We start from the raw sequence: 114,222 nt of genomic DNA on the forward strand, positions 1-114,222 counted from the left end.
TCAGTTGGTAGAGCATAGGACTGAAAATCCTTGTGTCGGTGGTTCGAATCCACTCAACACCACTTCTCTTGAAGGACTTATCATTGATAAGTCCTTTTTTTGTGCCTTTATCCTTCAAATGGGATAAATACAAACGTCCCTGCCTTTAGCTTCCCATTAAAGCGGGTAATCAAGCGGTGGTTTTCTGGATTTTCATAATACAGCTTGGCAATACTGAATGCCGTATCCCCCTTCTCTACCCAGTGGATTCCTTTAACAGGGACCACAAACCAACGCTCCCCCATCTTCACTTTACTTTCGATAGCCGCAGGAGCATAGATATTGAATAGTTCTGCAACCGTTGTTCTGGAGTATTGATTTTTGGTATCTCGGAATAACCCATACATACGATACTGTTTCTTATCGTAGGGATCAAAAGCTTCCTCACGGATTGCGTTTATCTGTTGCTTTTTATCAGCCTGTAGTTCCTTTATTTGCCCTATCAATTCTTCCACTTTCAGCTGTTCTTCTTGTCTTATAGCATCCTTACTTTCCAGCTTCTGCTCCCAATAAGTTTCATAAGAAAAAAATAGCAATAACATTAAAGCCGCAAAAAGGGAAAATACCAAAAAAGTAGCGTAGGCATTTCTATCCAAGAAGCTTAATGAAAACCGTTTTGAATTTACGGGTGTTCTTGATTCGGTATTGATCGTGGTAGGTACATCCCCTCCTTCTAATAGTTCTCTTTCGATCAATACACCCCACTCCTTGTTTTCTTCTTTTGAAGTCAGCAATTGATCGATCTTTCCTTGGGTACTCAGCTTATTATCTTTAAGTATATTTTCAATTTGTTCTTCCGAAACTCCTTGCAAGGCTACCGCTGACAATACCAATAACTTATCCGTAGGCTTTAGCGAAAGCTGTGCTTTATACAAGCGATTTCCTGGGGACTGCCCTAAGTACTTTAACTTTCCTTCTGACATCAGAAAAATTGCACAAGACTGTCTGCAGACCCAATGAATTTTATCTTCTTTGATGGCTACAGCAATCCCCTCTGACATCATTGTTTCGTCAAAACCTGTTCGTTGACAAGCCGCTTGAAAGGTGTTCTCTGACAAATCAAGAAGTGCCTGCATCACTCCTTCTGCGATTCTTTTCTTTGCGATCTCTGTATATGTTCCATCAATTGCCACAAAAGTAGCCGTATGCTGCAGTTGTTGTTTTGAGCTATATAACGTTTGCTTTGAGGGATGGGCAATCCCAAAAAAATCGTAGCTTATCATGTTTGTTTATTTGTTTTGACTTCTGACCTCTTGCACATATTCCTGTAGCAAAGGAAAAAAGCGCTGAAAATGCTCCTTTAATTCCTCATAGTGTGCTGTCAATTGCACTATAGCTTCTCCTATACCTGCTTTCCCTCCTGTTCTCCGATTAATTCCCTGAAGGGCTTGTCCTATTCCTTCTACTGTCGCATAACTAAGCAACCAATTATCTGCTTTCATATAAGGGAGTATATACTTGACTCTTTCTGGTAGATACGCATCAAATTTCTCCATGGTATCGTAGAAATGTAAGCTCTCTTGCTCCAAAGACTCCTCACAGTAATCCGACCAATTAGCCGCAAGGAAATGATCATAGAACATATCAATCACCACAGGGGTATATCGCTTAAAGTAAGGTTTTAGGAGCTGTTTACTCTCTTCAAAAATAGGATGAGTATCCGTAAAAACATCAATCAGGCGATGTAGACGAATCCCTGCTGACAGTTTGGGAGGATAATGGTCCAAGTTTCTTCCTTTGACAAAATCCCCTAGGAAATTGCCCACCATTTCTTCCTCATCATGACGAGAAAGATAAATATGTGCTAAAAAATTCATGCTTTATTTTCCAGTTTGTCATAAGCATTCAATGCCTGTTGAAAAGCATTCTTAATTTCATCCCTCAAAAAGGCTGGTTCCAGAATACGAACATTAGGACCAAAGCTCATCAACCAGCTTCTCAACTCAAAATTGTTCACTAATTTCAAGCGAACGATACACGCTCCCCCTTCCTCTTTGAGTATCTCTTGTGTCGGGTGTACCGGTGAGGTTTTAATATAATTAGCCGTTTGTTGATCAAAGGCCAATAGGATCTCCTGTGGTTCCTCCGCTAAGGCCGTTACCCCCAAACAATAGCGAAAAAAGTTATCGGGCTCAAAATTCACTGCATCAGCAGGCACCAGTTCTTTGTGTATATCTGCAACCTCCTCAATACGATCGACTCCAAAAGTCTGTACACGATCACGTTCTTCCACATAACCGGTCAAATACCACAAGTCATTGTATTCTTTCAGAAGGTAGGCGTGTACCGTATATTTTTGAGGCTCCTCAGCGCCAAATTTACGATAGGTAATCTCTACCACTTTTTGTTCCTTGACGTAACGAATCATCTTACCCAACATCTCACTTCCCTTGGTATAATCTGACTTCTGTATCTGTATCACCTTGTTGAAAGGGAGGCCTTCATCATTACCCATAGCCGTCATTTCCACTCCATCCAATACCTTATCTACCGCATCTGAAAACTCTGTAAATACCGGTAAATCCCTGAAGCCTTCCAACATTACACCCACAAACTGCAGGGCCTCTACATTATCTGCCGAAAGGTTCATGCCCATCAGCTTAAATTTAGAATCCGCATAATAATATCCTTTTTCCCTTTTACTATAGGCAATAGGTGCCTCGAATTCCATCCGCATGGCATTCAGGTCCTTTTCAATGGTAGACTCTGACCTCACCCCAAATTTATCCTGGCAAGCTTCAAGTAAATCAAGTTTGGAAGGGTAAGGGTGTTGCTTACTTCTGATCATATGATCAATGAGCATGTATCGTAAAAAAGATAGCTTACTACTTCTCATAGGTAATTGGAAAAAGTTCTAAAAGGTACGCTTTGAAAAATAAAAAGTCTATACTACAAAAAATATAGGGAAGAAGTAAGCTTAAAAAAGGTTGAATCGTTGAATTTCACCTTTGGTGAGATGAATTGGGCTTTGCCCGTTGATTCGAGTTGAATTGTTGATTGATATATACTTGTGCTCATACAACGATTCAACTCGAATCAACGGGCAAAGCCCAATTCAACGATTCAACATGAAGTATATGGCTAATTTAATTGCTTCATCTCAAAAGAAGTATACCCCATATAAGCTCCAGAGGTGATCTGTATACTCTTCACCCGACATTCCGGAGATCCTTTTTTGCACCAGGATAGCATTTTGGCCAATTCAGGAGCATTTCCTTCTATTTCCATATAAATAGCATCATCCGCAGCAGACAATACAAATCCTTTGATTCCTAATTTATTGGCTTGCTCACAAGTATATTTTGGGTAGTTGATAGCCTTCACATTGCCTTTTACGGTTACTTTTAGGTGGTTGATCATAGTATGGTTGTCTTACATAGTTAGAAATGTTTTTTTAGAACTTGTTTGGAATACGCCCTCCAAACAAGCTCTTAATTAAACCTTCTCAATGACAAGGATTAATCGCTCCCATTAAACTACTATAGAGAAGGTATAATAATTGTGCACTTCTGATTTGTTAAGAAAAGCATGCATAGAAATAAGGGAAAATAACTTATGCCTTTTATCTTTATCTTCTACAACCTTACATGCCATGAAAATTAGAAACCACTACCAAGACTTTTTACAGTTACTCGATAAAGGAAGCCTCAAAAAGGTCATGAACGGGGTCCGCCTTTTAGGTTCTTACTATTTATCCAAATGGAGTAAACAGAATATTCATGGTGGAATGCCCATTAGTGTTGCCTTTGAGCCCACTACATCCTGTAACCTTCGATGCCCTGAATGCCCTAGTGGACTACGTTCTTTTAGCCGTCCAACGGGGATGCTCTCTGCTTCCTTCTTCCAAGAAAAAATAGATGAACTCGCTCCTTACTTACTCTACCTTACCTTCTATTTTCAAGGAGAACCTTACTTACATCCTAACTTCCTGGAGATGGTCTCTTACGCCAACAAGAAAAAGATTTATACCGCTACCTCCACCAATGCGCATTACCTAAGCAGTGAACAAGCAAAGAAAACGGTAGAATCAGGCTTGAATCGTTTGATTATCTCTATTGATGGCACAACACAAGAAACCTACAGTGCGTACCGTGTGGGAGGTAAACTTCATAAAGTGATTGAAGGAACAAGAGAAGTAGTTCGTTGGAAAAAGCAACTCAACTCCCCTACCCCTCATATTATCTTTCAGTTTCTGGTCGTGCGTCCCAACGAGCATCAAATCGAGGAAGTACACCAACTTGCTAAAGAACTTGGTGTGAATGAAGTAAAACTAAAGACAGCCCAGATCTACGATTATGAGCAAGGCTCCCCATTGATTCCCACACTCGACCAATACAGTCGATATGCCAAAAAAAACGATAGTACTTATCAGATAAAAAACCCACTCGATCACAGTTGCTGGAAAATGTGGCATTCCTGTGTTATTACCTGGGATGGAAAAATAGTTCCTTGTTGCTTTGACAAAGACGCCCATCACCAACTAGGGGACCTTTCCCAAAAAAGATTTCGGGAAGAGTGGAAAAGTCCTGCCTATCAAAAATTTCGACAACAACTCCTGAAAGGACGATCGCAGATTGAGATTTGTAAGAACTGTACGGAAGGGACGAAGGTGTTTGTTTAGTTTGGAGTTAGGAGTTAGGAGTTAGGAGTTAGGAGTGAAATTTAAAACTCATAACTCATAACTGAATAACTGTTCATTATTCACTACTCACTGGCAACTCCTTTCTACTGCCCCACTCGCTCCAAGACCCATCATATACCGTAAGCTGATCATACCCAAGGATACTCGCTCCTAAAGCCAGGATACAAGCGGTCACCCCTGATCCACAAGAGAAAATTAAGCGATCTCCTTTTATTTTATTTTTGAATATCCCTCTCAGTTCCTCTTCTCCTAACAGTGTTCCTTCTGCTGTTTGCAGGGAGGTATAAGGAATGTTTTCAGAGGATGGAATATGGCCACTTCTCATGCCTTCCCTAGGTTCTGCTATGGCTCCGGTAAAACGGGCTGTTCCACGAGCATCCAATATTGTCGTTGTTTCGCTTCCTATTTCTTGTAATACTTCCTCTGCATCACAAAAGTACCCTGTTTGCTCTTCCGCTGTAAAATTACCTAAAGGTCCTTGATAGTGCTGCAGGGATCTTACCTCTCCTCCCATCTTTTCCCAAGCTGGTAATCCTCCATCCAGAATTGCTACGTTCTGGTGTCCCATAGCTTTGAATAACCACCAGGCTCTTCCTGCAGAATATAGTCCATGCTGATCATACACCACTATTTGACTCTCTTGGTTGACTCCCAACTTTTGTGCCTCTGCAGCAAACTGCTCAGAAGAAGGACGTGTATTAGGAAGGGAGCTACCCTGGTCGCTAAATGCTTTTTTAATATCAAAATATCGGGTACCAGGAATATAGCGATCTGCTAGGGTATCTGCTTGCTGTCCCGCTTTGGGCAAGGTCGCATCCAAGATCACAAGGTTAGAATCGTGTAGATGAGCTTTCAGCCAATCTGCTGTTACAAGGTGTTGTTGGTTCATTTATTGGTATTATCTATATGAAAAATTGTTCTTGAAATTTCACAAATAAAAGCATTCGAATCAAAACATAGATTATTCGTAGACAATTAGTGGACAAGAATAGAAAAGTCTTCTAATTACCTATTCTTTCTCAGGTAAATCCAATACTTTCAGGAATGTAATTGATTTCCTGATTATTAACTTTCGATTTTATTTATGAGTAATCCATCCAATACTGATTTAGCAAAATCAACTATCAACTATACTCATGTACTGTGGAGTATATGTGTTCCCTTTTTACTTCCCATTAGTCTGGTTTTATTCTTCTCTTCCGCTAATATTCCGATGATTATAGGAAGTGGTGTCGTATGTTTTCCTTTATTGATTCTCGCATTTATTCAGATACAATATCTATCTGATGTACAAAAAGGAGTCAAGCGAATTTCGTATCTATTGCTTCCCATTTCGCTGATTATTGGACTCCGTTTTTTTTACGCAATGTCTACTTTATTCTAATCCTCATTATACTTGCGTATTTCAGTACCTTATCAGGGAAAATTTTCTCCTTGGTAAGGTTTTTTGCTTTTATATAGGATGAAGGATGAAGAATAAATTTACAATCATTAACATACCTCTCCAAGACATTCGGAGGATGTGCCCTACCTTTGTAAAGATTTAAATAAAGTATTGAACACATTTTATGTCTGTATTACCAAACGTAGCGGAACTGTCGCCAGAGAAAGATGCGATGGGATTGGCCATTGAGGAGTACCACCGTACTGGAGATGAGTCTATTGAAGTGATTGTTAACTCTGATTTTAGCGACCCGGATGTTATCCCGGCAGCCCTTCTTTTCCGTATGGGTGAGGAGCTTCCGGAACTAGAAAGGGTAGCCTTGGATGCTTGTCAAGGTGAGATTCTGGATATTGGAGCAGGAAGTGGCTCTCATGCCTTAATGTTACAACAAGCTGGAAAGGATGTTACGGCCATGGACATTTCACCTCGCTCTATCAAAGTGGCAAAGGAAAGAGGTGTGCAGAAAGTCTTGCAGGAAAATATTTTCTTCTACGAAAAGAAGCAATACGACACCCTGTTGATGCTTATGAATGGCATTGGATTGGTCGGTACCCTGGACGGTCTGGCCTATTTTCTGGAACATGCCAAGAAACTCTTAAAACCAGGAGGACAGTTAATCTTTGACTCTTCGGATATTATCTATCTCTATCAAGAAGAGGACGGCTCTTATTTAATTGATATTGCCGGGGAATACTATGGACAACTCTCCTATTGGATGGAATATAAAGATATGAAAGGAGATCCTTTCGACTGGTTATATGTTGCCTTCCCTGTATTGGAAGAGTATGCGGAAGCTGCAGGCTATGAAGCAGAAGTCTTGTATATGGGAGACCACCATGATTTTCTGGCTAAGCTTACCTTGAAATAAGATCGAAGATGTCGTTTATTGGTTATCGCTTATCGTTTATAAACAATAAGCGATAACCGATAAACTGACATCATTCAACAGCCTTATTTCACTGGTAACCCTTCCGGGTATACCACTAGTGTTTTTATCTCAAAAGGCTTAAAAGTCAACCCAAAACCTTTATCCTTCTGCTGTACTTTCTGTTGTTGTTCTTCCCCCATACTGGCAGAGAACAGCTGTGCTTCTGGAGCCTCCAAAAACTTTAAGGAACAAGTGGTTTGCCTTTGTGCTGTTTCATACAAACGAATCACCCAACCATCTCCTTTTTCTGATTTTTTCACCGTCTGCAATATTATATTGCTCGGTAGCCCTGTGAACAACTCACTCGGCATATCACTACCTCCTTGCTTGGATACCTTTTTCCCTATCAACGGAGTGTTGTAAGCCTTAGCTGTCTGTATGACTTTTCCTCTTACATGATTACCCTCATGCGGAAAAATTGCATAACTAAACTGTTCCCCGCCAGTATCTCCAGCAGCATCCTTGTTCCATGCCACCTTTTTGAGTTCCGGAAAATGATGCTTTCTTACTCCATAACTCAATGTCAAACGAATCCCTCCTTCCTTCAGGTTATAGGCGTATCGCGTATTGTCAATCAAGGCCACCCCATAATCATTCTCGGAGATATCTGCCCATTGATGTACACAAGTGGGTTTTTCCAGGGAGTCTGTTTCCAGATAACTCGAACGAGTGACGGGCATACTTCCCCATTGTATCCCATGATTGGCTATTGTCGCTGTAGAGGTTATTGGAAAATCCACCTCCAATCTTTCCTTTTCATTCCAGTCTAACGCAGTTTCAAAGCTCAAAAGTTTGGAATCTCGATTGAGAACGATACGTTGCTCGATAGTCGAAGACTTATAGGTACGACGCAAGGTGAAACCAGCCTGTAATGCATTCGCTTCATATGCTGTAAATGTGGCCTCTGAAGTAATTGGCACAAACCCTTTTTTTGTATCATGCGCGACTGCTAATAGCCTGTTCTGTGTTTTTCCAGTGGGTACAATCTCCCGCTTTAATACTTTGTCATAATACCGCTCGATCTCCCCGTACTTATTAAAAACCACCTTTACCTTAGTATTTTCAAGGGTCCGTTTGCTTGCTGACAATGCCGGTACAATCGCCTTAGAAGAAGCTCCTTCTTTAAAATATAACTGTTTAAAACTCATAGGTTGCCACGTATCTACCTGCACCAATAGCTTACCCTTTTCATTGATCGCTGAAGCTACTTCTTGCCCTTCTGCATCTACCAAATGAAACTTCCCTTTAGGCATATCCATATGAGGTAAGGTCACCACGCCTTCTCTTACCACACCCGCTGGGTTGAACGCCAATATCCCTTCCTGCTCAAAAGTCCTATTCTCCTGAATTACCGACCAGGCTTCATCTCTTAACTTTCTAACCTCCAATTCCAATTCTGCTAACGTGCGATTGGCTTCCGTGAGGACCTCTGGCACAGCCATTCCGGTAATCACATCATGAAAATGGTGTACCAGTAACTGCTTCCAAAGGTCTGTCAACTGCTCTGCAGGATACTCCTTTCCATATTTTGTAGCCCATACACTCAGTACTTCTGCCTCTCTCAGCCGTTGCTCTACAGCCCTATTGTGTTTCTTGATTCCGTTGGCCATCATAAAAGTCCGTTGGATAAATCTTCTGGCCAGAATTCTTTGATCAAACACCTCAAAAGCCTCTTTATTTGCCAGTTGTTTATCCAGGTAGTCATTCATGTCTGTCCATTCAAGCTTCGGAAAAGAAGGTAGTTGATGTCCATAGCGCATAAGCTCTATTTGATCTTCAGTACCTCCACCACCACCGTCCCCCCAACCGATCAACATCAGTTGTTTATCCGTACGGTCAGCATCCTTAAACTGCTCCCATGTACCTCTCGCTCTTCGTGGTCCGGGATCTGGAGCATTATAAGTTGTAATGAGTTCAGGCTTTTCAATTCTGTGACCGTGTACGGCTCCTATAAAAGGATATTCCCAGGCAGGAGTCGTTAATCCATTGACCAAAAGCTCACTCCCATCCATCCCTTTCCATCGATAAATAGAATGATCAATTTTAGGGGTATTGACACGCATAGCTACTAAGTGATCCAACCCAAAACTGTTCGCAATCTGTGGTAGGAATGGAGGATACCCGAATGTATCCGGCATAAATAACGCTTTCTTCTTAACCTTCAGTGTATCCGAAAAATATTGAAGTCCATACAGAAACTGCCGAACAATGCTTTCTCCCCCCGGAAGGTTCATGTCATTTTCCACATAAGTACTTCCCTTGGCATTCCATTGTCCATTGCGGATTTTTTCTTGTACACGCTCAAAAAGATCAGGGTATAGCTTTGCTAAGCGCTCATAATGATAAGGGGTCGTAAAAACATAACGATACTCCGGATAGCGGTCCATAAGGTAGAGATTATTCAAGACCAATCGTTCAATCTTTTCATCCGTATGCTCAAAAGTCCAGCGCCAGGCACTATCCAAATGCCCATGCATCATAACAAATAAAGTAGGAGAAGATACAGCCATCGCCTGAATATCTTTAAATGCGGTCTCCACTTGAGGCATAAGCTGTGCCAGTTTTCCCTGGAATGGCACTGTCCCCGCTTGATCCAAGTCCAAGGAGGCCATAATCTTATCGGCTAATGCTCGAATCTCCTTGTATCCATGTTCCTCCGGCTCCATAATGGATGCCGCTTCTACACACACCCTCAGATACCAGTATAGTTGATCTATTTGTGGATTTCTTTCTACGATACTAATTTCCCGATACCCTCTCGGTTGGTCAAAAACCCCAAAACTTTTCAAGCACAATTGCATATCCTCTACAGTCCCTTCTTCTTGCAATTGATTCAAGGACCAGTAAAAATGTTGTCTCAATAAGGCTGCTTTTACTTTTCCATTCATATAGATGGTGGTCTCAGGCCAGCCTACTAAAGACATGTCCATAGGCTTCAAACAAAAAAAACGTTCAAAACCCGTTTTCGATTCGGGTAATTTAGGCACTTTCATCCAATACGTACTTATCGTATGTCTTCCTCCCACTAACTCAGAAGAAGGTATTTTCTTTCCAATCTTTCGCCCATCTTGTTTCAGGAAACTTTTGTCCCAACCTTCCTTATACCACACACTATCCGCCTTCCAAATGGTATGGTGCCTCAATTGGCTCAATCGATAGAGGTATAGTACTTCATGGGATTCAAAAAAAGGGTAAGGCATCACATGACCATCCAAAGCCATATGCCCGCCTTCCAACGCTAAATGATCTCCTTCCGCTACACGATTAATATAGTCTAAGGTTTGTTCCGGTATTTTCACGGTAGAACGCTGGGCAAAAACAGCCGTTGCCCACAGCGTTATCAATAGGTAAATCAGTAACTTTTTCATACCGAATAATACCTGTGAATACACTGAAAAGTGTTCTTTTTTGAAAATCCAAAGGAAATTTATGAGGATAACAGGGAGGAGGTAAGAGGTAAATTATAAAAATGATTTTTCTTCCTTTATCCTTTATCCTCAATTGGATTATTGCTTGAAAAACAAGTTCTTTAGAATGATGTTACAGGTATAGTATAGTATATTATTTATCGGTTAATATTAAGTTTGAATCATTAAGCGAAAGCATCAACCTATATAAAGCAACTCAATTCACTGACGGTGAAACTCCACAGCACGAAGTGCTACTCAACGACTCAACATATGAAGCATATACAACTATCAAGAGCACAAGAATCCAGAGGGGCCATTGAACGCATCTATGTCGCCATGCGCCACCTCTTTATCCGAGGATACTACAAACCATCAGGAGCCTCAGGACAATCCCTTATTGATGAATTGATCGCTCTTAGACCAGAAATCTATGGTTCTATCGATGACCCTACCAAAGTAGAGTTGGATGGATTGGCCTATGTGATCGATCGATTGCCTAAGGGTATAGAAGAAACTCGGTTCATTAAACTCGTCTCAGAAGAGGGCTACGAACAGGCCAACTTCAAGAAAATCATTCCTGCGGCCCGTAGAAGAAACTGCTACCGTATCGATAAGGAACAGATGTTCATTGAAGTGACCAGAGGAAAAAGTGAGATCTATGATATTCTGACACATCTAACTTTCCTTTACATACAGGCTGAAAAAATCATGCGTCAATCCCTTAATGAAAAAGGGCAACCGCTAAGGGAATGGAAAAAGCTGGAAGAAATTGTTCTTAATGGAGGTACTCATGACCCTGAAGCCGAAGAGGTTGCTTTTACGTACCTGAGTACTATCCTAGGGCGTACCTATGAGGAAACGCGAACAGCCCACCATCGATTCCAGAAAAATGAGGGGCATAATAATGGATTATTCCATATTGTTTACTGGCTAGGCAAATTGGCGATTGATGAGACGTTTAACGACGAGCCTCGTCACATTAGCTTCTCCCCTGCCTTACGTACCCGTATAGGGCACCATATCTACGGCGAACGATGGGCCAATCGCATCAAACAGTATTTACATGAAAATGGTCTGATGGATCGAGAGATTCACATTATCAGCGCCAATTTGCATAGCGTCATGAACTCCCTATATTTTAAGGAAGCACTAGGGGGAGGATACAAAAAACTATCTCTGTTAGATGGGATACAGGAATTAACAAGAGACAAGAATCGCCCGTTGGGAGACAAAATCCTTCACTATGCCCTCGACCACGGGATGCATATGATTCGTGAAAATACCGGGACCAATATTGCGGTACAGATTTTTGATACCGATAAGATCGACCTAAAACAACTTCCGGAGGAAATCAAAGGGGACTTAAAAGGGCTTAAATCTCGAAAGCCCGTCATTGTCGTTATGGACTATGCCTTTGGAGAGCAAGCGTTTGAGACCATGGACGAACTCCTGAAACCTTATAAGCACCCTAGTTTAGAAAAGCCACATTGCATGAACGTTCACTCTATTTCTGTAATGGGTAAAGCTGGAATTTTATATGGAGGAAAGGGAGATATTATGATTCCCTCTTCTCATATTTTTGAGGGTACTGCGGATAATTATCCTTTTGATAATGACTTCTCCAAAGAAGACTTTGCTGACATAGAGGACCTAAATACCTATGAAGGCTCTATGATCACCGTATTGGGTACTTCTCTTCAAAACAAGGATATCTTGGAGTACTTCAAGGAGTCCTCATGGAACTCTGTAGGTCTGGAGATGGAAGGGGCTCATTATCAAAAAGCGATACAAGGTGCCTCCCGTATACGGACCAATATCCGTAAAGATGTGATCGTCCGTTATGCGTACTATGCTTCGGATAATCCATTGGAAACCGGAAGTACACTAGCCTCAGGAAGTCTTGGGAATATGGGCGTGAAACCCACTTATGTGATTACACAGAAGATCCTGGAGAAAATCTTAAAGTAAATTGTTGAATCGTTGAATCGTTGAATTTCACCTTCGGTGAGTTGATTCGAGTTGAACTGTTGATTGATGTTACTACTCATACAACACATCAACTCGAATCAACGAGCGAAGCTCCATTCAACGATTCAACGATTCAACAACCATTATCTATGGAATGGGATGGTTCTACTGATATTAAAGCCAAAGTGAATATCTCCATTCAACCATTGCCCTTGCGTACGGGTAAGGAACAACTTCTCCGTCATATGGTTGGTATTACTGAAGATAAACTGGAATACGTGGCCACCTGTTTCCAGCTCTAGCGACAAAGCCAACGGCTCCTGGAATACCGTTTTCAACTCATCGTCTATCAGGTAATAATAATCAAACAAGAAAGACCAACGATTGGTCAATTTAATGCGCCCTGCCAATCCCATGGCGTACATATCATTAGACTCTACCAATAGTTCTCTAATATTATTATGGGTATAGGTAGGCATCAACTGCAAAGATCCCCAAGCGAACTTTCGAGCCACCAACAACTGATGGGTATAAAACAATCTATTGACAAATACCTCATCCACCTCTGGCTGATCAAAACCACTTCCTCTCAAGGCCATATTACTATTCAGTACCATGGTCAATGGAAAGGTATCTTTTCCCTCCGTTTGCTCTAGAATCTTAAATTTGGAATAAAAGTCATAGGTCGCCTGATACTTGCTTCGTCCCAGTCCCACGGCCCATCGATCCGTAATGCCATATTCAAACCCCAATCGGATCACTGCTTCATCCAATCCCCAGAATTTTTGTATCCCTGTATTCAAGGCACCAAAACGGTGAGAAATGGAGAATTGTAGTTCCTTGGCCGGTTGTATATCTACGGACTGAGAGTTAATCACTCTTGTTCCTTTAAAGGTCGACACCGTATAGGTTTCGGTAGGAGGCGTATCCTCAAGCATCTCCAGAAGATCATCCTGTGCGTTAAGCCACTGTGGGGAGAAAATCAAAAATCCACCCAATAGCAATGGCAATAGTATCCCTTTATACTTATTCGTTTTCAATGACACTTGCATCTTCTGTGATTTGTTGGTTTCTAGTTTGCTCATCAGGGTTATCCTGTTTATCATAGTGTAAAAATATACCAGCAAACAGGATGTCATCCGTTTGCTTGATTCCTCCTCTCCAGCGCTGTATTTCCTCCTCAAATAATATCCTTTGATCCCTTGGCGTATAGTCTGCCATACGTACCAAGAATTGCTTCAGGCGCTTGGTCGTATATTTCTTATTTTCCAACCCACCAAACTGGTCGGCATACCCATCAGACGAAAGGTATAAAGCGGTAGGCTCTTCAATGCTCATGGTATACTCCGTAAAGGACGAGCTTTTTCGATGAATAAAATTACCGTGTCCACCGATCGCTCTTCGATCGCCCTTGATCTCGATCAATTGCTTGTTTTGTAGCATATACAATGGCCTTTTGGCACCCGCATACACCAATTGATTCGTAGATGGCTCCCATGAGATCAGGCATACGTCCATTCCATCCATAGAAGTATTTTGACTACGGTTCTTTTCTTCTTGCTTTAGGTAAGAAATCACTGCCTTATCCAACAAGAGCAATAATTGCTTTGGCGTAATTCCCGGCTTTTTAATCGCCTCGTTCAATACCGATGCCCCAATCATCGACATAAATGCGCCCGGCACACCATGCCCGGTACAATCTACTGCAGCAAAGAACACTTTCTCCCCTTGCCTGCCTACCCAGTAAAAATCACCACTTACAATATCCCTTGGTTGGTAGTAGATAAAGTGGTGTGGAAATACCTGCAAAAGGTTCTTTTCCAAGGGCAGTAATGCTTGCTGTATACGTTGGGCATAATTAATACTCTTGGTAATCTTGCTGTTTTTCGTTTCTATATCCTCAAATGCTGTACGCAACTCCTCATTCTTGATCAGGATCTCCTCTGTACGTTCCCTCACCTTTTCTTCTAATAACAGCTTATCCTCCTTGAGTTTTTGCTCCCTCTGCTTAACGGCCCAATACCCAGAAAATCCAAGAACTGAAATCACTAAAAGAATAAACCAGGCTTGCTCCCAGAAAGGTTTTCCTACACTAATCGGCAAAGATTGATATACCACTTGCTCAAAAGTGGCATCCAAAGAAGTTTCCACCTCGAATACATAGTCTCCAGAGGGAAGGTTAGAATAAGTAACGATATGGGATGAGGTATTAATCCAATCTCGATCATACCCTTTCATTCTATAACGCATCCGTAAAGATGAAGGAGCCGAATACCATAGTCCCTCAAAGGAAATCGTGAGATAATTTTGATCATAGCCCAAATCTAATGACTCCCCAAAAAGTGGTTCCTTACCAAAAAGCTTCACCTCATCAATTAATAATTTCGGTAATTGATCCCTTTGACTATGAAGTTCCTCATAACGGATAATCCCCTTATCTGTTCCAAAAAATAAATCCCCTGCATGACTTTTCGTTACCGCATTCAGGAATGGCATTTGATCACGCAAACCATCCTCTGGCCCCAGGTAGACAAAGCGTTCCTGTTCCACTTCATAAATGTCTAATCCCATATCATGGAAAGCGATAATATTGCCATCCTTATCTGCCTTCAACACCTTCACTTCATTATCCCTCAAGCCATCTTCCATCCCAAAATGCTTGACCAGCTTCCCTTTTTCATAGCAATACAAACCCTCTCCCTTAACATTAATCCAGATCCTATGCTTACCGTCTTCCGCTAATCCATAAATAACTTTATTTTCCAATGCTTTGAGTTCAGGCAAAGGGTGGAATAACCCTTGCTCCATCATCATCACCCCATGTCCATCGGTGGCAAACCATACATTCTCCTTGGAGTCTACAAAAACCTGATAGATATAGTCCGCATCCAGCCCTTCTGCTGCTGCAACTGTTTTAAAGGTATACGCTCCTTTCTGATCCCGTGAAATATGACAACCTCCTCTCAGGGTTGCCAACCAAATATTTCCTTTATCATCCCCTTCTATATTGATCACATTAGGGTCTGGCAACTCTGTCTTATATTGCTTTAATATCCCTTCTTTTGAAAGGTGAAAGACACCCTCTCCATAAGTACCAATCCATACACCACCCTGCGTATCTCCATACATCGATATGGCCGTTACTTGCTCAGGCAATAGGGATACTGGAATAATTTCATTTCCCTCGTAATGATATAGTTTTCCCTTATCCACAAACCAAAGCGCCTCCTGATAGATCCCCAGGGCAACAACTTGCGTTTGTGTCCTAAGAGGCTCATAAAATAATAAACGATTGGCAGGCAAACGCTCCAACCCTACTTTTTTACTACCCATCCAGATATTCCCTTCCCGATCAGCAAATAGGGTACTCAAATCATGTGTCGACAACCCTTGAGCCTTGGTATAATACAAAACACTTTTCTCCTGGCAATCCCATTTCACCACTCCTTTATTACGCGTCAGTACCCATAGCTCAGAAGCGCTTACCACTAATTTTTCTACTGCTCCATAATTCCACTCATCAACAATAGGTGTGAAGGTCTTCTCTGTAGGGTTAAAGTGATAAACCCCCATATCTTCCGTTCCTATCCAATAGCCTTCCTGTGCCATGGCAGGAATCATATTCTTGACAATATCATCAGGTAATCCAATGGAGGAGTCTATCACCTCAATAGACACCCCTTTCGCATTCTTATTAATTACAGCAATTCCTCCATCTGTTCCAGCCCAAACACTACCACCCTTGTCCAACATTAGATCATAGACATAGATGTCTGGCATATCATCCACTTCATCCAGGCGATAAAGTCGCTGCTCCTCATAATAATAGACACCATCCCCCAGCGTAGAGAACCACATCCGTCCTTGTGGGTCAAATAAAATATCAGAAACCGCCTCCACGGCATTTCCTTCTTCTGGCTCAAAAAATACAAGCTCGCCATTTTGCATGGACAGCAAACGACCATCCTGTAACCCTACCCACAGAACTCCTTCTGTAGATTCGGCGATAGCGGTTACTTGTAGGGAGTCCGCTCCATAACGTTGATAAGTTGTTCCGTCAAAACGAAACAATCCCTTGTTGGTACCAATCCATAACATCCCATTTTCTCCTTGAAAGACCGTCTTGGGGTAGGTTCCTTTTAGCTTACGGCTAAAAGGGTAATCTTTCAGAAAGAGCTGCTGGGAGAAACCATTAATCAGCAAGAAACAAGAAAAAAGAATGGACAGTAGCCATCGTTTGGTTAGTAGCATAGAGAATTTATTGTTGAGGGGCTTCAAATAGTCCTTGGATCGCTACATCTATTTCAGTAGCAATTTTCTGATGTACAATCTGAGGAATAGAAATATCATGATCTGACAATGGGACTTTGAACTTAGCGTCAAAATGCACCACTCCTTCAATGATCTTTAAATTCACTTTAAAAATGCGGATTTGTTCTAATCCGTGGATAGACAACTTCCCTTTGGCCCTTACTTTATAAGTTCCATCTTGAGTAAAATCTATCTTCTCAATAATTTTCCCCTTGAATACCGCTTTAGGGTAACGATCACTCTCCAAATAGTTTTCATTAAAATGCTGTTGCTGCAAGGAGCTATTAAATCCCTTAAACGATTTAATTGCCGCCGTAAAAGCAAACTTACGAGTAGGCATTTCTAAGATTCCCTTAAGTGCATTGGAAGAGGCGTCAATTACCTCTAAAGGGGCATTAGAAGTAAAATGTACACTCCCTTTGGAAACCAACATACGCTGCTGCGCCCCCGCCAGAGAGGCTAGGAAAATAAGCAATGCGGTAACTAAAGTTTTCATTCTCATATTTTGATATTTGGTTATCGTTTAGCGGTTATTGGTTATCGATTAACTTCGTTCATTTAACAGTATCTCGAGGCGACCACAATACCGTCAACTTAAGGAAATAATGCATATAGAAAGAGTAGTGCAAACCCGCTTCAGGTCGTATCATTACATGACGTGGTCGACCCTACGACCAGTTTCTACCTTTTTACTTTCAGCTTAAGTTGACAGCATTGACCCTACGACCAGTTTCTACCACTGGCCGTAGCGTTACACACGTCATGCAATGATATGACTGCAGGACTCTTTCTACATACAGTTGATGTCCTTACTTATACTGCTTCACCACCAAATCATTGTATCCTTGGTGACAGCTAATACATGTATTTCCATTCAGGGTAAGGGAATTATCTCCACGATAATCATTCAGGGCATGAATATCTCCACTAGCCGTATAGGCCCACTCCCAATAATTTCCTAGTGGATTAAAAGTTCCTCCACGCTTGGCCATCACCTGTAGGCTAACCACCTTGGTACGGTCAGAGTAGCTTCTCCCTTCCTTTACGAGAATTGTCCCCAACGGGTAACTCCCTTCTGTACGATCAGCTTCCTCGGGCTTATTGATATAAATCGTTCTCCATTGATTGATATCAGGACGGTCTGAATAGTCTATAATCGTCCACTCCTGATACCCTTCTATATCTTCAGGGCTGAAGATAAACTCTTCCTCATAGAGCGTAACGGCATCGTTGTACACACAGGCAGTAATGTTCAGCAAGGAGATCAAGCTGACCATGGTAATGATAATTGTTTTTAGCTTCATGTTTGTTCAGTTTCCAGATTACCTTATAAAAAAGGATGGAATAGTCATCGGGTGTTGATATCAGGGCACACCAAAACACCATTATACAAAATATTACGTTATTTAGAAAGCGTAGCACTATCTCAACGCAAGCAATGTCCACCCATTGTCCCCTAAAGGATATTATTTGTTTTAGAGTTTATATGAAACCATATCTTTTGGAAGAATAAAGCTCTTATTATTCACAAGAAATTATTATACTTTAAGCGCATCTTTACATTTTAATCGCTGACTTTTTATGAACAAACAATTACAAACAATACTATTCTTAGTGATATTATTATACGGCAGCAGCTTCTCTACAGCTCTTGCACAGCGTATTACACAAAAACACCCGCAAGAGGGCATGACCTCCGTCATTACCCTTAAACAAAATCCTAAATATAAAAGTCCGCAACCTAGGGTGAAAGCTTATACTGCGAACATCCAATTCAATATTGAGCAACAGCAAAGCACTTCTAAGCGTTATCGTGCTTTCACGCTGAGTCCTTCCAAGCTAGAGGACATTTCCTTTATTCTATCCAAAAAGGGATATAGTAGCTTCCGAAAGTCACTTAAATATCTACAAGGCAGTACTGTGACCTATAACGTTAAAGACACCTTAGCTATTCATCAACTATCCCTCAAGGTAGAACGCGTCAAGGCTAATTATAGAACGGAAGGAAATATTACTGAAGAGAATGTCGATCAATATTATCAACTAGGAGAGCAGTATAAGCAATTACAACAAAAGCTTTCCGGAATGAAATTGAGCGACCCAGAGGCCTATACCAAAAACCACAATACTATTGAGGAAGCAGAAGGGACGTTGAATGATATGAAGGAGGTTGCCGGGCTACTTCCCCTGCAGCAAACGGACCCTGTACGACTAAGAGGAAGCATCTCTACTTTGGAGAAGCAATTACAGGCACATCGACAAACGCTTATTAGCATTCAGAAAGACCTTCATTTATTATATTATGAAAAGGGAATGCAAGCTCACTCGGAAGCTCTTTTAAAGCAGGCACACCAAACGGCTCAGCAGAAACGCATCCCATTTCCTGATCCCTTGGTTGCTCTTGCAGAATTGGCATACCAGAAGAATGACTATCAAAGAAGTATAGACTATATTCAAAAAGCTTCTGCGATGTCCATGACACCTGCCCTTAAAAGTAAAAGTCAGCAACTCTACCAACGTATCTATCAATACTATGTCAATAGAGGAAAACAAACTGCCAACATTGAGCAAGCGGCAAAATGGTACTATTTGGCATTGGATATGAAAACACCTCGTATCCCTCTCAAAACAGAAGAAGCAGGTAGACAACTCCAAGAGCGTAGAAGTGAAGCGTTGGACGATATGATTGCCAATGGCATTCAGGAAAGGGATTTTAATCTATTAGAACAGGCCGAAAAATACCACCAAACCTATCAAAAAGAAACTACTCTCCCAGAAGAGTACGTGACGGAGGCTTACCAGCATATCTATGATGAAGACTATATTGCAGAAGCAAGAAGATTAAGTCTAAAAGCACAATATCCCAAAGCTTACCGCAAATTGGTAGAGTTGGAAAAACTATCTAAGAAACTAGAAGTTCCTGTAGAAGGAGGTATGTCTCCCGCTTACAAAAGACTTTACCTTTCCCTATATCGCAGTGGTAAAAAGTCACAAGAGAATCGTGATTACGAAGGAGCCTTATCTCGCTACGAGTTCTGTCAACAGATCATCGACAAGCATCGTATCCGTGTGGATGAGCAAGCCCTGAGCGCTGAAATGCGCATCTGCTACCAAGGCATCTTCCAGCAAGAACTCAATAAAGCACTGGCGTTGATCCAACAAAAGCGTTTTGAGCAAGCAGAGCAGTCTATTGCCTCGGTAGAAAACTACTACGATAAGCATGAGCAATGGATGCAATCCAAAGAACAGAGTGCACTATATGAACTAAAGAGAACCTTTTATACGGCACAGTTCAATCATTCCGAGCAAGAGGTCTTGACTTTCCTTCGTCTCAAGGCTTTTGACAAGGCCAAGGAAGCGATGGAGTTGATGCTTTCTATTGGGAAAAATCAGGAGTATCCGATTAACACACCTAACAAAACCCGTATCATGATCCTTCGACAACAGTCCTATTATACGGCTTTTGTAGATCACCAGATACAATTGAGTCGTGGTGAACTGACGCAAAACCAACCAGGGCAAGCCATGGATGCCCTTGTGTTGGCACAACAAGAATTCGAGAATGGTAAGCAATGGGTAAGCAACCGCAGCAATACCCTAATAAACTTGCGCAAACAAGTACAACTTAGACTTTTATCGGAAGGTTACCGTCTATTGGAAAGTAATCTAGATCAAGCGCAAGTTTACACCGAAAAAGCCTCCCTATTGCCGGCAGCCAATAGGCAGATCACTCAGTTGACCAAAAGAAACCAAGGGTACGTTGCCCTACATATTGGCCAACGTCATATTGAGGAAAAAGAATACCTACAAGCCCTTTCTTCCTTTACGGAAGCCAGAGCAGTCAAAGCTAACATTTCGGCATTGGATCAAGCGTTGAGTACTCAGGAGCAAAAAGCCATGCAGCTTTTCTATACCCAAGAAAATCTAGTCTTGTTAAGTATGCTGGATTTCAATGAGGAAGGGCGTGTAAGCGACAACACTTTGAAGCAAGTAGAACTACGTTTGTGGGATCTAAGGGACCTTTCTAAGAAATACCAATATAGCCCCAACAGCACACAACTCAAGCAAAAAACTACGATTGAGCAACGCATGGCCGAGGCTGTTTGCCTGAACCGTACCGACGACTATCAACAGATGCTCCAAGATGCAGAGGCTAAGATTTTCAAGGATCAGTATGCATATGCAGGAGACCTATTGGATCAGGCACTTTCTCTTACACAACAGTATCAGGAATGTGGTATGGATAGCACCAAAGCACAGCAGCTATTGAGCCGCTACCAGTACGCCATCACCTATCAAAGAGAGCGCCTAGCGATCGAGTCGTTGATCGAAGAAGGCTTATTCAATAAAGCCACGGAGCAATACATCAGTCTGAAAGACTATTACCAGAAGCACGAACTGTTCCGTAGAGGGCTAGAGCACCCAACACCCAAAACGTATTTTGTCAAGCATAAAAATGTCGCTTTTCTTCGTAGCAACACCTTGTATTATGCCGCTGATCACAAGGAGAAGTCGCTCTTCAATGCCCTATTGAAGGAGCTAATGCATCGAGAACAGGAAGAGTCTTTCTATTATTCCTTGGGTATGGAAATGGCTTTACTGCACAAGAATCATTATAAAGGAATGAGCTCAAAAAAGGCTTTCTCTACCATCAAGCCGGTGAAAAGTGGCTTTTTGTGGTTTAAGCATAGGAACTTTAAGCGATTTAAAAAAGGCTACTTCGGAGGATAATGTATTGTTGAATCGTTGAATCGTTGAATTGAGCTTCGCTCGTTGATTCGAGTTGAACTGTTGATTGATCTATTGTTCCTCATACAACATATCAACTCGAATCAACTCACCGAAGGTGAAATTCAACGATTCAACAATTCAACTCTTTTCCGTGTGCGATGGCATCTGCCAACGTCTCATACACGGCAAAAAATCTCGACGGATGATAAAAAGTCTGCCGAGAATCTTCCGGCACTTCCCACCGTTCAGCATCCGCAGAAGTGATTGAATATCCTCCCTGGGGATTTTGACGAATCAAGTAATGCATTCCTCTTTCAATAAAAGCCTCCTCCCATTGGGGGATCGCCTTTTCTCTTAAAATACCAACGACACCTACCTTTTCTACCTCCTCCTTTACCCGTTGACGGGCAATATAGCCCAAAGGAGCATCTGCTACGGCTGCATCTATTAGCTGCATTAGCCACGCCAAGGCAGCGGTCATACCCTTATGGTTTTTCGTCATATTAAAACATTGGGTAATGCTTCCGTCTAACCCACTTCTATCTTCTCCCGTATCTATTTTGGAAATAGGTAGAAAAATCTTTCGCTGCAAGGTAGTCAATATCTCTACCAATACTTCTTCTGAGGCCCATAACTCCTTCCAATGATTGGTCAATAACATGGCTGTATCCAGCCCCTTGGCATATTGGTGATGATCAAAATTGTTCATCAAAGGATCTAACTGTAGTCCACAGTCCAATAGCAAGCACAAAGGGTCTTGTATATACTCCCGGTCTGCCAACCAATCCTCTCCCGTCTTATTCACCCGATCAATGCGTAAGAGCTCTGGACCATTCCGATATCCTTTTCCAATAATTGGCGCAGTCGCTCCATACTCCCAATCAATATGCTTTGCGCCCACTGCATTAAAAAACAGGGCCACCAAACCCAGTTCATCGGCATGGTTCACACTTCCATGAATCACAATACGTCGGTAAGGCTGTAAAAAATCCCGAATGGCTTTGTAGAATTGTGCTGCGTAGATCGTTGTTTGTTTTTTCATAGAAAACGGTTGAGGCTGCTTGCGCAGCTGGTTGAGTAAAGCTTCGCTTTGTTGAGTTTCACCTTCGGTGAGTTGAGATTCTATTTTATGGTAGATACTTGCCTTACGACAAGTTGTGTAGATGTTCGCCTTACGGCTAGTACTATTCTTACGTGGACCCTCGCGTGACGCAAGGGCCTACATTGACCGTCACTCCATCTCTGGTCGTAACGTCCTCGTTACGACCTTAGCATAAATTGAGCGTCCACGCTCAATAACAGATAATCCTTCTACATAAAGGAGAAATCTCGCTCCGGTTTTATAAGCGTGAACATTGTATGCCATGTGAGTCGTAGCGTCTTCGCTCAAGTCTATAAAGCGGGAGCATTACATGCCGTGCGAAACGCTCCCATTATGTGTTGGTCTTTGCGAGGACGCAAAGACCAGTCTCTACGTATAATATTTCACAAAAATAAATGAGCAAAGCACAAAACAAAGCCTCAACTGAGCGAAGCTCAATTAAAAAAGCTCAACTCACCGAAGGTGAAACTCAACAAAGCGAAGCTTTACTCAACCAGCCGCGCAAGCGGCCTCAACTAAAACCGAATGTTATTATCTAACACCTCATAAAAAAGGGCATCAGATTGTGTCGGCCCCAAGTGATATCTCTTCTTGACCAGAATCAGCTCATCCCAGATACTGATCGCTTCTTCCTCCGTAGGAAACTGCGCCAAATCTTCCCTACTAAGCTTGTCGCTTACCTCATCCAATATTAGGCGAATGACATTGTAGAGCACTCCCTTTGCTGTACTTCTACCCAAGCGCATGGCCCGATAATCAATGACTCTACCTGCAATGATTTTACGGTTAAAACCTGTCTGCTCCAACATATTTTCCTCATGCAGCAGGATCACCATCTTGGCAAAAGGTACCAGATAGGCCGCATTGTCAATACGTTGCTCAGTTTGCATCCACTCTCCGTAGCAACTGAGGAAAAGGTCAAAATCTTGGGGATTGATGTTGCTCATACTTTTTGAAGCCTACCGTTTTTTGTTCATACTGTTTAATTGAGCTTCGCTCGTTCATGTTGTTTAGTTGTATTTTAAGTCTCATCACTTCGTGATGAAACTTGAGGTACAATGGAGTGAGTAGCCTCAACTAAACATTATGAACGAGGGAAGCTCAACTAAACAGTATGAACACATATGTAGAAAGTGCAATTTAATCAATAAAGACATAAAAAAACACCTCTATCGGAAAGAATAGAGGTGCTCACTCGCTCTGGTAATCGCTGTATAAATCCAACGCAAACGAGTATCATCATAAGGACCCTCAGGATACAAAAATACATGTTTCCACTCACTACCCTGCGCCTTATGACAAGTAATCGCATACGCGTAGCGAAGTTGCATAGCCGAAAGGTATTCATCGTCTTCCTTATCATTACTTTTTTGTAAGGTCTCGTTCACTTTGATACGCTCAGCATAAACTGCTCTTTCTTGCTGATAAGGCAATTGTCCATTTTCCGATAAAAGCGTACTCATATTGACCTTTTTAGTCAGATGAAATTCCTCTCCTTTACTATTATTAAAAGCCAATGTCACATCTGCGAAATGCACTCCGGCAATCCTTTCATCGGATCGAGCATGGACCTTAACAACCCTGCCTATTTCGCCGGAAGGCACATTGGCTCCATTTCGGAAAATAGTCTTCTGAACCATTACCTGATCTCCTGGCATCAATAAATCTACGGCTGGACCAAAAATTTGCTTTCGCAATGCCTGATTCAATAAAAAAACTGTTTTATTCTTCCATGCAATATAAATTACCTTATCTGCTCCTTCTTGCTGAAATAGTTGCTTATAATATTTCAAGGTATAATCGCAGGTATCGCAAGGTCTATAAATATATTCTTGCTGCGTCTTACCTTGTTCCATCGCCTGTCTCAAAACTGTAGCAGCACGTAGGATATAAGAATCCTGCCCTTGTCTCTTCACCTCAGTCATTTGAAAGGACATTGTTTTCATATTATAATCTTGCTGCATGGTAAGAGCACATAATGCTGCAGAAAAATCCTCATTCACTGGAGGAAGCTGATAATGATCTCCAACTAACAAGAGTTTATTTCCAGGGTGCCCCTTTTTGACAAAATCTACCAAAGTCTGTAATAAAGACTCGTCACTATGAAACTGTCCATCCTTCTGTGGTCGTGTACTTACCATAGAGGCCTCATCTACAATATACACGGTTGGAATTTCCGAATAGTCCGTCTTATTCAAACATTGTAAGTAAAGCACCTTTCCTTCCTTATCTTTTACCTCTTTAATCTTGAAAAGCAAGCTATGAAGGGTATGCGCCTCCCAATGGGTCTTCTGTCCCAATATTTTCGCTGCCTTTCCTGTGGGTGCAGCCAACTCGAAAGCCCGATTACTTTGTCTCAAAAAAACTGTTAAGGCCTCCATCAGGGATGTCTTACCCGTACCTGCTGACCCTCTCAACACAAAGCATTGTTCTTTACTTGAAGGATCTATAAATCCCTGCAACAACGTCAAAGCCTTGGCCTGTTCCTGAGTGGGAACAAAAGGAAGAAGAGATAAAATAGAAGTGGTAGACATGCTTGAATTCATTTTTGTAATTTGTAATCAGGATAAACGCTTAATTTTACAAAGGACACCTCCTACTATGCAATCAAAATACATAGTCATTAAAAAGAGTCACACTACCTCCCCATGCACTGTACTATTCGGAGTAACTCCCGTAGCTGTCGCTTTAGTTCCTCATCCTCTTTCGCTACCTGCTTATACTTAAGTGCATGCCGGTGAGCAATCAACTGTTCAACTACCTTCTGGGGGAGGTACAAACTACACAATGCCTTCAGCGCTTGATGAGGCTTGTAATTGGAAAAGTTATATCCTTCCCTGAGCAATAAGAGAGAAAGTTGGCGAAATAACTGATCATAAAGATTCAGGTAGGTAGACGGTTTTCGGCAAAGACGCGCCAAAGCCTGTTGTTCTTTGATTTGAGTGGCCCATCCAGCATGGGTCAATAATCCTTGGTTGAATAATTGTTGGATAGTAATAGTTATTGACATAGTTTCTCTTTTATATTTTTACACAGGGCGATGCCCTGTGCTGTGGCGATGTCCTGTGCTATCGTGATGCCCTGTGCTATGATGCCTTGTGTTATTTGATTTTACGAGCAGTTCCTCTATAATGTGAAGCTAACTTAGACTAACAACCTCCAGCTCAAATTCTCCCATCGGAATTTTAAGCATCGCTTTCTCTCCTATTCTCTTGTCCATTAAGGCTTTTCCTAATGGAGAATCATAGCTAATCTTCTTCTGGCGAACATTGGATTCTCCATGTCCAACAATCGTCCAAATCATTTTTTGTGCCTTCCCTCCATGGATAGGTGTTTGGGTATAGGTTACTGTAGAACCTATCTGTACCTGCTGCTTACGTTCATCGGTCACTTCCCAAACTACTGCTGCATTCATGTGCTGCTTTAACTTCACCATCTCTTCTACTGCACGGTGCTCCATTTGCTCCAGTTGATTGAAACCTGGGTTATCATGCCAACCGTCACCACTGATCACATAGGCCACGGCTTTTTCTTCTTGTATCTCTTTGATGCGAATCGCCATATTCTCTAGCTTTTCTTCCATCATTTTCTTTCCTTCTGGGGTGATATAAAATCTTTTTGCTGTCATGGTATTTTTCTATTTATATTTTTAAGTTGAATATTTTTTTGAAGTGCGGGGGTGCGATAAATCGCGCCCTTACGACCTTTAGGAGGCGATTTGATGATCGTTAAGTTTATTAGTGAGCCAATTGAAGCGATTTAGCAGTTGTGCCTCGGTAAAACGCTCCATATGTACTTCCTCTTGCTCAAATGGCTTTGCTGCATACAGCTTGCAAGTCGGTTTCTGTCCAGCTGCGGTCAACATCAGGGTTACACAACCTTCCTTTCCCATAGAAGTGATCTTATGTAAAGCTTCCCTGTGAAGGAAATATTGCATTCCAGCTACTAAAGTATGGTTAGCAATGCAACCTAATTGCACCTTTCCTCTTTCCTCCACAGAATAACTATCTTTCTTATCCAATGCTGGGTGGTAGGTATAGGCAAAACGTTGTTCTTCTCCTCCTTCCTGCTCCTGAAACAATTCCATTCCAAACTGCCCATATAAAATACTAGAGGCAAAGTGCCAGCGATGATCATGGATATTCTCCATAGCTGTTGAACGGTCTGCAGGATGAAAAACATGCAGCCTAAGCTTGAAATTCTCTCCTTGCAGTAAGACCAACTTGTCGAAGCCATTCTTATGATAGTAAGAGCGTTTCAGTACCTTATTCAAATAATCTTGAGAAACTGAAATCTTCGCTAAGAGCTCTTCAAAAAGCAGTGATTGCGTAAGCGTTGCGATAATAGTGTTCAAAGTCTCCTCTGCAGCATCATCTCCGGCAAAAGCAATAATATGATCAATCTTTTGCTTCAGGTTTGGTAATCCTTCTTCTAACGCTTTTGTCAATATTTTCTCGATAAGGGTAATTGTTTGAGAGGTCTCAAAAAGTGCGATGTCTTTGGTGTTATTGGTCATTTTCATAAGTAATAAGTGTTAGCTTAAGTGTTTTTAACTAATTGCACTTACTTATATGAAAAAGTGGTTCCAATATTTTTAAATATAATTAAATTACTGATAATCAATATTTTAAGTAAAAATATAAGAATTTTAAAAAATATCACTTATTGACATAATATCATTTATTGATATATTTAAATTCAATAAATGATACACCTATTATTATATTATGAAAACCATTATTTCTTGGCTTGCTTATACAGAAGACTTTTTAAAAGCAGATGACCTTAACCAACGATATACTCCAAAACTACAAGGGCCTAATGGTACTTTACACGAGCGATTTTATGATGAGATCGGAGCAGACGTACATTTAATCCTATATACTCGACCTACAGACAAAGCGCGTTGCTTGTCACTCTCTAATGCGTTAAAAGAGGAATGGCCTTCTCACCAGATCGCAGAACGCTGTATGGAACTAGATGATCCTACCAATCTTGATCTTATCCTAGTACGCATGCAAGCATTACTAATGAATCAAAAGGGCAATGAAATTTATCTACTTTTTCAGACGGGTACTCATGTGATACATCTAGCTTGGGGGCTTTCTCATTTTGCCTTGAAACAGCACACCCACCTCATACAGATCGTCCCTCAGCAATATACTTCCCACAAACGGTACAACGAGGTCGTAAAATTAGAAGTAGAACAAAGTAGTACCGCCTTAGCACTATTTATACGAGAACAAGGAGAAGAGCAACGTAAGCAGGAAGTCTCCGTCGAACGTTTGAGTACCTTTCAATGGAGTAAAGGTCTACTACCCGCTAAGCATATGGCGGAGCAAATTGCTCAAACGGATAAGACCACTACCTTAATCCGAGGTGGGAATGGTACTGGAAAGGAGTATATCGCCCGATATATTCATGAACAATCCAGAAGGGGAAAAGAAGGAAAACCCTATAGGGCCATTAACTGCTCCGCGTTTACGGATGAGTTATTATCTTCTGAGTTATTTGGGCATGAAAAAGGGGCTTTTACCGGAGCCGACAAAAAACGAAAAGGCATTCTGGAAGAAGCTGATGGAGGAACGGTATTTTTGGATGAGATCGGAGATATTTCCGCTTTTATGCAACAATCCTTATTGAGGGTTTTACAAGAGCAAGAAATCCGTCCTGTAGGAAGTAATCGCTCCAAAAAAATTAATGTACGTTTCATTACGGCCACTAATAAACCGCTGGAAAAAATGATAGAAGAGGATAAGTTCCGTATGGACTTATACTATCGTCTGGCAATTGGCGAAATTGATTTACCGGACTTAAAAGAGCGTGGAAAGGGAGAAATCAAGGCTTTTATTCAATTTTTCATTGAACAGCAAGCTGAAAAACTAAAGCGAACCCCTATACAACTCTCCGAGAGAGTAGAAAGCATTTTGCTATCGCATGCTTTCCCGGGGAATGTTCGGGAATTACAAAACCTGATCGAAGGCTTTTACCTTAAAACCACCGATACCGTATACATTGAGCATCTTCCTTTACGAATGAAAGCACAACAGCTTATAACTGATAATACTCCTGCGTCACTCCCTACTCCTCACCTGCTCCGATGGGAAGATGTAGAAAAAGAGCATATACGTTTTGTGATGCAACACTATCAAGGTAATAAGACAAAAGCTTTGAAAGCCTTGGGGTATGGGAGTATCAATACCTTGAAGAAGAAGTTGGAAAAGTATCAGTTGTAAATTGTTGAGACGGCTTGCACCGCTGGTTGAATGGCACTATGTGCCGTTGAATAGCCCTTCGGGCTGTTGAGCTTTTGCAATAATGCTATATCTCAACATTCGGCTTAATGTCGTCAACTTAACGGAATGGTAGACACTGGTCTTTGCGTCCTCGCAAAGACCAAAACATAATGGGAGCGTCTCGCACGGCATGTAATGCTCCTGTTTTATAAGCTTGAGCGTGGACGCTCAAATAATGTTTAAAGTCCTAGCGAGGACGCTAGGACTAGTATTTAGCTTAAGTTAGCGACATTGTACCTGGGGCAGTACCTACATTCCTACAGACACTACTCCGATCATAGCCCCAAACTTACCGTGAGAATCTGAACGTGTACATCCTTTAATCCATGCTCCACTGATTGCTCCGTCCAAGTAGAGGGCATTGGTGCACCCAAGATCTTGAAACTGTTTGGCCAGTTCATAGAAACGTACCCTTTCATCCGATATGATCAAAAAAATGGTATTATCATCCAGTACCCCTATGCCATTTCGAATATGAAAATTGGAGGAGTTCGGCCCGAGCTTTTTATTGATTTCGCCATCTATCAAAAGCATTGGCCCTGACTGGGTAGCATATTGGGGAGTGATTTCAGCCTTTTGATAAGCAGAGGTAGACAATACCCCTGCCTTTCCTTCCTTGTCGATATAAAAGACTCCATTAGGTTGTAGGTAGAAGTTTCCATACCCTTCTTTATCAGTATCTAGTGGAAAGTATTCTTTTCCATTTTCTACGTACAACCCTACAGGGGTATAGGAAGGGGTAAACATCCCTGCATTCATACCAAAGAGTAATGTATCTCCTGCTTTCCCTACCTGTTGGGCTACTGCCTGTAGAGAATTTAATGGCTTTCCGGTAGCATCCGAGTAAAATAGCTGTAGTTGCTGGGTGCTCAGATCTACCTTGTAGCAGGTAAACTGACGCCCCTCTTCACTACTCAAATGAAATACATTTTCGTTCTTTTGAATATTCGCAAAAGGCACATCCTTTTTCTCTGATACCCTTTGTTTTAATACCTCTTTCACCTGTAAAAGTTCTTCTTGTAATTGGATATTAACTTGGCATAAACTGTCTAATATTCCTTTCGTCTGTAATAGTTTTTGATGCAAGCTTTGGATTCCTGCATCACTTTTAGCCATTACCTCTTGCAGGAGCTGTAAACTATCGGTAAGATATTGTACCTCTTCTATTTGCTCTGAAAGTTTCTTATTGAGGGAGACGATCTGCTGACGATTCTCTTCCAATAAAGTCTCCTTTTGTTCTTGTTCAAGTCTTTTCTCTTCTTCTATTGCATGAATCATATTCCTATGATACTTTCCTGAGTACCAGTAAGCTTTTGGTGTGTTACAAGAAGACCATAAGAAATACATACTCATAAGGACAAATCCTATCTTTCTTTTCATTTGTGCATCAATTTTTGATTAGAAGAAATCACTAAAATTTTCTTCGTTTTATCCTCAATGGGAGTTTCCCAGTTCGGATATTGTGACAAAACACTCAAGGCAATATTTCCACCACGATCAAGAACACAAGCTGAATGACACCCTTTTTTCTTCAAAACTTCTACTAATTGCTCATAAGTATTATTTGGACTCTTTGATTCCAATAAGAGTACATTTCCTGAAGTACTCAAGCCTAACACCACTACAGCTTCTTTTATTGCTCCTGTAGGAGAAGAGGTCAACTGTCGACCATTAAGCAAAAGAATTTCCTGTAGTAAGATTGGTTTTTGGTAGGTGTCGTCCTTCAATGATAAAGCTTCTTGCTTTTTTATTTGATAAGCATGAGCACTTGTCTTTACCAAAACCCCACAAGCATATGTCTTCTTATTTTCCATTAAAGTCACCACAGCTTGAACACCCTGCCGATCTTGGTCATAAATACTATACAAAAAACCCTTGACATTATACTTGGCTTCTTGATGATGAAACTGAACAGGACCTGAGAGTGTGTAAACATCCAGTGTATCTTTTATGATTTTCTGAGGTGACTTCACCTTCAATAGCGTATCCGGCAAAGGTTTGCTCTCTGAGATCATGACAGAAAAATCAGCATGTCTTCTCCCTTGTTTACTTACGTCTTTTTGATACATCTCAGAGATAGCACCATCTAGATACAAGGCATTATCGCACTTCATGATTTTCTTAAAAAAAGAAGCAAATTCATAAAAAGTCACTGGGACTTTACTGATGACAAAAATAGCATCTTCTCCTTTTACTCCCACTCCTGAACGAATGTATCGGGAGGTCGATTCGGGATTGAAAACAGGATGAATCTCGCCATCAATTAATAACATAGGACCCGATTGCAAAGCATACTTCACCTGAGTAGTGTCTATATTCAGATACTGCTCAGAAGGGATTACAGCTCCTCTCCATTGCTGATCAATATAAAATACACCATTAGGCTTCAAGTAATAATTCCCTCTTCCTTCCTCCAGATTCAATGACACCAATTGCTTCCCATTCTCCACATATAAACCCTCCGGTACTAAGCCTGGCTTAAAAATTCCTCCATTGGTTACAAAGTGCATTTCTCTGCCCTCCTCCTGCAACAATTGTCTCACATTTTCAAAAGAGCGCAAAGGCGATTTAGCAGAAGTATTCCAATGCATCCGCAGGTTTCCATCAGGCAAATATACCTTCTGTACCATGTACTTTTTCCCCTTGAACAACACTTCCTGAGCTTGAGCAAAACAACTCAAAAAGAGCAATACCACGATCAATATACTTCTCATCTTATTCATAATAGTACACCAAAAGATTTGTTGCCTGATGCTTTAATGCCGTCCCTTTTACTCCATTAAAAGGAGCTCCTAGATTATTGTATACCTCTAAAATATCATTCCCTCCGGTATCCAGGTTCACAATTCCCACGACCTTTATTCCTCTCTTATCCATGGTCGCCTTAATATCCCTGGTCGCATCCAATAATTTAACAGGCTGAGTAATATGGAAAACCACATGGACTACTTTTCCATTCGCCGTACCGATCACCATCATACGACGAGTGGCTGTCGTTGTACTACTGTTGTAATTGATCCTCAAAGCATCTCCATAAGCCAATAGATGAGATTGGAATACCGTAGCATACTCTTGCTTAGCCCAATTGAGTAACGTATACATCTCCGTTCGGGGATTGATTCTTCGTCCCAAACTGCCAAGGTAAAGGTCTCCATTATCAATATCAGAAACCCTCACCCCTCCTGTAGCTTCCACGATGACTAGTCCATCCATATCGTTCTCAATCCGACGATTTACAATCTGCCCTTGCTCTACACAAACCCCTATAGGCGTATGATTTTCGGAAAATCCATTACTATACGCCCCACTGGAAATTAAGATAACCTTCTTATTTCCTTTCCATCTCAAATAGGACTGATATGCCTTTCCCTGAGCAAAATACTTAGTCTTGATACGGTTGCCACTCAAGCCACGATTCATCCAAATTGCCGTACCATAGTGATACCCATTTTTACTTAAGGAAAATAAGGCAACATGTTGGTTAAATAACCCGGAAGCAGCCGTACTCAAGGCATATTGTGCCTGAGACGGAAGGGAAAAGGATAAAAATACAATGAATAAAAGGAATCGTTTTCTGTTCATTTCTCTTGTTAATTTTTTATTTATAGATAAGCGTTGGTTATTTACTAAGAGCTTGTTTGGAATACGTCTTCAGATAGAAAATTCCTCTAATCACTGTTCAAATCGACTCAAATTTTACTACGTACGTCGACAAATAGAACCACTATTCTTCTCAAATTTGAATCAATTTGAACAGGTTATAGAAATTTTCTCTATCTAAATCAGTATTCCAAACAAGCTCTAAGCGAGTACTTCATCATCACATAACAGCTAACACCTATAATTATCGGTAATAATACAGCCATCAAGGGTCGACCGATAGGGTGAGTCACTCCCAGTAGGTCCTGCACAATACGAGATTCGTATCGGCTCCAGAGATAGTCCCACCTACCTTCTATGATGTAGCTTATCAACTTACTATGGTCGGGTTCTGCTATTTGTACGTGATAGCCTAGCCGATGAAGAGCGGATAGTAATGCAACCACCTCCTCTTGTTCTGCTTGCATATGCCCATCAGTAATCTCCTGCTCCAGCGTAGAGCATAATTGCTGTAACAGCTGATCTCCCCTAATGGCTACAGGAAGGCTATCTTGCAGGGCTTCTTCTCCTTGGTGGAAAAGCTGCCATAGACTACTCAGTTCCCTGGTATTCGCATGTCCTATAGATAGCATCACACCTATGAATAATCCTGTCAAGTAAAAACTTCTCATCATTATCCTGTTATTTAATGAGCTCTTACCCATATTTCCATGTATCCATCTACTGGCTTAGAGTAATATACTTGCATATTCTCCTCTTCGATCGCCTGGTCCTCAAAGTGCTGCACATGCGCATTCATCACTGAATCCAATAAGGATAGGAAACGATGCGCCATCGCTACCTTTTTTCCCTCTTGATAGAAATACCTTAAGCGTACTGTTCCTTCCCTAATTCTATCCACAGCCTTTTGAGGAGGTAACTTTGTTTCTATTTCTACCTGCACATGTTGCAACAAAGTCGCCCCTTGCAAGGACTGTTGCATTTGCTGTACTAGACTGACATCCTGCTGACTACAAGGAATGAGGCGCACTTTCGTCAACTGCTTCAAGCGTTGCACGTCCTCCTTAAGCACGATCAGTTGCTTATTAAAATCTACCGTTACTTGCCCATACTGCTCCAACACATTTTGCCCCAACAACAAAGGAGTATCCATTTCATTCATTACTACGGCTTCTATATTTCGGAAAAACTGTCCTCCGATCTCTATCATCGGAAGTTTCAAATGTAAAACTTCTTCCTGCTGACCATTAGCCATACTCACCATCAGCTTGCCTTGTAGATGAGACCACTTCAATGTCTGATTTTGCAAAAGCTCCAGATATAATGCTTTGTTGATACTCATCATAGTCGCTCCCGTGTCCAGTAAGAATTCTCGCTGTGTACCTCCAATGGATACTTGCAAGTATTTCATTCGGGTAGCCGCATCTTCTCGATAAGGAATCTGTAAGTCTGTTTGTGCCTGAAGTGATAAGGAAAATAGCATTAGGGTAAATAGCGTAAATGCTTTCATGGATATATTATTTTTTATGAATTGAATATTTGCTTTTAGTGCGCTTTTAGGGGCTAATCAGCTTTGGGGGTGCGATGAATCGCGCCCGTACTGCTTATGTAGGCAATATGGATGGGTAGCGTGCAATTAATATGCATAGCATTGATTTTTCTTGTATTACTTTCTAGTAAGTGAATAATAGTAAATTGGTTGTTCGGTGAGCAGGTAGTGTTCCGCTTATTGCAGGGATTTGTCGTCCGCCGGGTTCATGCACAAAAAGAACATTCTGCCCGCCAGTGTCCAGATTCAAAATTGCTTCCACTTTCAAGGCCTTACTCTTCAGCAGTTGGTAAATCTCTGCGGTCAAGGGTGCTAAGGCATAAGGTTTGGGGATATGGAAAATAATATGCTGTACATTTCCCTGCCTATCCGACACCAATGCTAAAAAACGACGTTCTGCATGCTTTCCACTCGCTAGATTAGGATTGATCAGCAACTGATCACTAAACGCCATTAACTGTGTCTGAAAAAAAGTCGCATTAGTCTGTCTTGCCCAGTTCATCAGTTGGGAATAAGCCATCAGGCTACGAAGGGGATTAGCCACCTTCATGAGTCCACCCTGGCCATCTGGAAGATGTAACTCCGACTCCTTTAAATTGATCACCCGTATTCCTCCATTAGGCAATACCACCACTAATCCATCCCGGTCGTGTAGCAATACCGCATTGATCACCCTTCCCTTTTCTACGGTCAGTCCTTCCGGTGACTTGTAATTGTTCGTGAATCCTCCGGTCGTAGCCAACAACAGCTTCCCTTTCTTTCTCCAGGCAGCCAAACTATTCAAACGTCCATCAATGACATAGTGTGCTTTTACGCTTGGACGTTCCATCCATACGGCATACCCTACCTCCTCTCCTCTGCTATCCACTTTCCATAAAGTTGTTCCATAGCCCTTTGTGCGTTTTAAGAAACTGCGATAATGAGTCAAGCCCATTGTCGTTGAAGTGCTACTATTGGCACCGACTAGTGGTTGCCCCAATACCCCTTGCAACTCCATAGGGATATAAGTTTCCAAATTCTCCAGATAGCTATCGGCTTTTCGGGAAAGTGCATTAATCTTGGTCTTCTCCAGACCTCTTTCGAGAACATATACCAAATTCCCTTGCTTAAGATTTTTGATAATCTTTTGAGCACTGCTCGTCTCTACTCTCACTGTTATTTTATTGCGCTTCAGGCGCTGCACCAATCGACCTCCTTCTCTAGCCGTAAGGTCGATCTTTTTCTGCTCATGGGCAGCTTCCAGGCAACGAGCCACTTTTCCCAATACAAAGTACCCCATCATCGTATAGGGAATACGGTTACGATCATTAATACCCTTCGCTTGAGCAACTAAAAACATTTCCCCTATATCAATCATCTGGGAGGCATTCTGTAGATTGACGGGGTAGTATTTCAAAAACTTATCTCCTAAACAATACAAGAAAATATCCCCATCCCCCAGCAGTCGCCAGAAGTACAAACGATCTTTTTGCAAAGATGTAAAATCAGTAAAAGGGACTTTTTCCAGGTAGCCTTTATAATCAAAATGCACCAATAGGTTATGATCCCTGCGACCTTGATACTTTTGCATAAATTGACGCATAAAAGGCGATTGAGCGGCAGTAATCATTGGACTCAGCCACAAAGCCAAGAGAAGTATCCTGAGGAATAAGGTTTTGTTCATGGTGTTTAATTGAGCTTCGCTCGTTCATGATGTTTAGTTGATGGATTATGGAATAATTGGACTTCATCTTCGATGAGTAACGCTACCATTCTTTATTTTTTGATTGAGCTTTGCTCAATGATGCTTTCACCTTCGATGATCTTTACTTCTTGAGGAGACACTCCAATAGTCGGCGGATAGGACGATAGATTTTTCGCCAAAATACTCCTCCCAACAAGAGCAATAGCGCTACGGCAAAAATGGGATTGATCTTATGGACTTGAGCAAATCCAACAAATACTACGACAGTCCAAAAAAAGATCCATAGCAATCGTATCAGTACTTTTTTAAAGGGAGGCATGGGCATTGGTCAATAGTCTTTCGTTAACGTTCGATTTAACAACACTGCTATTTACCTACAAAGTGTGCAATGATTTTGCATCATATTTTTAATTCTATTATTTTTCAATAGAAAATAATCAAGAACAACTTCAACTATGCCCGCGAACAAGAATGCACAATTGCGCCTGAAGGTTATCAATGAATGCCTTCAAAGTGTGCGCCTGGAAGCCCGTTCCATGTACGAGCCTACCGTCACCTATTCCATTGAAGACCTGATCAATGCCTGTGTAGAAAAGATCAAAGGTATTAAGAGTGTCTCTCTACGTACGATTAAGGGAGATATACAAATTATGCGCGATGAGTACAAAGCGCCTATCTTCTATGACAAAGCGCATAATAGCTACTATTATGACGACCCCAACTACTCCATTTATAAACAACAGCTCACTGCCGAGGACCACAACCAACTGCATCACCTACTGCATCAGCTTCGTAATGTAGAAGGCTTTCCTCAAGTGAAGGAACTGGATGAGCTTATACAAAAACTGGAAAAAGGGCCTTATGCTCCCAAAGGGAAGTCCTCCGGTCCGGTGATTGAGTTTGAGAACGTCAACTATAAAGGAGCCAGCCAATTGCCAGAGTTGCATGAAGCTACCCTCAACAAATGGGTACTAACTCTCTGGTATCAGCCTTTTAACAAAGAACTAGAAGTTATAAAAGTACATCCCTATCGTATCAAGGAGTATAATAAACGCTACTACTTAATAGGACATAACGAAGAGAAGAATAGCATTCATCAATATCCATTAGATCGTATTGAAGACTTTGAGATCCATAAGACCGAGCCTTTTATAAGCAATCGAACGTTTAAGCCGAGTATCTACCGCAATATTGTTGGGGTCACTATACCGGAGGAAGGACGCCTGCAAACCATAGAGTTATGGGTACACCATAAAAGCTTGCCTTATATGGAAACCCGCCCCCTACACCATAGCCAGACCGTCAAGAAAAGGCTTCCTGATGGCAGTGGTATTGTACAACTGAAAGTCATTCCCAACTTTGAGCTGGACACCCATATCCTGCGACTGGGGGAACTGGTAGAGGTGATCAAGCCTTATGGGTATCGGGAGCATATTAAGGAAAGGGTAAAGGGGATGGTGGAAAGGTATGGAGAGTAATTAACTTTGACTATTTACCCATCCTAAATACTTCCCTCAACTCCACCCAGGACTAAAGTCCCAGGCTCTTTTAAAATTGCCACATTGTGGCGATCTATTCTAACGCATATTGCTTATATGCTTAAAAATAAGATTGTATTGATCACCGTAAAGCGGTATTTCTAAAAGAGCCTGGGGGGTACCACCCATGTAATGCTAGGCGGGGATGGAGATAACTATTATGTCGGTTATTTATTCAACCTTAAGAATCGCGCCCCTATGGTTCGAATTGGATTTTGAGGCCGTTGCTGAAGACAAACATCAATGTCCCGTTATCGAACAACAAAGAATGTAGCTCATTCCCATCCTCATCAAGGTAAACAACTACTTGATAAGCATCCCCATTGGCATTGACGTCCTTAGACACCTTACTCACACTACGGAAACGTTCCTTCTCCCCATTCGCCTTATATAGAACCATATCGGCGTTATCGTTGATATTGAATACCATCGTATTACCTCCTTCCCTCCACTCGGACCATTGCCCAGTATCAGGATCAAAATAACAATAAGAAGAGTAATCTCGACGGAAAGTGTCCTGCGCAAACAGCACTGCTGACTGCATGACAAAAAATAACATTAGAAAAATGGTGATGGAAAATTGTCTTTTTCGATTCATAATTGGTGGATTGAAGTATATAATTAATAATGAATCGAAGATGGGAAGTGAGGGTGCAGTAGAGGTGCACCCTAGAGTAAAATTATAAAACAAAAAGGTCGTCTAATCTCAATTCTTTCACTTGTCGGTACAAACTATACAGTTGCTTATGCATTTCCATAAAATTTTGGCCGTCCTCATTGGTTCCACAATGATTGATATCATTTCGCAATTTTGATAATTGACGATAAATTGTCACCAATTGATTATTTCCTTTTTGCCAGGGAGAAAGAGAGGTGTTGATTACATACTGATCCTTCAGTCGAATCGCATGTGCCACAAACTCCCATTCTACACCTTTATCTTTCGCATTCTCCTTTAAATACTCCTCTTTGACACCCGCTAAGACTTGATTTACCAGCTCACGATACTTATACTCATTGACCAATTTTTGGTCAAACTGCTCAATCACTAAACTCTTGATCGTCTCTTGCAAAAAAGTATACCCTTGCTGTATCATGTTATGATCCAAGCACCACTTCACCGCTGCCAATCCATTTTTCAAGGAAGCCGACTTGAAAGGTTGTAACTCTTTTTTAATTAACTCTAAAAGCGGCACCAATTGAGGTAAGCCTTGTGATCCTTGTATCTCGATCAACTCCTGTAGCTCTTCAAAGGATATATTCTCAGACAGTTCTCTCCCACGACAAGTTGCAATTGCTTCTGAAAAATTCGTCAGCTGCCCTGCAAACCGCAATAACACTTCCTTATCCAAATGATCATACTTATTAGCCGTATCTCTCAGCAACAAAGCTAACTCCTTGGTGTCACCGGAGTGAATCATCTTTCTGGAAGCTCCGGTCCACTTCTGCAACTCCACGAAACTTGTCAGGTCAACAATTGGTGTCGTATTCAATTGGGTGTCCCTTGCCTCAAAAGCCCCATAGCACAAACGTTCTGTCTTAATGTCTTTGAGCAACTCTCCATAGTTCAGCAATACCAAACCCAACATAGGAATAGAACGAAAAGCATGTGTGATATCAAAAATCACCTCATCTCCTTTCTGTAGCTCCCTAAAAACTGTCTCAAAAATTGCCCAGATCCCCTCCTCATTGAGGCCATCAGGGATCATCACATTCTTATAGCTCATTCCCTTGAATCCCTCTTCCTGTATCAATGCTTTAAGCCTACATTGCAGTCCTTCATTCTCATTGCTTATAGGGTTATCATTCCAATGAGTCTCCCTAGCTTTCTCCGTGGTAAAGACAATAATTGTTCCTTGTTCATTCCAATCCTTACAAAACGCTCTGGCCGTAGCTTCTTGCACATAACGCAAAAACGGCCCTGCCTTTTGGACATCCTCATGATAATAACGAGACGTCTCGTAACGTCCGGCCCCTAAAAAACTGATTAATACTTTTCTTGGCATAATTGAATTGATGATATATGGTGTTTGGAATCTGTGGGGTATTGGGGGCGCGATAAATCGCACCCCTACGGCATCCATTTAATATTGACGGAATATTTTGTGCTTAAATGTTCTTTTGACTTCTACAGTACCGTCGGGCAATACCACTTCCACTGCTTTCCTTTCGGTCGTCGCATAGATCGGAATCCCTTTGTTTCGCAGTTTACAATACCCGACAATCATATTGACCATTCCAAAGTCGCCTTGCACCAATACGTAATCCTCCGGCGCTATTTCCTGCTCAATATATTGTAGAAAAGGAGTGGTATACGCATTAAGATCTTCCAACTCTGGAGGGACATTGCTCCACAGCTTCTGCAGTCTTTCTGGTAAGGGAATTTCTTTTGTAACCTGTAGTGCTTGTTGGGCATCTTGCTGCTGTTCCTGAGTGAGAGAATGGGAGAAGAAGAGATGTAATTTCATAGTGGTTGTGTCTTATGGTTTTCGTTTTGCTAAGGTAGAAATTAGGAGTGTAGTGTATTTACATTGATGTTATTTTCTGTTTTTATCTTTATACCAGCGAACTCCATCAATTTCTTAATCATATGACCTTTATTACCTATCTTTGTATTATCCAACGGCTCCTTCAAACCTAGTAACCTACTTCTTCTTTCTATATTTTTTTTATTCGAAAACTGTCCCAGTGAGACTAAGCAAGTAGACGCAAAAAGGCCAAAATAAGACTTCAAAGCTGCTAATTTGTAAAGAGCTGCTTCTGCTACCTTGTCGGGATTTTTAAAAGGCAATGTTGCTTTTCCTTCAATAACAAATAGTCGATTATTATTCATAAACATAATATCAAATTCATTATCATAATCGGCATCACTCTCTTTTCCTACCTTATGTAACTTCACATTATAAGCAAGATAATCATCACCAAGACTTAACTCTTCTTGCATGACATAATACATTAAATCTTCAAACCAACCGCCACCATAATAACTCCTATTCTCAGCACTTCCTTTGGTGTGTGCATCTTTTATATGTGAATAATTATGTTTGTCAAAACCTACTTTTTTAAACTCATGATATACCTGCCAAGCTTTTTGCGAGTTCCAAATAGGCTCTCCCTTTTCTACCATCTCAAGACCATAGATCGTTAAGTACTCCCACAATGTACACTGATACTTTATATTACGATCATCAAATGCTTTATTTACTGAAGTCCACAGATCCTGAGTCGCCGGTTTATACCAAAACTCACAGTTCTCATTGCTTGAAAAGAAAGCATAAGTAGCCAAGGACATCATCTTAGTCCCTCCTGTTAGATTAATTTGAAAATATATATTTTCGGTATAAGCCTCAAACTCTTGAGATAAAGCCTGAAGGATTAAAGACGTATCATCTCCATCAACTACTATCTTATGAACATTACTTTCTGCCAACCTTGCTCCTTTTATTAAATGAACAGATTTTTGCTTTTTCTCCATCGCTTCAGTAGTGATAAAGATATACGCATCTGCCTTCCATTCTTTGATAAATAGAAGGTTAGGAAGAGATTGGTCGGAGATGAGGAGAATATTAATTTTTTTCATAGCCTAATTCTAATTTAAACGTATGCCTAACTTATGGGCCAAAGACTCATTCAGGTCTCTTTGAGCAACTACATTAATTCTATTAAGGTCAGCCCTCTCCATATGCTTTTTAAGTGGCTGTAAAACCTTTCCTTCTCCATCCAGAATATCACTTACCGTTATAATGCTTGTTGAAGTATATAATCCAAACCCTTTCTGTAATGAGTCAGACTTATAAAGAACTTCCCCTATAAAAGATTTTTGTCGTCCATCCACTTCCGTAAAAATGGAAGTTTTACATTCTATAGCATATAAACGATTGTTATGTACAAACAAAATATCAAATTCGTTAGGTACATCAGCCTTCTTAATTTGGTAACCTAACCCCAAATAATCTTCTGATATTCCTACTTCCTTGAGTAAACGATAATATACATATTCTTCAAACCAATCTCCCGTTAGATAACGTACTTCGTACTTTGTCAATTTGCCTTCATTTGAAGGAGTAAAATTAACTTCTTCCAAAAAGTTTGCTAACCCTTGAATCTTGTTAATCGTTGTATTTTTCTTTGACCTACATCTCTGAAGCTCGGTCAGCACTGTTCTATACCTCTCCTGATGTTCAATATATTGATTGTAAAAATGTTGGGCATACTCAAAATCCAATAGAGGAGTACTCTTAGATTCCACGTCAAAACCATAGCTTTGTAAATATTGATCCACAGAAAGCGATACATTTAAATCAAAAGTCTTTACTCCTTTTCCAGGGTGTATTTGGAGGTAAGTACCATTCCCTGGCAGATAAAAAATGGAGGACTGTAAATCTCTAAAGAAATGATCCACTCTTAAAGACATCACTTTCGTACCTCCCGTAATATTCACCAGGTATTCGTGGTTTTCATCGATCTGTTCACTAAGTTTCTGCTCTATATCTTCGAAAGAAACTGGATTAACAACAATGGTCGGCAACAATTGATTTTCAGAAATATCAGCAGCTTTCATAATCCACTCCCTATTACCATCTCTTTCCATACTTGCGGTTGATATAAATAGATATTTATCCACCTTACCTTTCATTTGAAGAATAAATTCCACATTAGGAATTGTTTGGGCCGACACTAAACTAACTAGTATTCTCATTTTCAATTTATTTCAATAAGAATACGTCTATAATATCAGTTCACCATAGACGCATTCTTTTATTAATTTTGAGTTATCCTGTTTTTCCTTGCTTATTACGCCATTCAAGAAAGCAGCTCATCTGCCCTTGTATCTCCAAGCCATAGAATAACTTCTTTCTTATTTATGGTTTTAAGGAAACGAGCATTCCCGAGTCCCTCTCGCAACGCTGCCTCTACGATATCCGCTTCCTCTGAACTTAAGCATGGAGGGGTTAATTCCTTCTTGTAGTTTCTGCCATGCAATTGTCTCAGATATAAATCTACTTTATTGCCCACATGTTTCTTAAAGTCCTTATAAGGGGGCTCCACTTCTAGCTTTGCATTTGATTTCCTTTCTGCCGCTCTCTGTTTATTTTCCTCTTTTTCCTTTTCCGACGCTTTGGTTTTTAGCTCAGCTGAAAGTTCCCTATATACCTCCAGATAAGCTTCCGAAAACTCATCTTCCAACTCTTTTCGATAATCACTGATTGCTAACATTTCCTTGCGCACATTTTCAATGACAGCATCACCCTTATTTGTACTTTCTGAAGTTATGGAAGTAAGTGCTAAATCTTTCTGTTGCGTAATTTCAGAATAAGAAGGTAAAACCAGACGGTCTTTTTTATACTTCACAAAGTTATGTCCATTATTATCCTTCAATTTAGGATAAGCTAAAGAGTCTTGACGCTCTGCCACTACAGACATCGCCAACAATTCTCTTACGGATGGGTTACTATGCCAGTTAGAAACTTTTTCTACCATCATTTCCTCAAAGGCAGCCAGATACTCTTCTTTTGTTGCTTTGAGTCCTGCCAAGCCTTCAATCTCATAACTACATCTGCCATACCCCAGAGGTTTAGCCATCCCCAAGCCATGGAAATACTTATCCTCATTTCCATGCATCGTCAAGGCACTTAATAAGGCTCCTATTTCAACTTTTCTCAGGCCATGCAGATTAATGTCACAAACAAACTCTACTCCACTTTTTAGAGGGACGAATTTGGTATCCATCTTTTCGGTAGCCCTGCCTCCTTCATTCAATACCTCTGCCCTGTTTACTAAATAATCCTTTCTAAATGGATAACGCTTATAGCCTCTTATAGTAGCATTATGATCATGGTAGGTTGTATATTTAGTAGTTTTCTCTCCTTTACCTTGCTCTATGTAAAAAGGATAATAAGATGCTCTTGGAGAAGATAAAACTACTTTCTGTTCAACATTTGCATGGGCCGTTTCCTCTGTAGCAAATGCATGACCAAACTGCACCCTTCCCTTTAGTGCATCAATAGTTTTATCTTTACGCTCATGGGTATACCCAAACATACACTGTGCTAAATCTAATCTTTCACTTTTATGCTGTTCTGGTAACAGTTCAGCCACGCGATAATCATAAGGCAATTTATACATATAGGATATTCCTAAGTGTAGAATCTTCCCTTTATTATCTACTGCATAGAAAACAGGAATATTTTCGCCTCTGCTAAGTGCTTGCCTCCAATGTTTATAATCTACTGTCCACTTCGCTTTATCATGTTCATAATACGTAAAATGAAAGTCATCGATCACATTCATTGGGACCTCTATGGGGTATGCATTTGTTTCCCAAAAAATAAACTCATAAACCTTACCACTTGCCTTTAATCTGGGGTTCTTTGCTTTTTCCTGTGCGGACGGTTCTTTTCTTTTACTTGGTTGCCCTGTAAAAACTAGCTTTCCTTTTTTAAGCTTCTCACCTGCACCCTCTACTCCAAACTCATAGATCTCTCTCATCACATCCTCACGGTCAAAGCGAAATACGTAAGGCTGATTCAATTCATCGCCTTTGAACATTTTGTACTTAAAAGCAGCAGCCTTATGTTCATCTTTGTTCCCCTGATAACCAGATACTTTTCCTTTGAACAAAGGTGCCATATTAGTTCCAAACTTAGCATCTAATTCACCATGTGATATTCTACCTGGCTCACCAGCATCTTTCAACATGTACTTACCATGCTCCAACTTTAGCCAACCTCCACGAATCTTATAGTCTGACATCTTTTGACGGTACACCTCTACATTTTGTAAGTCTCTCACCGAGTATCTTACATCTTGTAAAGGATTTATCTTAGAAAAACTAAGAATTTGCAAAGTAGTCGCTACCTCTCCTTTGATAGAAGACCCCGGAATAAAATATTTATCCTTATGCTGATGGAAAAGATCTTTTTGCTCGGCCTCTCCCTTTAAAGCAGCATTCCTTACGAAAATATCCGAAAGTGCCTTTATTTTCAGACGAATAGTACCACTTTCTGCATCAGAAAATGGGAGGTCATGGCTAATCATATCTGCCCACTCAGGAAAGAATACTTCTTTGCTCAGAGGCACAAAGTTATAGGTTGATTTTACTGGCATTACTGTTTTGTTTTAGTGAAACCTGAGAATACATGAGCTATTGGTGCAAGTGCTTCAAACTTACTTCCTTCTTCTAGTGGTTGAGTCTTCCACAGTTCAGAGATATGCATTTTGAACTTCTGTCCATTCACTAGGTAATACCGATCTTCCACTATAATCTCTTCTTCCGGATAGTGATCAAAATCAAATTGAGTAATCACATATTTTCCATTAAGATTTTTAATATGAATACTTCTTTTACTACTACGTTCATATAACATTCCTTCTATAATAAAAGGAATAGAGCGTTCCTCAGGGAAGGCCGGCATTTTTGGCTCATTGGACTCTATAACTTCTGCCTGACGACTATTACTATACCAAAGATACCCTTCATAATTCCCATGAGGGATATCAGTTAATTTATCTAATTTTTTCATTGGAGCTTAATTTTTAGGTTCTTCAAATACACCATGACCCTTCATCGTACCACCACCCAACGGTAATCTTCCTTCTTTGAGATCTGTCAATGCAGCCTCCCATGCCTCTCGCACTAAAAAGTCTTTTAGTGCTTCTTCTTTGACAAGAATTTTCAATTCAAAAGGTTTTTCTGTGGTCACAGTTACCTCATTGAATAATGCTCCATTGAAAGCGCCCCCCGTAAATCGATCGATTTTCACGTGATTGAAAAGTTTCTCCTCCACTTCATTTTTACTTAAATAAACATCCTGAATAATCACATTCCCCCTCGCCGATGCATTATTTTCCTCATCAGTAAAACCAAACAATTGCCTTACTGCAGGATTATCCTCTCCCACACTGATCGCCTCATTAAGTTTTTTCTTAAGGGAATTCAATTCCTTTTGAAGCTCTCCTTTTTTAGCTTCAAATTGCTGATAAGCTAAAGACTGCTCATCACTATAAGCCGTAAATACCCTATTCGCTTCTGTACTGATTTCAGTGGACGTACCGTTCGTTAACAGATTCGTGATATCTCGCTCTTGGGTAATTGTCTTTTTCATTTCCTCTTTCCACTGATCAATATCCTCCTGAAACTTCTTTTTATGCTCCTGAATACGATTCAATATTCCCTTTTGGTCGGCAAAAATCTCTGCTTTCATATTGTAGTGGTAAGCTACTCTATGCGATAGGGCACCTTTAACGCTCGTAGATGGTAGAAGTACAAAAGGCTCCTCCTTCAACTTTGGGTATCCTTCCGTATAAGAAAATTTCTTCTCCGTTTTATACTGTTTATCAATAGGTCTACCCTCATAATCTTGCTTAGGAATATCAATACCTGCTGTTATAAAGAAATCTCTTGCTTTTAACTGAATATTCTGATTGACCCACCCTTCTAAAGCGATTTCCTTATTACCCTCATAATCTTTAGCATTTTTTAATCCTTGATTTAGATTTGGAGTATACTGTAACCATTCTTCCAGCTCACCAGAATTACGCAAGTCAAGTACTTTAGTATATTGCTTCAATATATTCACTTGGCCTTTCCCGTTACGTGTTCCTCCTCCAAGAACAAACGCCTGAGAGTTGATCAAAGCCATTAACTTATTCCAAAATATATCATCTTCAGAGTTACCTTGCAGGCTTAATTCAAACCTAAACCGAGCACCAGCTGGAAGAATTTCCTCATCGTACTTTGCCTTATCTTCGGCTATTCCTTTATGATTAATCCTAACATGATCTCTCTCCATGATCACTGTCATATCAGACAAGTAATCCCTTTGTCTCATATACTCCTCTACAGTTTGAACTACCTCATTATCTTTGCCGATCAAGTAAGCATTCGAAACCATCAAGCGAGCCCCAAATCCATCATCGCTCAAATCGTCATCTCTCAGTCCATCATTTCTACCTGTTCTTCCAAAAATTTCATCGGTAGCGTCCCCTTCTCCACAAAGACTTCTCAATATTCCTGTGATAGAAGTACCCAAGATACCCGGTAATCCAAACGCATCCCTATAAATCAATTGATCAGAGACCCAATTTTTTTCACCACTGCGTGTAGTCAAAGGGGTAGTGGTTTCCATATCTACCCTTGCTATATATCGAATATTATATATCAGTTCACTCATACGTTTTGTTCTTTTTTAGCCATTTCTGCAGATAGGTATTTCACAAAATCAAGTACTTCCTGCCCCTCAAACTCCTTATTCTTATAAAGATCTATAATTGCCCCTTCTAGAATATATCCTCTTTGCTTTTCTCTCCATTTGTGCTCATTCACTCCATGCTTAGTATATCCAAAATCAGGGTTTTTAGCATCTCCAAACATATACTTATAAAAATCATCGAGCTTACTAAACTGCTGTGCCATTCTACGTACTTGTCCCCATTGTGACTTTCCAAGTCCCTTATAATTATTAAAATATTTCGCCACAAAACCTGCAGCTTCCTGTTCAATACTGAGCTTTTCGTCCTTCTTCTTCGCTAAAGAAGTCACCCAGTTCACCAAAGAAGACTCTTGGTGCCCAATCTTCTCTACGACCTTCTCTAACTCTTGCTTTTCAAACGAATAGATTAATTTCCCATTCTCTACCTCAAGAAAAGATGGATTATACAACACATCTCCCAGCCCTTCACTTAAATAGCATCCAATACCTGATAATGCTTTTTCGTTGGTTACCTCAGCATTGACCTCACAGCACCAAACAGATCCTTTTTCAATCACAGGCCTTTGAGTTTCCTTCGTATTTCTTTTGGCATTCCACAAAGTATACGTTCTATTTCGCAACTGTGACTTTTCCAAAATCACCTTACTCCCCTTTGGTAACCCCAAATCTTCAGCCTTAGGCTGTAAAGTAGGATTTCCCCACTCATCCATAAAAGCACAATCACTTTCTGCATATACCCAAACTTGCTTCTCCTTAATTTGAACTGGCTCAGAACTTAGCTGTTGCGCTTCCTGAAAATCGATGGAAATCAAACCATATTGAGCTGTTCTAGACCTTCCAACGGTATGTACCCCTTGCAGTACCTGCTTGACTTCCTCCAAGAGTTCCTTATTGGATCCGGCAACATCAAAAACCCACTTTGTTCCCTTCGGTAAAGCATGGTAGCCATACATTTTGCTATCCTCAGATTTACGCTTTTCATCATTATAAGCAGACTTAATACTAAACCTCTGCTTTGGAGTGATTATTTTCCCTGATGTCATTGATACATAACCTTTACGCACCTGTTTGAGCTGACCACCTCTCACCTTATCATTCAGCACTTCTTTTTCCCGCTCTTTACTCATCGTCACAGGGATATAAATATCCTGAAACTCTTCAGCATTTTTGGGCGTAGCCCAGACAAAAGGTACCGGCAATGATTTTTCGCTATCCACTAAAGGGTAGGCATTACCAAAACGTATGGAACCATCATGAAAAAGTGCCATTGTTTTTTCCTCACTACTCTCGTCATACAGCTTACTTGCTGTAATACCCAGAAATTTCACTCCTGGTATATAATCAAGACTTTGATGAAAACCTTCTGTAGCATTGACGCTATTCAAAACCACATCAGACTCCAGTTTACATACAAATCTATATTTCCACATCGTCATTTCTTTTTGCTGTTAGTTTTTGAGTTTAAATTCACATCTACCTAGACCACGGTGGCGATTTGCTCCCAGCAGTTTTACTCCTCTCAGACAGTCATGCAAAAACTCCCTTACAAGCTCTTTCTCTTGCTCCACATAAATAACCCCTTCCAACTTTAGAGGAACTGTTACTTCCATCACTCTTAAAGAACCTTCTTTGGCCACTCCTGTTGACTTATCAATCGCTGTAGAAGCTATATTTCTGTACAAATAAGTCTCTTTTCCTTTTAGTGCTTTTTGTTCAGACTTAGGCAAGCTAGCATCAGTAAAAAAGACTTTTCCTTGTTTCCCAGTCACTCCTTTATCCTTATTTTCACCTGCACCAAACACCCAAGTAAGTAACTCATCTGAATACTTTCCCAAAGCACACAAACGTTCCCCCTCAGTCCTTAACAAACCTTTCGTCGTTCTACCCGGCAGAAAAGGCAAACCATTACTATCTTTCAAACACGTACTATCACTTTCCATACCTGCTGAAAGGCCACTTCCTGCATGCCAGTCAGCATAAAACTGTATATCGTATGTTATTTTTCCCATAAGTATTACTATTTAGAAACAGCGTTGAGTGTCAGTGCATCATGAATTCTACCAACCATTTGTGAAAAGGCATCAGGGTTAGATTCAGGAACATTTAGATTTAAAGGCTCTACAGCCTTGGAGTGCACAGATTTTATTCTATTCAAATGCTGAGCTGCTACCGTTTTATTGACATATAGTTCCCCTATCCATTGACGTAATGGAGAGGAAGGGGCATTCTTAGTTCTCAGGTTCTTCAAACTTTTATTTAGTTCAAAAACGGTATGCCACCCATCTTGCTCCTCAAGAAAATAAGGTCCTCCCACGAATGGGTGACTTTTTTCATTACCATTTTCATCTATACTGATAAAGTACTGAGAGGTCAGTTCATCCCTTACAAGAGTGGTAAAATCTTCAACAAAGCTTGCCTGTACCCTATGAAACATAATACTCGATGGAGGAAGTTGTTGACTCCCTTTTACTATTCCCTTGGATTCTTTTTTTGCTTTTTTACAAAGTGCCTCTGCGAGATTCACCCCGTAATGTATAGGGTAATTGTATTTAATGTAGGATATACCTGTACAAATGGTAAGGCCTTCTTTGAGTAATTCTTTTGCCTGTTCATTTTCAATGGCTCCCATATACTTACGTGTCATTTCTTCAAATTTCTTAGAAAACAACTCCGCAAACTCAAATGCCTTAGCAGCTCGAATAATTACAGTAAGATCGTCTCCTCCCAATATTACAGGAACAATATCCTTAGGGGTTAATTCCATACTCCTAACGACATGTAACGCAGCCTCTTCAGTCGCTTTGTCTAAACCCTGCGAAAATTCACGCATTACTCTACTAAATGCGCTCCCCTTTATTTCCTTTTCCTGAAGAGACATAATTAATTGCCCCAATCCATTTCCATCTGCATGAATTACTGCAATCCAACCTGTTCTTTCATTCGATGTCAAGTGTTTTAACTCCAAATCTTTCAACTCATGAAACTGAGCATCCACCACTTCTTCTCCAAATATTTTTGTATACAATCTATGCTTAGCTCCTTTTCCCTCCTTATCGTATCTTCCTTCTGTCACTTTTCTTTTTTGACTTGCTGCCTCTCCCACCACTTCATTTTTCACATACTCTACCCCAGCTTGTCCTGTCTTACGACTTCGATCCATGAGCATGGATGCGGGTGTCGCCTGTACCACAGCCTTATTTCTTGCTTGCTGTAATTTCTTTTCTAAATCGTAAAAATGATCTTCCGTTAAAGACTCTTTAACCTCTACAACCGCTTGTGTCAAACTCACTCCTAGTGCATGATTCCTCACCACCAACGGAAACTCCTTCACAAACTTTCTACACTCCTCCTCACTCTCAAAAAGGTATTTTATGGCCCCTGCAGCCATCTGAAACACATTAGAGTCACCTTCCAAGGACTTCCCCAATTGCTTCTCAAAAAGTGTCGTACAAATCTGCTCTACCAACTCACTTCCCCCTATAATCTCCTTGAGCTTATTGGTTTCAAAAATAAACGACTGTATGCCATTGACACTGGCACCATATAAGTATTTCGCCATTGATTTATATAGGTTTTAATTGTAGTTTCTAAGTTATTTTTTCACCTCTGTCACCGTCCCAAAACCAAATCCCGTCTTTCCTCCTAATCCCAAATAATTAGGCAAGAACACATTGGTCTTAAAGGTGGCATTGAAAGCCATCAGCTTTTGTCCTTTAAACCGTAAGTGAACAGGCTTGAAGTCGAGTATTTTACACTCAATCTGCTTGTCGATGTCCCAACCAATACCCTTGGCCATAGAGAGTATATTTCCTATAAGTTTCTTTTCCAGGAAAGCGGCTTGCTCTACCATCCCCTCTAGCTTGCGGTACTCGGTATAGTTTTTCTGACTTAGGGCTAACCAGTTGTTTACCCTATAGGTAAACTGCTTGTCCCATACCTGCATGGTGAATTGCTTCATATCCAGCTCTTCGATCTTCATGTCCAGGGTACGGCCTGAGATCTCAAAGGACCAGTCACTATTCTCAAAAAAGCGGTGGATCTCGTCTACTCCCTCCCCTACGCAGATGATGCTAGGATGATTGCGTATGCGCTTATACTGTATGAGAGGATACGCATACCGTAGGGTATGATCGTCGATATGGTTGTGGAATAATAAGCTATGGGACGCCTTAGCGGCTACACCTCCCCGAAATGCGGGAATCTCGTGAAAGCGGATCTCGTCTCCAAAGCGGACTTTTAGTAGTTTCAGTTTCTGCATTGCTGTCAACAGCTGCTTCTCCCGTTCGTATACGATCGTATAGGCTCGTTCGTTATAAATCAGTTACAGGGCGATACTATGGGCATAGGAAATTGAAAAGCAGCCTATTATTTATTAAAAAGTAAATTGATAATCATTGGTCAACGGCATTGCTAGACAATGCACACCACAATATAAAGGATAAGTTGAATAATTCACTCGAATAGTACTATTTATTATATTTTTTTTCATTTTACACCTTTATAGATTGTAAATAAGGAAGATTCTAAGAATATTCACTTCTATAAAAACCTTTTATCGATACAATCGTAAACAACCTATGCGCAACCTATCTGCACTCAAAAAAAATCTTTGATTATAGCTTTCAACCCATGCAATTATTTATTGACTCCTATGGTGCTTTCCTGGGAACAAGAGACGGTATGTTTTTTATAAAATCGGATAGCCAAACCTCCGTACTCCCCGCCCGTAAGATCCACGCGATCTACCTGACGAAAGGAGTATCCGTCAGTACCAATGCCTTAGCGATGGCGATCAAAGAAGGGGTGCCTGTAATGCTCATTGACGGCATTGGCCGACCTATCGGTCAGGTATGGAGTGGGCAGTTCGGCAGTGTGGCGACGATCCGAAAAAACCAAGCTTTCTTCACAACCCATAGGGATGGATTAAAATGGGTAGTAGACGTCATTGCCATGAAAGTGCAGCAACAGATTGGTTTTGCTTATCAGGTAGGATTTGCCACTCCAGAGGTAGGAGAAAAAGTAGAAAAGATGATTCGACCCGCTGAGGATATCCTCCAAAAACTCAAGCAATGGTCGATTCCCAAGGAAGCTACCCAAGAGGAATTATCTGCCATGAAAGCCACCTTAAGGGGATGGGAAGGGAGCGCCTCCCGGGCTTACTTCAAGGTACTTGCGGCCTGTATGCCGGAGTACTACCGATTTTCTGGAAGGGGCAAACGCCCTGCCAAAGATCCTTTTAACTGTGCCTTGAATTACCTCTATGGAATGCTCTACAATATGGTAGAACTTGCACAGATGCAAGCGGGTATCGATCCCTATGTTGGCGTACTGCATGCCGAGGAACACAACCGTCCGGCGATGGTATTTGATTGTATTGAGCTGTACCGAGTATGGGCAGAGAATGTGGCCGTCCGCCTTTGCAAGGGACATATTCTCAAGCCTCATCACTTTATGGAAAAAGAGGGGGGAATATGGCTCGCTCCAGAAGGCAAACCGGTGGTTGTACACGCTTTCGATGATTTTTTGGAGGAACGTATTGATTATAAAGACCGACAATTTAAGCGCATTACCGCCATGAGTGCCGATATGGTCCGGCTGGCCTCTTATTTAAAGAAATGGCGGCTTTGAAGCGAAGGAAACGGAGAGGCGCAATGATTAACTGACAGTTGAGGCGGCTTGCGCCGCTAGTTGAGCGCTTCGCTGTTGAGTAGCCCTTCGGGCTGTTGAGAAAGAGCAGTACTGCAAAATCTCAACGAGCGAAGTATATCTCAACGGAGCGAAGCTCCACTCAACAGCGAAGCGCTCAACCAGCGGCGCAAGCCGCCTCAACTGTCGGTTATTTATTCATGCACCCATACGAAGAGAAGAACTTAAACTATATAAATATGAGAAAGTGGATTCTATTTTTTTTATTGATGGGCTTCCTTCAGGTAGGACAAGCTCAGTACATTATGCCAATCCCGGAAGATTCTGTAGATTATGAAGATGGTTTTGATCCAGAAGAGCTGGAGCGCATCCTTCGCACCTCTTCTGATCCGGAAAGCCGGGGAACTGCCCGTCGGGACAACACACAACCACCGGATGGTGATCGCATCGGTTGTATTTGCATGGACGGGAGTAAGCAGGATATGCGTGGGCGTGGAGCCTGTAGTGGCTACGGAGGGGTACGCTTCTGGCTTTATGAATTGTTTGACCACCCGGATAGTGTGGTACTCTATGCCACCAAGCGGCATCGGGAGCATCCGGAGGCTTTGGATAAAAGAGAGCTAATGGCCTTGAGTAGCTATCAGGAGAGAAATGTACCTGCCAAGTCTACAACGATTACTCCTTGGTACGGACAAAGCGAGCAGGCTTATATGCTGACCTTGGTGGTCGTTACCTTCTTTTTGGCGGTGACCCTGATGGTGATTATTCGGATTCTTTTTCGAAATCCGTAGGGGCGCGATTATTAAGTTTGAATAATTAACCGTCATAAATATAACTCTTGGCTAAAGCGATTGGCCAAGAGTATATTCCCCTTTCCTTTGTGAGCCCTATATAGGAAAGCATCTCTGAATTTTTTCTATTTAAGCTATCTAAAACCTCTTGTACCTTATATTTGAATGATATAAAATCATTGGCAAAATGGTTATTATTCACTATTGCTTGATTTAGCCATTTCCAGCATTTTTCAATGGGATTGAGCCAAGGAGAATATGTTGGTAACAAGACTAATTGTATTGGAAGATCACACATCTTTTCATATTTCTTTTTAGGTATAATACGTGACCAACTTTTGGGTAAAATAATTCTCTCTTGATACTTCTGAGGAACCAGCGCAGCTAATACATCAGGATGAAAGTGAATAGGCCAATTATCTTGAACTAAGTAAATTTCTCGATTAGGGTTTTGCTCCACCAAATTTTGCAGAAAAGCAATATAGCGTGGAACTGAGACTTTAGAGCTTACCATACTAAAGAATTGTCCAGTAAAAGCATTAATAGCTGCATTGATTCTAAACTGCTTCTGTTTGGTATAAGGTAACTCTACACGTCTTTGATATTCCCCATTCTGTTCGTATTCACAATGTAAAGGAGCAATGTTGGTTACAGTATGCTCATCCTGAAAGAAGATAAGTCTTCGCTCCGGGTGATATTGTGCTAGATTAACTTGTATACTTTTCAGTTTAGCTTCATACTCCAAATCACGACTGTGCAAATAGTAACGAGCTCTTTTGTAGTGTATTCCAAATCGATCAAGAAGCTTACTCAATCCACTGACTGATAAGGATACTGTGAAATGACAAGCTTGTTTTATCCCCTTTAATGTCCAGCAACTGCTGTTTATACCAAAACTTTCAGGGTAAGCATGAACAGTATGCAGTAATTCTCCTTTAACCTTCTCTTCATTTAGAGGGGAAAAAAGAAGGCTTTCGCCCTCTTCCTTCTTTCATATATAATCCATCTATTCCTAAAGCTTGATAAGCATGAATCCACTCCAATACCGTATGAGTACGACGGTGGCGCAATAAACCTTTCGATGCTATATAAGTACAGCTTAACCCTTCATTTACTTTTAATACGGCACTCGCCCTTTCTCTTAAATAGGGTTTTTCACTGTGGAATAATAGATGCTGTAAATCTTTTATTTCCGATTTGGAAAGTTTTAATTCAATTTGTTTACCCATAATTATATCGACGATGTTTATAGATATAACAAATTGTGTCGGTTAATTATTCAACCTTAATAATCGCGCCCCTACGGGAATGAAACATTATTTTACTATGCATTATTTTATTTGTTACGACATTTCCAACAATGGGCTGCGTACCCGCCTTTACAAAAAACTACTCGCCAAAGGATGTGACCCTGTCCAGAAGTCCATCTTACTGGCGGCTGATTTTGCACCTAAAGAAATCAAGGAGCTCAAAACCATTGTCAAGGAAATTATGGATGGAAGCAAGGCTCCTCAGGACAGTGTTATGGTCATTCCGGTAAGTAAAGAGCATTACGATAAGATTGACTTGTTTAATAGTAGTGCCGGATACCAAAAAGTACGGCAAGAGAAAAAAAGTAAGTTCTTTTAAAACTAATGCGCAAAAAGACCGCACACTTAGTGCTTTAGTTTGTGATCAACAGAAGGGAAATACCCTGAAAACATCTTTGAAACCACAAACTAATCGTTCCTATGAGCATATTAGAAAAAATCTTACAATATGGCCCAGCCCTTAACGACCTCCTGGAGAAGGGCAATCAACTGCTAGAGCAGGCTGAAAATATGCCAAAAATGGAATCTCCGGCCCCTCCTACAGTGACGGTAAAAGTCTTAACCTTTGAGATTATCAAAGAGGCCGTCATTACCCATGGTCCAGACACCTTTAACCTTGTGGCTTTGGTACGAAATGATACCGAAAAAGAGGTCGCTACTGTCCCAACCGAAAACACCCCCTCCCCACTGCTTTTTTCTTTGGTCTTTATGGATGAAAAGCAGCGAATTATTGCTAAAAAAGGCCTTGTGTCTATTGTGGCCGAAACCTTGGACCCTTTTGTGGAACAGGCTATGCAAGATAAAAATGTCCTTATTCTAAAATAACCCCTTTTCTAATTATTCCTTCCTGCTTCACTCATGTGATATTCCATTATTTGGGATGTAACAAATGATTTGCGTAGGTGGGGGTGCGATGAATCGCACCCCTACGGAATATAAATGTACTTAATTATGATCGATGCAATACTTCGCATGCTTCGTCGCGTGTGGTCTAAAATCAAGTCTTTCTTTACCCGTCTATTTCTTTTCGGAATCCATGTTACCCAATACTTCAAAGACATTTGGTACAGAGTACAAATGGAACAAAACCATGAAGACCTTATTGCAGTAGCCATCAAGAATAATGATTTTGCTACGACAGATATTGGATTAGGTGGTATTACCAACGTCGTTTATGACACTAAGAGTAATGAAATACTCGAGCAGTACAGCCAACACACGGAATGTCAAGAGCTGGATCAGGTAACCAAAAATCAATTCCAAGGTAAACAAGTATTAATCCTTAAATAATATCAAAAGCCATTATGTATCCTTTACCGCTACTTATGTTCTTCCTTCCCATCTTAGGCGCTTTATTCTTTGCAGGTGCTGCGGCATTCTTATTTATTGCCTATCTCGAAAAAAGAAAGGCCCGTGAGATTGCTATGAATAAAAAGCGTCTCGCCAATGAAATCCGAGTCGCTTACCAAGACCCCTCCAAGCACAATGTGGTTAATATTGGACTATACGACCAAAAAACTCAGTCCATGAGGGATGTCACTACCGTAGAGAGCGATGAGGTAGAAGATCAATTTTCCAAAGAACTGAAAAGAAAAGATGTTGTAGTATTTTAAGCATGCTATGATTACCTACTTCTTTATCCCCCAATTAAAAATAGAATCCCTATGGAAGCATTACAATTATTCAAGAATACCTACCAAGACATTCATATACGAGAAACATCGCAGAGCTTTACGGTAGAAAGCACTCATGGACTAAAAAAGTACACCGTAGCGCAAACGATCCTTTTCCATGATGATACCCTTAACGAAACAGAGGTCAGCAACTTACGCTCCTGCCTAAGTTTACTCCAAGAGCCTCATACCATTGCCGTATCCCGCAAAAGCTCTACACTAAAGGCTTTAACCGTTCATATTCCTGACAGCCCTATTACTTCAGCTGTCACACCTTGGTACACGATGGACCAACTAATACTGCCGGAAGCATTACAGCAAGACCTACAAGATGCACTAGGGATGATTTTCCATCACAAAAAGGTTTATGAAGAATGGGGGCTAGCCTCTTTGGACCCAAAACCGAGTTTGATTCTCAACTTTCATGGTCCTTCCGGTACAGGAAAAACCATGAGTGCGCACGCCATTGCTCATGCCTTGGACAAGAAAATACTACTCATCAACTATTCAGAGATAGCCTCCAAATACGTAGGAGAATCCTCCAAGAACCTGGAAGCAGCGTTCCAGATGGCCAAGGCTCAAGATGCCGTACTCTTCTTTGATGAGGCTGACTCCTTCTTGGGTAAGCGCATTGAAAATGTACAGGGCAGTGCAGACCAATCGGCTAATGCACTTAGAAACCAGATGCTCATGCTCCTGGAACAGTTTCAGGGAGTCGTTCTTTTTGCAACCAATCTGGTCCATAGCTATGACAAGGCACTTTCTTCCCGTATTCTCAAGCATCTAAAGTTTGAAGTTCCCGACCTCCCTGCTCGTCAGCGCATCCTCCAGCGCATGTTGCCAAAACAAGCACCTATCGATCGGGCCTTATTTGAGGAAGAGATTGCCCCACTACTAGCTCAAGAAAGCGATGGGTTTTCGGGCAGAGACCTCAAAAATGCCATTCGATGGACTTTCTACATTGCCGCTAACAATGAAAAAAACACGCTAGATAAAGCTACCTTCATAGAAGGTTTCCAAAAGGCAGCCCAACAAAAAAAGGACTTGGAGCAAAGTGGCAGAAGTAAAGCCAGTCCTCAACTTCAAGCTGCCATAAAGCAGCAACTATCAGAACAATCATCATCTACAATAAACTGATAGGCTCCCTTGCGGTGACGCAAGGGCCTACATTACCCTATTTTAAGTGAAAAATATTTTTTGTAAACAGGCTCTGATCGATAAGTCTAAAAGTCGTATTATTCAACTGGTTAGCAGATTGTTTGAAACCTCTATTTTTCGTAACTTAGGAGACGAAACAAGGCATTAAAGGACTTTATGAAATACCACGCAACTGACATATTGACAGAGAAAAAACATATAACTTTTTTAAGAAAAAATTTACACCTTAATAAAAAACATTTACTTTTGATATCACTAGTCGCTTTTTCAGAGCAATGCTCTCCGAAAGGATAATCCATTAGAACAAGGATTGCGACCAGCAGAAGGTGCAACCTTTACAGGTGCGACTTTACCTCCGAAAGGATAATCCATTAGAACAAGGATTGCGACTCTAATCTGTTATTCATGATTTTTACAGTTTGCTTCTCCGAAAGGATAATCCATTAGAACAAGGATTGCGACTTAAAACAAGGGAACTATGGAAACATAAGTAATAGGCTCCGAAAGGATAATCCATTAGAACAAGGATTGCGACCATATTTGATCACAAAACACAGGAGTATATTGCTTCTCCGAAAGGATAATCCATTAGAACAAGGATTGCGACTCTGTTAAGAACTTTGCTGTTGTGCTTTTTCCTGATCCTCCGAAAGGATAATCCATTAGAACAAGGATTGCGACAGTTTACGTTTAAGCTTTTCATAGTTTTTTAGATTAACTCCGAAAGGATAATCCATTAGAACAAGGATTGCGACAATGTAGTCCTCACCACTGTCATTAGATGATGTTTGTCTCCGAAAGGATAATCCATTAGAACAAGGATTGCGACTAATAGTAAAGGGGCACACGCTTGCCCCCACATCATCTCCGAAAGGATAATCCATTAGAACAAGGATTGCGACACCTTGGGCGACTACTCGATGGTAGTCGCTGTCCTCTCCGAAAGGATAATCCATTAGAACAAGGATTGCGACGTATGAAGGTCATAACGACCCTCACTCATCCACCAGACTCCGAAAGGATAATCCATTAGAACAAGGATTGCGACAGAATGGGCTATTCGTAGGAAATCAAGACAATACTGCTCCGAAAGGATAATCCATTAGAACAAGGATTGCGACTCTATTTCCTCGCATCTAGTGACACGACCGAATACGCTCCGAAAGGATAATCCATTAGAACAAGGATTGCGACCCCTTTGCTATTTAGCATGAAAACTATGACACCAAACTCCGAAAGGATAATCCATTAGAACAAGGATTGCGACGTTGAGGTCAACGATCTTGACCATCCACTTCCCCTTCCTCCGAAAGGATAATCCATTAGAACAAGGATTGCGACGTTCTTTAATTTTCTAACTTACGTCAGGTTCAAGACGCTCCGAAAGGATAATCCATTAGAACAAGGATTGCGACATCAGCTCCTGCAATTGCTGCTCGCTGTAGTATCCTCCGAAAGGATAATCCATTAGAACAAGGATTGCGACCACCTGTCAACTTATTTACCAAACTTTTGCTCACTCTCCGAAAGGATAATCCATTAGAACAAGGATTGCGACACGAAATCCATTTTATTGACTGAGCCATTTTAAAGCCCTCCGAAAGGATAATCCATTAGAACAAGGATTGCGACTATCCATATCGACTGGAAAAACCAAGACCAGTATTCTCCGAAAGGATAATCCATTAGAACAAGGATTGCGACGATCTATATTCTGGCTTATACATACTATATGATTTTGCTCCGAAAGGATAATCCATTAGAACAAGGATTGCGACTTTCTTTCTCATGGGCGCAGCGCTTCTTTCATGAACTCCGAAAGGATAATCCATTAGAACAAGGATTGCGACTTAACGTCAAACTTTAGGTAGTAGTACCTATTACCTGCTCCGAAAGGATAATCCATTAGAACAAGGATTGCGACTTGTATCGTTAAACCTTTCTTATCAATCCATACCTTCCTCCGAAAGGATAATCCATTAGAACAAGGATTGCGACTAGTGGTCATTGTTTTAATGATGATAAATCAATGCGCCTCCGAAAGGATAATCCATTAGAACAAGGATTGCGACTTACAGATATACTAAACTATTTAATCTTAAATCTCAACTCCGAAAGGATAATCCATTAGAACAAGGATTGCGACATGACGTTTCGCGTCAAACCGACGATAACGAATTTCCCTCCGAAAGGATAATCCATTAGAACAAGGATTGCGACATTGATGCTACCAAACTTTGACTTAATATTTTTTAGCTCCGAAAGGATAATCCATTAGAACAAGGATTGCGACATGCAAAACGAACCAAGTGTCATGTGTCATGTGTCTATCTCCGAAAGGATAATCCATTAGAACAAGGATTGCGACTATGATCAACACCAAACCCTTGGACTTACCAATGGGCTCCGAAAGGATAATCCATTAGAACAAGGATTGCGACGCTGTGCTGAGTCACCTGTTTATTTCTTCACTGATAACCTCCGAAAGGATAATCCATTAGAACAAGGATTGCGACCCGTAGCCTGAAGCTCTTGGGTACTAACCTCAACTACCTCCGAAAGGATAATCCATTAGAACAAGGATTGCGACAGACTTTATTCAGGATTACACTGAATTACCATTTTCTCCGAAAGGATAATCCATTAGAACAAGGATTGCGACCAATGAATTGAGCGATGTACTGAGTGTCTTCAATTGTCTCCGAAAGGATAATCCATTAGAACAAGGATTGCGACAGATGCTAGAGCATTTCAAGACTGAGTTCCCTTCTACTCCGAAAGGATAATCCATTAGAACAAGGATTGCGACAGTGACGGTTTTCAAGACCGCTTGACGACCACTGCCTCCGAAAGGATAATCCATTAGAACAAGGATTGCGACATTTACCGTGAGTAGAGTAACCATCGTCTGTAATGTCTCCGAAAGGATAATCCATTAGAACAAGGATTGCGACGGTATAATGTCATGACCACATTAGAACTAAACCATCTCCGAAAGGATAATCCATTAGAACAAGGATTGCGACGTGATATTTATTTTCAAGGAGTACTACCGTGTGGTCTCCGAAAGGATAATCCATTAGAACAAGGATTGCGACGGCAATCGTGTTGCATGAAGGAGCTAGCACCTCCGTCTCCGAAAGGATAATCCATTAGAACAAGGATTGCGACTCTCTTCTCTATTTCCTCGCATCTGGTGACACGACTCCGAAAGGATAATCCATTAGAACAAGGATTGCGACATGTTAGAGCCTTCGGGCCTACGTCTGTCACAAGCTCCGAAAGGATAATCCATTAGAACAAGGATTGCGACAGCCATAGTCCAGCATTTCAGCAAGCTCCTTAATGGTCTCCGAAAGGATAATCCATTAGAACAAGGATTGCGACGAGAACATCCATGTCTCTTCATACAAAGAACTAAATCTCCGAAAGGATAATCCATTAGAACAAGGATTGCGACTGGGAGTAATCCTTTTGATAATTCAGGACAACAAGCCTCCGAAAGGATAATCCATTAGAACAAGGATTGCGACATATGAGAATGTAGAGATAATGAATTGCGTTATCGCTCCGAAAGGATAATCCATTAGAACAAGGATTGCGACATTCTTTAATATCATGAAAGCATTATTCCTTACAATCCTCCGAAAGGATAATCCATTAGAACAAGGATTGCGACCTTTTGGCTCAGGAAGTGACACAGAGCCTGTCTGAACTCCGAAAGGATAATCCATTAGAACAAGGATTGCGACCATGTAACATGCAAACACACTTTTTACACGATCTGTCTCCGAAAGGATAATCCATTAGAACAAGGATTGCGACAGTTCACTTTGGTGAATCTATCGTAAAGATTGAAATCTCCGAAAGGATAATCCATTAGAACAAGGATTGCGACTGCGATACAGTGTGTTGAACGTAAACGGGTTCTCTCTCCGAAAGGATAATCCATTAGAACAAGGATTGCGACTCTCACCCAAATCACGGGCTTGCTGACGAACATCCAGCTCCGAAAGGATAATCCATTAGAACAAGGATTGCGACCAGGTCTGCCGGGATTTCGCTAAGAAATTCACTCTTCCTCCGAAAGGATAATCCATTAGAACAAGGATTGCGACACCCGGAGGGTAAGAGGTGGAAGTCCTTCTATTATCTCCGAAAGGATAATCCATTAGAACAAGGATTGCGACTTTTACCCAATGAATACTCCTACCTCTTGCAATAGCTCCGAAAGGATAATCCATTAGAACAAGGATTGCGACTCATAACTTTTAACTAACATTGCATCAAACATATAGCTCCGAAAGGATAATCCATTAGAACAAGGATTGCGACCATAATTAAATTAAATTAAGGTAAATAAATAAATAACTCCGAAAGGATAATCCATTAGAACAAGGATTGCGACAGTTGAACTAGATGGAAGGAAAGGATACATAGTAGCTCCGAAAGGATAATCCATTAGAACAAGGATTGCGACCTTTTGTTGTGGATTCATAGTTTATAGTTTTTCGTCCTCCGAAAGGATAATCCATTAGAACAAGGATTGCGACGGCGTTATCTCATATTACGGGAATGGTTGACATTACCTCCGAAAGGATAATCCATTAGAACAAGGATTGCGACAACAACGCGTCGCCGCCGTGATTAAATTGTCCTTCGTCTCCGAAAGGATAATCCATTAGAACAAGGATTGCGACATCTTTCTTTACTTGCTGTTTATCTTTAGATAGTGAACTCCGAAAGGATAATCCATTAGAACAAGGATTGCGACTTTAAGAGTTAACCTATGAAGATTAATTCTCCGCTCACCTCCGAAAGGATAATCCATTAGAACAAGGATTGCGACAGGCTTTGGCGCGCTGCTGGTTTTCTTTTTCTTTCTCCGAAAGGATAATCCATTAGAACAAGGATTGCGACACTTAAAGATGACTTTAAAGGATTTCATACGTTTCTCTCCGAAAGGATAATCCATTAGAACAAGGATTGCGACCCGCGTGATCAGCCGCCGGCCGCTGGTGCTGCACAACTCCGAAAGGATAATCCATTAGAACAAGGATTGCGACTAGTTAAGAAAAAAAATGCAGAGAATGTTAATCCTCTGCTCCGAAAGGATAATCCATTAGAACAAGGATTGCGACACTAAATCAAGATCGTCAACAGCCTTCTCGAACTCCACTCCGAAAGGATAATCCATTAGAACAAGGATTGCGACCTTAACGTCAGGTTCAAGACGCAAAAACCCTTTGCTACTCCGAAAGGATAATCCATTAGAACAAGGATTGCGACGGTATGTGTTGCAATTATAGAACAAGGTTATAAACTCTCCGAAAGGATAATCCATTAGAACAAGGATTGCGACTTTTAATAAAGGTGTTTTAAACTCAATACAATCAAACTCCGAAAGGATAATCCATTAGAACAAGGATTGCGACGTTGTAGTTTTATGTGGATTCGAACCACTATTCCTGCTCCGAAAGGATAATCCATTAGAACAAGGATTGCGACGAATGCCATTAAGGAGTATCATCCTGAAATATCTCCTCCGAAAGGATAATCCATTAGAACAAGGATTGCGACTGACGCTTTTTCTGATGACAAAAAATCAAGATCAGCTCCGAAAGGATAATCCATTAGAACAAGGATTGCGACCTTATTGAGGTAATGCATGTATATCTCATACTCGCTCTCCGAAAGGATAATCCATTAGAACAAGGATTGCGACGTGTATCTCCATTTAATTTCCCCCCAAAATAATTATCCTCCGAAAGGATAATCCATTAGAACAAGGATTGCGACCGCCTGACACGACATCTAGCCTCGCGCGCGCATACTTCTCCGAAAGGATAATCCATTAGAACAAGGATTGCGACCATTGGTTATCCAAACCAATTAGTTAATATGATTGTCTCCGAAAGGATAATCCATTAGAACAAGGATTGCGACAGTGATTCTTTACTATGACATATACTGTATGCCCTGTCTCCGAAAGGATAATCCATTAGAACAAGGATTGCGACTGACGCTTTTTCTGATGACAAAAAATCAAGATCAGCTCCGAAAGGATAATCCATTAGAACAAGGATTGCGACCTTATTGAGGTAATGCATGTATATCTCATACTCGCTCTCCGAAAGGATAATCCATTAGAACAAGGATTGCGACCCGTATTGGCTAAGACGTACTCAACCATATCTATGGTCTCCGAAAGGATAATCCATTAGAACAAGGATTGCGACGTTTCTCTAAACCGTTAGTACCTTCATAATTGTTAACTCCGAAAGGATAATCCATTAGAACAAGGATTGCGACCCATCCATGCCTTTAGAGATAAATTTCTCATGAGCTCCGAAAGGATAATCCATTAGAACAAGGATTGCGACGACTTTCTTTAGTTTTCTAGGGTCTATATTAATTTTACTCCGAAAGGATAATCCATTAGAACAAGGATTGCGACGGTTACTAGGAATCCTAGACTTACCATTTAACAATGTCTCCGAAAGGATAATCCATTAGAACAAGGATTGCGACCTTATTCTAGACTTGCTGAGTCCATTATTGGATTGACTCCGAAAGGATAATCCATTAGAACAAGGATTGCGACCTCCTCTACATTTGATGGAATCTTTTTAAGATTCACCTCCGAAAGGATAATCCATTAGAACAAGGATTGCGACCGATGGATTTTTGTCGGACTCTACATCCGGTCTCCTCCGAAAGGATAATCCATTAGAACAAGGATTGCGACCAAACTCGGCCATGATTGAGATGACCTTGTTTATCTTCTCCGAAAGGATAATCCATTAGAACAAGGATTGCGACCATAAAGTTTGCTGAATCAGGTGACGAAAGGTTAGCTCCGAAAGGATAATCCATTAGAACAAGGATTGCGACTAGGTTAATTCTGTCGGGCTTCCAGCTCGTCCTCCAGCTCCGAAAGGATAATCCATTAGAACAAGGATTGCGACGCGGAAGATTTATCCGTCTCATCTTCGCTTCTTCTACTCCGAAAGGATAATCCATTAGAACAAGGATTGCGACACTCTGTCCCTTCTTCCCATGTGTTCCACTCTACTAACTCCGAAAGGATAATCCATTAGAACAAGGATTGCGACTCTTCTTGCAAAGATTCTGCAGTTCTTTCTCGGAAGATCTCCGAAAGGATAATCCATTAGAACAAGGATTGCGACAGTTTCCATCTTCCACTCCTTGATCAGCTTCTGCTGTCTCCGAAAGGATAATCCATTAGAACAAGGATTGCGACTCCGTTCACAGTTTGAGCGAACCACTCCTTTCCACGCTCCGAAAGGATAATCCATTAGAACAAGGATTGCGACTTAGCGAAAAGTTTACCTGGCCTGCCCATCATCTGCTCCGAAAGGATAATCCATTAGAACAAGGATTGCGACGCCCCAGATCAATGGCAGTGTGTAAAGCCAATTACACTCCGAAAGGATAATCCATTAGAACAAGGATTGCGACAAAGAACTAAAAGAAAAAGAGATTTAATCAAATTTCTCCGAAAGGATAATCCATTAGAACAAGGATTGCGACGATTGTGGGCGTACTTTAAGAGAAATGGAGATCCACACTCCGAAAGGATAATCCATTAGAACAAGGATTGCGACCTTCCATTCTGCACTCTTGACTTTCTCCTCAATTGCCTCCGAAAGGATAATCCATTAGAACAAGGATTGCGACCTAAGTTACTCGCTAATGCATTGATCAGGTTTTCCATCTCCGAAAGGATAATCCATTAGAACAAGGATTGCGACTGATAGCATTTAGGTTAAGATACAATACAATACAATCTCCGAAAGGATAATCCATTAGAACAAGGATTGCGACAGATTTGCAAAAGGTCATCTGCGTTTGGCTCTGCAACCTCCGAAAGGATAATCCATTAGAACAAGGATTGCGACTAGAATATAGATTAATACTTCTTTAATTAGTCTTTTTTCTCCGAAAGGATAATCCATTAGAACAAGGATTGCGACGAAGAATGATTAAAGAGCTTCCGAGGGAAGCATTTACCTCCGAAAGGATAATCCATTAGAACAAGGATTGCGACATCCTTTAAACACAGGATCGCAAGATTTAATTGGTCTCCGAAAGGATAATCCATTAGAACAAGGATTGCGACGTTAATTACCTTGAGCTGTTCTGTAGTTAACTTCATCTCCGAAAGGATAATCCATTAGAACAAGGATTGCGACTTACTTTTGAAGAATCAGGATCTTTCAAGCATTTGCCTCCGAAAGGATAATCCATTAGAACAAGGATTGCGACAGTTATTTGCCTTTCAAAGCCAACCAATTCCTTTTTCTCCGAAAGGATAATCCATTAGAACAAGGATTGCGACACAGCTACCGAAAAATAAACCAAAAAAAATCCCTCCTCCGAAAGGATAATCCATTAGAACAAGGATTGCGACTTGTGAACCAATACCGTGTCTCCAGCAGGAATCTCATCTCCGAAAGGATAATCCATTAGAACAAGGATTGCGACAGAAACTAAATCTTTTTTCCAAGAAGAGATCTTATCTCTCCGAAAGGATAATCCATTAGAACAAGGATTGCGACTGGCCGTCGCTCGTGTTATCGATCCGCTTGCCGTGCTCCGAAAGGATAATCCATTAGAACAAGGATTGCGACTCCTACCTGAGGATCAAAGTCTAAAGGCTCCCGCATCACCTCCGAAAGGATAATCCATTAGAACAAGGATTGCGACTGTGAATAATTACGATGTCGGCAGTGACTTCCTGCTCCGAAAGGATAATCCATTAGAACAAGGATTGCGACTTGTGTTCCTTCCTACCTACTGTCACAATTCCCCCTTTCTCCGAAAGGATAATCCATTAGAACAAGGATTGCGACCGTGCATCTAAAAACGTCTGTTGTTTCTTTGTATACCTCCGAAAGGATAATCCATTAGAACAAGGATTGCGACCCCGTTCTGCAGGCATGGATGAAGAGAGCTTCTTCTCTCCGAAAGGATAATCCATTAGAACAAGGATTGCGACCTTGAACTTCTTTGATCGTCGCATTGCCATTCCTGACCTCCGAAAGGATAATCCATTAGAACAAGGATTGCGACATCATAGGCCCGTTGCTTGCGGGTGAGTATTTCCTCTCCGAAAGGATAATCCATTAGAACAAGGATTGCGACGATGAACTGCCGGAGGTACTTGAAGAATTGGAAGATCTCCGAAAGGATAATCCATTAGAACAAGGATTGCGACTTGGTCGAAGAAGGGATGATAACTCAAGCCTTCAACTCCGAAAGGATAATCCATTAGAACAAGGATTGCGACAACACTGATCTCACGAACGTAAGTTACTTTACCGAGCTCCGAAAGGATAATCCATTAGAACAAGGATTGCGACTCGTTTTCACCATGCAAGACAAATCCTAAATACATAACTCCGAAAGGATAATCCATTAGAACAAGGATTGCGACATGTTGCTGATGACTCTCGTTATGAAATATTTCTTCCTCCGAAAGGATAATCCATTAGAACAAGGATTGCGACGCTCTCTCCTAAGAACTTAAAAGATTTTCCATCTACTCCGAAAGGATAATCCATTAGAACAAGGATTGCGACCCTAATGCTTGACTCCACCCTTCAAACATCTCACCTCCGAAAGGATAATCCATTAGAACAAGGATTGCGACGCTTGTCCGGGAATCCGGCTCTTCTTAACTCTCCCCTCCGAAAGGATAATCCATTAGAACAAGGATTGCGACTCCTTACGCCCTAGAATTGATTCCTCTAGAGTCATCCTCCGAAAGGATAATCCATTAGAACAAGGATTGCGACCCATTCATTTGCAATGTATAGTCATAAGTCCCTTTCTCCGAAAGGATAATCCATTAGAACAAGGATTGCGACAGTCATCTACGTTGATGGGAAGATTTTCCTCTCCCTCTCCGAAAGGATAATCCATTAGAACAAGGATTGCGACCCTGCCGCAGAGCCTTAACATGATGGTCGTCACGAGCTCCGAAAGGATAATCCATTAGAACAAGGATTGCGACAATGCTAATCACCAATTATCTGAAGGTTTTCCTATCTCCGAAAGGATAATCCATTAGAACAAGGATTGCGACCTTGCATTGATGGAAACTAAAGTGTTCACATCAGCCTCCGAAAGGATAATCCATTAGAACAAGGATTGCGACCAAATACTAATTGTCCTTGGTCCTTTCATCCCTTTGCTCCGAAAGGATAATCCATTAGAACAAGGATTGCGACGGGTAATTCTACTAAACTAGGATTTTCTCATGCTGCTCCGAAAGGATAATCCATTAGAACAAGGATTGCGACTCTGATCATCAGAAGTCATTGACTCCAGCTTAGCCTCCGAAAGGATAATCCATTAGAACAAGGATTGCGACTTGAGGTAAAGCGTTCTCATCTTTTCTGCATTTTGATCCTCCGAAAGGATAATCCATTAGAACAAGGATTGCGACTGATATGTTTACACTATATCCCCTTGTGTCAATGGTCTCCGAAAGGATAATCCATTAGAACAAGGATTGCGACTGGTACTGCCGATCCGCTTTGCCAACCGCCTGCTGTCGCTCCGAAAGGATAATCCATTAGAACAAGGATTGCGACGTCGTTGAAGCAGGTGAGAAGATGGATAACTTCTTCTCCGAAAGGATAATCCATTAGAACAAGGATTGCGACATAATCGAACAGGAAGCAACTATCAGAGAACAATTTACTCCGAAAGGATAATCCATTAGAACAAGGATTGCGACACCATTTCAACAAGGATTAAACACCAAGATCCCATAACTCCGAAAGGATAATCCATTAGAACAAGGATTGCGACCTTTTCCTATTACATTTCTAACGGTGTAATCACGCCAACTCCGAAAGGATAATCCATTAGAACAAGGATTGCGACCTTGAAAGTTGGTCGATCTACTAGTAAGCTTCACACTCCGAAAGGATAATCCATTAGAACAAGGATTGCGACGGAAATTAAGGGTGATAGAAAAACAAAAGGCCTGTCTCCGAAAGGATAATCCATTAGAACAAGGATTGCGACGTGTATTGAGGCGGTAGAATCTGAGTTAGTCCTTTCTCCGAAAGGATAATCCATTAGAACAAGGATTGCGACGGCATCCCGAAGAATCGAACTCCTAAAGGTAAACCTCTCCGAAAGGATAATCCATTAGAACAAGGATTGCGACATGAAAAAAATTATGTTACTTCTACATGTGATTGTACTCCGAAAGGATAATCCATTAGAACAAGGATTGCGACATGCTGTAACAGTTCTTCGCACTATACTCTTTTTCTCCGAAAGGATAATCCATTAGAACAAGGATTGCGACATCTAGTCCTAGTTATGCAATCCGTAAGACTGCTGACTCCGAAAGGATAATCCATTAGAACAAGGATTGCGACGTTGTTCATGAATCTAGTTTCATTCATTTGTTTCACCTCCGAAAGGATAATCCATTAGAACAAGGATTGCGACTTTAAAAAGACGTTTAGCCCTTTCCCTCCTGTTACCTCCGAAAGGATAATCCATTAGAACAAGGATTGCGACAAGATAGTTTACAGAATCCTATTTTGACATACTTGTACTCCGAAAGGATAATCCATTAGAACAAGGATTGCGACCTTCTTACATTAAGCCTAACGCTTGACTCCACCCTTCTCCGAAAGGATAATCCATTAGAACAAGGATTGCGACGTTGCTGTCGTAGATTTTCTCTAAGATCATAGATCTCTCCGAAAGGATAATCCATTAGAACAAGGATTGCGACGCTGAGACCTCAAATCCCAGCATCGGGTTGCTGTTAGGCTCCGAAAGGATAATCCATTAGAACAAGGATTGCGACTAGCTTTCTATTTTTCTTAACTTCACCTGTTCTATCTCCGAAAGGATAATCCATTAGAACAAGGATTGCGACTGCCCAAGAATTTGGGTTAACCAATTTCACTCTTCTCTCCGAAAGGATAATCCATTAGAACAAGGATTGCGACGGTACGAAAACCATCAATTTCTTTATTTTCCCATCCTCCGAAAGGATAATCCATTAGAACAAGGATTGCGACGCCTGTACTTGTGAATGTTGCGGTAGAGCACCTTGTCTCCGAAAGGATAATCCATTAGAACAAGGATTGCGACTCATAATACTCATCTCCTACTACATCCACCCATTCTCTCCGAAAGGATAATCCATTAGAACAAGGATTGCGACTTTTTCTCAACAGCTTTTTCCAATTCCTTCTCAAACTCCGAAAGGATAATCCATTAGAACAAGGATTGCGACCGACAGGATGTTGAAATTTCCAGAGATCTTCAAGAACCTCCGAAAGGATAATCCATTAGAACAAGGATTGCGACTTCCCTCCAGGGCCATTTTGACGAGATCTCCTTTCTCCGAAAGGATAATCCATTAGAACAAGGATTGCGACAAAGGTAAACCTTTACCCAAAGCTTATTACTCTGGCTCCGAAAGGATAATCCATTAGAACAAGGATTGCGACAGATCTTTCTTTAATTTCCAAAAGTTGCGTAACTCTGCTCCGAAAGGATAATCCATTAGAACAAGGATTGCGACCCAAGAATCAAAAAAGTCTAAGTTATAGACTTTGCCTCCGAAAGGATAATCCATTAGAACAAGGATTGCGACCATGTCATTTAGTAGGGGTGCGTTAGAGAATGTGTCTCTCCGAAAGGATAATCCATTAGAACAAGGATTGCGACGTAATAATCCATATCCAAAGGGATATTGCTATCTTCTCCGAAAGGATAATCCATTAGAACAAGGATTGCGACAAGAAGCCTAGATTTAGAGTAATCAACTCTAAATTCTCCGAAAGGATAATCCATTAGAACAAGGATTGCGACGGAATCCTTTCTACTTAAGTCTCTATAAACCAATTCTCCGAAAGGATAATCCATTAGAACAAGGATTGCGACGAAGATTCTCTTCATACTTTGACTTCACAGCTTTCACTCCGAAAGGATAATCCATTAGAACAAGGATTGCGACTGTCGTATGAACATCTGTCCACACAACTGTCTACAGCTCCGAAAGGATAATCCATTAGAACAAGGATTGCGACTTTCGTCCATGTTATCAATAGTTTTCTTAAGGTCAGCTCCGAAAGGATAATCCATTAGAACAAGGATTGCGACAAATGATTGTAATCGAAAAGCAAAAGAATCATACCTCCGAAAGGATAATCCATTAGAACAAGGATTGCGACATCTGCCGTCCCATCAGTGACATCCAACCTCAATAATCTCCGAAAGGATAATCCATTAGAACAAGGATTGCGACTCGTTGCGTGTGGTCAGGATGTGACGATGAGAGTTTACCTCCGAAAGGATAATCCATTAGAACAAGGATTGCGACAACTTTTTGTCATCTGACATCTGCTGTCTAAATTGTCTCCGAAAGGATAATCCATTAGAACAAGGATTGCGACCCATTTCCCCTTCTTGGGCGATTTCCAGAACTCCCCTCCGAAAGGATAATCCATTAGAACAAGGATTGCGACAAAACTTTATAATTATGTCTTATACTTGAGTAGAACCTCCGAAAGGATAATCCATTAGAACAAGGATTGCGACCTTAAGTTCTATATGTTTACCAATTTCATCATCCACTCCGAAAGGATAATCCATTAGAACAAGGATTGCGACCCATTTCCCCTTCTTGGGCGATTTCCAGAACTCCCCTCCGAAAGGATAATCCATTAGAACAAGGATTGCGACCTTTTCTCTCTTTGATCACAGAATGCGACTAGTTGATCTCCGAAAGGATAATCTATTAGAACAAGGATTGCGACAGCAACAGGATTCGTAAACGCTACATTTCAATCCGTTCTCCGAAAGGATAATCCATTAGAACAAGGATTGCGACTATTACTGCTACAGAGCCACCCCGACAAGCTCTCGCCTCCGAAAGGATAATCCATTAGAACAAGGATTGCGACGATTCCTTCCTTCATTGCCGACTCATGAAGTTCTTGCTCCGAAAGGATAATCCATTAGAACAAGGATTGCGACGCATAAACTTGCAAAATTCTTCACGCTCTTCCTCGGTCTCCGAAAGGATAATCCATTAGAACAAGGATTGCGACGATATGTTTCTTATAGGGTGAATGTCATTGTGGTCCTCTCCGAAAGGATAATCCATTAGAACAAGGATTGCGACAGTTGCTTTAGGTTCAGGTGGTTTACATAGTATTGCTCCGAAAGGATAATCCATTAGAACAAGGATTGCGACTAATTATGGATTAAATCCTAAACATTTTCCAAATGGCTCCGAAAGGATAATCCATTAGAACAAGGATTGCGACAGTTGCTTTAGGTTCAGGTGGTTTACATAGTATTGCTCCGAAAGGATAATCCATTAGAACAAGGATTGCGACGGATTTGCCTGATATAGGTCTGGTTTTCCTTCAGCTCCGAAAGGATAATCCATTAGAACAAGGATTGCGACCTTGTTGAATGTTTTCGCAGCTAACATTGAAAACAAAACCTCCGAAAGGATAATCCATTAGAACAAGGATTGCGACTTGTAAGCATCGTAACAATCTACTTCAAATTCATATCTCCGAAAGGATAATCCATTAGAACAAGGATTGCGACCCACGCTTTCTTGCTTTCTTCTGCCTTTTGGTTCATTCTCCGAAAGGATAATCCATTAGAACAAGGATTGCGACAATAATGTTTTTCATTTTTAACTAGTTTTAATTTTTACTCCGAAAGGATAATCCATTAGAACAAGGATTGCGACCATCACGACCGTTATGTTCGTACCTACCTACCTCTAGCTCCGAAAGGATAATCCATTAGAACAAGGATTGCGACTCGTAGAGTTCGAGAATCAGGTACTGGAGCATCCAGCTCCGAAAGGATAATCCATTAGAACAAGGATTGCGACTGCCTTGTCATAGGCCTTGGTGCGTAGGCCTTCCAGCTCCGAAAGGATAATCCATTAGAACAAGGATTGCGACTTGTACTGAAAGATGAATACTTCCTGGTTCATGGCCTCCGAAAGGATAATCCATTAGAACAAGGATTGCGACCTGAAACTTTTGTATTCATGTTTGTTCATGCTTACTCCGAAAGGATAATCCATTAGAACAAGGATTGCGACCAGTATTTCCTCCTCGGTCACATGCTCGGTTTTTTTCTCCGAAAGGATAATCCATTAGAACAAGGATTGCGACGAGAATGTACCAATGAGATCCTACATCTTGCTTCATCTCCGAAAGGATAATCCATTAGAACAAGGATTGCGACCCTCTACTTTGTCCGGATGCATCGCTCCTACCCACTCCGAAAGGATAATCCATTAGAACAAGGATTGCGACAATTGCCTAGTTACCTAGAGCACACACAGGACATGGACTCCGAAAGGATAATCCATTAGAACAAGGATTGCGACTAACATCCGTAGTTCCAAGAGCCAAGATCTTTTCCCACTCCGAAAGGATAATCCATTAGAACAAGGATTGCGACGATTATCACGATCCCAACCCTCGAATGATTGACTAGCTCCGAAAGGATAATCCATTAGAACAAGGATTGCGACCAGGTTGGAGAAGAGGGGCGGAGAATTTTTCTTCGCTCCGAAAGGATAATCCATTAGAACAAGGATTGCGACGGAGTCTTTGAACTCTTTGCATTGATTCTCCATGCCTCCGAAAGGATAATCCATTAGAACAAGGATTGCGACTTAGTTGCAATTGATGTTGTTGTGAAATCATTGTTCTTCTCTCCGAAAGGATAATCCATTAGAACAAGGATTGCGACGATTAGAAAATGTAATTTCAATTTCTGTATCATTAATCTCCGAAAGGATAATCCATTAGAACAAGGATTGCGACGTAGTGCTTCTTTCTGTTGATGTAGTACAGATCCACTCCGAAAGGATAATCCATTAGAACAAGGATTGCGACGCAAAGGACTTTCCCGTACCTGCCTCTCCTGTTACAGCTCCGAAAGGATAATCCATTAGAACAAGGATTGCGACCTCCAAATCATTTCCACGTAAAGAGGAGCTATATGCTCCGAAAGGATAATCCATTAGAACAAGGATTGCGACCTCTAGGGACATCATCAGGCGTACATGCTTGGCATACTCCGAAAGGATAATCCATTAGAACAAGGATTGCGACTAACATCCGTAGTTCCAAGAGCCAAGATCTTTTCCCACTCCGAAAGGATAATCCATTAGAACAAGGATTGCGACCCGTTTATAAATCACTGTTTGAGAACGATGTTTTTCCTCTCCGAAAGGATAATCCATTAGAACAAGGATTGCGACGAACCAGTTGAAATCAGTCTTTGACATCCTTCTTCCTCCGAAAGGATAATCCATTAGAACAAGGATTGCGACTGTGATCATAGTAGAACCAAAGGTGAAGTACAATCTCCGAAAGGATAATCCATTAGAACAAGGATTGCGACCCTCCTCTGAAGTCTCCCCAAAGCTTTAATCTTCTTCCTCCGAAAGGATAATCCATTAGAACAAGGATTGCGACATCTGGATTGGAGCTTATCGGAGGATATGCGATCCGCTCCGAAAGGATAATCCATTAGAACAAGGATTGCGACTTATCTTTCTGCCATGCTAAGAATTGACTAGCTATAGCTCCGAAAGGATAATCCATTAGAACAAGGATTGCGACCTTCGGCCAGAATTCAGCCAAAGAGCTCTTGTTAGAGCTCCGAAAGGATAATCCATTAGAACAAGGATTGCGACTCTTGTAATCTAACAATGATGCAATGAACTTACCATCTCCGAAAGGATAATCCATTAGAACAAGGATTGCGACGTTCCATATCGCTGCGTGGTTCTAGTATGAGAAATAACTCCGAAAGGATAATCCATTAGAACAAGGATTGCGACGCACAGCGCAAAAGCGCAAATTGTACTTTTCTAAGACTCCGAAAGGATAATCCATTAGAACAAGGATTGCGACTATTAGCGACGATGTACTCCAAGATATCCTCCCTCCTCTCCGAAAGGATAATCCATTAGAACAAGGATTGCGACTTCCCAAGAATGGCTGTTTATGATGACGTAAACGGCTCCGAAAGGATAATCCATTAGAACAAGGATTGCGACGACTACCTTTTCTAGGTAAACATAAAACAACTACAGTCTCCGAAAGGATAATCCATTAGAACAAGGATTGCGACGCTAAACGACAATGGCATTCGAGAACGCAACCGGCTCCGAAAGGATAATCCATTAGAACAAGGATTGCGACTCACATCCTTGATGAACATGGACTGGTACTCATTGCTCCGAAAGGATAATCCATTAGAACAAGGATTGCGACCACAATCATCTGTGAACAAGCTCCATGTCATTTGCTCTCCGAAAGGATAATCCATTAGAACAAGGATTGCGACGAGCTCACGCAAGATACTATTGTTAGTGATTACAATAGCTCCGAAAGGATAATCCATTAGAACAAGGATTGCGACCTTTACACAAAGGGCATCAGTGGGATTGCGTTACAGCTCCGAAAGGATAATCCATTAGAACAAGGATTGCGACTAGTGAACTTAACACCTGTAGAACTAACGGACATATCTCCGAAAGGATAATCCATTAGAACAAGGATTGCGACTCCGACCACTGTATCAGTGTTTGCATTGCATCCATTCTCCGAAAGGATAATCCATTAGAACAAGGATTGCGACGAAGATCTCATCCTCAGAATCCTCTGACCAAATATCAAATTGACTCCGAAAGGATAATCCATTAGAACAAGGATTGCGACTCTGAAGAAACTTCTTCAAGGATAATGTCTAGTTTTCTCCGAAAGGATAATCCATTAGAACAAGGATTGCGACTGCAGGTACATCTTTGTTGAATGTATTATTAATGCAACTCCGAAAGGATAATCCATTAGAACAAGGATTGCGACCCATACCTCCGTCCATAAACATCGGTACTTTAGGTTCTCCGAAAGGATAATCCATTAGAACAAGGATTGCGACGTTCTACTTTTAAAAGTAGATCCTCTTCTTCTTCCCTCCGAAAGGATAATCCATTAGAACAAGGATTGCGACATATTCCGCCAGCAATTCGCAGGCGTACCTTATATAGTCTCCGAAAGGATAATCCATTAGAACAAGGATTGCGACAATCGTTGTCGGACTTAAGGATCTTCTTAGACTCCTTCTCCGAAAGGATAATCCATTAGAACAAGGATTGCGACTGTAGCGTATCGGCAATATTAGACATGCTCTGTCCCTCCGAAAGGATAATCCATTAGAACAAGGATTGCGACGTTTTTAACTTACGCATTGCTTACGTTCCTTTCTCTCCGAAAGGATAATCCATTAGAACAAGGATTGCGACACGCAGTCTTGTGTCACTTCAAACATCCAATCCAACTCCGAAAGGATAATCCATTAGAACAAGGATTGCGACTATTGAGGGGTATCCCCCTGTCAATTATTATTTCACTCCGAAAGGATAATCCATTAGAACAAGGATTGCGACTTGTAGTTCTATATACACTTGCAGTAAATCGTCTGCGCTCCGAAAGGATAATCCATTAGAACAAGGATTGCGACAGGTTTCATTACGCTTCTTGTTCTTCGTTAATGTTAACTCCGAAAGGATAATCCATTAGAACAAGGATTGCGACGTCAATCGTTCTCGTTTTCGTCTGTTCTTTTTCTCTCCGAAAGGATAATCCATTAGAACAAGGATTGCGACGATCCTTCATACTGGAACGTAGGAATTACAGCTGCCCCTCCGAAAGGATTATCCGCGAGAGGCTTACCTATACATTCCAGCAATACACTGCCTTTTTTAACCGATCATTTTTTATTATAGCATTAGCTTACAACGTACGGGCGCGATTCATCGCGCCCCTCTCTCCATCAAATTATTCCAAATCTGCACTCACACTATTTTGCTCTACACCTCCCTTTTTCAATATTTTTCCTACCATATGGGGAACATTGGGTTTTGGGTTTTGGGGCGCGATGAATCGCGCCCCTACGGGAACTTAATATCCCGAAACGTCAAATTAATTCTCCCCTCCTTCACCCTTTTCTGCACCGGTACCTGATGTACCCAATGGTGCTGCAGCTCCCCTTGCATCACTAACAACGAACCGGAGGTCAGCTCCAGGCGATGCTTTCGGGTCTTGTCTTTTTTATGGCGGAGATCAAAAAAGCGGGGTGCTCCCAGACTGATTGATGCGATAACGGGGTTCCTGCCAAGACTTGGCTCATCGTCGGAGTGCCAACCCATCTTGTCGTTGCCGTCCCGATACCAATTTAGCAAGACACTATTGAAGGTGGGGCCTTCCAACAGGTTCTCGATACGTTCTTTTAACGTCAGCAAAGTAGGACTCCAGCGCTCTGGCTGGTTTTGTAGTCCGGAATAGGTATAAGTGATTCCCTTATCCCCATACCAGGCGGTCTTGCGGGGCAAGGGGTGTACTTTGCCGAATAGTTTAATTTCTTCCTGTTTCCAGATAATTTCTTCCATCAATTGATGGATATAGGTATCGGCTTCTTCAGGAGAGAGAAAGTTTGGGTCATAAAGGAGCTCTCCGTCTCCTAAAGAAATTTGCTTCATAATGCTTTGTTGAGGCGGCTTGCGCCGCTGGTTGAGTAGCACTCCGTGCTGTTGAGTTTTACCTTCGGTAAGTTGAGATCGGTTATCGGTTATCGGTTATCGGTTATCGGTTATCGGTTATCGGTTATCGGTTATCGGTTATCGGTTATCGGTTATCGGTTATCGGTTATCGGTTATCGGTTATCGGTTATCGGTTAAGATAAATTATTTTACCCCTAAGTAACATACAATACCCTATGGGTAGTTTTTCAACATTTTTTTTAAACGATAAGCGATAACCGATAAACCAATAATCTTCATTGCTAACATGTATTCTAAGCGCGATTTTATCTCTTGTCAGTAGTACCTCAAACCCATCACCTCAATAAGGATAAAATCTGAACTCTTAGAATAGCCTACAGTCAATGACTGATAAAATGATCTCTTCCTTTATCCTTCTTCCTTTATCCTTCTTCCTTTATCCTTCTTCCTTTATCCTTTATCCTTTATCCAAAATAAACCCCTTCAACCTTAGCTTTATAAGATAATATTATTTAATTTCCTTCCGTTATGCATTCAAAGGAATAACGATGAAGGAAATTAAAGGACGCTTCTGGATCGAAGACGAGGGCATTCCTCTTTTGGGGGAAGGTAAAATCGTTTTGCTGGAAACTTTACTAAAAGAGAATTCTATTTCCAGTGCAGCCAAGGCAGTAGGTATCTCTTACCGAAAAGCTTGGCGATTACTGGAGGAAATGAATAAGCTGTCAGAGGAGGCGGTGATTGAAAAATCGACGGGAGGTAAAAATGGCGGTGGAACAAAGGTAACGGCCAAGGGGATGCAGTACATCCACGAATACCGTAGTTTTCAGAAGCAATTTCGATCATTTTTGAAAGCAGAAAGTAAGGAGCTGCAAAAGCGAATAGAAGCTGCTCCATCAGAAGCAGTTCAACAAGAAATAAAAGCTATTTATGAGGAATAGTATAGCCATCAAGCGATCTTGTCTATGGGGCCTATTGGGATGTTTCTATCTGTTGGGGTGCTCCAAGGAAAATAAACAAGAACTGTTGGTCGCTGTAGCCGCTAGCAACTTTCCTGTTATGCAAGAAATCGCTAGACAGTATCCTCACAAGATCACGCTTGTACAAGGGGCTTCCGGACAACTGTATACGCAGATACAGCAAGGCGCTCCTTATGACGTATACTTGCCCGCCGCTGAAAGCTATGCAGAACGGTTAGCTCAAGAACGAAAAAGTAGGTCGACACCCGTTAGGCTATCGACCAATCGGTTAACTGGGTGGAGTACTTCTCCTGCACTTTGGAGTGCCCTAATTGAAGGAGATACCACAAAACTGCAAGGAGTTTCTATTGCGATGGCTAATCCACGCACTGCGCCTTTTGGGGAGCTGGCAGTAGCATACTTGAAAGCCAAGGGATGTTATCATTTCCTGGAAAAGCAATTGGTCTACGGGCAGAGTATTGCTCAGGTCAATCATTATATCAAGAGCAGGCAAGTCACCGTTGCTTTCAGTAGTCAATCATCTGTACCACAACTGGGGTCGGAAGCCTTATATACACATTCGTGTGAAAATCATTTTTCAATCTCACAGGCAGTATTGCCGCTGAACGATAAAATACAAACGAAAGATTTTGTCACGTTTCTGCAATCGTCTGTCGCTCAGAATATCTTTAGGGAATATGGATTTGAAGTCGTTAACTAAATGGATTATACGCCCTTTCTATTAAGTCTTAAACTCAGTGGCTGGAGTACCACTATCTTATTATTCCTATCCATCCCTATAGGGTATGTGATGGCTTTTCGTCCTTTCCGGGGAAAAGCCATCCTTGAGGCCTGCCTTAACTTACCGATGGTCTTGCCTCCTTCCGTGCTAGGGTTTTATCTTCTATTGCTTTTTCGTCCGGAAGGGGTTATCGGAACATGGGTAGATCAACTGTTGGGCATATCCCTTGTGTTTTCTTTTGAAGGGCTATTGATAGCCTCTGTGATCTATGGCTTACCATTTATGGTGGGACCTATACAATCGGGCTTTCAGCAATTGCCTAAAGAATACCGGAACATGGCCTTTTTATTGGGACACAGCAGCTGGAAAACATTACTATACGTCTTACTTCCTGCCATACAACTGCCTTTACTCACAGCTATCGGTATTACCTTTGCCCACGGTATGGGGGAATTTGGATTGATCCTGATGTTAGGAGGCAGTATTCCCGGAAAAACCAAAGTAGCTTCTATTGCCATCTTTGAGGAAGTCGAAGCCTTAAATTACGATACGGCCCACGAGTATGCCTTGCTATTGCTCTTACTGTCTTTCTGCATTCTACTTTTGATTAATGTATTGAAACGTCGCGATGCCCTTTCACTTCCTATTCCTTGGTCTCATGTTTTAAGAAAAGAAAAAAGGACTATACTTTCTCTTCCTAAAAGAACTTATCATCGATTATCTGTTGACTTTCAGATACATTACACGGCACAAACCATTACCCTAAAAGAAGCCTTTAACACCAATGAAATCACCGGTATATCAGGCCCCTCTGGAGCTGGAAAAAGTACGTTACTCTATGCGCTAACCGGTTGTCAAAGCTTACACCAAGGGAGTATTGAAGACGAGCAGCAACACTATTGGAGTAGCAATAAAACAGTGCTTCTCTCCCCTCAAGATCGACATTTAGGGGTTGTGTTTCAGCAATACGCCCTTTTTCCCCATATGACGGTAGAGGAAAATCTACAGTTCAGTAAGTACTTTCTTTCTGAATACTATGAGGAAGTGATAGAGATCCTGGAAATTAAACCCTTCCTGAAGCGACTTCCCCGACAACTCTCCGGAGGACAGCAACAGCGGGTGGCTATAGGAAGGGCCTTACTGTCTGGCCCTTATTACTTACTTCTGGACGAACCATTTGCTGCATTAGATGAGCGACTGAAAGAAAAGGTAGCCCTATACCTGAAATCGTATTGTCAAAAGCGAAACATAGGTATGCTACTCATCAGTCATGACAAAGCCCTTCTTCAGACGCTTTGTGACCGTCATTTGCAAATTGAAAATGGTCATTTTTCACAACCTTATCCCCCATTAACGGCATGAAAATCATAGGCATTGTACTCGCCGGAGGAAAAAGCTCCAGAATGGGAACAGACAAAGGGTTACTACCCATAGGCAAAGAAACATTTGCTAGTCATATCGGCAATAAACTAGAACAATCCGGATGTTCTCAGGTCATTATTTCTACCAATAATGAAGCCTACAAATCATTGGGATACCCATTGATTCAAGATAGACATCAGGAGATTGGTCCTTTAGGGGGATTGCATGCCTGCATGTTGGCTTATCCTGCTGAGGGGTATATGGTGGTGAGTTGTGATAGTCCCTATATCAGTGTAAGTGCTCTTCAAAAAATGAAAGCGCTGTTTATACAAAAGCATCATAGTATTATAGGGATAAATGAAGAGAGGGAACATCCTTTAATTGCTTGTTATGCTGGAAGTGTACTGTCTGTTATTGAAAAGCAAATTGAAATAGAAAATTATAGAATGAAGGACTTAATCAAGAAGGTAATGGTAGATTACTTATCTATTCCTTCTGAGGAAACATTCAACTGCAATACTCCTTCGGACTTAAAATTGAGCGTAGACGCTCAAACGATGCTTGGGTCGTAGCGTGGACGCTACGACCAGTGTCTACCATTGCTCAACAGCACGAAGTGCTACTCAACGGGCGCAGCCCACTCAACCAGCCGCGCAAGCGGCCTCAACAAACTGCTTATGAATGAACTAAATATCTTATACTTTGGCATGCTTACCGATATTACTGGCTGCCAGAAAGAGTCTTTTCAGATAGAAGGGAATACACCTATCTCTGAGCTTAAAATACTTCTTGAAAGCAAGTATCCTCCATTAAAAGAGGTCGAATATAAAACTACCTATAACCGCACCTTGGCAGATGACAACCTTCCGATTACGGATGATGCGGAGATTGCGCTGCTACCACCCTTTTCTGGAGGATAAAAACAGTGAACAGTGAACAGTGAACAGTGAACAGTGAACAGTGAACAGTGAACAGTGAACAGTGAACAGTGAACAGTGAAATTACTTATTGTGGACATACAATTCAATTCATCGAAGGTGAAAATCCAAGATAAAACTCAACTCACCGAAGGTGAATCTCAACAAAGCGAAGCTTTACTCAACCAGCCGCGCAAGCGGCCTCAACATCTCTGCAAATGAAAAAGAAGAAGAAAGTATTTGTACAAGGAGCCATTGCTCCGGAGTTTATTGCTGAATCTATTGCCAAGCATCAAACCAAAACTACGATTGGTGCCCATGATATCTTTTTGGGACAGGTACGTGCCGATGAAATTGATGGAAAGACTGTGCAAGCAATCGAATATACCACCTATGAGGAAGTTGCCGAAAATGCCCTGCATGAGATACGGGAGGCTACTTTTGAGAAGTTTACGGGGCTGACTTGTATGCATATCTATCACAGTTTGGGCACGGTAAAAGCCGGGGAAATCTGTCTGTTTGTATTTGTATCCTCGGGACATCGTACAGAGGCTTTTGAAGCTTGTCAGTACCTAGTGGAACGCATCAAGAAGGAAGTTGCTGTTTTTGGAAAAGAAATTTTTGAAGATAATTCCTATACCTGGAAAGAAAATACCCCTGCCTAATGGTTGATATCACTCATAAAAACAATACCCTGAGAACAGCCGTAGCCGAGGCTACGGTTAAGGTAAGTCATCCGGATACCATTGCTGCCATCCAAAACCGACAGGTTCCTAAAGGAGATGTACTGGAAATGGCCAAGACTGCCGGGCTATTTGGTGTAAAAAGAACCTCTGATGTTATTCCTGACTGTCATCCACTTCCTATAGAATATACCTCTGTAGACTATGAGATTGAAGGACTGCAGGTACGCATCATTATGACCGTCAAAACGATCTATAAAACAGGAGTGGAAGTAGAAGCTATGCACGGTGCTTCCGTGGTTGCCTTAACGATGTACGATATGCTAAAGCCTATCGACAAAGGCGTAGAGGTGCAAAACATCCGATTGGTGAAAAAGAAAGGTGGGAAGTCCGATTTTAAAGATCAATTTAAAAATGATCTACAAGCAGCAGTCATCGTCTGCTCCGATAGTATCTCAGCAGGAAAGAAAGAAGATAAAGCAGGTAAAGTCATCTGTGAGAAACTACATACCTATGGGGTCCAAGTTCCAGCCTACTTTGTGATTCCTGACGACAAGGAAGAGATTCAGCAACTCACCAAAAACTTCCACGCAGAAGGGATGGACCTGATTATCTTCACCGGAGGTACAGGACTATCGCCAAGGGATAATACCCCAGAGGCGCTTGAACCTTTATTGGAAAGACGTATTCCGGGAATGGAAGAAGCTATCCGCAGCTATGGTCAAGACCGTACCCCCTACTCCATGCTTTCCAGAAGTATGGTGGGAACTATAGGAGAAACCCTAGTGATAGCCCTTCCGGGATCTACCAATGGGGCTAAGGAGTCTATGGATGCGCTCTTTCCTGCAGCCTTGCATATTTTTCGAGTGTTTTCTGGGGCTCGACATTCTTAACTGTTGAATCGTTGAATCGTTGAATTGAGCTTCGCTCGTTGATTCGAGTTGAACCGTTGGTCGAACATTCGGTTCCAAGAAGCTTATCAAATTTAACCCTTTGACAATGCATTGATTAGAATTGAAAATATTGAGAAGTAGATCAGTCAACAAATCAACTCGAATCAACGAGCGAAGCTCAATTCAACTCACCGAAGGTGAAATTCAACGATTCAACAATAGCTATTATTATTATGCTGAAAGATCAATTTAACCGAACTCACAATTATCTCCGTATCTCAGTAACTGATCGTTGTAATCTTCGATGCTTTTACTGTATGCCCGAAAATGTGGAATTCTCTCCTCAAGAACACTTGATGAAAGCAGAGGAGCTGGAAAGTATTGCCAAAGAATTTGTACAGTTGGGTGTCAACAAAATACGGATCACAGGAGGAGAGCCTTTTGCCCGTAAAGACATTGGAGCTATACTCCTTCGGTTAAGTCAACTGCCGGTCTCTTTGCATATGACCAGTAACGGCGTTTTACTTAAGAAACACCGTCAAGCGATATTGGATAGCGGTCTGAAAAGCATGAATATTAGTCTGGATTCTCTGGATGCCAAGCACTTTAAGCACATCACTCGCAGAGATGATTTTGAGGCGGTGATGGATAATATCGCTTGGTTATCCACTACGGCTATTCAGCTTAAACTGAATATTGTACTGATGAGAGGTGTAAACGACCACGAGATTGAGGACTTTATTGATTTTGCTATACAGCAAGGAATCTCTATTCGTTTTATTGAGTTTATGCCTTTTAAAGGGAATCAATGGTCCATGAAAAAAAGGATGTCTCATGAAGAAGTCGAAGCCCGTATCTTTGATTATCTGGGAGACCGGGTTCAACCTTTGCCACATCTTCCCCATGAAACTTCCAGAAACTATCAGGTGGTAGGTTCTGATGTGTCTATCGGACTGATTAGCACCGTTTCCAAACCTTTCTGCGCCGATTGCAATCGCTTGCGTTTGACTGCTGACGGCAAGCTGAAAAACTGTCTTTTTTCCCAATCGGAAAATGACTTGCTTACGGCCCTCAGAAATGGAGAAGCCTTATACCCTATTATTGCTGATAGTGTCTACCATAAAAAGAAAGAAAGAGGTGGAGAGGATTTTGGAGAAGAACAGCATACCGAGAATAACCGAAGTATGGTAAGAATAGGGGGGTGAGGTATAAGGTATAAGGTAAAAAGTAATAGGTATAAGGTAAGAGGTAAGTCCTTGCCTCAGGGTACAATGTCGTCAACTTAAGCTAAGTACTGGTCCTAGCGTCCTCGCTAGGACCTCAAACATTATTTGAGCGTTACGCACGGCATGTAATGCTCAAGCTTATAAAATGGGAGCGTCTCGCACGGTCTTTAGGACGAGGGGCCACAAAAGAATAGTAACACTGATTTTATAAACACTTTTTAGTCGATAAAATCTGAACTCTTTCACCAGGCATATCAAAATAAACGAATCACTAATCACTAACCCCTAAAAAATGATGTCTGATCTGCAGAAGAAACTAGGACAGTGTGAAATACTACAAAAACTAATTTCTAATCTAATTTGATCTCTTAAACTTGTATATTACTATCCTTTGAATTTAAGCCTAAAAATAGAATGAAAAGATTTTTTTTAATTTCAATAATTCTCTTTCAAGCCATTCAACTATTGGCTCAAGACGACTCTTCAGATGCTCTTATCAAGAAGAAAATAGGCAAAGAACAGGATGTTCATGTCTACTTGCCCGAAGGCGATCTATCACTGGCTGAAAAAACCATACAACAGCCTATCTTAACCTTCAACGAGTTTTTACTCTACCAATATCGTGATGAAGAAATCATGACAGCCGTACCGATCTCTGCTCCAGACTTAGAAGGTAGCGCACAGATTTACTTTGGTGATTTAGTAGCCGATCAGTATTCCTACGCTGCATTACTAAAAGACCAAACAACACGCCAAAAAGAGCTCATTATTTATATGGAAAAAAGCACCCCGAGGGCACATATCAATTACCTGATGGCACAACTCAAAGAGCTGAAGCGTATTGAATCTGTTGGCTTTGCTTTTCATGGAAAAAAAGAAAATAAAACAATCTATGGAGTAAAATTTTTCCCTACTGAGCAACTTACCAAAGTGGGTGAAAAAACGTTTGAAGAGTGGGTCGCTGCTGGCTTTGAACTCCAAAAAGCCAATGCGGTCATGCTTATAATACCCGACGGAAAATAAATCTATTTTTCACTTTACTACTCCCTTAATCTTACACTTTCATGATCTCTGTAGAAGAAGCTAAATCACTAATACAACAAACTATTTCACTGACAGCAAACCATAAAAAAGTCACCCTGATAGATGCTTTGGGAGAAATCCTCGCCGAAGATCTCTACGCTCCTATTGCCCTCCCTCCTTTCCGTCAATCGGCCATGGATGGGTATGGAGTACGGTTCGAGGACCTTTCTCATCAAGGTGATTTTACGATACAGGCTATCGTACCGGCAGGTTCTACTGAAAAGGTAAAACTGCAGGCGGGAAAAGCAGTGCGTATTTTTACTGGAGCACCTGTACCGGATGAGGTCGATACGATTATCATACAGGAAATGGCTGAGGAAAAAGATGGAAAGGTTGCTTTTGAAGATCGACCTTACCGTATGGGGCAGAATATTCGTCCGGTTGGAGAACAGATCGAGGAGGGCGATTTTGCGGTTAAAAAAGGGCAACGATTGACTCCGGAAGTCATCAGCTTTATTGCTTCCCTAGGGGTTACTGAGCTAGAGGTCTATCAAAAGCCTTCCATAGGTATTCTAGCCAATGGCGACGAGTTAATGCCTATTGGTTACCCCTTATCCTATGGACAAATCTACGAAAGCAATACCATAGGACTAAAGCATGCGCTACATCAGGCAGGTTATACTTCCACGGAATCCTATCATACGCTCGATATCCAAGAGGAAGTCATACAGCGCATCAAAGAAGCAAGCGAAAAACACGACTTTTTATTGCTCTCTGGCGGAATTTCTGTAGGGGATTATGACTATGTGGGAACAAGCCTTGACTATTTAGGTTGTGAGAAAATCTTCTATAAGGTCAAGCAAAAACCCGGCAAGCCTTTGTTCTTTGGCAAACTGAACGACTGCTATGTATTTGCCCTTCCAGGCAACCCTGCCGCTGCCCTTACCTGCTTCCATGAGTATGTATACCCTGCCCTTAATCAATACTGCGGGCTAGGCTTCCAACAGTTACAAACCATTAAAGTCCCTATAGCTACTGAATACCATAAAAAAGGCGATCGTGCCCAGTTTCTGAAAGCTACACTTAGGGATGGCAAAGCACATCTGCTCCAAGGACAAGCCTCCTCTATGCTCAGGGCTTTCACGGAAGCATCGGGGTATATCTATATTCCAAAAGAGCAGGGGATAACTAAGGAGGGGGAATTGGTAGAGGTCAGGCTATTGTTGCGATAGCAGATTCATACAATAGAAGGTGAAATCTAAATAATTTTTAAATTGAAAAATTGGAGTTAACAAGTGTATCTCTTATTATTAATTTTCATTTTTTTAATTGATAATTTTTTAGATAATGATCTTCCCTAAAGCTAAAAAAATAGCTCGAGAACTAGGCTGGCATAAAACAAAAAATGGCGTTTTTGGACTTTACAAAGAGTATCTTTTTGAGATCACAGATGCTAGTATTTGGAGTAGCCCACAACATAAACTTGTGACGATATCTTTTGAGGAGTTACCTGAGGAGAAGCGATTTGCCATTAGTGAGAACCTACACTTACATAAAAAAGAATTAAAATTCACTGCTTATGACGTTCGTCAAAATGGTATTGTTGTTCAGTTTATAGAGAATTTCAGATACACTAAAATAGCTACTGTTTATCATTTAATGGATCATATCGTTTCATTATTAAATGAGTATGAGGTTCCAACACATAAGGACTGCCAAAGTTGTCATTCAACTTCTCAATTAGGCTTTTATGAAGTTGAAAATGGCGGGATGCACCTATGTAAAACTTGCTTCACAAAACATGAGAAACATATAGACCTTGCCATACAAGCAACAAACCAGAAAAGAAAAAACTATTTATCAGGTTCTGTTGGAGCAGCGTTATTTTCAATAATTGGAATTATCGCCTGGGTCTTTGTGGCCGTTTACCTCGGTTATCTAGCCTCCGCAATGTCTATAGTCATCGGCTATTTGGCTTTAAAGGGCTACGATTACTTCAAAGGTAAGCAAGGTAATTTAACGAAGTATATCATTGTCTCCATTAACATTGGAAGCATCGTAATAGCCAATCTCCTCACTGTATTAGGAATACTAATGAATGAAGGATTTCAGCTCACAGAAGCCATTGAAATCTTTCAAATGAATTCAGAAGTTCAGAATTTACTCTACAGTAACCTCGGATTATCCTTTGTACTCGCATTTTTTGTTTGGGTCAGCTTCTTTGTCTCCTTAAGGTATAAGATGCCTTATATCCGATTCGCTGAAAAAGTTTAACACTATTTACCCCATAGGATTACGTAGGGTTATACCTGCAGGTATGACCCTACGTAATCCTATGGAAATATATTTTTAACTTAATTGGCGCTCCAGTTCCTTCAGGTAATATCGAGTAGGAGGATGAATTACTCCTCTCACCACAATCACCCCGATAAACATCAGAATCATCGCATAAGAAGCTCCTCTCAGGATAGGGAAACCAGGCACCAGCGTCAATACAATACCGAGAACAATCAGCATACCTACTATTATCTGGTACAAGACAAATGCTTTTACCCTTCGTTCTATCCTGCGGTACTCTTCCTTTAGTAGTTGTGGATCATTGGAAGCTATACTGTCCACCGCTCTCTTGTGACGAACATTACAAATGTACCGATAGTGAAAGCCCCTCAACAACATGATGAAAGTGAGTATACCCGCAGTCTTGTAAAAGCCTTCTGCCACTAGTGTGTCCGGTCCAAAAAATCGTGCGCCTATTGCCAGAAATAGTAATAACCCAGCCATCCAGTAACAACCTTCTGCTAATTTTTTCTGTGCCTTGATATGTTTGTCTAGTCGATATAATACCTCTTTCATAACTTTGCTGCTTCATTCCAAAGGAGTTCTTCATACCATGGTTGAATCGTTGAATCGTTGAATTTCACCTTCGGTGAGTTGATTCGAGTTGAACTGTTGATTGAAAGATATAATAACACTCAACCAACAATTCAACTCGAATCAACGAGCGAAGCTCAATTCAACTCAATACGAAGTATTGAAATTCAACGATTCAACAACGGTATAAACAAACGCTCCGCCTCATCTATTATAACAAGCTGCCTATAAAAACCGTTGCTCAGCTTGCTTTCCCTGCGCTGCTAACACATCAAAATTATTGCCAATAGAAAAAGGTCAGTGCAACCAAACACTGACCTTGCTAACACAATCTATTTACAAAAATCAACCATCTCTTAGTTAATAACGACCTCAGTCACATACTGCTCAAAGATTTCCTTGGCCTTCGCTAATTGCTCTGGCGTATTCTCTGGCGTATCTTTTAGCGGGTATTCTTTATCCAAATGTTCCCATTTGTGTATACCCAGCTTGTGATAAGGTTGTATTTCCAGCTTTTTAAGCTGCTGATAGGACGCAAAGTGTGCGCCCAGTTCATGCAAGTGCTTGGGATCATCGGATAAGCCCGGCACTAGTACATATCTTAACCAGAAAGGCTTCCCTTTTTCTTCCAGGTGCTTGGCAAAAGCCAATACCTTTTCGTTGGGCCTTCCGGTAATCGTCTTATGAATCGCACTGTTGATATGCTTGACATCCAGCAATACCAGATCAGTATACTCCAATAATTCTTCTACATGATGATTAAAAATATAACCATTCGTGTCCAAACAGGTATGTAATCCTTCTTCCTTCAATCGCTTGAATAACTTCACCAATTGTCTCGCCTGCCCACAAGGTTCTCCACCGGATACGGTCACCCCTCCCCCATTGGAGAAGTAAGGCTTCATATGGGTAGCTTCCTGTACCAGACTTTCAATGTTTTTCACTGTTCCTTCCTGATACTTCATGGTATCGGGATTGGCACAATAGACACATTCAAAAGGACACCCTTGTACGAAAATCACAAAGCGAATGCCTGGTCCATCGTAGGTACCAAAGGATTCTAGTGAGTGTATCTTAAGGGTATCAACGTTGTTAACGGTGATCTTGGGAGTCGTAATTGACATAGATGTAGAGCGTTGAAGGTAGTAGTATTCGTTGGATGTCGTTTGTTTACTATGGTAATGTTGAATCGTTGAATCGTTGAATTTCACCTTCGGTGAGTTGATTCGAGTTGATTTGTTGGCTGAGTATTAGTATACCTTTCAATCAACAGTTCAACTCGAATCAACGAGCGAAGCTCAATTCAACTCACCGAAGGTGAAATTCAACGATTCAACAATCAATTGCTAGATTTTTTCGAAGAAGCTTCTTGACAATACTTCTAGCTGCTGCTCTCTCGATAGACGAACAAAGTTCACGGCATATCCGGAAACACGGATCGTCAATTGAGGATACTGCTCTGGGTGCTCCATCGCATCCTCCAGCAACTCTCTGTTCAGAACGTTCACGTTCAAGTGATGCGCTCCTCTGTTGAAGTATCCATCTAGGATCGCTGTCAGGTTATTTACCCTAACGTTGGCATCAGGTCCTAGTGTCTTAGGAATGAAACTCATCGTATTAGAGATCCCATCCAGGGCATCATTGTAATCGATCTTCGCTACAGAGTTCAAAGAAGCAATCGCTCCATGTGTATCTCTACCGTGCATTGGGTTGGCACCCGGTGCAAAAGCAACTCCTCTCGCTCTACCGTCAGGAGTAGCTCCGGTTTTCTTACCGTATACTACGTTAGAAGTAATGGTAAGGATAGACATGGTAGGCTCTGCGCCCTTATATGTCTCGAAAGATTTCAACTCATTATTAAAGTGTGCCGTGATATCCTTGGCGATCATATCCACACGGTCGTCATCGTTACCGTAGCAAGGGAACTCACCATCGATTTTATAATCTACTGCCAAGCCATTTTCATCCCTTACTGGCGTTACTTTTGCATGTTTGATTGCTGACAAAGAGTCCGCTACAATAGACAAACCTGCGATACCGTACGCTACGTTCACTTTAGGATCTGTATCTACGAAGGCCATTTGCGCTCTTTCGTAGTAGTATTTGTCGTGCATGTAGTGAATGATGTTCATTGCATCAACATATACCCTAGCCATCTCCTTCATCGCCAGGTTGAAGTTATTCATCACCTCCTCATAGTTCAGAGACTCTCCTGTCAACGCAGGAATTCCTTCAATTACCTGTACCCCTGTGTTCTCGCAACGTCCGCCATTGATCGCCAACAATAATGTTTTTGCCAGGTTACAACGTGCGCCGAAGAACTGAATCTGCTTACCGATTTCCTGGTAAGACACACAACATGCGATACCGTAGTCATCCGCACAACGCGTCTCACGCATTAGGTCATCGTTCTCATATTGGATAGAAGAAGTATCCACAGATACCTTCGCACAGAATTTCTTGAATCCTTCCGGCAACTTGTCAGACCATAGCACCGTCATGTTTGGCTCTGGTGATGGGCCTAAGTTGTAAAGTGTTTGCAAGAAACGGAAAGAAGTCTTGGTCACTTTTGGCGTCCCGTTCATATCCAAACCACCAATCGCTTCCGTTACCCAAGTAGGGTCCCCTGCGAAGATCTCGTTATAAGCATCCATACGAAGGTGACGAACCATACGTAGTTTCAAGACGAACTGGTCGATCATCTCTTGTGCCTGCTCTTCAGTGATCACTCCTTCCTGAAGATCTTTTTCGATAAAGATATCCAAGAAAGTAGATGCATTACCCAAAGACATGGCCGCTCCATCCTGCTCTTTTACAGCTGCCAGGTAAGCCATGTACAGCCATTGTACAGCTTCTTGTGCGTTCGTCGCTGGGCGGTTCAACTCAAGACCATAGATCTTACCTAGTTCGATAATCTCTTTTAGCGCCTTGATTTGCTCACTCACCTCTTCTCTTAGACGAATGCTATAATCATTCATTGGGCCGTCAACTTTCTCAAGGTCATTTAGTTTTTCCTCGATCAAACGGTCTGCACCATAAAGTGCCAAACGACGGTAATCACCAATGATTCTTCCCCTTGCGTAGTTGTCTGGCAAACCAGTCAAGAAACCAAGGGATCTATATTTTCTAACTTCTGAAGTGTAAGCATCAAACACTCCATCGTTATGTGATTTTACATATTTAGCGAAAAGCTCTTTTACTTTAGGATCTAGCTGTACACCGTGCTCGGCACAAGCTTTCTCCACTACACGAGCACCTCCGTAAGGCTTGATGGCTCTTCTAAGTAATTCATCCGTTTGCAATCCTACGATTACCTCGTGATCTTTAGAAATGTACCCTGCAGCATGAGAAGCAATTCGTGAAATGGTAGAAGGGTCTATCGAACGTACACCTCCATTACTCATCTCTTCTTTCACTGCCTCCATACAAAGGTCATAAAGCACTTGGGTTTTCTCAGAAATTCCACTCAAGAATGACTCATCCCCATAATAAGGTGTAATGTTATTCACTACAAAATTCCTTACATCAATGGCTTTATTCCATCTTCCTTCTACAAATGGTTTGACTTCTGCGATCATTTTCGTTTTCGTTTAAAAATTAAAATGGTTGATTGTTTGCTGTTTTTGTAATTCAAAAGTCCGCAATTAATAACACCGCACAAGTGATAATACCCCTTGGAAAATGGTGATTGTGATCATCTGATAACGATCATATTATACATTGACAACCGTCACCAACCCCCTATTCCTAAAGTGTTTGATTTACGATAATTACTTATGCTTATCGGTTATCGGTTATCGCTTATTGTTTAATTAGCTTTGAATAAATAACTGTCATACTGTGAACTAGCTTTGTTGAACCGTTGAATCGTTGAATTCCACCTTTGGTGAGTTGATTCGAGTTAAATCGTTTATTGAATTCAGTCAACAGTTCAACTCGAATCAACGAGCAAAGCTCAATTCAACGATTCAACGGTTCAACAAAGCTGTTGGGTAGTATGACGATTATTTTTCAATCTTAGTTAACCGATAAGCGATAAGCCATAAACCAAACATTCTCTACCGTAGCGAACATGCAAATTGCCTGCTCCTGCTTTTAGATACCTTAAAAAGACTTTACTAAAACCATTCTATTCTTATGACTGAAAAAATCAAAAACCGTTGGCTCATCGCAGCCTCTGCCGTGGGCATTCATATTTCTATTGGCGCTGTTTATGCTTATAGTGTTTTAAAAAAGCCTTTGCTAGAAGAAATAGGCTGGGAATTTAAGCAAACAGCCTGGGCCTTCAGTATTGCGATCTTATTTTTAGGGCTTTCTGCTGCATTTCTAGGACGTTTGGTAGAACGTATAGGCCCAAGAAAAAGTGGAATGCTCTCCGCTTCTTTTTATGGCGCTGGCCTTCTATTAGCTGGTTTATCCATTCAATTGGAAAGTGTTTATCTTTTTTATCTAGGCTATGGTGTCATAGGAGGTATAGGTTTGGGCGTTGGTTATATCTGTCCTGTATCTACCTTGGTTAAATGGTTTCCTGACCGTCGAGGACTGGCTACTGGACTGGCTATCATGGGATTCGGGTTTGGTGCGCTGATTGCCAGTAGCGTCATTCAATACCTGATTGGAACCGTTGGATTGTCCTTTACTTTCTACATTTTAGGAGTTGTATATTTTACAGTTATGATGAGTTCTGCCCAATACCTGGCCCCTCCACCAGCCGGATGGGTTCCTGAAGGATTTAATGCAGAAGCCAATGGTCAACCCGTTAAAATAATTAAAAAAGACCTTGCACAGCTGACTTCTATAGAAGCCCTCAAGACAAATCGCTTCTATTACCTGTGGATCATGCTGTTCATTAACATCACTTGTGGTATTGCTGTGATCTCTGTAGCAGCTCCATTATCCCAGGAAATTGCAGGCCTTACCGCCTTGGCTGCAGCTGGAATGGTAGGTGCTATGGGACTTTTCAATGGATTGGGAAGAATAGGTTGGGCCAGTTTCTCGGATATCATCGGTCGTCCAATGACATATACCCTTTTCTTTGCCGTACAGATTGTAGCCTTTTTCTTGCTACCACAAACTACTAATGCTTACCTATTCCAAGGATTGGTATTCTTAATTTTGACCTTCTACGGTGGAGGGTTTGCCTCTATCCCCGCCTATATTGGAGATGTCTTTGGCACCAAAAATCTATCTGCCATCCATGGAAATATATTGACCGCATGGGCCGCTGCCGGCTTGGCGGGACCACAGTTAGCCGCTTATGTGCGCCAAACCACTGGAAGCTATGCGCAAACACTATACATTTTTGCCGGGCTTTTCGTAGTAGCGCTAGCAGTATCTATCTTAATACAGTTTGATATCAAGAAAGTGAAGAAAAGACAAAAGATGGAAGCAGACAGAAAAGAACTGGAGCAAATTTTGGAAGATCGATATAGTGAGTTGGGAGAGTTAGAGCACGCTGAAGCGTAACCTTTTTAATTTTCAATTATTAATTTTCAATTTTCAATGTGTATTAAATGAAGATTGAAAATTAATAATTGAAAATTTCTCACTCTTAATTCTTCAACAACCTGAACTGTTGTTGCTGATTCACTGACAATATATAGATACCCTCTTGAAGGGAAGAGATATCCAGCCTGTCCATATTTTCAGCTTTCAAAACACATTTCCCATTCAAATCATGCACCTCCCATGAAACACTATTTTTTTCTCCTTTCAGGTAAATATAGTTTGAGGCCGGATTAGGGTATATACTATCATTTTGCAACACCTCCATTAGGTCAGAATATAAAACCAAGTCCTTACTGTAGTCAACAGATAAAAACTGTATCCCACCGGTTGATAATAGCGCTCCCTCAAAATCAAAGAAAGTGATGTTTTCCCAATGTGACCCTGTTCCCCATAACGTTTGACAAGGTGTCGACACCCAGGCGGGTTCCCAATAAATCACCCCCAAGCCTCCTCGTTGATACACTTCTGTTGTCAAATCTATCATATACTGTCGCTGTACTTTTGGAGATGGTGCATCATACCCTGGCGCTGATTCATTCATCACATTTCCAGCACTTTCCTCTACGCCTTCCTCGGTCCAGGGATGTCCTGTTTCCACAATCATAACATCCTTGCTATAGGTCGCTTTAAGGTGATCAATAACCTCCCCTAACTGCTGAATATTATACTCTGAATGCCATTTGGGATAATAAGATATTCCAATGATATCAAAATTGGTAAGTCCCTTACTCACTGCTTCGGAAAACCACCACTTTACATCTTTAGGGCCTGCGACATGAATCACGGTCTTCGGCTGAATGGAGGATTTTGCTCCAGCTTCTTTTGTTGCTTTGATTCCTTCCTTCATCAGAAAAACCATACGGTCAAAGTCAACCGGATACAATTCTTCTCCTTCTTTGACCATGATATTCCCATTGGTCTCATTTCCTATTTGCACCAGTTCTGGCATCAGTCCTTCCTGATCCAAGGCCATCAAGGTTTCATACGTGTAATCATATACTTTTTGGCCTAGTACTTCTACCGTCTCTACGTTTTCCCAGGCTGCCGGAATATGCTGTTTCTCAGGATCTGCCCAAGTATCAGAATAATGAAAATCCAACAGTACCTGCATTCCTTTCTCTCTGGCCCTACGAATGCTTTTCTTTACATCTTTCAGGTTGGAGTAATTGGTCCAATCCGGAGTATGCCATAATCTTATCCTCACCAAATTGGCTCCATGGTCTGCAAAAATTTGATAGGGATCTTTTGCTACTCCATTCTCTTTGTAAACAGCCCCACAATCCTCCATTTCATTCACATAGGAAAGATCTACTCCTTTATAGAATCCTTCCTGTGCGGCTAAGGGCATGGCAATACATAGTACCAATCCCAACAGGATATGTTGATAGTATTTTTTCATTTTCAATGATTTTTAATGATTAATTAACAATTGGAGTATTAGAAGGTATCTACAAAAAACCTATTGTATAGTCTTTAGCTGTTGTATGATATCTGTTTAAAGACGCCATGTAATGGGTTATCGCTTATTGTTTATAAATGATAACCATAGACAGCGACAAGTTTATCTCAAGTTATAGTATACCACATATTGAAAATTGATAATTAATCATTGATAATTAAAAGCTCCGCTTTCATCCCTTTTCCCTTCACGGTCAAGAAAACATCTCCTGACTCTCCTTCTTTGGACTGCAGCGTTACTACCAATTTCCCATTAAAGGTTTTCATCTTTGGTAAGTGAAACATCTCCAGAGAAGTAGGATCACCATTACAGACTGCCTTGAAGCTACCAGCTCCTTTGACTGAAAACGTTAGAGGAATGTTGGCTGTAGGGCAAGGATTACCCTCTTTATCCACTACGGTCACCGTCACATAGCTCAAATCTTTTCCATCGGACTTTAGGACTGTTTTATCTGCTTCCAATAATAAACGATGTGGTTTACCCGCTGTTCTAACCTCTTTCTCAGCAACCGGCTTATCATTGTCATCATAAGCAATCACTTTCAGTACTCCTGGCTCGTACTGCACATCCATCCAGCGCAACCTATAACGATCCAAACGAGTCGACGGATCTTTTTCTCTTGTACCCAGACTCTTTCCATTCAGGAATAATTCGGCCTTTTTATAATTGGTATAGACAAATACAGGCGTAACTTCTCCTTCCCTGCCTTCCCAGTTCCAGTGAGGTAAGATATGCAAGGTCTCCTTTTCAGTATTCCAACGGCTTCTATACAGATAATAACGGTCCTTAGGAATCCCGGCCAAGTCACAGATCCCAAAATAAGAGCTTCTGGAAGGCCACTCTTCATTATAAGGAGAAGGTTCTCCCAGGTAATCAAACCCTGTCCAAACAAACTCTCCCAATACCCAAGGTTGATCATCTTGTAAGATAAAATCATCCTCCGGAATATTAGACCAGGAACAAGCTTCCAAGTCATAAGAAGAAGAATGCATATCGGAATACTTCTTGGTTTTATATTCTTTTACAGGGAATTTATATATACCTCTGGAGCTTACGGTAGAAGCCGTTTCTGATCCCAGAACAAACCCTTGAGGGAAACGCTCGTAAGCTTCCTCATACAAATGGGTCCGATAGTTTAAGCCCGGAATATCCAGAATAGCTCCAAATCCGCTCTCCATGACGGCCTTTACCTGATCCATACCTACTGTAACGGGGCGTGTAGGATCTTCCTTATGAAACAAATCCTGTAACCATCTAGCCCTTTTCACTCCTTCCGAGCCCCATTGATCCGGCACCTCATTACCCGCACTCCACATGACAATAGAAGAGTGGTTTTTAGTCGCCCTTACCAAATGCTCTACATCTATTTTCGCCCATTCATCAAAAAAGCGATTATAGCCATTTTCTACTTTTGGCTTCTTCCACTCATCAAAGCTTTCTGCGATCACCATCAAGCCCAGCTCATCACAAAGTTCCAGTTGCTCGATTGACGGCATATTGTGGGCGGTACGTATGGCGTCCGCTCCCATCTCTTTCATGATTAATAGTTGCCTCTTTAAGGCTGCACGGTTGACCGCAATACCAATAGGACCTAAATCATGATGAAGGCATACCCCTTTAAATTTTCGTCGCTGTCCATTAAGTTCAAATCCCCTTTCAGCGGTGTAGGAAAGACTACGAATTCCTACACGCTCCACCACTTCATCCGTTTTCTCTCCATTGCGATAAACAGCAGTTACCAATCGATACAAGTTGGGATGTTCTGGACTCCATAAGTTTGGTTGATCTACGGCAATAATCGTTTCAAACTCTCCTTCAAAGGACAGTACATTACCACTTTCAGCTACTAATATCCCCTCCTGTGTATACAAAGCTACACTCAAACTGTCTACCGTACCTACCGTCTGTGCCTTCACCACTACTTTTGCCTTTTCCTCACTGACATAGGGTGTAGTTACAGTTGTACCCCAATGTTCAATGGCATTTTTACTTTTCGTAATCAATTTCACTTTACGGTAGATCCCAGCCCCAGGGTACCAGCGAGAGGATTTTGGCTCATTATGCAAACGAACCGCCAGTATATTTTCCTGTCCCGGACGAAGGTGTTTCGTAATATCAAAATAGAAATAACCATACCCATAAGGGTGCTCTCCAATATACTCTCCATTCAGATATACCTTGGCCTCACTCATCGCACCATCAAAATGTAATAGTACCTGCTGCTGCTCTTTATTGATTTCTTCTGCCTCAAATGACAGTCGATACCACCCCGTACCTATATAAGGCAAAGCGCCCGTTCTGCCTGACTTTTCCGTTGCCTTCTCCTCTCCATCCTGTACAATGGCTACGGTCTGCAGATCGATGCTTTTATCAAAAGGTCCTTTTATAGCCCAATCGTGAGGGATTGTCACTGACTCCCACTTTCGATCATTATAAGAGACTTCCATTGCCTCTGGAAAATCTCCTTTCTGGAACTTCCATCCTTCCTCAAGGGGACGTTCTATTCTTTGTCCGTAAGTAAAAGAACTCATTAACAATAAGGTTATAATAAATAGTCTAGTTGTCATATCATCGTTGCTAGTTAGTTTATAAAAGATATTTGTTCATAGTGTTTAATTGAGCTTCGCTCGTTCATGATGTTTAGTTGAGGTCATTATTTTTTGAAAGCTTCGCTTTTATAGAGTAACCCTTCGACTATATGTAAGAAACACAGTCATTGAACATACAAACAAAAAACTCAACTAAACACTATGAACGAGCGAAGCTCAATTAAACAGTATGAACTTGCTTTCGTACGTGCTGTTCCCATAACCAAGCCGTACGCACCATTTCTTCCAATCCTTTCTCAGCCTTCCAGCCGAGTACTTCATTCGCTCTTTGGGTATCTGCCCAGATCTGCTCCACATCCCCTGCTCTTCTTTCCACAAAAACATAGTTCAAGGCTTGTCCACTTACTTTTTCAAAGGCCTGTATCACCTGCAATACCGAGCTGCCAGTGCCTGTTCCCAGGTTAAAATACTCATAGGCATCCTCTCCGTTATGATCCAACATGCGTTCTGCTGCAATGATATGAGCATTTGCCAGATCCACTACATGAATATAGTCCCTTACACAAGTACCGTCAACGGTATTGTAATCTTTTCCGTATACCTTTAGCTGCTCCCTTAACCCGATAGCAGTTTGGGTGATAAATGGCAGTAAGTTCAAAGGAACCCCTTTAGGTAACTCTCCAATCAAGGCAGACTCATGCGCCCCCACTGGATTAAAATAGCGAAGAGAAATTGCTTTTAACCCGGGATGTGCCTTCACCGTATCCCTCAAAATTTCTTCCCCAATCTGCTTAGTATTGCCATAAGGCGATAAAGCCGGCTTTACGGGTTCTTCTTCCGTCACTGGAAGTTGTTTTGGCTGTCCATATACGGTACAGGAAGAAGAGAATACGATATTAGGCACTTTATAGGTTCGCATAGCAGACAACAGATTTAACATGCCCCCTATATTATTTTCATAATACTCCAATGGCATTCCTACCGATTCACCTACTGCCTTGGAGGCTGCAAAGTGAATGACTGCTTTTATATCTGTATGACTTTGAAAAACTTCTGCTGTTCTTTCTTTGTCCCTTAGATCTACATTTTCAAAAGTTGGACGGACTCCCGTAATTCTTTCGATCCCATCCAACACCCCATATTCAGAATTCGAAAGGTTATCCAGTACCACCACCTCATAACCTTTTTGCTGTAAGGCAACTACCGTATGGGAACCGATATAGCCAGTTCCTCCTGTTACTAGTATTTTTTTCATGATTGTTTGTTTTGGAGAATGACTACAAGGGGTGTCCTTGCCTATTAGGGGACGACCACAAGGGGCGCCCTTACAACCCTTGCCTGAGGCAAGGATTTACACCCTATCCAAGTACTGGTCCTAGCGTCTTCGCTCAAGTTTATAGAACAGGAGCGAGGACGCTCCTATTATGGTTTTGATCTTTGCGAGGACGCAAAGACCAGTTACAGTCTACAGAGGCAAGGGCCTACTACCCCCTATTCTTCATTATTAATTCTTCATTCTTCATTAACTCTACCACCACAGGGTATAGATCGCAGCCACTGCTCCAAACAAAGCAATAGACGTCACATTAAATCCTTTGGAGGTTTTGAATAGGGTGGTATCAATATTAAATCCTTTTGCCTCTGCACTCTTCTCTACTTTGCTAATCACGATCATAATCAGGGAAAGCACTAAGAAGTTGATACCCATTTGGTCGATAAATGGCATACCTTTGAATAGTACATTGTCTACCATAAATGAGATTGGAATAGAAGCAATGGCAGTTGCCAGTGCACCATTGGCGGTAGCTTTTTTCCAGAACAAGCCGAACAGGAAGATCACTACGATTCCCGGACTTACATATCCCGTATATTTCTGGATAAACTGAAATGCCTGATCCAAAGTTGCCAACTGAGGAGCTACGACTATCGCAATGATTAAGGCCACAACAGAAGCCAAACGTCCTACGGTTACCAACTTTCCTTCCGATGCCTCTTGATCGGCAAATTGCTTGTACAAATCAAGTGTGAAGATCGTAGAGATACTATTGATCATAGAACTCAATGAAGATACTACTGCTGCAATCAGTGCTGCGAATGCCAATCCCTTTAGTCCTTCCGGTACAAAAGTGCTCAATAACCAAGGGTATGCCTCATCCGCTTTCCCTAAGTCTGCTTGCAAGGCAAATGCTGCGATACCAGGAACTACAACAATCAGAGGAAGAATGACCTTCAGAAAACCTGCGAACACAATTCCTTTTTGCCCTTCCTGAATATTTTTGGCTGCCAAGGCTCTTTGGATAATATATTGGTTACATCCCCAATAACTTAGGTTCGCAATCCACATTCCACCAATCAATACAGAAATACCTGGAAGGTGCTCATAGGCTGGATGATTGCTATCGAGAATCATATCAAACTTCTCTGGTGCCTTACTCAATAGTGCGGTAAATCCATCCCACATACCATTGTTAGCCCCTACAGCGTCCAATGCCAGATAGGTAGTTATCAATCCTCCTCCAATCAGGAAGATCACCTGAATCACATCGGTCCAAGCAACGGCTTTCAGTCCTCCATAAATAGAGTATACTCCAGAGAACAATGCCAATGCAATGATGCCATATACCAAAGGAACACCCATAATCGTTTCCAGTGCCAATGCACCCAAATAAAGAATGGAGGTCAGGTTGACAAACACATATAAGAAGATCCAGAATACCGCCAAACTGGTTCTCACTCGATTATCAAAGCGACGTTCCAGAAACTGTGGCATGGTGAAGATTTTCTCCTTAATGAAAATAGGCAGGAAGAACTTCGCTACCAAGATCAACGTAATCGCTGCCATTAGTTCGTAACCGGCGATACCCATCCCAATCGCAAAGCCAGAACCGGACATTCCAATAAATTGCTCTGCTGAAATATTGGAAGCAATCAATGAGGCTCCGATGGCCCACCAAGGCAAGGATTTGCTCGCCAAAAAGTAATCTTCTGTGTTTTTGGATTCTCCTTTCTTGTCTCTGGAAACCCATAAACCTACGCCTATAATCAGCAAGCAGTAGGCAATAAATACGATATTATCAGTTAGTGTAAATTGCATGTTATTTGTTATTTATGACTTGAAACTCATCATGTTTTCCTTATAGTGTACCGGAGAAAGCACTCTCAATCGCTCTGCCGCCTGCTCTGGCGTAATATCCCTTTGGGCATTGGCGAGCATCTCATACCCTACCATAAATTTCTTCACCGTGGCAGAACGCAATAAAGGCGGATAGAATACCATATGCATGTGCCATTCTGGATACTCTTTTCCATTGGAAGGAGCCTGGTGTATACCCGCGGAGTAAGGGAAAGAGATCTCAAAGAGATTATCGTACATAATGCCTAACTTCTTATAAGCGGCGGCAAAACTATCTTTTTCTTCTTCGGTCAGGTCTGTGATTCTGGCGATAGGTCGCTTTGGCAAAAGCATCGCCTCAAAAGGCCATACTGCCCAGAAGGGAACGACTGCCATAAAATACTCATCTTCAAAAAGTACTCGTTCCTTCTTCTGCTGCTCCACCTTGATATAATCGGAAAGCAACGTTCTTCCGTGTTCCTTCCAATACTTCTTTTGCATTTTCATCTTCTTGGCAGGCTCATTTGGAATCGTTTCCTGCGCCCAGACCTGTCCGTGTGGGTGAGGGTTGGAGCATCCCATCACGGCTCCTTTATTCTCAAAAATCTGTATGTAATTAATGAAGTCCTTGGCCCCTAATGTTTCATATTCTTCACACCATAGGTCTACCACTTTCCTGATTTCCTCTACTTCCATTTCAGGAATGGTCAAGTCATGACGAGGAGAAAAACAAATCACACGGCTTATACCTCTTTCGCTTTTGGCCTTTAACAATCCCATACCTTCTTCTACAATGCCTTCTGGTGTATCTGATAAGAGGGAAGAGAAGTCATTCGTAAATGCATAGGTATTCTTATAATCCGGATTAATATCTCCCGTCACTCTGGTATTTCCGGCACATAAGTAGCAAGAAGGGTCATGAGCCGGACGTACCTCCTCCTCTGCTTTCTCTACCTGCCCTTGCCAAGGTCGTTTTGCCCGATGCGGAGAAACCTGCACCCACTCATCGGTCAATGGATTATAGCGTCTGTGAGGGTGCTCATCAAAGGCAAAATTAGGCTGTTCAACTGCCCATTCAGTAGCCTCGGCTCCATTCCCAATTACCACCGTATAAGCCTCCATGGCTATGCCAAATTCTTTTTCATAGGCTGCTGATATCTCCTCTATAAATGATGAAACCTGTGACTCTTCCACCAAGTTAATCGTACAGCCGCCAAAGCCACCTCCCATCATTCGGGCACCCAATACATAGTCTTTATTTCTAGTTTGCTCCACCAGAAAATCCAGTTCCGAACAGCTCACTTCATACTGCTTGCTCAAGCCTTCATGGGAGGCGTAAATCAATTTCCCTAAAGCATCATAATCATGCGCCACCAAACGCTCACAAGCTTGCTGTACCCTGTTATTCTCTTCCACAACATAAGCGCAACGTTGGTAAATCACCTCTTCCATTTCGGATTGATGTGCCTGTAGCAACTCCATAGAAACGTCCCTAAGACTTTCAATGCTGCTATCATACTGCTTTAAGATACTCACCCCTTTTTCACATTGCTCTCGACGAGTATTATACGCTGAGGATGCCAGTGAATGGGCCACTTTCGTATTACATAACACTAGTTTATATCCCCTCAAATCAAAGGGCACATACTCAAACTCCTTGCTACGGCAATCGAGTTTCATGACGAAATTTTCCTTTCCAAAAGAAGAAGCAAACTGGTCCATGATCCCACATTTCACGCCTACATAATGGTGCTCTGCATACTGCCCGGACAAGGCAATATCCCACGTACTCAACCCTCCTTCAAATAATTGGTTCAATCCTTCTGCCAAGCTACATTCCAATGCTGCCGAAGAAAACATTCCCGCTCCCAGCGGTACATTGCCACTAAAGGCGAGGTCATATCCTTCCAGCTTTACCCCTCTATCTTTCAGAGCCACCATTACACCTATAATGTAATTCACCCAATGTCCATGACTTCTTGCCTGTAGATCATTCAACCCAATCGTTTGTTCTTCCTTCAAATCAACCGCATAAGCTCGCACCTGATCCTGTCCATTTTTGCGTAACGCAAAGGCAATTCCCTTATCTACTGCTGCTGGCAATACAAAGCCATCATTGTAATCGGTATGCTCCCCGATAATATTGATTCGTCCCGGAGAGAAGCTGACCCATTCCGGTTGCCCGAAACGTTGGTTTAGTTCTTTTGCTACAAGCTCTTTTATTTTCATATGGAATTTGATTGTTAATCGTGGAATGATACAATTGGTATCTTTTGCCAAGGTGACGGATATACCCGTGGCACAATACCGTCAACTTAACTGAATAGTAGACACTGGTCTTTGCGTCCTCGCGAAGACCAAAACATAATGGGAGCGTCCTCGCTCCTGTTTTATAAGCTTGAGCATTACATGCCGTGCGTAACGCTCAAATAATGTTTAAAGTCCTAGCGAGGACGCTAGGACTAGTATTTAGCTTAAGTTGACGACATTGACCCTTGGCATGTCTCTACGGGTATATCGATTCTATTACTTTATACCTTTTACTTTTTTTACCTTTACTAGGTAGGGAATCCTCCTTTTCTAATCCAGTCGAAAAATGAAATACCGTTTCCGGTAACGTTACCGAAAACCGTATTTTTTCAACTTTAAGTGTGAAGTAGACGTTTTTGTGTTTTTTTGAGTATTTTTCAGGAAATCTGAAAGCGGTATTTTTTGAGAGATGAAAAAGAAAAGAACCACCATAAAAGACCTTGCCAGAAGGCTGGACATATCGGTCTCTACCGTATCCCGGGCACTGAGAGATGCTCCGGATATCAACCCTGCCACCCGTCAAGAAGTATTGGATCTTGCCCAGAAATTAAATTACAAAAGGAGTACCCTAGCCACTAGCCTGGTGAGTAAACGTACTTTTAACATAGGCGTGATTGTGCCCGAACTGTCTGTACCTTTTTTCGGACATGTGATTGCCGGAATACAAGAGACGCTTTTGAGTAAGGGGTATCAGATGATGATTTGTCAATCCTCTGAAAAGATAGAACAGGAACAAAAAAGTATAGAGTTACTCATGGACCATCATGTGGATGGTATTCTGATCTCGCCCACAGTAGAAACAAACCATCTGGAGCATATTAAAATGCTGAAAGAAGAAGAGGTTCCGGTTGTGCTATTTGACCGTACCCTACCGGAAGCTAATGGGATATTCTCTAGCGTAACGGTGGATGATGAAGAAGGCGCTTTTAATGCGACAACTCACCTGATTCATGAGGGGTATCAACGCATTGCCCATATCAGTGGACCAAAGCATTTACAAATTACACAACAACGACTGAAGGGCTATAAAGAAGCCTTGCGATTGCATAACCTACCCTATGTAGAGGATTGGGTAGTACACGGTGATATGCATTCCAATATTGGGCGTATCACCCAACAACTGCTAGCACTCCCAACCCCTCCTGATGCTATTTTTGCTATTAATGATCCAGTCGCTTTTCAGGTGTTGCATACCCTATTATCCATGAAGATTGATGTTCCTAAGGAAATAGGAGTGGTAGGATATACGGGATCGGACATGGCCAAATTGTACCATCCTACGCTAAGCACGGTACGTCAACCTGCTCAAAGTATTGGAAAGGAAGCTGCACTGCTTTTACTGGAAGAAATTGATTCCCTGTGGGATCGAAGGGTAGAAAAGCAGCCGTTTGTTTATAGAAACAGGGTATTGCCTACGGAGTTGGTGGTGGGACAATCTAGTAGGAGAAATTTTTAGAGCTTGTTTGGAACCACATCTTTTGGAATAAAATTCCTCTAATTTTGACTGAGAAAGTCCTGATTATCCCCAAATAGAACCACTATTAGGCTCAAATCAGAACTTTCTCAGTCAATTTATAGAAGTTTTATTCTCAAAATCTGGATTCCAAACAAGCTCTTAATGAAGAATGAAGAATTAATAATGGGTAATAATTCTTCATTCTTCATCAATACTCAATTTAGCAAAGCTATTACCTTCTGACTCTTCCTGCCATTACTAAGGACATTCCAGACAGTACTGGCCCATAAGCAATCAGAAACTCATCTCCCATATCTATCCATCCTGTATAAGTTGCTATCGTAATCCCCATTCCGACTACCACCAAAAATAATCCTACCCGGGTTAACGCTCTGGACTTTTTCTTTCTGCTCTCTTTGATCACTTGTCTTTGCAGCTCCTCATCAATAAATCGAACGATAATACGTATTTCTTCATCAGGCACATGGTGCTCTTCCAGCTCTGGCCTGATTTTATGCAATGGAAGCTTCTCTTCAATTACCTTTAGTAGGTAATGATCAATAATATCTGCTCGAGTCAGGGATTTATTTGGAAGTTTTAATGGCATTTGAATCTTATTTTAAAACTTACTAAAGTCTAATATTGAAAATTAATCACTAAGAGCTTGTTTAGAATACGTCTTCAGATAGAAAATTCCTCTAATCAGTATTCCAAACAAGCTCTAAGCCTTATCAAATCTACTTTCCAAATTGATAGTATAATCCTATCTCAGTATAAGTCTGCTTACTGTCCCAATGGACATATTCTAACATCATATTTCTTGCAGTTCCCAAAGAGCACTGTAGTCCTATTTTGTCTTTGACCAGCATTCCAATCCCTAGCTGTGGATTGAACGATGTTCCAAATGGAAGATCTCCAAATGGAGATAAAACGCCCATATTCATTCCTAAAACAGCTCCTGCATCAACCGACAATTGAAGAGAGGTATTCAATTGGTGAGTATACTTTAAAAATAAATAAGCATCAATACTACTCCAAGTCATTTCTGAAGTAGCTCCTTCCTTTATGATTCCTCTTTCCTCAATAGCACCTTCTTTTTCTATAGGCAAGAGGTATGATCCCTTCACTCCTACAGCCCAACGCTCATTGTAATAAGGTAAAACATAATTCACCTCTGCACTCAACGCAGTTACTTGTACCTTATCAAAGGTTGTAGCTACTTCTGCTTTGGCATTATTTAGTTGAATGTTTCCATTTCTCATCCCTACTCCTATACGATACTGCAATTTGGCATGTTCGCTTTTTTCGCTCACAACATAGGATACCCTTTCACCGCTACCTCCATTATATTTTTCAAAATAAATCAATAATGCCTTAGCGTCATAAGTTACCTTCTCCATTGAGTTGATAGAAAGCCCACTTACAGGAAGGTTTTTTAACAGCTGACTTCTAAATACATTATTTTCAAGTATTCTTGTTTTCCCATTCAATACCTTCTTATAACGCTTATACTGCAACTGTTCTACCTCGCCATTATCCAAACTATAAAAATACCAACGAGCATCGCTATTAACATACTCATACAGACTTGCTTTTCCTGTATATAGTAACTCCAAAAAGAGTTCTTGTTCTTTCAAGTTCAATTTTGCTTGATCGTTTAGATAAGCATCATCAATCTTTGGGAAAGCTGATTTCACCTTATATGCTTTAAATATTCTCCCTCCAAGGGTAAAGGCTTTAATCTCTGTAGGACCTACTTTCTGTGTTGTTTCAGAACCCTGAATTTTATAAACAATGGCCTCAGGTGTTTCTCTCCAATCCATATCCTTGATTAGACACTCTAAAGAATCTCCCTGATTATTAATAATTATCCCTTCCTTAAAAACTGCTTGCCCTAATGCATAATACTGAATGCCCAAACTTAAGACAAGTACCAAAAAATGTTTCGCTGATTTCATAAATAAAAAATGTATGATTAATGAATTATGATATTGTTACAAGGTCCAATCAATCCCCAATGACCAATGAGAGGGGTTAAAGTTCAGGTGAAATATCCCCTCTTCACTTCCCTTAGTCTTCGTGTAAGCCACACCTCCCAGTCCAATCGTACAAGACAACGACTTGGTGAAGTAATAACTGACTGCAGGCTCAAACATGGCTCCCATTGCACTGCTCGATATGGTCGGCGTTTGTTCGATAAAGTGAGGAGCTTGTTCCAGATTAGCTATATTCATATAATCGGGCAATAGCGTCTTTCCTTCCATTACGGCAGTATACGTTGTATTTTCAATACTATAGTACTGTGCGTTCAGTAATAAATGACCATAAAAGCGGTGCCCCAAGTGTTTGGATGTACCCAATCGGAGCGTGGGAACATAACCTATCGTCCCTACATCCGTTAGCGATTCTATATAATAATCATTTACCAATAGCTTATGAGTCGATCTACTGGATTCATTGATATAATACAATCCAACTCCTGCAAAAAAGCCCTTGAGAAAATAATAATCTGCACTAACTCCTAATTGCGCATTCTCAGAACTCGTATACGTTTTATTCTTCAAAAAACCATCGTTACTGTTTTCTTCGGTATAGCTCCCTGAAACCGAAAAACGAAGGGTATGTTGATCAATCTGCGCTATACTGTTAGCACTCAAAAACAACATAATAGTCAAAAAAAATAATGAAGCTCTTCTCATGAAATATTGTAATAAAAAGTTATATATAATTTAAGTGATAATTCTTAGTTTGATTCTACCTCCTGATAACGCTGATCCAATTCAACTGGATGAAAAGCCGGATAGACGACCAAAGCGATCAACATAACCAATAACATATAAAAAGGAATATTATTGAGGGTGATTGCCCTTCCAAGCCCCAGGAAAACAGCATACATACAACCTATTCCTACAATGGTATAAACCCACACCGGACGCTGTGTAAATCGAAATAAAGCCGCAGAGAATAAAGTATACCCTGCCCTTAGTAGCCTAGGAATCGTTTCCCTCTGATTATCTGTAATGAACCATTGCACTGTACCTAGTATTCCCAAAGCCGCTACAATCAATGTCCATGTATTGGCAAATTTCTGATGCTCCTCTTTGCGTTCTTCCCTTGTCATTGGGTTTTCTTTGCTCCAAAGAAATTTCGTAAAAATAAACACTATAATATTGATTCCAGGTAAAAGAAGTAACATATAAAACCAGGTCGCTGGTCGCTCGTACTTCCTACACCATTGAATAGATAGATGGGTCACGAAAGTCGTCACAAAAAGAATAAAAACGATGTATTGAATTCCCTCGCCCAACACGATTGGAAATGCATTATACTTTTCACTGGTCATTGAATAAAACTTGTAAAAAGTGACACCTAGCATCGCATACATAAAACAATAGTGCTGCAAGAATAGCTTTGTTGACAGCGCTGTTTGATTTGGTGCTCTAAAAAATGACCTGATGGTTATCTCTGAATTTCTAAAAAATGCTTCTGCATACATCAAGAAGGTGACTGTCAACACTATATTCAGGAAGGATATTCCCATAAAAAGTACTTCCCTAAAACTCCCTTGAGAAGAGAAACTTACGACCATATCAAAAAACATATAGTACCAAGCATTCAGAGACATAACACTCATCCCTAAAACTACCACTCCTGCACCTGAAAGTGCTCCTTTCTCCAATCGATTCTTTACAAAAAATAATAGAAGATAAATCAACGCCCTGGAAACAAATGCAAATGGGACCTGAAGGATACTATGTCTATCAGGGAGTAGTTCGAAAATAGAGGATAAAAGTGCTGAAAGTCCTACTGCATTCAAAAACCGATCATACTCTATCATGGATAAGCATATGGAGACCATCAATAATATCCCAAATTTTTTGTATGCTTTTTCTTTTAAGAATGAAAAGCCAACAAATAGGCTCATGATCAATGCTGAAAAGAACACATACAGGATAGGGTTTTCATACGCTTTGATTTCGTTCGTCGACCAATCGATGTCTCTGGAAATAAACGCAGACATCAGCCTTAAAAAAATAAAAATCACAAGAGATACGATCAGTATTTCCTGTAAGTTTCTTTTAGAAAACTTGAAATAATTCATGGATTAAAAAGTTTAAAATGACAGAATTATAGCAATTAAAAACATATCGAAAGCATTCTATTCTCCGCAATCCTGAGGAGTATTCGCTGGCATATAACGATAATTGCTCTTGAAATTATAATGCCACCATTCGGTACGAATACTTCTGAATCCTGACGCTTCCAAGGTTTCCTTCAATAGTTTTCGATTGGCTAGTACCTCTTCTGACAAAGCCGTATAATCATGATGGGCTTCTTTTCCAAAATGGTCAAAATCTGTCCCCATATCCACTGGAGTTCCATCCAGTTTCTCTATAGTCAAGTCTACCGCCAGACCACGGTTGTGTTGTGAACCGTTCTTATAAGGATTGGCTACGTATTGGGGATTGGGGTATATGTCCCACATTTTTTTCTGTATATCCAAAGAGCGGTAACAATCAAATAAGCGGATGCGGTATCCTTTTTCCATAAATTGCTTGTTAGCCTCTACCAATGCCTTGGCTGCTTCGTAACGCAATTGGCACTTGTCACAATCGTATACCTTTTCCTTTAAGAAATTATTGGTGGTCGCATACCTCATATCGTAAGCGAAGTCTTCGCTCAAGGTGGACAGATCAACAATCGTAGAGTCTGAAATGGGTGATTTTTGCGCCATGGCAGGAAGGGTAAGCAATAGGAAAAAAATAGTCTGTAATATTGTCCGCTTCATTTAAGTATGAGTTTTCAATGATTAATTTTCAATTATCAATGTGAAATTTATTAAAAATTGAAAATTAATCATTGAAAATTAAAAACTTATTTCTTTTTCCAAAGGTTATTGATCAGCTTCTTTCCTTTCTCCTTATTCTCTTCCACCTTCTTTTTGGCGCCATCAATATCACCTTTCTTGACATCATCCACCACTGACTTGGTCGCATCTTTCACTTCTTTAGTCGCTTCCTCTTTAACCTTGTCTACTTTTTCCTGAGCGGCCTTGCTCATCATAGGTGTTACCTTAGGGTCATCATAGTTTCCACTTACTTTGAAGTCTGCTTTAGTGATGCCCAGCTTACTCATGGAAGTTTTACTCACATCCATTTTCACCAGGTAGTCTAATTGTCCTTCCAGTGTATTGTATCCACTAACATTGGTAGGAATCCCGCCCATGGTGAAACTAAATGGATCAACCAGCAATTTGCCATCCTCAATATGGAAGTTTGCCGCAATGCCCTTTACCTCTGGATCTTTCAGTTCCTTTACTTTTGCCAAACTACTGATCGTATTCAGCGTTTGAACATCCTTAATCGCTGCCTTAGTCACTTTCAGCAGACCGCCTCCAACAATAGAGTTCAAATCTGGGCTGAAATCAGGATTGATCTTACCACTTAGGCGCATACCAGTAGAGAAATCGCCTTGCATATTCTCCGCAATAGGAGCATATTTCTGAATCGTTGATACATTTTTATACGCTTCTCCAAAAGCCAATTGGCTAGCATCAAAATTAAAATCAAAGCGAGGATCTTCCGGGTTTTTGGTATCGTATGCTCCAGAAGTAGTTACTCTCCCGCCAAGCGTATTCATGGATACCTTATTCAATTTTACGATACCATCTTTAACCGTCATTTTCCCAACCAAGTTATCCATAGGTACATCCGTAAACAATACCTTATTGATTTTCGCATCAAACGTCAGGTCCAGATTCTGAGGGATAGCCACAATCTCCATAGCTGTGGTATCTGTTGGCGTCTCTTCTGCTACTACTTCTTCCTCTTCCTCGCTCATCCATTCGTTCAGGTCCAATACTTTTCCTTGGTAGGTCAGGTTTCCTTTTAGCACTTCATCTTTTAGTGCAAAGCCCATATAATTATAAATAGAGCCAGTCACATTCATGTCACTCTTGCCCAATGTTCCCTGATAGTTTTCCAGCTGTACCTTCTCCGGCGTTAGTTTCACCTTTGCTGCAGCGATACCAAATCCTTGTGGCAAATCATTGTTCTGGAAATACAAATCATTGATCCCCATCGCACCGTTTGCCTTAACAGAAACATTGGTTTCATCAGACAGCAATCCTTCTACTTTCAATTGAGAGTCAATAACACCCTTTAGGGTCGTGCTATCCAGGGGGTAAATATGCTGTACAGTTTCCAGATCAATCTTACCGTTCAAAGCCAGCTCATACTTATCCATATTGGAGAAACGGAAGGAACCATGTACCGGGTTATTCTCTACCTCCAAATGAAATTTACTCATATCCACCAGCGTATGATCAGTAATTCCATCGGTATTTTTCAAAACCAAATCTACCCCTACTTTTTCTACTGCAGACGGTAATCCTTCATATTGGAAGAACCCATCTTTCAGGTGCAACTGAATATCAAATTGAGGGATCAATGTTTCCGTCATAGCCCCGTGGATGCGTCCATCAAAATGGAAGTCTCCTTTCGCTTTTAACTCATCAAAATGATTCTGATACATTCCCGGTACCAACGACAGTAAACTCTTGAAGTTATTATCCTTGGAATGGAAACGGATATCCATTGGAATATCGTTCTCTGGCATGGCCAACCACCCCTCTGCATAAGCCGTAAAATCATTCACCTTCGCATAGTTATCCTTGAACGTAAATTTCATGCTATCCAGGTTCATGCCCATTGTCACTTCGGCAATACCCTTGGCTTCACTCATGCATTGTATGCCATCATAATTGATCGACATGGAAGCGATTTCCGTTTTGGTCACCATATCAAATACGGCCTGCTCAAAATTCCCGCTTCCCTGATGGTTCAGGCCTTTTAAACTTACTTCCATCGGGAAAGTCGCATCGGAATAGAACAACTCCCCATCGGTAATGCTCCAACCGTGGATCTTGATCACCGGAGTTTCTCCCGTTGCTTCCTCCTCTACCACTTCCTCTTCTCCCGTTTCCTTGACGATATCATAATTGGCCGAGGAATCTGCCAAGACCAAGACGTTAATCTTCGGTTCTATTAAATCTACTGCCTTGATTTCAATTTGCTCTCCAGAAAAAACACTCGCTACATCCAAGGTTAATGAAAAGTCCTTCACGTACATCAACGTATCCTTTTCAAAAACTCCCTTTCCGCTAATCGCAAACTCATAAATATCTGCCGTCACATCCGGAAAATGGGTAAACATGGATAGGGACAAGTTATCTGTAGAAAAATGCACCTTAGCATTTAGGGTAGCATCAATTTGCTCCTGTACCGCTGCTGCAATCTTATCCTTAAAAAAGAAAGGGATTGCTGCCAGGGCACCTATAAACAAGCCTATAATGACAAGTAGGGTGATCAGTATTTTTTTCATAGTTTTAGTTCTTATCGTCAACACTTACAGTAATGAACACTGTTTTGTACAATTCTTTGGATAAAGATAAAAGGATTCTGTGAAAATACATGATATCACAGTTATGAGTTATGAGTTATGAGTTATGAAAATTAAAACACTAATACCCAACCCCCAGCACCTAACCCCTAATTTTTCTATCTGTATATCAGGGTATAACCCTATTCGTACTGTATTTTTCATATAAAATGTTGTTAGAACTATTGGCATCCTCTATATTTGCCATCGCAAAACGGCATTTAAGGCCGCTTGCCGCTCTCATAGCTCAGTTGGTTAGAGCATCTGACTCATAATCAGAGGGTCACAGGTTCGAGCCCTGTTGAGAGCACTAAGAACATGTTTGAAACCACATCTTTTGGTATAAAACTTCTCTAATTTTGTCTGAAAAACTCCTGATTTTTCACCCAATAGAACCACTATTCGGTTTAAATCATGATTTTCTCAGCCAATTTATAAAAGTTTTCTCCTCAAAATCTGGATTCCAAACATGTCCTAAAAGATACCTAACGGACATAACCACCGTTATCGGTCCCATAGCTCAGTTGGTTAGAGCATCTGACTCATAATCAGAGGGTCACAGGTTCGAGCCCTGTTGGGACCACGAAAAATCACCTCAAATCGTTGAAAATCAAGGATTTGAGGTTTTTTTATGCCGTTGGGTCTAGTGAGAGGTCAAGTGAAATACGGTAAAGGGGTTCTGATTTGGGAATGAGGAAGTTAGGAGGAGGGTGAGAGGATTTGGGGATTTTTTTGTAAAATTAGAGGAGTGGGGTTAATTTGGATTTCACTATAGAAAAGAAATCAAAATAGTTTTATATATGGGAAAAACTATTCGTTGCTGGTATGTGAAAAATTATTTCACACTACAAATACTACATTTTTTTAATTATGCTCTACCATTCCTTCCTTTGGGAATTCCTGCAATACTACAAGCACAGTATGAGCATCATCCTTCCTACCCCGAAGACTTTGACACCTATGCGTTTATTTATATACTTATATATGGTGTTTTCTATCTGGCTTTCTCATCCAAAGCGATAATCTATAATAATTGCCGTTTACTCTTATCTGAAGAAGGGGTCTGCTTGAAAATAAATAAGCCTTTCCTGAAAGCCAGAAAGATTCTCCTTTCTAACGATATGAAGCTAGTGATTCATGAAGAAGTTGCGGGTCATAAACCATGGAGTATTAAGTACTTCACAATCGTAATATATGCCTACGAAGAACAGTTTACCCTCCGATTTAAAGGAACTTTATGGTCATTACGTACAACACAATTAAATGAATTGTATTCTTCCTTAAATGAGGCTGGGTTACAACGCTTAGCTGCTCCTCTAAGAAAATTCCTGATTATAACGTTTTGCTGAGCTAGGTTATATATAAAAAAATGCCATTAGAATTTTCTACTTTTAAAGTGCAAACAACAAAAGCGAGAAAAAACTAATGGCATCACAAGATAGAGAATCTAGAACAATCGTACTAAATATCTCCGTAGAAGATTATCTACAATTTATCACTCATAATGAATTTGCTCGAAAAAGTATTGAGAATCAATATAAATGCTTCCCTGAGTTATTTCCTGAATGCTTTCATAAGGGGTTCAAATTGAATGGTTATGAACGTGTATCCAAGAAAACAGGACAGCGTATGCGCCGCATATCGTCCAATGGTATTACTTACCGTATCCGCCCCAGTTTTCTGATGCCTTATAATAGAGAAGTGACTCCAGAGGTAGAAAAGGCTTTATTCTTAATCAAATTTGGTGTTCCTTTTTGGGCATTGGGAGCTGTTTTTGGTAAAAACCATATGTACTGGTATCGATTGTTTGTCTCTCTTTCAAGCTTCAGTTTAGTGGGTACGAGCATTCATAAAAAAGAAACTCTTCCAGAAAATCTTTTGTCTGATGAGTTTCACTCTAGGCAACAAGGAAATAAGGTCTACGTAGCTACGACGGTAGCACAAGAGTGTATATTAGGAGTTGAAGCTTGTTCTCAAGTCACGGCGGATGCTTTGGAAAAAGCCTATGGCGTATTTAAGAAAGAAGCTCGAGATTTAGATGCAACATATTCACCCAAAACAGTAAATACTGATGGGTGGAATGCTACGCAAATTGCATGGAAAAAGATATTTCCTTGTGTGGCTATCATTGAGTGCTTTTTACATGCTTTCTTAAAAATTAGGGATAGAGCAACAAAAGCCTTACAGCCTTCATTTCTTCAAGTAGCTGAAAAGGTTTGGAATATCTACCGATCTGATAATAAGAGATCTATGGGTCAGATGATCCGGAGACTCAAAGAGTGGACTCAAGAAAATGTGCCTGATAGTCCCATGAAGGAAAATGTTTTTAAATTAGTCAGTAAAAGAAAAAACTGGTTAAGACATCTTGATTTTGAAGGGATTTATAGAACGTCATCCCAATTGGATAGGGTAATGCGATTAATGGAGAGGCATGCAGTGAATTCTCAGAAATTTCACTCTACGGTGGAAGCAACAACGCTCAACTTTAGAGCATTAGCGTTGTTACACAACTTTACTCCATATAGTCCATGGACAAGAATTAAAAATGGTGGATATACGAGCCCTGTTCATAAGATCAATGGCTATACATATCATGAAAACTGGCTACAGAATTTATTGATTGCATCTTCATTGCAATAGTAAAAACTGTAGCTCAGCAAAACGTTATAATCAGGAAAATTCATATAAGCATGATATTCGAAGGAATATAATAAAACAGAAATCAAATCTTACATAAAGGGATTTATATGTACTGCATTCAACTCAAAAATGTAAATATTATGAAGTATTCATCGATAATGATTCTGATCTTGTTGTGTATCACAACTACGCCATTATTAAGTGATGATAGAATAGTAAGAAATCCTTCAAGTATCCCTCTAAGTTTATGTGATAATTTAAATGGTTTGTGGGTTTTACAAGGTAAGTACAAAAATTCTATCTTTTATTCAGATACTTTATCAAGAAGTTTTAGCAGTACAGGAGATACTATTTATAGTGAAGTAAAATAGCTTTGACGTTCATCAGGCTATTTTACTTCAATTTGGGGCATAGTC

80 protein-coding genes, 2 tRNA genes and 1 CRISPR repeat array are annotated in these 114,222 nt (G+C 41.0%); of the genes, 30 read left to right on the forward strand and 52 right to left on the reverse strand.

Going from position 1 to position 114,222, the window contains the following annotated elements; all coding sequences use genetic code 11:
* Nucleotides 1-107: 107 nt before the first annotated feature.
* The 4 genes from ABD985_RS06540 to ABD985_RS06555 form a co-directional block, all read right to left on the reverse strand.
* The gene (locus ABD985_RS06540) at nt 108-1,262 is read right to left on the reverse strand and encodes a hypothetical protein (RefSeq protein ID WP_345370243.1); all 1,155 of its coding nucleotides are present in this window, start codon (nt 1,260-1,262) and stop codon (nt 108-110) included.
* A 6-nt stretch (nt 1,263-1,268) separates the two neighbouring features.
* Nucleotides 1,269-1,856, reverse strand: coding sequence for an acyl carrier protein phosphodiesterase (locus ABD985_RS06545; RefSeq protein WP_345370245.1), 588 nt, complete (start codon nt 1,854-1,856; stop codon nt 1,269-1,271).
* The gene (locus ABD985_RS06550; protein WP_345370246.1) at nt 1,853-2,875 is read right to left on the reverse strand and encodes a helix-turn-helix transcriptional regulator; all 1,023 of its coding nucleotides are present in this window, start codon (nt 2,873-2,875) and stop codon (nt 1,853-1,855) included. Before ABD985_RS06550 ends, ABD985_RS06545 begins: the two co-directional genes overlap by 4 nt.
* A 245-nt stretch (nt 2,876-3,120) precedes the next feature.
* Nucleotides 3,121-3,399 carry an acylphosphatase gene (locus ABD985_RS06555; RefSeq protein ID WP_345370248.1) on the reverse strand — a complete coding sequence of 93 codons (279 nt, stop codon included), beginning with the start codon at nt 3,397-3,399 and terminating at the stop codon, nt 3,121-3,123.
* A 238-nt stretch (nt 3,400-3,637) separates the two neighbouring features.
* On the opposite strand from ABD985_RS06555, the gene ABD985_RS06560 reads away from it, so the two are divergent.
* On the forward strand, nt 3,638-4,660 hold the full coding sequence (locus ABD985_RS06560) for an SPASM domain-containing protein (protein ID WP_425550438.1): 1,023 nt from the start codon (nt 3,638-3,640) through the stop codon (nt 4,658-4,660).
* 76 nt (nt 4,661-4,736) lie between these two features.
* On the opposite strand, the gene ABD985_RS06565 is transcribed toward ABD985_RS06560, so the two are convergent.
* A complete protein-coding gene (locus tag ABD985_RS06565; protein WP_345370251.1) occupies nt 4,737-5,570 on the reverse strand; it encodes a sulfurtransferase in 834 nt (277 codons plus the stop codon).
* A 679-nt stretch (nt 5,571-6,249) separates the two neighbouring features.
* Between ABD985_RS06565 and ABD985_RS06570 the strand changes: the two genes are divergently transcribed.
* The gene (locus tag ABD985_RS06570) at nt 6,250-6,993 is read left to right on the forward strand and encodes a class I SAM-dependent methyltransferase (protein ID WP_345370252.1); all 744 of its coding nucleotides are present in this window, start codon (nt 6,250-6,252) and stop codon (nt 6,991-6,993) included.
* A gap of 83 nt (nt 6,994-7,076) precedes the next feature.
* Here ABD985_RS06570 and ABD985_RS06575 read toward each other — a convergent pair whose 3' ends face one another.
* Nucleotides 7,077-10,421 (reverse strand): alpha-mannosidase, encoded by a 3,345-nt coding sequence (locus ABD985_RS06575; RefSeq protein ID WP_345370254.1) that lies wholly within the window; start codon nt 10,419-10,421, stop codon nt 7,077-7,079.
* A gap of 312 nt (nt 10,422-10,733) precedes the next feature.
* Between ABD985_RS06575 and ABD985_RS06580 the strand changes: the two genes are divergently transcribed.
* Entirely contained in the window at nt 10,734-12,431 is a 1,698-nt protein-coding gene (locus tag ABD985_RS06580; RefSeq protein ID WP_345370255.1) for a DUF6909 family protein, read from the forward strand.
* A 143-nt stretch (nt 12,432-12,574) separates the two neighbouring features.
* Here ABD985_RS06580 and ABD985_RS06585 read toward each other — a convergent pair whose 3' ends face one another.
* From ABD985_RS06585 to ABD985_RS06600, 4 genes are all read right to left on the reverse strand, one after another.
* Complete coding sequence (locus tag ABD985_RS06585; RefSeq protein WP_345370257.1) at nt 12,575-13,516, reverse strand: DUF5777 family beta-barrel protein; 942 nt, start codon at nt 13,514-13,516, stop codon at nt 12,575-12,577.
* Complete coding sequence (locus ABD985_RS06590) at nt 13,458-16,682, reverse strand: SpoIIE family protein phosphatase (protein WP_345370259.1); 3,225 nt, start codon at nt 16,680-16,682, stop codon at nt 13,458-13,460. The genes ABD985_RS06585 and ABD985_RS06590 overlap by 59 nt, the downstream gene beginning before the upstream one ends.
* A gap of 7 nt (nt 16,683-16,689) precedes the next feature.
* Nucleotides 16,690-17,244: a YceI family protein gene (locus ABD985_RS06595; RefSeq protein WP_345370261.1), complete on the reverse strand. Its 555-nt coding sequence runs from the start codon at nt 17,242-17,244 to the stop codon at nt 16,690-16,692.
* A gap of 307 nt (nt 17,245-17,551) precedes the next feature.
* Nucleotides 17,552-18,046 (reverse strand): cytochrome P460 family protein, encoded by a 495-nt coding sequence (locus ABD985_RS06600; RefSeq protein WP_345370263.1) that lies wholly within the window; start codon nt 18,044-18,046, stop codon nt 17,552-17,554.
* Nucleotides 18,047-18,323: 277 nt separating this feature from the next.
* On the opposite strand from ABD985_RS06600, the gene ABD985_RS06605 reads away from it, so the two are divergent.
* The gene (locus ABD985_RS06605) at nt 18,324-21,473 is read left to right on the forward strand and encodes a hypothetical protein (RefSeq protein WP_345370264.1); all 3,150 of its coding nucleotides are present in this window, start codon (nt 18,324-18,326) and stop codon (nt 21,471-21,473) included.
* Between the two features lie 130 nt (nt 21,474-21,603).
* Here ABD985_RS06605 and ABD985_RS06610 read toward each other — a convergent pair whose 3' ends face one another.
* From ABD985_RS06610 to ABD985_RS06635, 6 genes are all read right to left on the reverse strand, one after another.
* Complete coding sequence (locus ABD985_RS06610) at nt 21,604-22,515, reverse strand: hypothetical protein (RefSeq protein ID WP_345370265.1); 912 nt, start codon at nt 22,513-22,515, stop codon at nt 21,604-21,606.
* Nucleotides 22,516-23,090: 575 nt separating this feature from the next.
* Nucleotides 23,091-23,522, reverse strand: a complete 432-nt coding sequence (locus tag ABD985_RS06615) for a hypothetical protein (RefSeq protein WP_345370266.1) — start codon at nt 23,520-23,522, stop codon at nt 23,091-23,093.
* 222 nt (nt 23,523-23,744) lie between these two features.
* Nucleotides 23,745-25,109 carry an ATP-dependent DNA helicase gene (locus ABD985_RS06620; protein WP_345370267.1) on the reverse strand — a complete coding sequence of 455 codons (1,365 nt, stop codon included), beginning with the start codon at nt 25,107-25,109 and terminating at the stop codon, nt 23,745-23,747.
* A 104-nt stretch (nt 25,110-25,213) separates the two neighbouring features.
* Complete coding sequence (locus ABD985_RS06625; protein WP_345370268.1) at nt 25,214-25,585, reverse strand: hypothetical protein; 372 nt, start codon at nt 25,583-25,585, stop codon at nt 25,214-25,216.
* A gap of 129 nt (nt 25,586-25,714) precedes the next feature.
* A complete protein-coding gene (locus ABD985_RS06630; protein ID WP_345370269.1) occupies nt 25,715-26,203 on the reverse strand; it encodes a GreA/GreB family elongation factor in 489 nt (162 codons plus the stop codon).
* A 78-nt stretch (nt 26,204-26,281) separates the two neighbouring features.
* Nucleotides 26,282-27,097, reverse strand: a complete 816-nt coding sequence (locus tag ABD985_RS06635) for a hypothetical protein (protein ID WP_345370271.1) — start codon at nt 27,095-27,097, stop codon at nt 26,282-26,284.
* Between the two features lie 205 nt (nt 27,098-27,302).
* Here ABD985_RS06635 and ABD985_RS06640 point away from each other — a divergent pair, with 205 nt between their 5' ends.
* The gene (locus ABD985_RS06640; RefSeq protein WP_345370273.1) at nt 27,303-28,811 is read left to right on the forward strand and encodes a sigma 54-interacting transcriptional regulator; all 1,509 of its coding nucleotides are present in this window, start codon (nt 27,303-27,305) and stop codon (nt 28,809-28,811) included.
* A 309-nt stretch (nt 28,812-29,120) separates the two neighbouring features.
* Here the strand turns inward: ABD985_RS06640 and ABD985_RS06645 are convergent, their stop codons facing one another.
* The 7 genes from ABD985_RS06645 to ABD985_RS06675 all read right to left on the reverse strand — a co-directional run bounded on the left by ABD985_RS06645 (nt 29,121) and on the right by ABD985_RS06675 (nt 36,023).
* Entirely contained in the window at nt 29,121-30,251 is a 1,131-nt protein-coding gene (locus ABD985_RS06645) for a phosphodiester glycosidase family protein (protein WP_345370275.1), read from the reverse strand.
* Nucleotides 30,248-31,585 (reverse strand): phosphodiester glycosidase family protein, encoded by a 1,338-nt coding sequence (locus ABD985_RS06650; protein WP_345370277.1) that lies wholly within the window; start codon nt 31,583-31,585, stop codon nt 30,248-30,250. Before ABD985_RS06650 ends, ABD985_RS06645 begins: the two co-directional genes overlap by 4 nt.
* 1 nt (nt 31,586) lies before the next feature.
* Entirely contained in the window at nt 31,587-32,453 is an 867-nt protein-coding gene (locus ABD985_RS06655; protein ID WP_345370279.1) for a hypothetical protein, read from the reverse strand.
* Nucleotides 32,454-32,653: 200 nt separating this feature from the next.
* Nucleotides 32,654-33,145 carry a hypothetical protein gene (locus tag ABD985_RS06660; protein ID WP_345370281.1) on the reverse strand — a complete coding sequence of 164 codons (492 nt, stop codon included), beginning with the start codon at nt 33,143-33,145 and terminating at the stop codon, nt 32,654-32,656.
* An 11-nt stretch (nt 33,146-33,156) separates the two neighbouring features.
* Nucleotides 33,157-33,981 carry a retropepsin-like aspartic protease gene (locus ABD985_RS06665; protein ID WP_345370282.1) on the reverse strand — a complete coding sequence of 275 codons (825 nt, stop codon included), beginning with the start codon at nt 33,979-33,981 and terminating at the stop codon, nt 33,157-33,159.
* Between the two features lie 163 nt (nt 33,982-34,144).
* Nucleotides 34,145-35,683 carry a hypothetical protein gene (locus ABD985_RS06670; RefSeq protein ID WP_345370284.1) on the reverse strand — a complete coding sequence of 513 codons (1,539 nt, stop codon included), beginning with the start codon at nt 35,681-35,683 and terminating at the stop codon, nt 34,145-34,147.
* 142 nt (nt 35,684-35,825) lie between these two features.
* The gene (locus ABD985_RS06675) at nt 35,826-36,023 is read right to left on the reverse strand and encodes a hypothetical protein (RefSeq protein ID WP_345370285.1); all 198 of its coding nucleotides are present in this window, start codon (nt 36,021-36,023) and stop codon (nt 35,826-35,828) included.
* Nucleotides 36,024-36,159: 136 nt separating this feature from the next.
* Here ABD985_RS06675 and ABD985_RS06680 point away from each other — a divergent pair, with 136 nt between their 5' ends.
* On the forward strand, nt 36,160-37,182 hold the full coding sequence (locus ABD985_RS06680) for a helix-turn-helix transcriptional regulator (protein WP_345370287.1): 1,023 nt from the start codon (nt 36,160-36,162) through the stop codon (nt 37,180-37,182).
* 256 nt (nt 37,183-37,438) lie between these two features.
* Here ABD985_RS06680 and ABD985_RS06685 read toward each other — a convergent pair whose 3' ends face one another.
* From ABD985_RS06685 to ABD985_RS06740, 12 genes are all read right to left on the reverse strand, one after another.
* On the reverse strand, nt 37,439-37,840 hold the full coding sequence (locus ABD985_RS06685) for a hypothetical protein (protein ID WP_345370289.1): 402 nt from the start codon (nt 37,838-37,840) through the stop codon (nt 37,439-37,441).
* A gap of 82 nt (nt 37,841-37,922) precedes the next feature.
* Nucleotides 37,923-39,248, reverse strand: coding sequence for a TIGR02221 family CRISPR-associated protein (gene csx2, locus ABD985_RS06690; protein ID WP_345370292.1), 1,326 nt, complete (start codon nt 39,246-39,248; stop codon nt 37,923-37,925).
* Between the two features lie 78 nt (nt 39,249-39,326).
* Complete coding sequence (gene csx20, locus ABD985_RS06695; protein ID WP_345370294.1) at nt 39,327-39,710, reverse strand: CRISPR-associated protein Csx20; 384 nt, start codon at nt 39,708-39,710, stop codon at nt 39,327-39,329.
* 41 nt (nt 39,711-39,751) lie between these two features.
* On the reverse strand, nt 39,752-40,822 hold the full coding sequence (locus tag ABD985_RS06700; RefSeq protein ID WP_345370295.1) for a Card1-like endonuclease domain-containing protein: 1,071 nt from the start codon (nt 40,820-40,822) through the stop codon (nt 39,752-39,754).
* A 9-nt stretch (nt 40,823-40,831) separates the two neighbouring features.
* Nucleotides 40,832-41,941 (reverse strand): Card1-like endonuclease domain-containing protein, encoded by a 1,110-nt coding sequence (locus tag ABD985_RS06705; RefSeq protein ID WP_345370296.1) that lies wholly within the window; start codon nt 41,939-41,941, stop codon nt 40,832-40,834.
* Nucleotides 41,942-42,045: 104 nt separating this feature from the next.
* Nucleotides 42,046-44,349, reverse strand: coding sequence for a TIGR03986 family type III CRISPR-associated RAMP protein (locus ABD985_RS06710; protein WP_345370298.1), 2,304 nt, complete (start codon nt 44,347-44,349; stop codon nt 42,046-42,048).
* Nucleotides 44,349-44,765, reverse strand: a complete 417-nt coding sequence (locus tag ABD985_RS06715; protein WP_345370300.1) for a TIGR04423 family type III CRISPR-associated protein — start codon at nt 44,763-44,765, stop codon at nt 44,349-44,351. The genes ABD985_RS06710 and ABD985_RS06715 overlap by 1 nt, the downstream gene beginning before the upstream one ends.
* A 6-nt stretch (nt 44,766-44,771) precedes the next feature.
* Nucleotides 44,772-46,415 (reverse strand): RAMP superfamily CRISPR-associated protein, encoded by a 1,644-nt coding sequence (locus ABD985_RS06720; RefSeq protein ID WP_345370302.1) that lies wholly within the window; start codon nt 46,413-46,415, stop codon nt 44,772-44,774.
* Nucleotides 46,412-47,884 (reverse strand): hypothetical protein, encoded by a 1,473-nt coding sequence (locus ABD985_RS06725; protein WP_345370304.1) that lies wholly within the window; start codon nt 47,882-47,884, stop codon nt 46,412-46,414. The genes ABD985_RS06720 and ABD985_RS06725 overlap by 4 nt, the downstream gene beginning before the upstream one ends.
* 18 nt (nt 47,885-47,902) lie before the next feature.
* Nucleotides 47,903-48,463, reverse strand: coding sequence for an RAMP superfamily CRISPR-associated protein (locus ABD985_RS06730; protein WP_345370306.1), 561 nt, complete (start codon nt 48,461-48,463; stop codon nt 47,903-47,905).
* An 8-nt stretch (nt 48,464-48,471) separates the two neighbouring features.
* On the reverse strand, nt 48,472-50,013 hold the full coding sequence (locus ABD985_RS06735; RefSeq protein ID WP_345370307.1) for a Cas10/Cmr2 second palm domain-containing protein: 1,542 nt from the start codon (nt 50,011-50,013) through the stop codon (nt 48,472-48,474).
* Nucleotides 50,014-50,046: 33 nt separating this feature from the next.
* Nucleotides 50,047-50,712: a CRISPR-associated endonuclease Cas6 gene (locus ABD985_RS06740; RefSeq protein WP_345370308.1), complete on the reverse strand. Its 666-nt coding sequence runs from the start codon at nt 50,710-50,712 to the stop codon at nt 50,047-50,049.
* A 371-nt stretch (nt 50,713-51,083) separates the two neighbouring features.
* On the opposite strand from ABD985_RS06740, the gene cas1 reads away from it, so the two are divergent.
* A complete protein-coding gene (cas1, locus tag ABD985_RS06745; RefSeq protein WP_345370309.1) occupies nt 51,084-52,082 on the forward strand; it encodes a CRISPR-associated endonuclease Cas1 in 999 nt (332 codons plus the stop codon).
* 257 nt (nt 52,083-52,339) lie between these two features.
* On the forward strand, nt 52,340-52,891 hold the full coding sequence (locus ABD985_RS06750; RefSeq protein ID WP_345370311.1) for a hypothetical protein: 552 nt from the start codon (nt 52,340-52,342) through the stop codon (nt 52,889-52,891).
* A 25-nt stretch (nt 52,892-52,916) separates the two neighbouring features.
* On the opposite strand, the gene ABD985_RS06755 is transcribed toward ABD985_RS06750, so the two are convergent.
* Both ABD985_RS06755 and ABD985_RS06760 read right to left on the reverse strand, forming a co-directional pair.
* Entirely contained in the window at nt 52,917-53,816 is a 900-nt protein-coding gene (locus ABD985_RS06755; RefSeq protein WP_345370373.1) for an IS630 family transposase, read from the reverse strand.
* Between the two features lie 22 nt (nt 53,817-53,838).
* On the reverse strand, nt 53,839-54,120 hold the full coding sequence (locus ABD985_RS06760; RefSeq protein WP_345370313.1) for a COG3415 family protein: 282 nt from the start codon (nt 54,118-54,120) through the stop codon (nt 53,839-53,841).
* Between the two features lie 97 nt (nt 54,121-54,217).
* Between ABD985_RS06760 and ABD985_RS06765 the strand changes: the two genes are divergently transcribed.
* The 5 genes from ABD985_RS06765 to ABD985_RS06785 all read left to right on the forward strand — a co-directional run bounded on the left by ABD985_RS06765 (nt 54,218) and on the right by ABD985_RS06785 (nt 57,011).
* Complete coding sequence (locus ABD985_RS06765; protein ID WP_345370315.1) at nt 54,218-54,520, forward strand: CRISPR-associated endonuclease Cas2; 303 nt, start codon at nt 54,218-54,220, stop codon at nt 54,518-54,520.
* Nucleotides 54,521-54,621: 101 nt separating this feature from the next.
* Entirely contained in the window at nt 54,622-55,026 is a 405-nt protein-coding gene (locus ABD985_RS06770) for a hypothetical protein (RefSeq protein ID WP_345370317.1), read from the forward strand.
* A gap of 126 nt (nt 55,027-55,152) precedes the next feature.
* On the forward strand, nt 55,153-55,491 hold the full coding sequence (locus ABD985_RS06775; protein ID WP_345370319.1) for a hypothetical protein: 339 nt from the start codon (nt 55,153-55,155) through the stop codon (nt 55,489-55,491).
* Between the two features lie 14 nt (nt 55,492-55,505).
* Complete coding sequence (locus tag ABD985_RS06780) at nt 55,506-55,814, forward strand: hypothetical protein (RefSeq protein WP_345370320.1); 309 nt, start codon at nt 55,506-55,508, stop codon at nt 55,812-55,814.
* 51 nt (nt 55,815-55,865) lie between these two features.
* Complete coding sequence (locus tag ABD985_RS06785) at nt 55,866-57,011, forward strand: ATP-binding protein (RefSeq protein WP_345370321.1); 1,146 nt, start codon at nt 55,866-55,868, stop codon at nt 57,009-57,011.
* Nucleotides 57,012-57,312: 301 nt separating this feature from the next.
* Nucleotides 57,313-75,762: direct repeats of the CRISPR family, unit length 37 nt; unit sequence CTCCGAAAGGATAATCCATTAGAACAAGGATTGCGAC.
* Nucleotides 75,763-76,047: 285 nt separating this feature from the next.
* Here the strand turns inward: ABD985_RS06785 and ABD985_RS06790 are convergent.
* A complete protein-coding gene (locus ABD985_RS06790) occupies nt 76,048-76,635 on the reverse strand; it encodes an alpha-ketoglutarate-dependent dioxygenase AlkB family protein (RefSeq protein ID WP_345370323.1) in 588 nt (195 codons plus the stop codon).
* A gap of 569 nt (nt 76,636-77,204) precedes the next feature.
* Between ABD985_RS06790 and ABD985_RS06795 the strand changes: the two genes are divergently transcribed.
* From ABD985_RS06795 to ABD985_RS06845, 11 genes are all read left to right on the forward strand, one after another.
* The gene (locus ABD985_RS06795; protein WP_345370325.1) at nt 77,205-77,597 is read left to right on the forward strand and encodes a winged helix-turn-helix domain-containing protein; all 393 of its coding nucleotides are present in this window, start codon (nt 77,205-77,207) and stop codon (nt 77,595-77,597) included.
* Nucleotides 77,587-78,336: a molybdate ABC transporter substrate-binding protein gene (gene modA, locus ABD985_RS06800; RefSeq protein WP_345370327.1), complete on the forward strand. Its 750-nt coding sequence runs from the start codon at nt 77,587-77,589 to the stop codon at nt 78,334-78,336. The genes ABD985_RS06795 and modA overlap by 11 nt, the downstream gene beginning before the upstream one ends.
* Nucleotides 78,337-79,719, forward strand: a complete 1,383-nt coding sequence (gene modB, locus ABD985_RS06805) for a molybdate ABC transporter permease subunit (protein WP_345370328.1) — start codon at nt 78,337-78,339, stop codon at nt 79,717-79,719.
* Complete coding sequence (gene mobA, locus ABD985_RS06810) at nt 79,716-80,291, forward strand: molybdenum cofactor guanylyltransferase (protein ID WP_345370329.1); 576 nt, start codon at nt 79,716-79,718, stop codon at nt 80,289-80,291. Before modB ends, mobA begins: the two co-directional genes overlap by 4 nt.
* A gap of 105 nt (nt 80,292-80,396) precedes the next feature.
* Nucleotides 80,397-80,639, forward strand: coding sequence for a MoaD/ThiS family protein (locus ABD985_RS06815; RefSeq protein WP_345370331.1), 243 nt, complete (start codon nt 80,397-80,399; stop codon nt 80,637-80,639).
* Between the two features lie 215 nt (nt 80,640-80,854).
* Entirely contained in the window at nt 80,855-81,301 is a 447-nt protein-coding gene (locus ABD985_RS06820; protein WP_345370332.1) for a molybdenum cofactor biosynthesis protein MoaE, read from the forward strand.
* The gene (gene moaCB / locus ABD985_RS06825; protein WP_345370334.1) at nt 81,301-82,212 is read left to right on the forward strand and encodes a bifunctional molybdenum cofactor biosynthesis protein MoaC/MoaB; all 912 of its coding nucleotides are present in this window, start codon (nt 81,301-81,303) and stop codon (nt 82,210-82,212) included. The genes ABD985_RS06820 and moaCB overlap by 1 nt, the downstream gene beginning before the upstream one ends.
* A 233-nt stretch (nt 82,213-82,445) precedes the next feature.
* The gene (gene moaA / locus ABD985_RS06830) at nt 82,446-83,417 is read left to right on the forward strand and encodes a GTP 3',8-cyclase MoaA (protein WP_345370336.1); all 972 of its coding nucleotides are present in this window, start codon (nt 82,446-82,448) and stop codon (nt 83,415-83,417) included.
* Nucleotides 83,418-83,852: 435 nt separating this feature from the next.
* Nucleotides 83,853-84,461 carry a hypothetical protein gene (locus ABD985_RS06835; RefSeq protein WP_345370337.1) on the forward strand — a complete coding sequence of 203 codons (609 nt, stop codon included), beginning with the start codon at nt 83,853-83,855 and terminating at the stop codon, nt 84,459-84,461.
* A gap of 41 nt (nt 84,462-84,502) precedes the next feature.
* The gene (locus tag ABD985_RS06840) at nt 84,503-85,693 is read left to right on the forward strand and encodes a molybdopterin molybdotransferase MoeA (RefSeq protein ID WP_345370339.1); all 1,191 of its coding nucleotides are present in this window, start codon (nt 84,503-84,505) and stop codon (nt 85,691-85,693) included.
* Nucleotides 85,694-85,808: 115 nt separating this feature from the next.
* Nucleotides 85,809-86,735: a hypothetical protein gene (locus ABD985_RS06845; RefSeq protein ID WP_345370341.1), complete on the forward strand. Its 927-nt coding sequence runs from the start codon at nt 85,809-85,811 to the stop codon at nt 86,733-86,735.
* Between the two features lie 75 nt (nt 86,736-86,810).
* On the opposite strand, the gene ABD985_RS06850 is transcribed toward ABD985_RS06845, so the two are convergent.
* The 3 genes from ABD985_RS06850 to pflB form a co-directional block, all read right to left on the reverse strand.
* The gene (locus tag ABD985_RS06850) at nt 86,811-87,314 is read right to left on the reverse strand and encodes a hypothetical protein (protein ID WP_345370343.1); all 504 of its coding nucleotides are present in this window, start codon (nt 87,312-87,314) and stop codon (nt 86,811-86,813) included.
* A 374-nt stretch (nt 87,315-87,688) separates the two neighbouring features.
* Nucleotides 87,689-88,543 (reverse strand): pyruvate formate-lyase-activating protein, encoded by an 855-nt coding sequence (gene pflA / locus ABD985_RS06855; protein WP_345370345.1) that lies wholly within the window; start codon nt 88,541-88,543, stop codon nt 87,689-87,691.
* 135 nt (nt 88,544-88,678) lie between these two features.
* Nucleotides 88,679-90,910 (reverse strand): formate C-acetyltransferase, encoded by a 2,232-nt coding sequence (gene pflB, locus ABD985_RS06860; RefSeq protein WP_345370347.1) that lies wholly within the window; start codon nt 90,908-90,910, stop codon nt 88,679-88,681.
* 559 nt (nt 90,911-91,469) lie between these two features.
* On the opposite strand from pflB, the gene ABD985_RS06865 reads away from it, so the two are divergent.
* Nucleotides 91,470-92,798, forward strand: a complete 1,329-nt coding sequence (locus ABD985_RS06865) for an L-lactate MFS transporter (protein ID WP_345370349.1) — start codon at nt 91,470-91,472, stop codon at nt 92,796-92,798.
* A gap of 85 nt (nt 92,799-92,883) precedes the next feature.
* On the opposite strand, the gene ABD985_RS06870 is transcribed toward ABD985_RS06865, so the two are convergent.
* The 5 genes from ABD985_RS06870 to ABD985_RS06890 form a co-directional block, all read right to left on the reverse strand.
* On the reverse strand, nt 92,884-94,239 hold the full coding sequence (locus ABD985_RS06870; RefSeq protein WP_345370351.1) for a T9SS type A sorting domain-containing protein: 1,356 nt from the start codon (nt 94,237-94,239) through the stop codon (nt 92,884-92,886).
* Nucleotides 94,240-94,442: 203 nt separating this feature from the next.
* A complete protein-coding gene (locus tag ABD985_RS06875; RefSeq protein WP_345370353.1) occupies nt 94,443-96,830 on the reverse strand; it encodes a glycoside hydrolase family 2 TIM barrel-domain containing protein in 2,388 nt (795 codons plus the stop codon).
* A gap of 238 nt (nt 96,831-97,068) precedes the next feature.
* Nucleotides 97,069-98,103 carry a UDP-glucose 4-epimerase GalE gene (galE, locus tag ABD985_RS06880; protein ID WP_345370355.1) on the reverse strand — a complete coding sequence of 345 codons (1,035 nt, stop codon included), beginning with the start codon at nt 98,101-98,103 and terminating at the stop codon, nt 97,069-97,071.
* A gap of 273 nt (nt 98,104-98,376) precedes the next feature.
* A complete protein-coding gene (locus tag ABD985_RS06885) occupies nt 98,377-99,942 on the reverse strand; it encodes a sodium/sugar symporter (RefSeq protein ID WP_345370357.1) in 1,566 nt (521 codons plus the stop codon).
* 12 nt (nt 99,943-99,954) lie between these two features.
* The gene (locus ABD985_RS06890) at nt 99,955-102,189 is read right to left on the reverse strand and encodes a UDP-glucose--hexose-1-phosphate uridylyltransferase (protein ID WP_345370358.1); all 2,235 of its coding nucleotides are present in this window, start codon (nt 102,187-102,189) and stop codon (nt 99,955-99,957) included.
* Between the two features lie 490 nt (nt 102,190-102,679).
* On the opposite strand from ABD985_RS06890, the gene ABD985_RS06895 reads away from it, so the two are divergent.
* The gene (locus ABD985_RS06895; protein WP_345370359.1) at nt 102,680-103,726 is read left to right on the forward strand and encodes a LacI family DNA-binding transcriptional regulator; all 1,047 of its coding nucleotides are present in this window, start codon (nt 102,680-102,682) and stop codon (nt 103,724-103,726) included.
* A gap of 232 nt (nt 103,727-103,958) precedes the next feature.
* On the opposite strand, the gene ABD985_RS06900 is transcribed toward ABD985_RS06895, so the two are convergent.
* The 6 genes from ABD985_RS06900 to ABD985_RS06925 form a co-directional block, all read right to left on the reverse strand.
* Nucleotides 103,959-104,333, reverse strand: coding sequence for a hypothetical protein (locus ABD985_RS06900; protein WP_345370361.1), 375 nt, complete (start codon nt 104,331-104,333; stop codon nt 103,959-103,961).
* Between the two features lie 130 nt (nt 104,334-104,463).
* On the reverse strand, nt 104,464-105,684 hold the full coding sequence (locus ABD985_RS06905) for a hypothetical protein (RefSeq protein ID WP_345370363.1): 1,221 nt from the start codon (nt 105,682-105,684) through the stop codon (nt 104,464-104,466).
* A 36-nt stretch (nt 105,685-105,720) separates the two neighbouring features.
* Entirely contained in the window at nt 105,721-106,425 is a 705-nt protein-coding gene (locus tag ABD985_RS06910; protein WP_345370364.1) for a hypothetical protein, read from the reverse strand.
* A 44-nt stretch (nt 106,426-106,469) separates the two neighbouring features.
* Nucleotides 106,470-107,828, reverse strand: a complete 1,359-nt coding sequence (locus ABD985_RS06915) for a hypothetical protein (RefSeq protein ID WP_345370365.1) — start codon at nt 107,826-107,828, stop codon at nt 106,470-106,472.
* A 57-nt stretch (nt 107,829-107,885) separates the two neighbouring features.
* Nucleotides 107,886-108,515: a M15 family metallopeptidase gene (locus ABD985_RS06920; RefSeq protein WP_345370367.1), complete on the reverse strand. Its 630-nt coding sequence runs from the start codon at nt 108,513-108,515 to the stop codon at nt 107,886-107,888.
* An 86-nt stretch (nt 108,516-108,601) separates the two neighbouring features.
* On the reverse strand, nt 108,602-111,109 hold the full coding sequence (locus tag ABD985_RS06925; RefSeq protein WP_345370368.1) for an AsmA-like C-terminal region-containing protein: 2,508 nt from the start codon (nt 111,107-111,109) through the stop codon (nt 108,602-108,604).
* 293 nt (nt 111,110-111,402) lie between these two features.
* On the opposite strand from ABD985_RS06925, the gene ABD985_RS06930 reads away from it, so the two are divergent.
* The 4 genes from ABD985_RS06930 to ABD985_RS06945 all read left to right on the forward strand — a co-directional run bounded on the left by ABD985_RS06930 (nt 111,403) and on the right by ABD985_RS06945 (nt 113,806).
* Nucleotides 111,403-111,476: transfer RNA gene (locus ABD985_RS06930), tRNA-Ile, on the forward strand.
* Between the two features lie 199 nt (nt 111,477-111,675).
* Nucleotides 111,676-111,749 (forward strand) — tRNA-Ile (locus ABD985_RS06935).
* 217 nt (nt 111,750-111,966) lie between these two features.
* Nucleotides 111,967-112,515 carry a hypothetical protein gene (locus ABD985_RS06940; RefSeq protein WP_345370370.1) on the forward strand — a complete coding sequence of 183 codons (549 nt, stop codon included), beginning with the start codon at nt 111,967-111,969 and terminating at the stop codon, nt 112,513-112,515.
* A gap of 76 nt (nt 112,516-112,591) precedes the next feature.
* Nucleotides 112,592-113,806, forward strand: coding sequence for a hypothetical protein (locus ABD985_RS06945; RefSeq protein ID WP_345370372.1), 1,215 nt, complete (start codon nt 112,592-112,594; stop codon nt 113,804-113,806).
* Nucleotides 113,807-114,222: the final 416 nt, after the last annotated feature.

Source organism: Algivirga pacifica (assembly GCF_039543525.1).
Lineage (GTDB): Bacteria > Bacteroidota > Bacteroidia > Cytophagales > Flammeovirgaceae > Algivirga > Algivirga pacifica.

Excerpts from the sequence above, each read along its gene's own strand:
- ABD985_RS06540 (WP_345370243.1), bottom strand. The coding sequence starts at position 1,262 with ATGATAAGCTACGATTTTTTTGGGATTGCCCATCCCTCAAAGCAAACG.
- ABD985_RS06545 (WP_345370245.1), bottom strand. The coding sequence starts at position 1,856 with ATGAATTTTTTAGCACATATTTATCTTTCTCGTCATGATGAGGAAGAA.
- ABD985_RS06550 (WP_345370246.1), bottom strand. The coding sequence starts at position 2,875 with ATGAGAAGTAGTAAGCTATCTTTTTTACGATACATGCTCATTGATCAT.
- ABD985_RS06555 (WP_345370248.1), bottom strand. The coding sequence starts at position 3,399 with ATGATCAACCACCTAAAAGTAACCGTAAAAGGCAATGTGAAGGCTATC.
- ABD985_RS06565 (WP_345370251.1), bottom strand. The coding sequence starts at position 5,570 with ATGAACCAACAACACCTTGTAACAGCAGATTGGCTGAAAGCTCATCTA.
- ABD985_RS06570 (WP_345370252.1), top strand. The coding sequence starts at position 6,250 with ATGTCTGTATTACCAAACGTAGCGGAACTGTCGCCAGAGAAAGATGCG.
- ABD985_RS06575 (WP_345370254.1), bottom strand. The coding sequence starts at position 10,421 with ATGAAAAAGTTACTGATTTACCTATTGATAACGCTGTGGGCAACGGCT.
- ABD985_RS06580 (WP_345370255.1), top strand. The coding sequence starts at position 10,734 with ATGAAGCATATACAACTATCAAGAGCACAAGAATCCAGAGGGGCCATT.
- ABD985_RS06585 (WP_345370257.1), bottom strand. The coding sequence starts at position 13,516 with ATGAGCAAACTAGAAACCAACAAATCACAGAAGATGCAAGTGTCATTG.
- ABD985_RS06590 (WP_345370259.1), bottom strand. The coding sequence starts at position 16,682 with ATGCTACTAACCAAACGATGGCTACTGTCCATTCTTTTTTCTTGTTTC.
- ABD985_RS06595 (WP_345370261.1), bottom strand. The coding sequence starts at position 17,244 with ATGAGAATGAAAACTTTAGTTACCGCATTGCTTATTTTCCTAGCCTCT.
- ABD985_RS06600 (WP_345370263.1), bottom strand. The coding sequence starts at position 18,046 with ATGAAGCTAAAAACAATTATCATTACCATGGTCAGCTTGATCTCCTTG.
- ABD985_RS06605 (WP_345370264.1), top strand. The coding sequence starts at position 18,324 with ATGAACAAACAATTACAAACAATACTATTCTTAGTGATATTATTATAC.
- ABD985_RS06610 (WP_345370265.1), bottom strand. The coding sequence starts at position 22,515 with ATGAAAAAACAAACAACGATCTACGCAGCACAATTCTACAAAGCCATT.
- ABD985_RS06615 (WP_345370266.1), bottom strand. The coding sequence starts at position 23,522 with ATGAGCAACATCAATCCCCAAGATTTTGACCTTTTCCTCAGTTGCTAC.
- ABD985_RS06620 (WP_345370267.1), bottom strand. The coding sequence starts at position 25,109 with ATGTCTACCACTTCTATTTTATCTCTTCTTCCTTTTGTTCCCACTCAG.
- ABD985_RS06625 (WP_345370268.1), bottom strand. The coding sequence starts at position 25,585 with ATGTCAATAACTATTACTATCCAACAATTATTCAACCAAGGATTATTG.
- ABD985_RS06630 (WP_345370269.1), bottom strand. The coding sequence starts at position 26,203 with ATGACAGCAAAAAGATTTTATATCACCCCAGAAGGAAAGAAAATGATG.
- ABD985_RS06635 (WP_345370271.1), bottom strand. The coding sequence starts at position 27,097 with ATGAAAATGACCAATAACACCAAAGACATCGCACTTTTTGAGACCTCT.
- ABD985_RS06640 (WP_345370273.1), top strand. The coding sequence starts at position 27,303 with ATGAAAACCATTATTTCTTGGCTTGCTTATACAGAAGACTTTTTAAAA.
- ABD985_RS06645 (WP_345370275.1), bottom strand. The coding sequence starts at position 30,251 with ATGAAAAGAAAGATAGGATTTGTCCTTATGAGTATGTATTTCTTATGG.
- ABD985_RS06650 (WP_345370277.1), bottom strand. The coding sequence starts at position 31,585 with ATGAGAAGTATATTGATCGTGGTATTGCTCTTTTTGAGTTGTTTTGCT.
- ABD985_RS06655 (WP_345370279.1), bottom strand. The coding sequence starts at position 32,453 with ATGAACAGAAAACGATTCCTTTTATTCATTGTATTTTTATCCTTTTCC.
- ABD985_RS06660 (WP_345370281.1), bottom strand. The coding sequence starts at position 33,145 with ATGATGAGAAGTTTTTACTTGACAGGATTATTCATAGGTGTGATGCTA.
- ABD985_RS06665 (WP_345370282.1), bottom strand. The coding sequence starts at position 33,981 with ATGAAAGCATTTACGCTATTTACCCTAATGCTATTTTCCTTATCACTT.
- ABD985_RS06670 (WP_345370284.1), bottom strand. The coding sequence starts at position 35,683 with ATGAACAAAACCTTATTCCTCAGGATACTTCTCTTGGCTTTGTGGCTG.
- ABD985_RS06675 (WP_345370285.1), bottom strand. The coding sequence starts at position 36,023 with ATGCCTCCCTTTAAAAAAGTACTGATACGATTGCTATGGATCTTTTTT.
- ABD985_RS06680 (WP_345370287.1), top strand. The coding sequence starts at position 36,160 with ATGCCCGCGAACAAGAATGCACAATTGCGCCTGAAGGTTATCAATGAA.
- ABD985_RS06685 (WP_345370289.1), bottom strand. The coding sequence starts at position 37,840 with ATGAATCGAAAAAGACAATTTTCCATCACCATTTTTCTAATGTTATTT.
- csx2 (WP_345370292.1), bottom strand. The coding sequence starts at position 39,248 with ATGCCAAGAAAAGTATTAATCAGTTTTTTAGGGGCCGGACGTTACGAG.
- csx20 (WP_345370294.1), bottom strand. The coding sequence starts at position 39,710 with ATGAAATTACATCTCTTCTTCTCCCATTCTCTCACTCAGGAACAGCAG.
- ABD985_RS06700 (WP_345370295.1), bottom strand. The coding sequence starts at position 40,822 with ATGAAAAAAATTAATATTCTCCTCATCTCCGACCAATCTCTTCCTAAC.
- ABD985_RS06705 (WP_345370296.1), bottom strand. The coding sequence starts at position 41,941 with ATGAGAATACTAGTTAGTTTAGTGTCGGCCCAAACAATTCCTAATGTG.
- ABD985_RS06710 (WP_345370298.1), bottom strand. The coding sequence starts at position 44,349 with ATGCCAGTAAAATCAACCTATAACTTTGTGCCTCTGAGCAAAGAAGTA.
- ABD985_RS06715 (WP_345370300.1), bottom strand. The coding sequence starts at position 44,765 with ATGAAAAAATTAGATAAATTAACTGATATCCCTCATGGGAATTATGAA.
- ABD985_RS06720 (WP_345370302.1), bottom strand. The coding sequence starts at position 46,415 with ATGAGTGAACTGATATATAATATTCGATATATAGCAAGGGTAGATATG.
- ABD985_RS06725 (WP_345370304.1), bottom strand. The coding sequence starts at position 47,884 with ATGTGGAAATATAGATTTGTATGTAAACTGGAGTCTGATGTGGTTTTG.
- ABD985_RS06730 (WP_345370306.1), bottom strand. The coding sequence starts at position 48,463 with ATGGGAAAAATAACATACGATATACAGTTTTATGCTGACTGGCATGCA.
- ABD985_RS06735 (WP_345370307.1), bottom strand. The coding sequence starts at position 50,013 with ATGGCGAAATACTTATATGGTGCCAGTGTCAATGGCATACAGTCGTTT.
- ABD985_RS06740 (WP_345370308.1), bottom strand. The coding sequence starts at position 50,712 with ATGCAGAAACTGAAACTACTAAAAGTCCGCTTTGGAGACGAGATCCGC.
- cas1 (WP_345370309.1), top strand. The coding sequence starts at position 51,084 with ATGCAATTATTTATTGACTCCTATGGTGCTTTCCTGGGAACAAGAGAC.
- ABD985_RS06750 (WP_345370311.1), top strand. The coding sequence starts at position 52,340 with ATGAGAAAGTGGATTCTATTTTTTTTATTGATGGGCTTCCTTCAGGTA.
- ABD985_RS06760 (WP_345370313.1), bottom strand. The coding sequence starts at position 54,120 with ATGGGTAAACAAATTGAATTAAAACTTTCCAAATCGGAAATAAAAGAT.
- ABD985_RS06765 (WP_345370315.1), top strand. The coding sequence starts at position 54,218 with ATGCATTATTTTATTTGTTACGACATTTCCAACAATGGGCTGCGTACC.
- ABD985_RS06770 (WP_345370317.1), top strand. The coding sequence starts at position 54,622 with ATGAGCATATTAGAAAAAATCTTACAATATGGCCCAGCCCTTAACGAC.
- ABD985_RS06775 (WP_345370319.1), top strand. The coding sequence starts at position 55,153 with ATGATCGATGCAATACTTCGCATGCTTCGTCGCGTGTGGTCTAAAATC.
- ABD985_RS06780 (WP_345370320.1), top strand. The coding sequence starts at position 55,506 with ATGTATCCTTTACCGCTACTTATGTTCTTCCTTCCCATCTTAGGCGCT.
- ABD985_RS06785 (WP_345370321.1), top strand. The coding sequence starts at position 55,866 with ATGGAAGCATTACAATTATTCAAGAATACCTACCAAGACATTCATATA.
- ABD985_RS06790 (WP_345370323.1), bottom strand. The coding sequence starts at position 76,635 with ATGAAGCAAATTTCTTTAGGAGACGGAGAGCTCCTTTATGACCCAAAC.
- ABD985_RS06795 (WP_345370325.1), top strand. The coding sequence starts at position 77,205 with ATGAAGGAAATTAAAGGACGCTTCTGGATCGAAGACGAGGGCATTCCT.
- modA (WP_345370327.1), top strand. The coding sequence starts at position 77,587 with ATGAGGAATAGTATAGCCATCAAGCGATCTTGTCTATGGGGCCTATTG.
- modB (WP_345370328.1), top strand. The coding sequence starts at position 78,337 with ATGGATTATACGCCCTTTCTATTAAGTCTTAAACTCAGTGGCTGGAGT.
- mobA (WP_345370329.1), top strand. The coding sequence starts at position 79,716 with ATGAAAATCATAGGCATTGTACTCGCCGGAGGAAAAAGCTCCAGAATG.
- ABD985_RS06815 (WP_345370331.1), top strand. The coding sequence starts at position 80,397 with ATGAATGAACTAAATATCTTATACTTTGGCATGCTTACCGATATTACT.
- ABD985_RS06820 (WP_345370332.1), top strand. The coding sequence starts at position 80,855 with ATGAAAAAGAAGAAGAAAGTATTTGTACAAGGAGCCATTGCTCCGGAG.
- moaCB (WP_345370334.1), top strand. The coding sequence starts at position 81,301 with ATGGTTGATATCACTCATAAAAACAATACCCTGAGAACAGCCGTAGCC.
- moaA (WP_345370336.1), top strand. The coding sequence starts at position 82,446 with ATGCTGAAAGATCAATTTAACCGAACTCACAATTATCTCCGTATCTCA.
- ABD985_RS06835 (WP_345370337.1), top strand. The coding sequence starts at position 83,853 with ATGAAAAGATTTTTTTTAATTTCAATAATTCTCTTTCAAGCCATTCAA.
- ABD985_RS06840 (WP_345370339.1), top strand. The coding sequence starts at position 84,503 with ATGATCTCTGTAGAAGAAGCTAAATCACTAATACAACAAACTATTTCA.
- ABD985_RS06845 (WP_345370341.1), top strand. The coding sequence starts at position 85,809 with ATGATCTTCCCTAAAGCTAAAAAAATAGCTCGAGAACTAGGCTGGCAT.
- ABD985_RS06850 (WP_345370343.1), bottom strand. The coding sequence starts at position 87,314 with ATGAAAGAGGTATTATATCGACTAGACAAACATATCAAGGCACAGAAA.
- pflB (WP_345370347.1), bottom strand. The coding sequence starts at position 90,910 with ATGATCGCAGAAGTCAAACCATTTGTAGAAGGAAGATGGAATAAAGCC.
- ABD985_RS06865 (WP_345370349.1), top strand. The coding sequence starts at position 91,470 with ATGACTGAAAAAATCAAAAACCGTTGGCTCATCGCAGCCTCTGCCGTG.
- ABD985_RS06870 (WP_345370351.1), bottom strand. The coding sequence starts at position 94,239 with ATGAAAAAATACTATCAACATATCCTGTTGGGATTGGTACTATGTATT.
- ABD985_RS06875 (WP_345370353.1), bottom strand. The coding sequence starts at position 96,830 with ATGAGTTCTTTTACTTACGGACAAAGAATAGAACGTCCCCTTGAGGAA.
- galE (WP_345370355.1), bottom strand. The coding sequence starts at position 98,103 with ATGAAAAAAATACTAGTAACAGGAGGAACTGGCTATATCGGTTCCCAT.
- ABD985_RS06885 (WP_345370357.1), bottom strand. The coding sequence starts at position 99,942 with ATGCAATTTACACTAACTGATAATATCGTATTTATTGCCTACTGCTTG.
- ABD985_RS06890 (WP_345370358.1), bottom strand. The coding sequence starts at position 102,189 with ATGAAAATAAAAGAGCTTGTAGCAAAAGAACTAAACCAACGTTTCGGG.
- ABD985_RS06895 (WP_345370359.1), top strand. The coding sequence starts at position 102,680 with ATGAAAAAGAAAAGAACCACCATAAAAGACCTTGCCAGAAGGCTGGAC.
- ABD985_RS06900 (WP_345370361.1), bottom strand. The coding sequence starts at position 104,333 with ATGCCATTAAAACTTCCAAATAAATCCCTGACTCGAGCAGATATTATT.
- ABD985_RS06905 (WP_345370363.1), bottom strand. The coding sequence starts at position 105,684 with ATGAAATCAGCGAAACATTTTTTGGTACTTGTCTTAAGTTTGGGCATT.
- ABD985_RS06910 (WP_345370364.1), bottom strand. The coding sequence starts at position 106,425 with ATGAGAAGAGCTTCATTATTTTTTTTGACTATTATGTTGTTTTTGAGT.
- ABD985_RS06915 (WP_345370365.1), bottom strand. The coding sequence starts at position 107,828 with ATGAATTATTTCAAGTTTTCTAAAAGAAACTTACAGGAAATACTGATC.
- ABD985_RS06920 (WP_345370367.1), bottom strand. The coding sequence starts at position 108,515 with ATGAAGCGGACAATATTACAGACTATTTTTTTCCTATTGCTTACCCTT.
- ABD985_RS06925 (WP_345370368.1), bottom strand. The coding sequence starts at position 111,109 with ATGAAAAAAATACTGATCACCCTACTTGTCATTATAGGCTTGTTTATA.
- ABD985_RS06940 (WP_345370370.1), top strand. The coding sequence starts at position 111,967 with ATGGGAAAAACTATTCGTTGCTGGTATGTGAAAAATTATTTCACACTA.
- ABD985_RS06945 (WP_345370372.1), top strand. The coding sequence starts at position 112,592 with ATGGCATCACAAGATAGAGAATCTAGAACAATCGTACTAAATATCTCC.